Genomic DNA, 115,343 nt, shown 5'->3' with positions numbered 1-115,343 from the left:
AAATAAACATCCTTCTGGCTCACCAAATCCTCCGAGAGATTGAGTTGTGCAAAAACCTTATTTTCATGTTGACTATTGACTGCGATCGAGTAGCCCGTCTTATAGACCTCCGGCATAACCAACTCCATCTTAGAACCATCTTCAAATTCGGCCTGCACATCGAATACACTATTGGGCTGAACAAAAAGATAAGTCACCCCCATTCCAAGATCATTTGTCTCCGCAACACCAGCCGTATCTGCCCCTACTTTGAAAATCACTTTGGTTTTAATCCCAAGCCCTTTCGGATTCACCGCTTTAACCGCTATGTTGTTAATTTTATTTTCCAGCAACTTTCCTCCTTCTGGAAATAATTGCACATCATTCTTCACCTCCGGAGGCAGCATCTTTAACAACTTATTTACAGGGATTTTCTCGAAATTATCAAAGCGTAATTTGATATGGGCATTGCTATATTTCTTGCTTAACTCGACCGTCAAATTTCCGTTTTCATCGGTACTACCCCGCTTTCGTTCGACAGATTTACCATCTGATATCACTTCATATCGAACCGGGTTCTTTGCCAAAGGAACCCCTGTCAAACTCTTTAGCTGAATCTCGTAAATATTATTTTTCTCCCCGCTACGCACAGAGGTCGTAGTTATGATATTATCGGATCGACCGTTGGCCACCTGAATCGTGCGGTCATAGAAGAATTTTTCATCCGCATTCCGCATCCAATTGGTATAGGCCCGCAAGCGATAAGAGCCTTCAGTAATAGTGTCTGTAAGCTTAAAATCTCCCATACCAAGCCCCATAACCATAGGTATCGTCATGGAATTGACCACCTTCTTTGCTCCATCAATTAGCTCCACATAAGCTATACCACTATGATTAGAAAATAGATTCTGTATCCCTATCGTTGCATACGCCTTAAACCAGACAGTCTCTCCGGCCGTATACGCGTATTTATCAAGGTGCAGATATAACTTCTCCTGCGGATTATTACCGCTATACACAGCCATATCGTCTAAAACCTTTTGAATACCTTGGGAAAACACACCCCCACAACACAACAGCAGTAAAAAAGGAATAAGAAGAAATCTCATAGTCGTCTCAATTGATTTTTAAATTGTTAAGGAAAGATAACAAAAATTAAAGCATATTTCTCTAAGTTTGTGCTATGAATATCTTAATCGTTGGATCTGGCGGTCGCGAATCCGCCTTTGCCTATAAAATAGCACAAAGCCCTAAACTTACCAATCTTTATATTGCCCCCGGCAATGCTGGAACTGGACAATACGGTCAAAACATTGATCTTAAGGTCACCGATTTCGACGGAATAGCAACATTTGCACTAGCCAACGACATCAACCTCATCCTTGTGGGACCAGAAGAGCCGTTGGTAAAAGGTATCCACGATTTCTTTTTAGAAAGAGAAGACTTGCAACATATTGCTGTCATAGGCCCTCAAAAGCTAGGCGCTCAACTTGAAGGATCTAAAGATTTTTCCAAGGAATTTATGTTTCGACACCATATTCCTACGGCTGCGTATAAGTCGTTTGAATTATCCAATCTGACAGAAGGACTCGCTTACTTAGAGACGCAAAAACTTCCTATCGTACTGAAAGCTGATGGACTAGCGGCTGGCAAGGGCGTTTTGATCTGCGAGACACTAGATGATGCCAAGAACGAATTAACAGCGATGCTTGCTGATGCCAAATTCGGACAAGCCAGCTCTGTCGTGGTGATTGAAGAGTTCTTAAAAGGAATAGAGCTTTCTGTATTCGTATTGACAGATGGAGACTCATACAAGGTATTACCATCTGCAAAAGACTACAAGCGTATCGGCGAAGGAGACACAGGTCTCAACACAGGGGGTATGGGATCCATTTCTCCAGTACCTTTTGCCGACGAAGTATTTCTGGCTAAGGTCGAAGAACGAATTATAAAACCGACCGTCGATGGATTAAAGAAAGACAACATACCTTATAAAGGATTCATTTTTATAGGATTGATGAATGTAGGCGGTGATCCTTATGTTATCGAATATAATGTGCGTATGGGCGACCCCGAGACTGAATCCGTTCTTCCACGTATCGAGTCCGATTTAGTTGATCTATTAGAAGGTGTTGCCCAGGGCAATTTGGCAGACCGCTCCTACACCTTGAGTCCAAAAACAGCTGTAACCGTCATGTTAGTTTCTGGCGGATATCCTGGCGATTATGAAAATGGCAAGGTAATCAGCAATATTGAAAATGTAAAAGAATCTATCGTTTTTCATGCTGGAACAAAGCTTGTCGACAGCGAAGTCGTAACAGCTGGAGGCCGTGTTATTGCAGTTACAACACTACAAGATGACTTATTCTCCGCACTTCAACAAGCAACAGCCGATGCAGGCAGGATCTTCTATCAAGGAAAATACTTCCGTACAGACATTGGCTTTGACCTAATTTAAAAAATAATATTTTAGCTTTCAATGCATTACAATATTTGCGTAAAAAATATTTTGGAGAATAGATAAAAGGGTCTATATTTGCATCACCAAAGCAAAAGGGCCCGTTCGTCTAGGGGTTAGGACGCCAGATTTTCATTCTGGAAACAGGGGTTCGATTCCCCTACGGGCTACTTGACCATAGGTCAAAACATATAAAACCCTGCAAATGAGATGTTTGCAGGGTTTTATTGTTTACAGACACACCAAAATATCCATGATTTCGCATAAGTTAGGTGAGTAATTCAGTGAGTACCCCAACGAGATATAGGTACTCACTATTGTAGGTGCAACGAATTGAATTACAGCTAGTTCTATAATCGAACATCTTGACTGCCATTGATGACATTGTTAGTTTTGTTAACTTAAAATGAGTCATTATGAGTCAGAATTATTCCCTTCATTTCTTTTTGAAGAAACCAAAAAACTACAAAGGCGGCGAAAAGGCAATTTACATGCGGATCACTGTTGCAGGTGATACACCAAAAGAAGCCTCATGCGGAAGAATGTGCGATCCTAAAGGATGGTTATCCAGTGCTAACCGGGCTAAAGGAAATACAGAAGTTGTAAAGTCCCTGAACGGCTACCTTGATGCCATTGCACGAAAAGTACAGGACATCCATACAGAATTTATAAAGTATAACCAGGAGGTCACAGCGGAAACGCTGATGAACAAGTACCAAAATAAGGACGACAAAAAGCTATTTCTGCTTGAAATCTTTAAAGACCACAACGAAAAAATGAAAGCGTTAATCGGTAAAGGCTTTAAAGCGAATACTTTAAAAGGTTATCATACTTCATTGTTGCACCTGTCCGCTTATATGCTAAAGTCATATCAGAGGCCAGACATTGAGGTAAAGAAATTGGATTACGCCTTTATCACCGGATATGATTTCTATTTAAGAACTGACCCAAAATGTAGCGGTGTGTCTATTGCTAAATACATGAAGCATTTGAGGAAGATCGTTAATTCCTGTATTGCCCATAAGTGGATTACCGAAAACCCGTTTCTATTTTATAAAAATACTGCTAAGGCGAAGGACAGCGAGTTTTTATCCAAAGACGAACTTAAAAGCATTACCGAAAAATCCTATAGGGTCAAAAGATTGGAACAGGTAAGGGATATATTTCTTTTTTGCTGTTATACAGGGTTGTCTTATGCAGACGTTAAAAAATTGAAGCGTTCCGAAATCCGCAAAGGTGATGATGGCCGCCATTGGATTTTTACCAGCAGAGAGAAAACCCTTACCTCATCACACGTTCCATTAATGACAGGGGCGCAAGCATTACTTGACAAATACACAGACGATCCGGTATCTGAAAATTTAGATATGGCTTTTCCGGTTTTAAGTAACCAGAAGATGAATAGCTATCTGAAAGAAATTGCGGATTTATCCGGCATCCAAAAGGAACTTACTTTTCACATTGCCCGGCATACTTTTGCTACCACCGTTACCCTAAGTAATGATGTGCCAATAGAAAGCGTTTCAAAAATGCTCGGACATAAGGATTTAAAAACAACACAACACTACTCTAAAATTTTAAACACCAAGATTGCCAGAGATATGAGTATGCTTGATCAAAAACTGATGGCTGTGTGAAGTAAGCTCAAAAAATTAACGCCCTCAAATACTAATCTTTGTTGCATAAGTAACAAATTAATCAATTCATAGACACATAGCGACCAGTTCTTTTTCCAGGTCATTTCGATTAGCCAGGCTGTTCGTCAGGATCACCAACCCTGCGTTAAGCTGCGGGAAACAATCCATTGAACTGCAGGAACCGCCTGTACCGCCGCCATGTTCCAATACGTGATAACCATTTGAGGTGCTGTGGATAAACCAGTTCAGACCCATACCCTCCTGAGCGGTGCCAAAAGTTCGTTGATGGGAAAGCTTAATGGCCGGATTCGTCTCAGCGTTGTTGGCGTTGATATAGTTGACCAGGTCAGCAGTAGTTGATCTTAAAGCACCCATCGCCGGTACTTCTCCCAAATCCCAAAACGGAATCGGCTGTCTTTGCGGGTTATGCGCCCACGCGATACAGCTGTCCGGAAGTGATGCGATGTCGATCCGGGTATCCCTCATCCGGTAAGGTTTCAGGATGTTTTTTGACACCAGCGAAAAGTAATCCTGCCCGTAAGCATCTTCCAGTATCGTACCCAGTAAAGCAACTGCCATATTAGAGTAAGCGTAAACTTTACCGGGAAGCGTATCCATCTTCATTTGATGCAGTCCTTCGTACAAAAGCTGCCTGGAGTAATTGGACAAGGGATTAAGGGAATCATAGGTGGGGCGTTCCCACATATTCGGAAATATCCTTGTGATCCTTGAGGTGTGATTGGCCAGATCTTTAATACGTATGGGCGTACCTTTATAGCTTAAATTGGGATAAGAACCTTTAAGATATTTCCTGATATCATCTTCCAGATTGATCTTTTTATCCAATATAGCCCGCGCCAGGATAATCCCGGTAAATGATTTGGTCATGGACCCGATCTCATAGATAGTCTTGTTATCGGGAAGCTGCCCGTTACCGGCCTTTGTCTCTCCGTAATTGTAAAAATACGGTTTGCCGTGTTGCACCAGGGCTATGGAAAGCCCCACCGCTTTTTTATCCTGAAAATACCGCTGAACGCTTTTATCGACCAGCGAATCCAGCCGGGAAATAAGCGGGTTATCTGATGCTACTGCCCGGCTCTACCCGGCACATTCCAGGTTATTCAGGCAAAAGACCGGGATCAGGAATATAAAACTAAGGTATCTGTTTATGCGTCGCTTTTTAAACGGATAAGGATTGATCAGGCTATTCATAAGGCTATTGACGATTTATCGGTGGTCATAACTCATTTCGCGCTTCACCTGCCATTTGCCGTTCTTGTTCTCCCAAACCTCGGTAAACTTTGCTGTCAATGGCTGAATAAGACATAGCAATCCCTTTCAAATCTTCTTTTACGGCATACTGATCACACGCTTCTATAAAATCGACTGCATCGGCTATAAGTCTAAAGGTCGGTAATGGCCCCAATGTTTCTCCGCTTATAAAAAGAACATAGGAATGTACAATACCATCTTCATAGATGCTGGCATAAACTCCCACCTCTTCATAAACATAGGGATCACCCTCAATCGATACCCCAAAAAATTCGATCAGTACATTTAGTTGGAGCAATTTGCTGGTATAGGCTATGTTAATGCCTCCGCCATATAAGTCTTCCATCTCCTGAATACGAATGTCTTTTGAGGCAAATAATTTCTTCATAAATCAAATATATGAAATTCGTTCCCTCATGGAAACTGGCACCGCCAATCGTAGAAAAACAGTCAAATAGTAATTCTAAACCTTAAAATCCGGTTAATCTCGAATCTGATAGGTTTCAATTAGCTCGGCTAACATCTGGTCGAACTGTTCCAGGTCACCTTCTTTAAGACTGTCAAAGTCGTCATATCTTTTAACCAATGCTTTTCCTGCTCTTGTCAGGATATTATATGGCAAATATGCTGTATTGATTTTTTCACCATCATTAACGGTACTTGACCTAGAAACGAGGAAAGTATTTGTCGGAAAATCTATCGTCATGGCTTGCCAGATGTCCGGAATAGAATTAAACCCTAATTATCAAATAGTTACACTTGACAAGTAACAAATAAGTAACATTGCAGGCCGTATTTTTTGCTATCACTCCCCTTCAAACATCGGCTCTTCAGATACCAAATTAGCAAGATCAAGGTAATCTAAGATGTTAATTAAAAACCTTGCGTTATCCAATTTCCTGACATTATGACAAGTAATTCTGTACAACACTGAACATCCAATACGCTTCAAAGTGGTTCTTCACTATTGTTGAAGAATTAAGCGCTCAGTATTAAATAGTTATTATGATTCGTCAAAAGGCCGCTTTAAAACTAGACTACTGAACCCGACGACATTCAAAATTATAGTTTTCACCAATAGTGAAGAACCCTCAAAGTGTACACTTATGTGCCTAACCTGGTCACTTGGCTGATTTACAGCGCTTTTAAATGTCAAAAATAACTGAATAAGGATTTGTATCAAAGCGGGGGCGAACGCCGTCTGTGGTTGTGTATCTTGGCCTATACGAAAGAATATTTATGCATCCAGGCAACAGCTTTCTGCAACCTCTGATTTGGAGTTTGGGATCAATAATCTGTCGCTATATCGGGCTGGTGATCGGAAAACGCAAGGAAGCACAGGGGCTTGGAATTGAGGCAGGTACAGAACACGCCTGTTGGAAATTAATTATATTTGGCCTGGTTGTAATAGCATTCGCTACCACACATGGCAGCCAAAAGGGTGTACAGTTTGCCCCGAAATGGAGTGACCACATTTTTAGCGGAACATACAGGCAGCATCTTCCAAGCCTTTAAACCTATCATTTTTAAAATCAATTTTCATCGGCAAAGCGTATTTCAGCTAAAATACAACAGAAGTTTTCCCTTGGTGGTGAAATATCAGTATTTTTCACTTTTTTGAAATTCCCTTAACTATTTAGTTGTCCGTATGGATTAAACTTTGCTTTACGCTACGTCCGCCTTAGCTAACTTGTATTATTCCATTTAAATCGTTCATTTTAACTTTTCTCCTCAAATGTGTGTTTTGACATAAATAGTGAACCCCAAAAGTTTTTGTCAAACTTTTGGGGTCACTTCAAAATTGAGACAGCCCTCTAATTAATGCTTAAGTTTTATAAATAAACTGGAGAGTAACCAAATAGAAAGAAGTTACCGAACAACAGGCATCGCATAGTTATTATAATACTTAACCATAAAGCCCGCTTTTTTCAATCCCGGCACAAACTGGTCTGATTTACCGACTACAACGATTCTGGTGTTGTCATGACTGAAGTATTTTTTGCTCACACGAAGGATATCACCTGCGGTGACACCATTCAACTTCTGAAGATAAGTCCGGTAGAAATCTTTAGGCAGGTTATTGATCAGAATGCTGCTGGCAAAACCGGCTACCCGGGCAGGATTTTCAAGCCCCAAGGCAAAAGACCCATTATATAAGTTCTTCGCATCTTGAAGCACATCAGCGCTCACTTCTTCCGTACGCATCACATTGATCTCTTTCAAAAACTCGACTACAGCACTGTCTACTTTTTCATTTCTTACCGAGGCCGTGGCACTAAACCTCGACTGCAGGCGCCCTGAGCCAGTTTTGGAATAAGCCCCGTAAGTAAAGCCATGTTTTTCCCGCAGGTTTCTAAAAAGCTTGGCATCTGCACCACCACCCAGGATTTGATTGGCAAGCAATACCGCATGATAGTCCGGACTGCTCATTGGTAAATCTATAAGGTTGGTCACTGTGATCTCGGATTGGACAGCGCTGGGGACATCTACCACATTGACCTCTGTTTGGGCAGGGTTGCTGACTTTAGCCAAAACAGGGAAAGTCAGAACGGCGCCCTTCCAGTCGCCAAATGCTTTTATCGCCAGCGCCTTTGCGGCTTCTGGTTTAATGTCGCCGACAAAAGTCAGGTATCCTCTCGATGGCGTAACGTATTTTTTATAAGAAGCTTTAACATCATCCAAGGCAATGGAATTGATGCTTTGTTCGGTCTGAAATTCTCCTAAAGGATGGTTTAGTCCAAATGAAAGTGCATTAACGACGCGTCCGGAAATGGCGGTTGCGCTGCGCTCGCTGGATTTTAAATTGGTAAGGCTTTGTGATTTCAATTTATCAAATGAAGCTTGCGGAAAAGCCGGGTTTCTCAGGGCATCTGCCATTAATAAAAAGGCATCACTAAAATACCGGGTCAGCGCAGCGGCTTGTCCTCCACCGGCATAAACGCTTACTTCTGCACCTATCTGATCAACAGCTTCGTCAAACTGGGCTTTTGTCTTTGTAACCGTCCCCTCATTGAGCATTCCGCCCAATAATCCTATCACTCCGGCTTTTGCACCTTCGGTGATCGGCCCCGCATCAATGCTAAAACTTGCGGAAACCTTTGGTAGCTTATGGTTTTCAACCACCAGAATAGTAATGCCATTGGGTAATTTATAGATTACAGGATCGGCAAATGTGATGATCGGTGCAGGTCCGGGTTTTGGTTTTTGGCTCCTGTCTAGTTTCTGAGCTGCTGCGCCTTGAATGAACAAAGCAGCTATAGCAAATATAAATATCTTCTTCATGTCTATTTCTTTGGTAGGTAATAAAGTACTACACGCTGATCCTTGTTCAGGTATTTTTTGGCTACAGCTCTGATCTCTTCAGGAGTGATTGATTTGATTACCGCAAGCTGTTCGTTCAGGTCATTGGTATTCTTATTGTGGAAAGTATAGCCATTGGCCAGATTCTCGGCCAGTCCGATCATTTTTGTGTTGGCACTTACATAGCCATTCTCAAATTGATTTTGCAGCTTCTTAAACTCAGATTCACTAATCAGGTCATTCTGAAGGCGAACAACCTCCGCATCGATGTCAGTTAAAAGATCATTTAAAGGGGTGTTGTTATTGGGTAGTGCCAGCGTAATGTAAGCACCATGGTCTTCCAGAGTATAATTAAAAGCCGAAACCTGCAATGCCGTCTTTTTTTCATCTACCATTTTTGTGCTCAGCCTTGAACTTCCGCCACCTGATAAAATGGTACTGACCATTTCAAGCACTTTGTTTTCACGGCTCTTCATTCCCGGAACCCGGTAGGCGGCAAATATCGCCGGAATTTGGATATTGGCATCATATACCGTATCCACAATTTGTTTGGTCACCGGTTTTAACGCGAAAGTGCCCTTAACGACAGGAGCTCCTTTTGGCACTTCATTAAAATATTTAGCAACCAGTGCTTTGGTTTTTTCAATGTCCAGGTCTCCGGCGATTGTCAGCACGGCATTGTTGGGTGCATAATACTTTTTAAAGAAGGCAATAAATTCTTCCAGTTTTGCGGCATCCAGGTGTTCCATTGAACCTATCGGCTGCCAGCTGTAAGGATGCCCTTCAAATAAATGAGTGAAGATGTTTTCAGTAAACTTACCATACGGCTTGTTGTCAGTGAGCATGCGTTTCTCTTCTTTAACCACCTCGTTTTGTGTCTTAACACCTGCCTCATCAATTTTTGGGTGCAACATGCGCTCACTTTCCAGCCATAGCCCGAGCTCCAGCTGATTTGAAGGGAAAACTTCGTAGTAGAAAGTCCTGTCCTGAGAAGTATTGGCATTATTCTGTCCGCCGTTACTGCTCACTATTTTCATAAAATCGCCTCTTTTCATGTTCTGGCTACCTTCAAATAGCAGGTGCTCAAAGAAATGGGCAAAGCCAGTCCTTGTCGGATCTTCGTCTTTCGAACCGACGTGATACATGACCGAAACGGCTACAACAGGCGCAGTCTTATCCTGATGAAGAATGACATGAAGGCCATTATCCAGGTCGTATTCAGTAAACTTTACCTGCTGCGCACCAGCGCGAAGGAATATTCCTGATAACGAAAGAATCATTAAAAATTTATATCTCATTTTTTACTTGTTTTATTTCAATCTTCCAAAATAAACCAGGACAGCTTCCGCTAGCCCTGGTCTGCTTATTAACTACCTATTTTCGTTTTTACGAATAGGGTCTTATTTCCTTTGGTAAACGCCTAAACCTCTTTTAAGGTATGCTGCATACGCTTTGACGTCGAATAGTCAGTAAGAGTGCTATGCCTAAATGTTCCATTTTTTTGCATGGGCCACACCAACTGTTAACAACATCAGGCAGCTTTTTAAAAATCCTTGTAACAATTATTTACCAAAAAGTGATTTCAACTGCTCATCAATTTCGACACCACCCCCCACATATCTAGCAATAATTTTCCCCTCCTTATCTAATAAAATCTTGGTTGGAAAAGCAGTTACACCATAAGCTTTAACAGCGTCAAAGGCCTCTATTCCTTCATTGTTCAATACCTGTATCCAGGAAATGTCATCTTCCTGAATGGCATCCTTCCATGCTTTACGGTTCTCCTCAATGCTCCGGCGCTGCTCATGTGCAATGCCCAAAATTTCGAAACCATCTGCTTTGTATTTAGCATAAAGCTTTTTAAGATGTGGGTGTGATGAACGGCATGGTCCACACCAGCTTCCCCAGAAATCAAGCAAGACATAATTACCTTTTAAAGTTTCCAGATTCACATCCTTCCCATTGATATCCTTTTTCTGAAGTGGAATAGCCTGTTTTCCAATTGCAGTTGCTTCCATAACTTTTAAACGTGCTGCCAGGTCTTTTCCCTTTATTGAATTTTGTATACGCGGACTAAGCGCATAAAAAAATGGCTCAAATCTTTTCGGATCGATAGCGCGACTTCTACCATCAATCAAATCGAGACTTACATACGAATCTGGATGCTGATAAATAAAAGCATCTTCCACTTTAGTCATATCCATCCGTATAGCCCTTAGCTTCGGGGAAAGTTCATTTCTTGCCTTTTCATTGTTCGCTCTAAAATACTGCCCTATTTTTTCACTAAGTGGCTTCCTCTTATCCTCAAGTGGCTTTAATTCTGACTTCAGCCTCAAATAATCCGCTTGCGCTGCACCACCTTCAATCAGAGCAGTTTTCATATTTGAACCAGTAACACTAAAAGTTTTATTTTCCAGAAAAAAGTCCTGTTCATCTCTAGCCATCATCATTTCCATAGTCATAGGTCCATTGTCCTCTTTCAGCGCTTTCAAAGTAATTTGTGCTCTTACGACATCTTTTATTATACCTTTCAATAGAAACCCTCTGTTTTTTACTATTGCCGAATCCACGACCTGTTTGTTACCCTCAACATAACTGATCATTACTTTTTGTCCATTTGTAGCACTGGCAATGTTTCCTTTTATTGAAAATCCATACTGTGCATTTGCTGAAAAGGTCAACAGACCAATTGCAGCAGTAATTAATGTTTTTAACATAGCTCTGTATATTTTTTAGTTTGCATTTCCTTCCCATCCCGTATCAGTTCAACCGTTATCGTATCGCCTGAAAAGTACTTGTTCACTATAATGTTGTAGCTGGCTAATTGGATGTCCATTAATTCCAGTAACCACATCTTTAAGTTTTAATATCTCATCTGCTGATCCTCTGGGTGCGGTGTTGATACACACGATCGATAACTTTATCAATTATCTTCTCAATTTCTTTAGTTTTTTTTATTTCTTGCGCGAAACTAGGCAGACTGAATAATAGCCCTGCCACCAATGCGACGATTAGAGATTTATTTTTTAACATGTTGGGACATCTTTTAATAATTTAATTTAATTGCCTTTTCCACAGGCGGCATACATTGGAACAGGTTACAGCATTGATAATATAGGCCTGTATTCACTTGGCCTTTAGCTGTCGGAGATGATTTTTTAAGTTTATGAATGAAGATTGCCTCATTTTCATAGAACATTACTCCCTTCTCGGCTGGAGATTCAATAGCCTCGCTCTTTTGCCAAATACCCGCTTTAGTGATATTGTTATCTACATCGAGGATATACTCTGTGGTAAGATAAGGCATATTTTCTGGAACAAACTCGTAAATATGCCACCCATCTGCAATTTTCACTTTCACGACAACAGCAACACTATCACTCCGACTATCACTGATTAACCTCGCTTCTACACTAACGGGGAATTGTTGATCCGGAGCTTTACATATAATACTTTTAGAGAAGCTGGTAATATCCTCATCGAAAGTTGATACCCGCTGGGCATTTACTAAACACGTATTTAGTGTCAACATAAGAACTGTAAGCAATACTAATTTCATTGGTTATAGGTATTAACTATAAATTTATATGGCGCTTCGGTAAAGAACAATCTCTTTTTATTATTCGTGTACCAACTCTGCCATTTATCAGCGTCATCAAAATTTTCAGCGGTATATTTCTTTAACATCTTCAGCGCTAATTCTGGACGATCATTCTGTTTAAACATCTTAATACAGGTTTCTAAAAAGCGAAGATCGTGATTAGGAACTCCTATTATTTTGGCCTCTTCATCAATTACGGCCGAATAAAAGCCCTTCGGATCACAATACATGTAGTCTATATTGTCTTTTAAATATTGGTAGTTGGCTGAGTCGGTACCAAATCGAGTGAAAAAACCTTTTTGGTTTTTGAGGTATTCATCCCACGTTGGAACAGGCTTTCCATCCTTTTTAGCGGTCGAAGTTTCATACATCCGCTTAACCATGCTCTGCATCTCTTTAAAATAGTCAGTAGTGGCTGCTCTATCGTTAAGCTTTCGTGCAATAGGAGTTTTTTTATCAAATTTACTCATGTAAGCTACTACGTTTACAAAAACTTTTTTTCCTTCCTCTGTCATCCCGGCCGGAGAGGCCCCAAATCCCCAAAGAAAAAAATTACCATGGCGTCCCAAGGCAACTGCGTTGACATCTTTCGTATTTACCCCGCTAGAAATTAATTCAGTATCAGGCGAGTCGGTAAACCGATCGCCCCTGGATACCAAACCTATCCTTGCATCTTTATCCTCGATGTAACCCTTTTGGTCTACTCTCCACATGGGAATTTGTTTTGGAACATTATCACCTGAAGCATAGTGATAGACTCCCTCTGGTGTTGGTTTCATTACCATCGTTGGCTTCACTTTCTCAAGTGGACCTTTAAAAATGGAGTGTTTGCGGTTTAGATGGTGGGCATCAGCATCTAGGCATAAACAAAGCCACTCGAACTTAAGTCCAATGGGAGTGCCCATTTGCGGTGCAGTATGTGAAATAAAGACTACTGGTTTTGAAAAATCGGCAGGAAGGTATTTAACACCTTCCGTTACCGGTTCTATTATTTTAGTGGGAAAATCAAAAATTGTCACATCATAAGGATCAGAATCTGAAGGTTTCCAGTCTCTACAGTCGATGGTTTTGACCTCTGCAAAATATTCACTTAACAGGGCTTTAAAAGCAGGCATCCTAATCGGATATTCTCGCTCAAACCCTTCCTTCGTCATGTTACCCGGAATTTTCCTAACCGATGTAGGCATCGCTTGTGCCGGATCGTACCCGACAAACAAGATTTTCAACCAACTCTTTGGTGGTGTAAATGCAACTTTACTATTTCCGGTCAAACTTGCTAATATTAGTATTGCAAGCAATATTGTTTTTATTCTCATAACTATCTATTTTTTATTTACCAATAGGTTCCGTTTACCGTCGTTGTTCCAATCGGTTACTCCTAACCGGGTACGGTATCCATTTTGAGTATTTCGACTTAGGGCACCAGGGTTAAATCTGAGATAAAAACTCCTTGACGAGATCCAAATACAGGTTGAGCAGCAAGCACGGTAAAGCGCATATATCGCGCCGTAGTATTTGAAACAGGAATGATCTGGACTGCCTGCGCAGGTGGGTTAGCCTGATTGAAAGTCCCTTTATCTGTCCAGGTAGTACCGTCGGTGCTTAATTCGATCTTGATCTGGGTAGGATATGCTCCGATGAGGACGTTACGAATCGGATATTGGTAGCTGATAGCACTAAAGGGGGTCGCTGTGCCAAAATCAACAGTAAAATACTGAGGCATATCAAGTCCGAGACTTGAAGACCAATAGCTGTTCGGAAGTCCATCCACTACATTACTTACACCATTGCCCGGTAAGGTCTCAGATGAAAAGCTCACGACCGTCAGGTTAAAGCGGCTCTTGCCGGTTTTGATAACCAGGTACAGTACCTGTCCGGGCGCAATGCCCTCTTCCCGGCCATTCACCGACCGGATGGTAACGGGCAGTACATAAGTGGTATAGGGGTTCAGGCTTGTTTGCTTTACAAGGTTAAGCTTCGCGGAATCGGATACCGTACTTCCAGCCGGGATTCGGCAGTCAGGTTTATAGAAATAAAAAGCTGTAGATGGCAAAACAGTTGCATTGCCATATTTGGCGCGGTAGCTTTCCATCTTTGAAGTATCAACCCCAAATGTAACATCGACCCCCGAAGCAACAACGCTTTTGGACAAAGCTTTCAACCCTATAATGGTCACCTGGTCCCGAAGGATCTCGGCCCGCCTTTCCAGTGTATCCGATAGGTCTAGTCCCTGTATGGATATACCATCTGTCGGCAATACAGGTACCACCGGCCTGTCCTTGCTGCAGGCTGCCAGCAGCAGCATAATGCAGCAATATAAAAATCCGTATGTCTTTTTCATGATTTTATCTTTTTATTGATCAAATATTACGTCATTTATTCTCTATTCCCCTGGATTTTGCGGCATGCCTGGGTTGTTCAGCAGTACACGCTGGGGAATCTGCAGGGTATATCTCGGACTGTGCGGCGGCAGGGTGGCAATGATATTATTCTTGGCATCGTACCGGTTTACTGCTGGCATTTTGCCCTCCTTGTCCAATCTGCGCATATCAAACCAGCGCAGTCCGCTAGAAGGCATTTCAAAGCCTCTTTCCCGCAGGACCCAGTTTAGTACCGTTTCTTGGTCACTCGATATCAGTTTCTGGTAAGGGGACGGAAAGCGGGCTGCCCGTATGTCATTTACCTGCTGCAAAGCAATGGCTAACTCTCCCTTACGCACTGCGGCTTCGGCAATGATCAGTTTCATTTCCTGTACAGAAGTACCGAAGTTTGTATAAGTGAAAGATTTTGCAACAAACGCCGGGGAAAACGAAGTTTTTCCCCTGGCATCGCCCTGGCTAAAATACCATAGCTGTTTACGCAGATCTCTGGGATCATAAGCGCTAAAGAAGCTGGGCAGGATTTCTTGGAAAACACCATTTCCCCGCCAGTATATGGCATCGGGCAAGAAAACTGTGGCATAACTGTACAAATTAAACGTTTTAAAGTCAAGCATGGTGGCTCTGCCATTATCCAGCGCCAGTTGCGCATTTTTTGCGGCACCAGTGTAATCACCGGAATAAAAAAAGATCCTTGCCAGCACGCTGTAGGCAGCAGCTGACGAGCCGCGCCAGGGGGCGCTACTGTTATTAGCGGGCAGGTTGGGAAGTGCCGCATTGATGTCTGAGATGATGCGGTCGTATATTTCTTTTACCGTGCTCCGGGGCGGGGTGGCCTGGGCTACATCGTTCGAGGTAACAAAGGGTACGGCCAGGTCCCTATCTGCAGTTGCAGGATCATATACCGGCCCGTATTCATTCACCAGGTACCAGTATTCAAAGGCACGCCCAAGCAGCGCTTCGGCCTTCAAGCTCGCCTTTTGCTGATTCGTGCCTCCTGTGGCCTCATCTATGCCTGCCAGCACGGTATTGTATTTATTAATAACACTATAGTGCTGTCCCCAGAATGTTGGTAACGTGGATTGATCTCTAGCATACTGGGGCGCCCAGGTATAGATCAGGTCATTAACATCCGTAGCTGGCACCGGTATGGCCGACTGATCTACGTTGTCGCCCAGCAGGTTAAGCGAGAGCGGCGCATGACTCAGGCCCAGGGCATCGTAATCATTCAGCCACTGGTCATAATTGGTCACTGTGGTCAGCAGCGTATAACCTTTGGGTGTTATATCCAGGTACTTATTGCAGGCAGTGAGGGCCGTTATACAAAGGGCCATGGCCCAAAAAATATATTTAGGATTGTATCTCATGGTTGTACAGTTTAAAAGTTGGTAAATAGACCGATGGTATAGGTAGGCGTGACATATGGCTTATAATAATTGCGCGTGGCCATACTGTAATTGTATTTGTTAAACCCTACTGTATATAAATTAGACGCCTGCAGCTTAATCTCAAAATGGCTAAAGCCCACTTTTTTAAAAAATTTGTTGTTGCTAAAGGTATAGGAAGCCGTAAGATCTGCCAGGGTGATATAATCGCCATCGACCACATAACTATCTAAGTTATTGTAAACAACGTTAGTCCACTGAGTTCTGGAAGCAGCCAAAGATATGACATCAGTATGCTGCTCATCGCCGGGCTGTTTCCAGTAACTGCCGGCACCAGGCAGCGGCCTTACATCGCCGGGGCTAGGACGTGGTACCCGCACCTTAAAGCCGCCATAATAGTTGATCATACAAAAGAAATAGAAGTTGCCGATATCGAACCTGTTACTCATTCCCGCATTGACAGCAGGAACAGACGATCCCACATATGCCATATAGTTTGGATCCCTATAGTTTCTATCCGCAACTGTAGCGGATTCATAGGTATATACATTTCCCTGGTGGTCTTTTACCTGAACATACCCTTTGTTATCCAACCCAGCATCGCGATAGGCAAACAGCGCCCCTACCGGATAACCTGCTATATATCCGTAACTATTGTTGACGTCTACAAAGTTTCCAGCTGTTGTCTGATAAGTCTTTTGCACCTTGCTGGTATTAAGGGCAAGCACAAAGCCCGTATTCCAGTTAAATTTAGGAATGCTGAGCCAGTCGGCACGCAGACTGATCTCTACCCCCTTATTGTTAATGGTTGCTGTGTTAATAATAGAAGAGTTGGCACCAGCGGTCGGGTCTATCAGACCGTTGGCTACTAAATCCGTGCTGTGCTTGTTATACCAGTCCACTGAGCCATAAATATTTTTGAATATGCTGTAATCAAGCCCTGCATTGAAGTTATTAGTCTGTTCCCAGCGCAGCCCGCTGTTGGCAAGCGAATACGATCGCAAGGCGGCAGATGCCGGAACAGTGCCTGTGGTGAGGTAGGACTGGCCAATTGCCTGTGGGAGTGACAGCTTGGCCACATTGCCGTTAAAGCCATTTGCTAAGCGCAGCTTCAGCTGTTTCACCCAGGTAACGTCCTGCATAAAGTTTTCTTTATCGATATTCCAGGCAGCACCTACCGACCATAAAGGCTTGTACCGGTATTTTGGGTTTGTACCGAACAGATTGGACTGGTCGATACGCAAGCTGCCGGTAAGCGAGTATGTATTGCGAAAGGAATAAACGATATTGGAAAAGCCGGATAAATACCGGTCTTCCCGGTAAGTCTGACCAAATAAATGACTGTAAGCTAACGGACCTGTTCCCAAAAAAGGACTTATGAACCCAGAAGTCAAAATATCGTAATTGACCGGTTGTTGTAACAGGCTCTGGTCGTCGTAGCCAAAGTATGCGGCGTTAGCGATCTGATCCTTTTCATTTCTTACCTCTGCGCCAAGAATGGCATTGATGGAATGGTCTTTGCCAAAATACTTGTTATAATTTAACTGGGTCCGCAGGGTGTAGCTGGAAGATTTAGCCGTTTGCTGCTGTAAATAACCCCCTATGGGAATATTGAATACCAGGCTGCCATTGGCATTCCTTGTAGCATAGTTATCAACATACTGGTGTACTTCAGACGATTGCTCATCGGCATAATGGCGCTGGTCGGTACGGGACGTTTCATAGATACCGCCGAAAGTAAGATTAAAGCCATGTCCGATCCTATAGTCGAAGTTAGCAGTAACACGGTTGTTGAGGGTATGTGTCTTGTCGCTGATATGATCGATATCTACCAAAGGATAATACTGGTAATCCCGCAGCCCCATGTCCATAAGTACCGAATTATAATAAGGATTTACTCCCGACTTAAACGCAACAGGACTTGGGTTCCCATATTTATCCTGCAGACGCTCATACGGATAAATGCTGTTGATATCCGGTACCGGCGCAGCAGTAGCGCGCAGTTCCTGGAAATCGGTGGTCAGCTCCAGGGAAAGACGCTGGGAGAACTTCAGCGTGCTGCGGGCCGAAAGCAGGATATTGTTATTATTGTTATTTTTCTGCTGCTGCAGGTTGTCGGTATAATTGGCGGTAATGTAATAGAGTGCATTGGCATTGCCACCGGACACATTCATGTTGTAGGTCTGGGTAGCGGCTGTTTGCAGGAACAGACGGCTGTAATCTTTGGTGTTGTTGTAGCTGCCCAAATTGGCAAATGTTTCGTCGGCCTGTGCCTGGTTAATGATTTTACCTGCCTGCTGGGCTACGGTATAGTAAACAGGTGACTGAACGCCTTTCCAGTTAGGTGTCGACAAGCCTGCATAGGTATTAGAATCCACGCTCGTAGCAAAGATGTCCCGCTGGTAAGCCACAATCAGTGCGGAGGCATCGGGATCCCAGCGATAGCGGCTGTAGTTCTCTTTGGGTGTAAAACCCACGGTGGCACGGAAAGCGACCTGCGGTTTGCCGACGCTTGCCTGTTTTCTTTCGATCACAATTACGCCGTTAGATGCGCGAACACCATAAACTGTGGCTGCTGCAGCATCCTTCAGAATGGTAACAGACTTAATTTCATTCGGGTTTATCATATCCAGTGTGAGGGTAGTGGGATAACCGTCCACGACAATTAAAGGATTTTGGTTGGCCGACATTGTGGAAATACCACGGATATTGAAGAGGCTCTTGGAAGTAGTATTACCGTTTGCATCTGTGCTGGTAAAATTAACATCATTATTGATCATTAAGCCGGGAAGCCGGTTGGCCAGACCATCCAGGAAATTGGTGCTGATGCGCGATTCGTATTCTCTGGTGGTGATCTGTGCCACGGCACCGGTACTCTGCTCTGGTTTGATACGCTGGTAACCTGTATTAATGGTGACGCTGCTTAATGCCAAAACAGCCTCCTTCATCACTAGCACAAGTAAAGACGCCTCTGTGGATGCGTTGATTTCAATAGCCATCTCCAATGACTGATAACCTATAGAAGTAACCGAAAGCGTATAGTTACCATATGGAACGTTTTTAAAGACGAATGTTCCTGTTTGATTTGTGATTTCAGTGAGTTTCCCGGGGGATAGCTTAACTGTTGCACCTGCGATTTCCTTTCCTGCAGTGTCTCGCACTACACCTGAAAAACTGTTGATATTGATAGGTACAACAGGCTTATTTAGAGGGGAAGGGCTCCTTCTCCTTTTTATAATGATTGAGTTGTCATCAATCTCAAAATCCAGGTTCTGAGGATTTAAAATTCGTGCTAGTAAATCTTTCAGTTCTTCATTTCTAGCCTGAATATTAATGGTTTTTAGCTCCCTTATGTTTACACTTTCGTAGAAGAAGTCATAACCGGTCTGCGCTTTGATGCGATTTAGCACTGTGGTAAGCGAGGCGTCCTTTTCAGTCAACGATATTTTCTGCGCAAAAGTAGTGGCGCTGACCTGTAAAAAACCTGTGATCAATAATATGGTGGTTAGCCTCATAATCAGCAGTAATTTAATTATAGCACCTGAAGGGTACCATAGTTTTTGTTGTAAAACTTTGTACATTTGAGTTTAGTTGGTTTAAAGGCATAATACGCAATACTTGTCAAGGTGGATCGTACTAGGCCGGTGATATCTGATATTTTCTGTCCAGCTAGCTTACAGGTCATCCGGGCGCCAACCCGTATGACCTTTTTTACTTGAAGGTCTTTTACAATTGGGTATAATTATTTTTCTATAGCCGTTATCCTCCTTCCTTCAATTTTAAATTGAATGCCATTTGTTTTTTCCATCATGCGAAGCACGCGGCTTATGCTCCGGCTGCGGGAAATATTACCCGAAAACTCCTTGTTCGCTAGCTTATCGCTCAATTCAATCTCCACGTCATACCAACGCTCAAGTTTTCTCACGATGCTGGCCATCTTTTCTTCGTTAAACTGAAAGCTTCCTTCTTTCCAGGCTACTGTTTCATCTAAATTAGCCTTGGATACTTTTAAATTGCCGTTTATTAATGTTGCCTGTTCCCCTGGGAACAGGATAGTGCTTTTATTTACCCTTATACGTCCTTCCAGCAAGGTAGTCCTCACAGCAGGTTCATCCCCATAGGCATTGATATTGAAATGCGTACCTAATACTTCCACTTCCTGATTATCTGTTTGTACTACGAAAGGATGTTCTTTATCCTTAGAAATTTCAAAATAACCTTCACCTCTAAGTTTGACTTTCCGTTTCCCATGCTCAATTAAAGAAACAGGATAAGTCAAGCTTGATGCGGCGTTTAGATATACCAAGGAGCCGTCCGGCAAACGCACCTTATAGGTTTCTCCTTTGCCAGTCGATAGCGTATTAATTTTGTTGGGATCGTCAGCAGATCCTTTAATCTCATATTCCAATTGACCATCTGCAGATTTGGCAATGGCTATCCCTGCTTCCTGAGCAAGTTTACCATTGGATGCATCCGATAATTTAATCGTCTTACCATTAGCAAGGGTGAGGGTGGCACCAAATGAACCAGGAGCCACATCCTGATTTACGATTTGCGGATCATTATTTATTGCATTATTGCCATTGTTAAAGAAGTAAACGCTTAAAACGATCAGGGCTATTGCCGCAGCTACTCCAGCAATTCTCTGCCAAAGTTTAATTAATGTGGATTTTCGGATCGTTTCCGGGAGAACATGAGTGCGGATTTTATCCCTCACCATATCCTCTATCTGTTGCCTAAAATCTGTATTTAGTTTCTCCCACTCTGGATTTTCTTTAGCGAAAGAAGCCAGGTGGCATAAATATAGCTGCTTCTGTTGATCGGTTGCCGATCCATCAGCTACCTTATTTGCAATATCAATAAATTCTTCTTCCTGCATTTCCTAGTGGTTGATATATTGTAAAGCACATAAATAGCTTCTACCCCTAGATCGAAAATAAATAAAAATGAAACATTTTATTAAAACATTGATTTTCAGATAAAAAAATACATAAAAACATGCCCTTTACCGAGTTTCTCTCTTAGCTTTTTTAGCGCGGAAGTGATCTGTCCTTCTACTGCCTTCTCTGTAATTCCAAGTTTAGAAGCAATTTCCCGATTGGACAATTGATCAAAACGACTCATTCTAAAAATCTGCTGACAGCGTTCCGGCAATTCGGAGGTTATTGAAAGGATAATATCATTAAGCTGACGAACTTCCAGCAAAAGACTTTCATCAACAATTGACATTTGTTGTTTAGCCAAGCCCGCGATGACGGCGGCCTTTATCTTATTATCTCTAAAATAGTTCGCGGTTTTAAACTTAACAGCGGTTAAAAGATAGCCACGGCATGAAACCAGGTTCCATTGCGAACGGTGTTCCCAAAACCAAATAAAAATATCCTGTACGATATCCATACTATGCTGGTGATCCCGGAGAATATTATAGGCCATGGCATAAACGGTCTGAAAATGTCTAGCGTACAATTCATCAAACGCAGGGTATTCCCCTGCCTTGATCATTTGAAGCAAAACCTCTTCTGTTTCAGCCTTTAGTACATTAACTTTCATTCCTGTGATCCCCCCATAATATTATAGAAATAAATTTCCAATTATATACATAAAAATTTGAAATTCAAGGTAGCCATCTTCAAGATTGCCATCATCATATAGTTTCACCATCTCCTTACCAGCCTTTGTGAGCAAATCATAACTTAAATATGCAGTGCACTCCCTTTTAGACTCACCGATAGCGGATGACCTGGAAACAGAAAATGTACGTGTGGCAAAATCAACTGTCATTCCATACATGTAACCATCATCTCTCTTTTTGAAAGAAATTATAGTTGCATGATCTCTTCCGCATCTATTGCTAAGTCTATACTTCCCTGACTTAAATAATTGAGATAATCTTTTAAAACGAAACATGTGTTTATTGGTTTAAATATCTGTATGTCTTCAAACTAATTTGGACAAATGTCTAAGGAGTGTTTTCTGATTATAAAGCTATTAATTTTTGTTTTAAATATTCTGTTTTTCTGTTATTAATGGCCAGTTTTTTTAGGCTTTCTCTTTGTTTTAATATGAGTTCTCCACGACCATAATATACATCAGCTGGTGTCAGGTTTTTTAAAGACTCATGATAGCGTTCGTTATTATATTTATTTACAAACTCTTCTAGCGATTCTTTTAGCTCTTCTGGTGAATAATAATTGTTCAATTTGACCACATTTTTCATTGTCCTGTGATATCTTTCGATTTTTCCCTGGGTCTGTGGATGTGCCGGTCTGCCATGCACCTGTTTCATTTCCAGTTCTTCGGTCAGGTATTTCCCGAGTTCCTTAGAGATATAACATGATCCATTGTCGGACAGTAACTTAGGTTTAGCCTTCGTTTTTAACTTAGCCTTTTCTATCGCCTTATCCACATTACGTATCACATCTTCATGCTTCATAGATGTGCAAAGCTCCCAATGGACAATGTATCGGCTGTAGTCGTCCAATATGGTGCTCAAATAATAATCTCCCCAACCTTTTATCCTGAAATAGGTAAAATCTGTCTGCCACATTTCATGCACAAAACTGGTCTTATCCTTGAACTCATCGGATGCACTGATCAAAATATGGCTTGGCGCACTGATCAGTCCCTTGTTTTTAAGGATTCGATAGACTGAAGATTCTGAAATAAAAATCTGGTGCTCATCTGTAATGTGATGTGCTAGCTCGCGTGCTGACAGATCGACCTTATCCAGGGCAACCTCGACAACAAATTCTTTAACCTGATCTGGAATACTGTTCCACTGTTGTCTGGAGTCTCTGTTTTTCAGCTCTAACCCCTCATAACCGTCTGTTAGGTACCATCATACCAGCTGTAAAATGTACTTTTAGGAATCCCGAATTCATTTAAAGTACGCTTCACACCAATCTCCGATCGGGTAACCGTCTGAATAATCTCCATTTTTTCTCCTGCTGATAATCGCATATGCTTTTTGTATTTATCCGTTAATCCAGCAGATCCAAGCTTTTTTTTACGATATCGTAACGTAGTACCAGATCGGCAACCATTTCTTTGAGCCGGGCATTTTCTTTTCGGAGTTCGGCCACCTCATCTGATGTTGCCTCACGGGTAACATCGCCTTCAAGTCGCTTTTTTCCCGCCTCTAAAAACTCCTTGTTCCATTTGTAGAACTGAGACTCGTTAATGCTGTGATTACGACAGATCTCGGCAATAGAGTTTTCTGCGCGTAAAGCTTCCATCACGATCAGAATTTTCTGCTCTGCGGTGAAGATTCTTCGGGTACTGCGACGTACATTCTTGATGAAGTTTTCGGGGGTTGTTTTTTTTGGTCTTCCCATGATCATTAAAGTTAAATCTTTTTAGGAAAACACTCTCTTAGTTTTTAACCAATCGTGTCCAAATTATGCTGACGATTTACAACGCTACGGTATTCATTCCGTCAGTTTTTTCAGTCTTTGCAAGAAAAGGTATTGTATGCTTGTGCTTTTCTTTAAGATCCATAGAAATCTCCAAAAGCCCATAAGGCTCTTTAAATTTATACAGACTGATAAGATCAGGGGTTATAGAAACAAACGCATAATTGTCATTTTCAAAAATCATCTCGTTATCTAATTGCACTTTATCCGGAGAAAATTCACGATTAAAGCCATTCCCTTTCTTATTTCCAGAAAGTTTATAAAGTATTATAATCGATAACACCGCAATGCAAAATAGCACGCAGAAAATTTGAATGTGTTTTCTCATGACGATATTAGGAATTTAATTTAGTATTAGAAAATCAGAATCAATCATATATAGTGATCCTGATTTTCTGAATTCAGTGGTTAGATCAGTTGTTCACTCTGGTTCTATCTAAAATGGCATCATCGGTAACCGGGGTAGAAGATCCAACCTGATAGATGGGCGCAGATGCTCGACATAGCGGAGCTAGGACACCGTTACAATTAAACTGACTGGTTGTACCACCTTGTACAGTGGTATACTGTGCATAGGCTCCGCCTATTGCAACAGTCGCAAATAAGGCGGCGAAAAGTAATCTTTTCATAATTTTGTTATTTAATTTTAAGTGCCTACTCTATGGTTCGCAGGTTTTCGGCATCCCCTGATTCTGTTGCGCAACGAATATTTTTAAGACTTTTGGTTAATTTTATATGAATCTATATTAGCTTGTAAAAAGAGACCTACTATCGCCAGCAGTACAAATACCACATTAAATACTAAATGTTGAGACCAACTGGCACCTTCTAAAATTCCATTGCAGCTGCAGGGAATATCATCAGTATAGTTCATGATGAGAAATATGTAAGTTGTGAACAAAACGATTAACGTAAATGAAGCCAGCAAACCGACGAAAGATGTTCTAGGAATCACGACTAATACTGCTATAATCGCTTCAGTGATTGGCAAACTGTATGCTATATATTCAGAGAAGTCCGTAATGATTGGGGACTTACTAAGTTCTAGCTGGAATTTTTCAAAATCAAAAATTTTATCTCCAGCAGAATAGAGAAATAGCAGAAAAAATGCCCACTGGATGATTTCCACAATAATCTTGCGGTTAATCGTCAGCTTAGAAATGGATAAGCTAAAAGGCCTACGCTTTGTTTCAATTTGGTTATTCATATTGGGATGATTGAATAACTCAAAGGTAGATTAGAAATGAAAGGCAGTGTTAGAAAAAATTGCCGATTTTAACATGCACTATTGCCGATTTATTTCGGCAATATTACCAACCTCTTGTTTTAACTCCTTGATTTTGTTGTAATATTGTTTAACAGACAAATGGGCATGGATGGCCTGAACTTCCTGTGTAGCACAAGCAACAAATGCAGCATGTTCGTCTTTGAGCTTTCTGACACGCTCCAGTGATGGTAGTTCCCGAAAAGCATTCTGCTGTCTGAAATATACGCCTTGTTGATAAGTAAGCTCTCGGATTGCCTGATCAAAATCACGATATTTATTCATCAGGGACAATATCTCCGGGAATCCTATGGAAAGCACAAAACCATCTTCCAGTATCTGGACATAATCTTGGCGGTCTAAGCCTTTGATTAAACTATTTCCGTTAAAAATCAATTCCTTTTTCTTATATATACAAGTGCCACAAGGTATATTCTTTTGAGAATTGAAAAAATAACTGTGGCACATCGCTTCTATAGAAAACCATAAAAACCCGGTTATTGCTGTTCCGGGTGATTCCATGTATTGATTTCTAACCATTTTTTGAAGTTGACATCGGGCCACTATGTCGCTAATTTTGGCATCAAAGAAGTTGACCAAACTTCCAAATGCAGGAAGCAAATAATCTATAACAAGCTCTCGTTTATAAATTTCCAGTTCATGAGGCGATAAATCATCAATTCGGAATGGCGCATTTTGGCCGGTTTAGAAGCCGTCAACGGAATTATGTTGATAGGTTGGTCTACTGCCATGATTTTTGCCTTCCTACAGATCTTATACAGACAGAGCTGGAGCGCCCTCAACTTTGGGTTAAAAGCTCATGACAAGCACTTGCCGCAAGAAGATTCCAATTCGCACCCGAGCAATAATTATGAAAACAAAAGCTAAATAATAGATTTAGAAAAGCTATCGGCGATTCGATTTTGTTTTAAGATTCATTTTTATACCTTTGCATTCATCAGATGATATGATGAGCTATGATGATACAGAAAAAATCCCTAGCACAGGAGGTCGCAGACAGCCTTCAACACAGTATTGAACGGGGTGCATTTGCGATTAACGAGAAGCTCCCTACAGAACCGGAGCTCATGCAAAAATTCGGTGTAGGTCGCTCTACTATCCGTGAAGCGATCAAATACCTCTCTCAACTGGGCTTTGTAAACGTACAGCAAGGCCTCGGAACCTTTGTTGTCAGCCATAGTAGCAATAATATTCTAGACGAGAAGATCGAACGCGCAGACTTTGCAGACATATTTGAGGTGAGACAATTGCTAGAATTAAAAATCGTAGAGAAAGCTGCCATCAACAGAACGGAAGCGCATTTACAGAAAATGAAAAGAAAGCTGGAAGAGCGAAAACAGTATGCCGAAAAAGGAGATATGCTGCACTGTATCCATGCAGACGTAGACTTTCACATCACTGTTGCAGAAAGCTGTGGCAATACCATTCTACATGAGCTCTACAAAACAATGTCCGTACACGTCAGCAAATTCTTCCTGACTCTCTATAACGACACAGCTACATTTGTCGAGTCACAAGAGATTCATGAAGACCTGTTGCAAGCAATCAGTGCTAAAGACGCGATCAAAGCAACAAGAATTGCAACAAAAATAATTGGAAGAATTTAATTTTTTTACTCAAATTCATCAGATGACCTGATGTTTGCTTATACTATCTTATGTCCACTTTATCCGCAAACAAAACCGTATATCCTATACTATTTGCAATCAGCTTTTCGCATCTACTCAATGACCTGATGCAATCGGTAGTTCCTTCCGTCTATCCATTACTCAAAGAAAATTATGGCCTTTCCTTTACACAAATTGGGATTATCACACTTATCTTTCAATTGACAGCATCGGTTCTCCAGCCCTTTGTAGGCGCGTATACCGACAAGAAACCAAATCCAAAATCATTAGCCATCGGTATGATCTTTTCGCTTTCTGGATTAATATGTCTTGCCTATGCTTCCAACTTTTACCTTATTCTTACTTCTGTGAGTCTCCTAGGCGTTGGATCGTCCGTATTTCATCCCGAGGCCTCACGCGTAGCTCATCTTGCCTCTGGTGGCCGCAAAGGACTGGCTCAGTCCATCTTTCAGGTAGGGGGCAATACCGGTAGTGCTATTGGACCTTTACTTGCCGCGTTAATTGTCATACCAATGGGGCAAAACTATATCGGATGGTTCGGTACACTCGCTATACTGGGGATGTTTATACTGACTATCGTCGGCAATTGGTATCAGCAGAATATTATTGTTAAGACATCCACTGCAAGTGGGGTTACAAACACAGCTCCACAACAGACGTTACCAAAGCGCACCGTTATCATCTCCATTATTATTCTGTTAGTACTCATCTTTTCAAAATACTTCTACATGGCGTCCATGACGAGCTACTTTACGTTCTATCTCATCGAAAAATTTCATGTCAGTGTGCAACATTCACAGATCTACCTATTCGTATTTTTAGCATCTGTCGCAGCAGGAACGATCTTAGGTGGTCCATTAGGTGACAAATACGGGCGTAAATTGATTATTTGGATATCTATATTGGGCGCTGCTCCTTTTACATTATTGCTCCCCCATGTAGGCCTGCTACCGACTGTTGTATTAGCTGGTATTATCGGTTTGATCATTTCTTCCGCTTTTTCTGCGATCCTTGTTTATGCCACAGATCTTATCCCTGGCAAAGTGGGTATGATCGCCGGACTTTTCTTCGGTTTTGCTTTTGGAATGGGGGGCATAGGTTCGGCCGTCTTAGGCTGGCTTGCCGACCGCACAAGCATTGAATACGTATTCTCCATCTGTGCGTTTCTACCACTTATCGGAATAGTTACCGGATTCTTGCCAAACATTAGACGAAAAGCCTAGTTAAATCATCAAAAAAGCCGGTCTAGACCGGCTTTTTTGATGATTATTTAAGCAGCAATCGCTGTCTTTTGCTCCGATCGCGATATATACACTAATATAACTACACTCGCAAGCGCGTACAAAAATAAGAGTCCCAAACTCAGGTTACCTACGGCCCATTCTGAAGGAAGCAACTCATTCAGTACTGTCATAAACGACAGCCCGATACCTCCACCCAAAAAATAACTGGTACTGGTCAAGCTTGAAACTACGCCGTAATTGGAAGGATCTACATCACGTATACTCAATACAGCCATGCTTGTAAAACAAAAAGTAATTCCAACACCCGAAATACAGGCTGCACCGATCAATACCAAAGTCAATGGATGACCCAAATAAAGAGCTCCCCACAACACAATCGCACCTACAAGCAAGAAAGACCAACCCAATACGCCCATCTGAGCAGAATTAACACGCTTAGAGACCGACGGAAGTACGAATTTGGCAATAAGTGCCGAAAGCACACTAAATGGAACCAACATCAGACCTGCCGAGGCAGCTGTATGCCCCATATCACTTTGTAACATCAAAGAAATCAAGAATAAAAAGCCAATAAAGAAAGCTCCTTGAATAAAGAATACCAAATTGGAAATCACCACAGAAGGATGGTTAAATAAACTGAGCTTTATCAAGGGTTCTGATACGGTCTTTAACCTATAAATAACGATCCCTAACAAAAGGAGCCCTATCAAAATAGAACCGATAACGACTGTTGGGTTCTCTTTAAAATCCGGCAATTGATGCGAACCGTAAGCAAGGCTTAGCAACCCCAGCACCAGCAAAATTCCGGACAAGGTATCCGTACGTTGCGAATCCGCAGAAGCTTCGTCCTTCGGTATGTAAAAGTACGCCAGCAAAAGCGTAACGGCCAAAATAGGGACATTGATCAAAAATACCCAGTGCCAACTCAGGTACGTACTTAATAACCCTCCTATGGACAAACCACTCCCCGATCCTATTGCAGCGAAAGAGCTGAAAACTCCGATCGCTCGATTACGCTCCTGAGTCTCCCTAAAGGTGTTTGTTATAATGGACGAAGACGCGGGCATAATAAATGCGGCACCTAAGCCCTGCAAAGCACGAAAAATGGCCAATGATTCAAAAGAAGTCGACAGCCCTGCTCCCAGCGAGGTTAGCATAAATACCACCCCTCCCCAAAGAAAGACCTTCTTACGTCCCTTCTGATCCGACATCCTTCCTCCTATGATCAAGAATCCTCCAAAAAGAAGGACATACAAAGTCTGTAGCCATTGGGCCTGTTCTACCCCAATGTGAAACTGCTCCTGGATAGATGGAATAGTCAAATTTATAATCGCAATATCCAAAGCTTCCACAAAAGTGGCCACAGAGGCTATTATTAAAATAAGGTTCTTTCGTAACTGCATTATCAGAAAATTTTCGGCAAAGGTACTCTTTATCAAACAAACAGAATAAGATACTTCCCATTTTGTTTATCTTTATAGGTATAATCATGCACACAACACCTCAAATTACTAGAAAAACATGGAATTCAGAAAATTAGGCAACTCAGATATAGACGTATCCGTCATTACTTTCGGGGCTTGGGCCGCCGGAGGCTGGATGTGGGGCAGTACAGATCGTAAAGAAGCCATCGAAGCCATTAAAGCATCCTACCACGAAGGTGTTACCTCCATTGACACGGCTCCGATATATGGTCAGGGAGTTAGCGAAGAGATCGTTGGCGAAACCATTAAAGGCATACCCCGTGACAAAGTACAATTACTTACCAAATTCGGTATGCGATGGGACCTTGAGCAACCCAAGGGTATATTGGCTATGCACAGCAAAAATAATGAAGGGCTTCCCATAGATATTTACAAATATGCTGGCAAAGAAAGCGTCATCAAAGAAACCGAAGCCAGCCTGAAAAGGCTAGGTACAGACTATATCGATCTGATGCAAATTCACTGGCCCGATGTCACCACACCAATAGACGAAACGATGGAAGCCTTAGAAATACTAATTCAACAAGGCAAGATCCGTGCAGCGGGTGTGAGTAACTATACGACAGATCAAGTCAAAGAGGCGCGTCATACCTTAGGGGTTGTAAGCAATCAGGTACCTTACAGCATGCTTAACAGAGGCATAGAACAAGAACTAGTACCCTATGCCCAAGCCAACAACCTCAGCATTATTGCGTACAGCCCAATGGAAAGAGGATTGCTCACAGGCAAATACTTTAATACCATCACGTTACAAGAAGGAGATCATCGTAACCAATATTTCAAAAACTTTGATCTGGAAAAGGCCAAGTCTTTTCTAAATCAAATCGAACCATTAGCCAAAGAGAAACGAGCATCGTTATCCCAACTTGTATTACGATGGACTAGCCTACAGCCTGCTATTACAGTAGTTTTGGCAGGAGCACGTAATGCAACACAGGCTATTGAAAATGCAAAAGCCATCCAGGTTAATCTATCACAGGATGAATTACAATTCATTCGCGAGGAGCTAGACAAGATTTAGCCTTTAAAAAAGACATCCCGATATATCGGGATGTCTTTTTTAAAGGCTACGCATAATACGCCTCAAGGAAGTCTTTAACCTGTAAAGGAGTTCTACCTAAAATAGCTTCGAGATCCGTTCCGGTCTTATCAAACTCTCCTGCCTTTATACTTTTTAATATTCCAACAAAGAGACCTACAACGATCGGCGGCAAACCAGCATCGAGCAATGCCTGCTGGTATTCTGTATCCGAGACATTCAAATACGTTATCTTCAATTTGAGAACATCGCCCAATTGATCAGCGATCTCCTGAAAACGAACACGTTGACCATTCACCAGATCTATTATTCTATTCTCAAATCCATCCTTTACTAATACGTTTGCAGCCGCTTGCGCTAAGTCGTTACGGGATGTAAAGGCCACGGGGGTATCACCCGCCGGGGCAAAGAGGACTTTTCCTTCCCGGATAGCAGGACCGATAATATCAGGCAACATATCCATATATATACCATTGCGTAGAATAGTGTAGGTCAAGCCACTTGCGATCAACAGATCCTCCGTAGCCTTATAAACAGGCATCAACCCATTGGGCGAATCTTCAGCAGTAGATTGGTATTGAAAACTTGTAAAAATCACATGATTTACTTTGGCCGCCTTGGCAGCAGCGATCACATTTCGATGATGTGACTCCCTATTCTCCAAATCATTAGAAGAAACAAAAAGAAGCTTTTCAACGCCTTTAAAAGCATTAACCAAGGAGTTATAGTCATTATAATCTCCAATTTTTACCCCCACTCCTCTTTCAGCCCATGATTTTGCTTTTTCATGACTCCTACTCAATACCGTTAGTTTGCTTGCTCCCTCCTGTTGCAAAAAAGCTTCTGCCGCAGCATTTCCTAAATGCCCTGTTACCCCTGTTATTAAATACATAGTTGTTATATTTTAATTTTTTATACTTACTTTTGGTAAGTCAAAGGTAAAAAGTAAGCTATAGATATACAAGAACTTAACTCTTCGTAATTCACTTACCTAGAGGTCAGCATTACTGATTATCAGCACAATAATTTTTGATAAGTATGAATAATTTTTCAGATGCAACCTCCTGTCCTGTACGCAATGTCCTCGATCGACTTTCCGATAAATGGACCATATTGGTTATTTTGGTTCTCGGAGAGACAGGCACCATGAGATTCAATGAGATTCACAAGCAGATTGGCGACATCTCCGAAAAAATGTTGACGGTATCACTACGTAAACTGGAAGCCGATGGTCTTATTTCGCGCGAAGTTTACCCTGTCATCCCTCCCAGAGTGGAGTACCGGCTGACTGCATTAGGACAGGAGCTCCTTCCATTGATCGATACCATCAGCAACTGGGCCAACCGGCACATGCAACAAATACTGACCAATAGGCAACAATACAATGGATAAAGCTATTTAAAATTAAACACGGCCCTCAGCACAGCCATTCTTCCCCGCAAGTCGTAACTGTTCTGTGCCTGCATATTTGCCGAAATAGTATAGGTTTCGAACTTTTTAATATTCCCAATATTAGAAAGATTCAGTTCAAAATCTGTGTTCCACTTTTTATGTCTGTACCGGACAAACGTATCAAAAAACACATAACTGATATCCTTCAGTCCAGGTTGCTTTGTGTACAGATGACGGGCGCTAATGTTAAAATGAAATAAGCGATACAGTGTAATAGGAAAGCCGATATTCTGCGATAAACTAAACGTATTTCGATCCAACCCATCAGATCCTTCCAGCTGTCGTGTTGTGTTCCACGATAGTTGACTTCTATACGATAAATTAACCGATTTCCATAACCGGGCCTCCATAGATGGGCTTAGGTTATAGGCTATATTTTGAAAAGGAAGAAGTTCCTTATTAAAAAGTTGATTATAATCCATCAAGCTCCAACTGAAACCAAGTTTAACCGTACTCGCCAATGGAAATATATATTTATCCACACCAAGGCTCGCATTATAGGAGTTAACTTTGTTTTCCTGAGCAATCAGTTCTGTCTGCGTAATATCATCATTAATCTCATTGGATAGCATCGTACTGGATAAAGAGTTGCTGTAGTTTATCCCGAAATTTACAAACAACAACTTCACTGTCTTAGAAAGCTTATAGTTCAATCCCAGATTATTACTTCTATTTTCATTAATCCCACCACTATTACTTGCCAACGTTCTATAATTTCGTAGAATCAATCCACGGTACACATTTTCTATATTGCCAAAACTATTCCCTCTTTGGTACGAAAAACTAAGCTCATCCTCCCGCCCGACGATATACTTTGCGTCAAATGCAGGATTAAAAAGCAGCTTGTTTTGGGTCTGGTCCAGGCCAAAATATGGGTCACTATAACCCGTCCGCTGCAAAGACAATGGAAGCGACAATCGGGACGAAAATCGATTCATACGCCATTCGTATTCTGCACGAACGAAAAGCGACGATCGGAGCCAATGCATATCATTTTGCGAAGAGTCTATATCCACATCAACCACCTTCCCGGCCGTAGATACGGCTATCGAAGAGTTCAGCTTTTGATCTTCAATAGACAACCCAGCGCTATAATACTGTCCTATCCTTCCTTTTGGGAGTCTATAACCCACAGTCGCCTGTGTAAAAAGAGTAGGTACCTTCAACCGTTGCAGTGTTTCATTATACGGTACTCCCGTATTAAAAATGTCTGGAAAAACACCTGGATTCAATGACAGTGTCTGCGGTTTATTCGCATAGTTAAAATACCAATTGACCTGAATGATATCCCCATTCTTAAGTACAGGAACATATTCCAACTGATTCGAAACCCCTTTAATCTCGTGTTCCCGTCTTACATTTATCAACTCATTGTTACTATAGATATCGGCCGATCCATCCTCTTGTTCGTACTCTAGCGACAATGCATTACTGATATAAGCATTAGAAGCATTCTTATTCATATTCAGTCTTACCGCCCCCAGCCATTCCTTAATGGAAGTAGCCTGTCTTTCATCAAAGGAATAAACGTTCTCTCCGGTATTGTACGATGTATTTCCAGCATATTCCAGTGTATTTCTATCCCGCAACAGCTGAATGTTCGACTTTAACTGCCAGTCCTTTTTCAAGTTCACTAAATTATTTGCATCCAGCGCGACCGAATTGTTCATAAAATAATTCGATTTCCCCAAGGGAGGCGCTCCCACTGTTCCTAAAGATAGAAGGTTATTCACGGCAGAAGTCCCCATACTAGATAAAACAGTCTGTTTATTAAAACCGGAGAATCCACCGCTTAGGTCGTTTCCGATATTATTCCCCTGCAATACATTCAGAAGCTTATGCTTCTTATTGAATAAGATTGTATTAACCTCCCCATCGTATTGCTTTGGCAATCCTCCCCCCAATTTTACCTGACCGGTCAGCTTAAGCTTTGCGTCATCTTTAATCACGAGATTAAGCGCTACCTCATCCGTATATCGTTTGTTTTTAAGCACCTTTTTATGCTCATGGTTATTGAGCACCTGTACATCCTGCACCATTTTATGCGGAATTGTTTTTGAGCCTATCGCGTAGCGGTCATCCAGAAGGTCGTCTCCATCGATATAAAAATTAGAGATCGACTTACCTTGGTATTTAATCTGTCCCGATTCGGAGACCTCTACACCGGGCATCCGCTTTAATACATCCCCTATGGATCGATCTTCCTCCTTCGCAAAAGACGACACATTATAAGCCAACGTATCACCGATACGCTGTACCCGAGGTCTACTCTTTACATCAACATCGTCCAAGCGTATGTTCGCCTGCTCCAGCTCTATCCGCACCCGCTGCATCGATCCCAAGGGGACAGACTTCTTTTTGTAGCCAAGATGATTGATTTCAAGATAAGCTTCCGCTATATCTTTACTCGTGGATAACACGAAATTACCCGCTGCATCCGATGCTTTAAAAGCAATTATCTTATGCTCCGAAGATTTAAGTAATACGGTAATAGCTTTCAGTGGTTCTTGCGAGTTCTTATCGACCAATACCCCTTGGATAGTAGATTGCTGCGCCAAAGTTTCAAAAGCTGTGCCTATAAAAAGGAAGAAAACGGCTAGTCTTATCAACATACTTAAGGAGTCAGTTCAATCGGATTATTTGTTGTCTTCGAGGGTTTATAACTATCATCCTTCTTGATATTCATCGATTTTATTTTTGAGGTATCCAAGGTCGAAGAGCTTGAACTTCCAGAGCCAGAACGAACAACCATGCTTCCTGAAGATCCTATAGTCACATTACTACGAGAATTTAGATAAGCACTCGGATTTTCCCTAAACGCCTTTTCCAGCTTTTCAACCTCCGCAGCCGTAGAAGGAATTGCCTTTGCAGAAGGCGCTATCCGGATAGTAGTCTCCGCTTCCAGTTTATCAAAACCGGCATATTCAAACTCGACCTCTCCTTTGCTATCTTTTGCAGATAGAATCAAACCAGGTAGACCGTGTAACTTCCATGGTCCCCCAGGAAAAGGAATATCCGTCGTGAACCATACGATGTAATGACGTCCCTTAAAATCCGTTGTTGCTTTTTGACAGCTGTATCCACCAATCTCCTTGGACTCGTCCAATATCTCCCAATCCTGCTGTGGATAAGTCCCAGATAATACAAACTCGTCCGAAGCCACTTTAGCAATCTCTGTGATTTTCAGTTGTGCTGGCTCTATAATATAGGCCTCACTGACAGGGGAGGTACGCTGTAAAATAGTCAAGTTCCCATCAAACGCAGGATCATCAATCTGTTTTTTGACGTCATCCTGCATCCTAGTCATAGAATAGCTGGTATAATAGGTCCCCTTTTCGCCCAGGTAGGTCACGACTTCGTCCCTGACGTGTTTATCTCGTTGGGTCGTGTCGTTCACATGTTTAAAGATATAATGCACCTTTGCCAAAGGCTTCTCTTGTGCCATAGATAGTGTAGCCCCTAGCGCCATGAAGCTAAAAATAAGAATTCTTCTCATATAATTACGGTTTAAAAGTAAATATACGATTTTTTCGTAATCAACAAATTATTAATTCACCTTTACTAAATAATTATTTTTTTGTAACAAATCGTGGGTACAACAGACTTACTGTACAGAACACGAAAAAACAGCAGACGTAGTTTAAAAAAATAACATGGTAGAAAGGCTTTTTAGACAGCTTCACGGACTAATTTAAAAACGTAATGATGAGACAAGTAATAATTTCTTTTGAGCGAAGGAACACCTGCAAAAGCAAAGCATCCTTTCGTGCGCAAATTACAGCCAGACCTGGGATAGACAAGGCAACATACTACACGCTATAACTATTGTGAGACTGTGAACCAATTAAACGAAAAATTATTCCTGAATCGCCTGGAAGAGCATAAGGGCATCCTTCACAAAGTCGCCCGTATGTATATGGACAACAAAGAAGACCGAGAAGATCTCCATCAGGAAATCATCGCACAGCTATGGAAATCCTACTCCAACTTCAAAGGAGACGCTGCCTTTTCCACCTGGATGTATCGCGTAGCTATTAATACGGCAATTACTTACTTTAAGAAAGATAAACGCCGTAGTGACAGATACGATTACTCGCAAGCTAAAGAGCCCGAAACGGAATCGTACGACAACAAAAAAGATAAGCAGCTTGAGATCTTCTATACCGCTGTTCAACAACTCAATCCGGTAGAGAAAGCACTGATCTTTTACTTTATGGAGGGACTCTCCCACCGGGATACCGGAGCGCAATTAGGAATCAGCGAGGGCAATGTAAGAGTTAAGCTCAACCGGACAAAGGATAAATTACAACATATAATAAAGACATTTGATTATGAATCTTGATGAATTAAAATCAGCATGGAATGCTGAAGGGACACAGGATGTACATATCCCGACACATATCAAACAATTACGCCAGGCTCAACATCCCCTAGACAAACTAAAGCGTAATATGAAAACCGAATGGTACTTTCAGATAGCATCTATCATATTCATGGCTTTTGCTCCACAACTATTCGAAATACATCCAAGCACTTACCTTATATATTATACGGCCTATACCGTGGTATTGATCGTTTCTGTATATTATTTGAACATTTTTCGGTTATTTTACAAACGAATCAGCCATTATACGGCAGATACCAAAGACAATCTCAACGAGATCTATTACGAATTCAAGCTAAATATTGAGCGCTATCATTCCTTCGGATTTCTATTGATTCCTTTCGTGCTGGTATGGGCTTCTGTGTATACGTACAGTCGTCTTTTAGCAAAAGGACAAGACCTATCTAGCATACCGGATTCTTTTAAAAAAGCCTTTCTACTTATAGCCTTCATTACCACAATTCTAGTTACCTTAGGTGTATTAGCCTGGACCAAATACTTCTATACGCCTTATACTAAACAGATAAAAACTGTTCTAGACGAATTGAAAAAGGACGAAGACTAAAGCAGGTGTCGACCTAGCGGTCGGCACCTATAAAAACACCTGTGTATCAACAAAAAACAATCGTTTTTGTGACAAACGATAAATCCATCGTAAAAAAATAAATTCCTAATCGAAGGCAAATTCCTCTCCTGATCGTATAAAAAAGAACATTGGAGCCACGTAGAAACCACTTTCACAAAACCACTTCAATTTTGTAGAGGCAATCCTACAGTATATCTAGGTATTTTTTTAATAACTTTAGTTTACGTTTTTTTTCCAAAATACCCTCTCAAATAGCACTAAGAGAAATTTGGCTAAAAAACAGCTACTAATGAATCAAAAATTATAAAACTTAAAATCATGACAAAAAAATTATTCGCTGAGTTTTTCGGTACATTTTGGTTGGTTTTCGGGGGCTGTGGTAGTGCAGTCTTCGCAGCAGGCGTTCCCGACATCGGGATCGGTTTATTAGGTGTTTCCCTAGCCTTCGGTCTTACTGTCCTTACTATGGCCTATGCGGTCGGACACATTTCAGGAGGACACTTTAACCCTGCAGTCTCTGTGGGCTTATGGATAGGCGGGCGTTTTTCTGCAAATGAACTAATTCCTTATATCATCGCTCAGCTATTGGGCGCTGTAGCAGCCGCGGCCTGTCTTTATACCATTCTAAATGGTGCAGGCGCATTTTCTGCTGAGGGCCCTGGCGCTTTCGCTACCAATTTTTACGACATGCCAGGCTACCACGGTAGAAGCTACAGCATGGTAGCCGCATTCTTAGCCGAGTTTTTGCTTACCGCATTCTTTTTGATCATCATTCTTGGAGCAACCGACAAATGGGCTAACGGCAAATTTGCAGGTATAGCCATCGGTCTTGCTTTAACTTTGATTCATTTGATCTCCATTCCGATCACCAATACATCGGTCAACCCAGCACGTAGTACTTCACAGGCTCTTTTTGTTGGAGGTGAAGCTTTATCCCAGCTATGGTTATTCTGGGTAGCACCTATATTGGGGGCCATTGTAGCCGGTATCATCTATAAATTCTTACTTCAGAAAAATGACAACAGCACCGCTGCTTAGTTCCAATTCTAAAAACAATAGCCTCTCTCCTACCGAAAGAGGCTATTGTTTTTCATGGATACCAACAAAATCTATCTCTTTGATTGTCATTTTTTTCACGTAGAACACAAAAAGAGTCGCTAATTTTCACTTTAATCACCTATATTTAACTACATTTTATCGAGAAGTCATTTTTACTTCTCTATGTGGGTATCCCACAGGTCCATAATAATGGACCAACTATGAAAAACATTAGGCTGATCTAGGATTACTTTATCTGCTTTATTTATGTATCCCCTGTAGTGATTATCAATTGATCCGTACGCAGAAGGGATGTATTTTTTTTAACTGGAAATTAGAATGGAGAGCAATTTTAAGTACATTCAATTCTTTAAATCAATTCCGTGCCCGTCTGTTATCCTAAAGGTCAATAACAATGGCTTCGAAATCGTTGATGCGAATGATGCGTACTCAAGACTTTGCACATTAAGTATAGCAGACATGAAAGGAAAAGAGTTTTTTGAACTTTTCCCGATCAATCCTTATATCTATCCCGACATATGGTCAGACAGTTTTGAATCTGTATTGAAGGAAAAAAAAGCGATAAATCTGGGTGTTCGAAAACTCGTATCCCCACTCAATAGCCATACTACCTTTTTAGATATTAGACATTATGAGATACATCACCTGCCCATATTCGACACCGAGGGGCGGATCGAATATATTGTACGGTCACTTACCGACGTAACGCAACAAGTCATACAAGAAGAGCTTTATAACGAATCTCAAACTTCCGCACAATACGGCAATTGGTGGTTGAATAGCGAACAAAATACAATGGAATGGTCTACGGGCTTTAAGGATATCCTAGAGATATCTCATGATTTTCAGCCCAGCATCGAGTCCGCTAGACAATTTTATCATTGCGCAGAAGAAGAAGCAAGTTTTTACAAATCTGTCGACGAAGCGATCGAAAACAAAACAATGTTCAAGACCGTACTTTCCATTATCACAGCCAACGGCAATCAACGGTGGCTTTTATTGATTGGAAAACCCATTATTGTTGAAGACATCTGTGTAGGTATGCGGGGCGTTGCCAAAGACATCACCGAGAAACTTGCGTACATTGACCAGATTGAAAATCAACACAATAACCTGAGAGATATTGCCTTTGCACAGTCCCATCTCGTCCGGGCTCCGTTAGCACGCATACTCGCTCTTGTACAACATTTGAAACAAGAATATAACGAGGGGCCTTCCGAAACCACCTTACTTGATGCACTTAACCACTCTGCCAAAGAATTGGATTTAGTGATTCATGATATTATAAGGAAGACCGCCCCCGAAGAAATGTTAAGATAATAAGTAATTATAAGCCATGAAACTAACCACCGCTATAGTTGATGATGATAAAATATTTCATTTCCTAATGGAAATACTGCTCAAAGAAGCTACAATTTCCAACTCTCCAATCTGTCTTCATGAAGGCGCACAGTTTTTACAATGGTGGCAAGACCGGCAAAGTACATCCGAGGCCACTCTAGTTTTCCTGGATCTCAATATGCCGCTAATAGACGGTTGGAACGTACTAGACAGGCTACATGAACAGGGTGCGAAGAACACTTTCGTTGTCATTATCACGTCCTCCATAGATCCGAAGGACAGAAAAAGAGCAGAAAGCTACCCGATGGTTATCGATTTTCTTGTCAAACCCATACTTTTAGACAACCTGACCGCTATCAGGCAATCGCCCTTTCTTAAAGAATATTTCTAGACATACCTAGGTGCTAAAAAAGAATAGGCTGATCATATGACCAGCCTATTCTTTTTATCATCGGGAATCAAGTTCCTTATTTTAACAATTCTGCCAATTTCTTGTGAAGCTCTTCGCCCCTCAAATTGCTTGCTACAATTTTACCATCAGGACCGATCAAATAGTTCTGAGGAATCCCACGAACACCGTACAAAGTTGAAGCCGCATTTTTCCATCCTTGTAGATCACTTACATTTGTCCACTCCAATTTATCATCAGCGATAGCTTTCAACCAATTATCTTTTTTACCCGGATTATCCAAAGAAACTCCCAATACCGTAAAGTTTTTGTCTTTAAACTTATGGTATGCATCTACTACATTTGGATTTTCGTGACGGCAAGGACCACACCATGATGCCCAAAAATCAAGCAACACATATTTTCCCCTGAAGTCCGATAATTTCACTGGCTTATCATTCACATCATTTTGTGTAAAATCAGGAGCAATAGCACCTACTGCAGTGGCCTTTGCAGCAACAATACGTTTACTAAATGCCGTTCCCGCTGGCGTACTCTTTACCTCAGCACTCAATTTATTATAAGCCGGCTCAGCAAAATTGACGTCAAGCTGCGAACCAGAAAGATCCTGTAATGCTAACAATGCAAAATATGAGGTCGGATTTTTAGTTAAATAATCTTTCTGCGCCCGTTCCTTCTCCTCCATCAATGGGCCTGCCATACCTCTCAATTTTTCAGCCAACTTGCCATCTTTGCGTTGTTCATCTGTAGCACCATACCACTCTTTATCCAAAGCCGCCAAACCTTGCGTAGAGCGCTCTAGCGATTTCGCATATTGCGCGTACTCTACACTAAGTGGTGATCCTGAAATCGCTGCATTCTTTATCGAATCAGTAGCCACTAATTTTGCAGTACCCTTATCGATGTAGAAACTGTACGAATCCGCATTTTGTGCACGACGATCCAACGTGCCTGTCGGCGCGTAAGTAATCGTCATCTGCGTAGGACCTTCTACTGTTCCTGCAAAGGAAAATTTGCCTCCCTTTACAACAGAGCTATCCTGCGTCATACCATTACCGGTACGGTAAGATAAATACGCTTTTGCATTGTCGTTTGATTTTTTTAGCTGAGCCTCTATTTTAAAGCTCTCTTGCTGTGCCAACACTGTCAGTGGTAAGGCTAGCATCATTGTTAAAAATGTTCTGTTCATCTTAAAATTTAGTAATTGATTACATAGTAACCAGAAGCTAAATTAGATATTTTCAAATTTGCCTGCTACTAATGCGCGTATCAATTACGTTACTGCTCCATTTAAAAACATGACTACACCCAGCTTAGAATGCATGTCGCGAGTATCGGAAGCTCTATTTAAACCCTTTTTGAGCCTTAAACCGCGCTATCCCAATCAAAATCACGCCCATTAGAACTACAGCCAAACCAACAATAAAGCTATTTATCAACACCTTACTCAATCCTAACGCATCCACATCTACAAATGGATAAGGATAGAATCCAGAAATAGCTCCATGCGCCAAGGTATATATGAGATAGACAAACGGATAGATCAGCCAGCCAAGAATATCCTTCCATTTCAGAAGCCCTTTATCCGGTATACACCACCAATGGCACAAAACCAACAACGGGACTATCGAATGCAGCGTCTCATCCACCACGCGAGCCATACCCTGCGGTTGCCATATGCCACGCAAGACCAGATTATAGACGAGCCCTACGAGCAGAATATACAGGGTTACGGCTGTTGATGCCGTACTTTTCGCAAAAAACACAGCTATCGATCTCTTGGGAGACAACCATAAGCTCGTACTGTAAACCGCAACCATCAGATTCGTCAATATCGTAAAGTAGCTGAAGAAGCGAACCGTCTGTGTAACAGTGTCCACAGTAGAGGCCTCCATGCTGATAAAAAATTGAGCAATAACTGCAAGCCAGCTTAATAGGGCAATCAAAGCCAGTAGATTCCTTTGGAATGACATCATAATAGGACTGTTCTTAATCTAAAAATAAACAATATTCTGAATTATCATTCGAGATAAAAAAAATAAAAAGGGCTACCCGTCGGTAGCCCTCAATTTATAAAATCACATCGTATTTATTTAACAAACATTCCTCTCGGATTATTGACTCCCGAGAGCACCGTCTCGATTTCTGTACCATCTAGATTGGCCTTCTTGATAATTCCATTATTCGTTTCCGCCCAATATATTTTATTCGCAGTATGATCTACTGTCATACCTGAGCCCCCTCTATTACCAGAGAATGTCGCTATTTTCACAATGCCTGAGCCATTCAGATCAGCCCGCATAAGCCCTCCTGCATTCCGATCATCATAATAGATCTTCTCATTGATCTCATCGACATACATACCATATCCATAAGCTCCTGCGATGAGTATGCTTCCTCCTGTTCCATCAGCCTTCGCTACATGTAGATTTTCTTCATTCACATCATAATAGTAGATAAATCCGGTTTTACTGTTGAAACCTATGGCCCGCATGGATCCCCCCACTACTTTGATAAACTCCTTCTCATATCCACTACCATCCAGATTCGCACGTGACACATTTGTACCATCTGCTATATACATCTTATTATCAACAAGATTGATCGCCACCCCATAAGGGGCACCTAATCCTGTAAGGAGCTCTTCCACATTGCTGCCGTCCGCATTCATACGCCACACCTTACCCGATCCTGAATTTTGGAAATCACAGTAGTAAATTTTTTCATTTACCGCATCGTAAGCCATGCCATGACCTTCTTTACCGGTCATATTAATAACCGTTTCGGCTGCAGATCCTGGCACAAGCGACACCTTACGTATCAATTTGCTTCCATATTCTATAAAATAGAGTTCCTTATCCGTATCAATGACCGCATCCGGATCAATTACTGCTAAGTCTACCGAATAGTTTCCCGTTCCTCCTGGCCCTACTGCTTTCAACTTGACAGTATATACTCCCGGAGCCGTATACGTCTTTAAAGGTGCTTTCTCCGTAGAGTTCGTTCCATCACCAAAATCCCAAAGATAGGTTTCCGCGCTCTCGGAGCCATTAGCAAATTCAATAGCCTCGTTAATTTTAAACTCTGTTCCCTTGACAGTAAAAAAACTTTTCACTGGCTCTCCTAGATCGTCAAAGTTGTATTTTTTGTCTTTACAACCTACCATTGTGACCAGCACAACCAACAGTGTAGGCAATACTCTTTTCAACATGTTCATAATATTTAAGTTATATTATTAGTTCAACCGTGATATCCTATCTTATATTAAAGCTCTGTCCCTCTGAAAAAAGGGAGAATGCTGCGTTTTCAAACGAAACCTTATCCTTACCAAACACCTTCAATTTTTTAGGAGCCGACACCACGACCACCTGACTATCTCCTGCTACAGTCGCTTTTTTCCCCTTCACGATAATCGCAGTCGCTTCATCTATTCCGATCAACATCTTGTCTGGGTGATCCGCCAAGACACTCAGCAACCTATTATAGCGGCTCCTTATGATAAAATGCTGATCAATAATTGCATCCGTCAGATAGCCCATCCCTTGAGCCGTCTCTGCATTATTTTTTTTGACCTCCTTAAAACTTCCTCCGGCTTTCTCCTCTCCGGTAAACATAATCGCAGACATTACTGCCGCTCCTGCACTTGTCCCTGAAATAGTCGCTCCCTGCGCATAGGCTTTATGCAACGCATCATAAAGCTTCGTCCCTTTGACCACATTCATAAACTTATTTTGGTCACCACCTGTTATATAAATCAACCGTGCATGCTGCACCGAATCTATCCAAGATTGTCTTTCATTCGCTTCTGCCCGTGTAAAGTTGAAACTTGCAATTGGATTCTGGCAGTGCTGTAACAACTGTCCACTGATGAACTCCACAGACTCCTCTGGAATACTAGTTGCCATAGGCAGGATGACGATGTAATCGGATGCCTTAAGATTAGCGGTCTTCACCAATGTGTTTACCAGAGCGTCCGAACGGTCCCCTCCTCCAATAATAAAGAGACTCCCTTTAGACTGTCCAAAGATGCATCCTGTCAACAACAGGAAAGCAACCATCATACTATATTTTATATTAAAATTTCCTTTCATTACTTATAGATATAAACCGATATTTTACCATTTTCATCCACCGTACCGCGATACATACCAGAGGTATTAAATGTCATAGCCACCTTACCCGATTTATCTAGGCCGATGATCCCCCCGTCACCTCCCATTTTACCGATTTCATCGATCACTTGCTTTGTTGCATCCTCAATAGACAGCTTCTTCAGTTCAATAAGTGCTGACACCCTATTGGCCGCAACTTCTCGAATATAATACTCGCCCCAGCCGGTACTGGATATACCAGCAGTCAAGTTATTACAATACGTACCCGCTCCTATAATTGGTGAATCACCCACACGACCGTATCGTTTGTTGGTCATACCTCCGGTCGAGGTTCCTGCAGCAAGATTTCCATCTTTATCCAACGCAACAGCTCCTACCGTACCAAACTTTTTGTCCGCATCCGCTACACCAGAGATTCGGCTCTTACGGATATCCACATCATTGAAAGCAGCACGTCCGGTCTCTTCCTCCCGTTTCGTACGTTGCAATTGATCCCAACGTTCTTGCGTAAAGAAATAAGAAGCCGGCACCGTATCACATCCATTGGATGCCGCAAACAATTCCGCCCCCTTTCCGACCATCATCACGTGCTCAGACTTATCCATGACAGCTCTAGCCGCATTGATCGGGTTCTTTATATTCGTGACACCAGCTACCGCACCTGCCTTTAGCGTTTTACCATCCATGATAGAGGCATCCAATTCATTCTTACCCTCATTGGTAAATACCGCACCTTTTCCAGCATTAAAGAGGGGCGAGTTTTCCATTACATTGACAGCAGCCTGCACCGCATCCATAGATGATTTACCTTCTTTTAATAAATCATAACCACTTTGTAGGGCCTCCGTCAGCGCAGCCGTATAGGCAGCCTCTTTTTCAGGTGTCATATGCTGCTTTTCGATTGTACCTGCCCCACCATGAATCACCATTACATACTTGGTTTCGTCTGTTTTCACCGCCTGATCAGTACAGGACAATACCGCACTAGCTACCCCCACCAAACAAAAAATTCTAAAAATATTCTTCATCTCAGATCCTATTATTTAACGAGCCGACTGACTCCAGTTTCCATTTACAACTGACCACCAGTATTTTTCCCAACCTGCCGTACTAGCAGGTTCAAATGTGGTCATATTAAATCTATTATTTGTTGCTGTTCCAGCTATTGCAGTCACTTCTATGGCCTTTCCTCCATTATTCCAAGTTACAGGCTTGCCATCCTCAAATACCTCCGCCTTCTTACTACCATCCGTTTTTAAGAAAAAAGCCCTGTTAGTACCTAACACTTCGGCCATTCCGTTCGCATCAATACAGACCGCTGTCTTTTCATCTACCGCAATACCATAAGGTGTCTTATTCCAATCCTTCATGATACGCCCTAAGAACACGGCAGATCGTCCTTGGCGGTCACGTTGGGTAAAATGTTGATCCGTGATTACGTTTTGTAAGAAAGGAGCTTTCAGCAGATCATCTCTTCCTATACTAACTCTTTGGCCGTAAGGATTCGCCAACGCATCAGCCGATTCCACACCACCTCTTTCCGCACTGAAATAGTAGTTACCCAGAATAGCTGCGCCGGCACTCGTGCCTCCGACTGGCACTTTTTTCTCTGCCAGCAGGTAATTAATAGCCGCCATCGTTTTCGTCCCTTTCCAGTACCCCACATAATCCGCCTGATCCCCACCTGCGATAAAGAGCATCTCCGCATTCCGGATGATATGTGCCACCCTCGCATCATCAGCGAGTTTGCGCGAGTCTATTTTTAATGTTTCCACCGAATTGACTGTACCCAACCCTTTAATATAAGCGTTATAAGCATCCGTACCTGTCGCTCGAATCACGACAACATCCCCGCCACCACTACGGGCGATCATCCACTTTAGGGCCGCATCCACATCAGCTCCCCCACCCATGATGACGACTCCCGCTTGTGTTGAGGTAGTCACATCAGCGGTATCTCCGACAATATTTATCGAAGCCGGGCGCTCCACAGGTTTAGTCGGCTTGGGCGCATTCGGGTCAAACGGATTGGGTGTATTGTCCTTCCGACAAGAAGTAAATAGCGCTATTGCACCAAATACAACAAGAAAACCAATATTTTTCATAATCCCCCTTCTATTTACCACCATAATTTGGATTTTGTTCCATATTCTTATTTACCTTCATTTCCTCTGCCGGAATCGGGAAGCAATATTGAGCAGCCGTGGGTTCCAATTTTATAGCACCCACTGTATTGATCGCGTCCTGCGTAGTCCGTTCTATAGGAAGGCCACGACGCTTTAGATCAAAAAACCGATGTCCTTCAAAGGCAAGCTCTTTAAATCGTTCGTTATAAATAGCGTTTAACAAGCTTTGTTTGTCCAGAAAACTCTGATCAATGTAATTATAAATCCGGGAAGATCTCAAATCATTCAAATCTCTGGCCGCAGCCGACAAAGCACCTGTATTATTCAGCTTCTCCAACTCGGCCTCCGCACGTATTAGATACATCTCACCGGTTCGAAACAGCTTGATATCTGCCAGGCCACGGTAACCCGCTTTACCACCGGTATATTTTTCGACAGAATACTGCGATTTTCCAATAGGGCGGTTTGCATCGTATTTGATATAGCTTGCAAAGCGGACATCATCCATACGCTGTAAGGAGTTTCCAAATAGATCGATCAGCTTAAATGAAGGAGCATATAGCACAATATCTCCTGTCTCCCGATAGAAAGCAGCACCAACCCTGGACTCACCAATCAAACGCGGCAATTTCCAGATAATCTCAGCTTGACTTTCATCCCTCCATATCTTCCCAAAATCATTCTTTGGAGCCAGTGGTTCCTTCATTATTACTTCTGAAGCAAAAGTCACCGCATCATCCCATTTTTTGGCATATAAGGCTACGCGAGCCTGGATTGCCGATATGGTAGTCTTTGTGATGCGGCTATTACCACTAAAACCATCAGGTATCAACTCCTTAGCCGTTTTTAGATCTGCAAAAATGTCGTCAAAATTGGACTGCACCGACTGTCGAGCGGGGTAAGTAACCTCATACTTTTTCATATAGGGAATACCCATTCCATTCGGCTCGTAAGACGAAGCATAGCCTCTCAAGAGCTCAAAATGACTGTAAGCCCGTAAAGCCAGTAATTCGGCTTGATATTGGTTCAAAAGATTCTGTTCCGCTGCGGCTATACTCAATTTTGGAATCGCTTCCAGTACCAGGTTGGCTCTGCCTACAGGCATATACAAGTCATAAAACGCAGACGTCACGGAACCCGAAGACGAGTCGTAGATCCATCGGTGCGAGGAGGTATTGGACACCGTATTCTCCGTCGGAAGCATCGCTTCATCAGCCACAATAGCTACCGCATCGATCCAGCCTGAATTCAGCGCTGCATAGGCTCCCAAAACGCCCATATTTACATCTTCCAGATTACGAAATGCTTTGCTAGCATCGATCTGATCTACCGGAGGTAGATCCAGCTTGTTGCAAGACTGTAAAACAGTGCCTGACAATGCGAGTAAAACAATTATATTTTTGATATTCATAACGCTCTAAATTATCTCATGAACTCGTTAAAGTCCGATTAAAAATTAACATTGACACCTGCCGTATATTTCCGGGCATTCGGATATTCAAACCGCCCGTACTGTCGGTTATTTTCCGGATCCAACCCACGCCAAGTCGTCCAGGTAAACAGATTTTGGCCCTGTACAAAAATATTGGCCGATTTAAAGATGGTCTTTCCAAACAACGCGACCGGAATACTATAATTCAACTGCAGATTTCGCAGACGCATAAAGGAAGCGTCCTGAATATCCTTGGACGTGAAATTACGAGGCACATCTATCCGCTGCAGCACAGCGACATCCCCTGGCTTTTTCCAACGATCATAGAGCATTCGTTTACTCTGATTGCTCGTCATGTAGGCCTGATTCTCAATATAGAAATCGATATTATTCCAGCGCTCGACGTTAGACACAAAAGACAGCAATGCACTCAAGCTTAAATCCTTCCAACGGAAGTTCGTTGTAATTCCTCCCGTAAACTTAGGAAACATATTCGCAGACAACGGCACCGACTGCCCATCCGAATCGTAGACATTCGTGACCGAACCATCGCTATTGTAATATTGTGCATCCCCATTTTCAGGATTCACCCCTGCCCACCTAGGCCCGTAATAAGTCCCATAAGGGAGCCCGACCTTAATAATCCGTGTATCACCATCCATCAATTCATCCGATACGTCACTGACCCGCAATATTTTGTTCTGGTTATACGCACCATTAACTCCTACATTCCAGGTAATGTCCTTATTTTTTATAATATCCCCATTCAACGCAAATTCGATACCCTTATTCCCCATTCTTCCTGAACTCAACGGAATCGTGACCCCTGTGCCCATTCCAGCTGTCGCAGAGGGTTGTAGTGCTAAAAACATATTCCGGGTGATTTTATTATAAAAATCAACCGTCAGGTTTAATCGTTGACCCTGGAAAAGCCCAATATCAAAGCCTGTATTAAACTCGTTTACATATTCCCAATCGGAATCGGGGTTTACCAGATTTGCGGGTCGAATTCCTTGTTGACCTCCGTAGGATGTATTCACAGAAAACAGCGACATATGGCTAAAACTAGAGCTTAGTGGACTTGCTGTCTGACCGTAGCTGGCTCGCAACCTTAGTACTGGTATAAATTCATTCTCACGTAAAAAATCCTCTTGCTTTGCATCCCATGCGGCACCAAAGGAGTAAAAGCCATGCCAGCGATTTTTACTGGGCACCGAAGCCAGCGAGGCTCCATCATAACGGTAGCTCCCCGTGATAGTATACTTATTATCATAGGTATAGCGCCCGACCCCCATATAAGATAATAGAGCGGTCGCATCCCGACTTCCATTCAAATCAGGAAGAAAAGCGGGGCTCACCGCAATCGCTTTGGGCGATTCCGGAAGACGGTCATCCAGTCCATAACCTGTATAACCAAATGCTTTATAATTACTCTGGATATACTCAAAGAAGCCCGATACTTCAAAATCATGTAAATCAATAGCCTTGTTATATGTCAATCCTGTGGTCGATACCAGGTTAAAATTTCTTCGGTAGCCCTCTTCGAAAGAGCCCTTTTTCCCGAATTGATTCTGCCCTATATAGGAAAGGGGATTCACAAAAACCTGATCTTCGGAATTTCTAAAATCAACTCCGGCACGGGTAGATACTTTCAAACCAGGCATGATTTCATAAGCCATATTCAATCCCAAAATTGTTTTGAATTGGTTTGTCTTGTCCGATGTGCCATACAACACATCAATACCCCGGCTACCTTCCCGGGTATCATAGAACGGATGGTCCGTATCCGTCGCATAAAATACACCATCGGCTGTATACGGATATTCGTAAGGCAACGCATAATAGACAGATGCCATTGGTGAACCAACACCTGTGCCGCCTTCATTATACGTAAAGCGAGAGTTGGAATAACCTAGACTAAGATTTACACCTGCCGTAAATCGACCGTAATTCATGTTGGTATTACTTCTTAAAGAATACCTATTCATCCCAGTTTCTTTCACGATACCATCTTCATTCCACAAGCTCAATGAATTATAGGTTTGTACATTTTCATTTCCCCCACTCAAACTGAATTGTTGTTCCATGAAACGTCCGTCTTGAAAGAAAAGATCCCGCCAATCGGTATCCATATTACGTAGACTATCCAATGCCTGCTTGGCATCCTTTTGCCATGCTCCCGATTGGGTATTATAATCTGGATTTCTTGGAGAGAGGCTCCACCCAGGACCTATATCCCGACCTGTCTCCAAGCCCACCTCTTCCTCGAAGCGGAGTCGCTCTTTGGAATCCATCATCTCAAAAGCTGTTCTCGTTAACGTGGAGAAGCCGTATTGCGAGCTATAATTGACACTCAAACGTCCTCTTTTTCCTTTTTTTGTCGTTATTACCACTACGCCATTTGATCCCCGGGAGCCATAAAGCGCTTTGGCCGAGGCATCCTTTAAAACACTCACATTTTCAATATCTTCTGGATTGATTGCCTGAAAGTAGCCCCCTTCAATAGGAACCCCGTCCATCACATACAACGGCGTAGTTGTCCCCCGGATAGAACCAATACCTCGAATTACCACCGATGCACTCTGCCCGGGTTGTCCAGAACTCGATACCACAGTCATGCCGGGTACCTTACCCTGAAGAACCTGATCTAGCGAACTCATGGGCACACCTCCTATATCCTTGGCCTGTACCGACGAAGTAGCACTCGCACTCTTCCCTTTTTTGTAATCCGTATAGCCTGTTATGACGACCTGCTCGATTAGATTGTCATTCGCCTGTAGCACCACTCTAAGTGGCTCATCACCTACTTTAACGGTTTTAGAAAAATAAGAGATATGAGATATTGTCAATTCATCTCCTTCTTTCACATCGACAGAAAACACACCTCCGCTTGTTGTAGACACCGTGGTTTTCGTCCCTTTTACGACCACCAAAGCCCCGAGGATAGGTTTACCGGCTTCATCCACTACGGCACCCGTAAACTGTTGTTTTTGCTGTACGTCCGCTTTAATCGGAGCAGCAGTTCTCTTGATGACTACCGTCTTATTTACGATCTCATAATCCAATCCATAAGGACTCAAAATCGACTCCAGCACCTGGCTTAAATTAGTATCCGTAAAAGACACTCCTCTTTTTTTGAAATTCGCGATGTCTACGTCTTTATAAAAGAAACTATAGCCAGACTGCTTTTCCATTTGTTGGAATATCTGCTTGATAGACGCGTCCTTTAGGTTTAATGTAATTTTTTGAGCATACATCGACATTGGCAATTGAAGCAGAGCTGTCGATAGCAAAACAGTAGAAAGACGTATTTTCCAACTGCTTCTTACAGAAAACAACTTATAGCATTTTCCTAATAAATTCTCGTCCGAATGCCATTGTTGTCCCACCGTTGTCGCCAACGGCTCTCCCGATTCCAATTCTCTTGGTCGAGCTTTAGTGTACTTTTTCATTAGGTTAAGTTAGTTACGTTTATTATATGATTAAAAAAGACTATTCACGAAGTTCAATTTCTTTATGCTTCAGCTTATTTTCTGATATCTTGAAATGAATATCGGCAGCTTCAAGTACTTCCAATACCTTAGCCAGGTCCAATTCTTTATTTATTTTGCCACTGAATCGTTCTTTCGATCCCGAACCATCTGGTTTAATTTTGAGGTCATACCATTGGGTCAGTTGTTGCATGATTTCATTTGGTGTAGCGTTATGAAATACAAAATAGCCATCCCTCCATACTCCATATTCCGAGGCATCGACGGATTTCTTCTGTATCTTATCACCTACCACAATGACTTGTTCATTCGGCGCTAGTGTCACGACCTTGTTCCCTCTTTCCAGTTGGACCTTTCCCTCCATCAATGTAGTACGCTGTACATCATCATATGCAGCGATGTTAAAATGAGTCCCGAGAACTTTCACCTTTTGATCTGCAAAAGTCACCACAAAAGGTTGTTTATCACTTTTTGCCACTTCAAAATAAGCCTCTCCATTTAACCGAACCACCCGTTCTGCCCCCTGAAACTTAGAAGGAAATGAAAGGTTACTATTTGCATTCATCCAAACGTTTGTGCCATCCGGAAGATTTATCTTAAAAATATTTCCTTTCGGCGTACTCACTGTATTAGTGACAATCCTATCTGAAGAATGATTATAGACCAATTGGCCATCTACAATGGCCTGTGCATCACCGATTTTTTGATCTCCCCCTTCCGATGAAATAAACACAACCTTACCATCTTCAAAGGTCAACCTAACAGAGTCCTGTATAGGCATTATCTGTGCTATCGTACCTTCATCCAGCTCCTTATAGACATAGTTGTTTGTATAGTAAAAATAACCTAAAGCCCCAGATACTAGCAATGTAACCGCAGCGGCTATCCGGAGTATCGGTCGCAGATAGGGCTGTTTAGTACTTCTACTCTCTTTTTTAATATGGGCTAATAAACGTGTACGTATTTTGGCTTTACTTTGTTCTTGCTGTCGCCTATCTGGCAACAAGCCGCCGTCTTCCGAGTCAAACCAACGTTTTAATTCAGAGAGCTCTTCCTTACTTTCAAACCCTTTAAAGTAAGTCTTAATTATATTTTTGTTTTTTCCCGAAAGAGGCATATAGGGTGTTACGTTGGTTCCTTCTTATATAGTGCTCCCAAATAAGACCAGCACCTACGCCAAAACCAAAATTTATAAATAAAAACTCAAAAAAGCATAGAATCCATTGGTTTTCAAACGAATTCGTTTTATTGCTTTATTGATTTGATTTTCAACTGTGCTTCTGGATAATCCATACTCCATTGCTATCTCATCGATTGTCTTGTGGTTATACCGGCTTTCTTTAAATATAAGCTTGCATTTTTCGGGCAGATTCTCGATCTCCTCGTGGATTAGGTCGAGAATATAACGGTAGTGAAGTCGATCTTCTAAGGGTGGTTCTTGTAAGACCTGTTCTATATGATCAATAGCAACATATTGATCCTTCTCTTTATCGAGGTATTTAAATGTTAAGTATCGGGCCCCACTCATCAGATAAGCAGACATATTCAAGACCTCATGTATCCGGCTTCTATTTTTCCAGATGCTCAAAAACAGATCATGAACGATATCCTCCGCCGCTTCAACCTGTTGCACCTTACGGTACACTTTATTATAGATTGGCTGCCAATAATGGTCGTAAAAATCGGCAAAAGCACGCTGATCACCAGCCGCCAACCTATCGATCAAAGAAGGGTCGTTCATTGCTTTAGCCATATTATAACTGAATAGATAAACGCAAAGATAAGAAACGATAGGTTCTTTCTGTTAAGAATCAAAAGCTTATTAACTCATATGCTGCAGGCTAAGATTGCTTAAGGTCTATCCCTTCCCACCTTTCCTGTAGCAACTCCTCTAATTGTTCAATCTCGTTCTGATAGATTGTTTTCTTACGCGTACCAAAATACAACGTATTCTCCAGAGGCTGCTGGCCTGCCCAAATCAATTTAATCTTACTTGCGGCAATAGCCTCTGCACACAAAAAGTCAGGAACGACAGAAAAGCCGGATCCTGCACTCAGACAACGTACGATAGAACTGATGTTGGGCACAATATAGTTGGGGCTGAAATCAGGATGTTCTCCAAAATGCTTTAACCAAAAGTTTTTCAAGTGCTCCATATCCGCTGCCGTGCTATACCAGAGTTGATGCTTTAATACAGAAATGGCCTCTTTTATTTTGTTGTCGGCCAATAACCCTTCGACCTCCGCAGTATCGGTATCGGCCCCGGCTATTAGTACGATACGCTCCTTTGAGAAAGGCTTGTAATCTAAATTCTGCTGTGTTCCCTTTTGCGGCGTCACAATCAAATCGAGAAGCCCATTATCCAGATCGTGCTGCATTTTAGGGTATTCCCCGAAGCTGATAATTAGATTGAAAGGCAGATTGGCAATATGCTCTTCCAATGTATATTGAAAAGTTTCAAAACACATGCCCACACTAATCGTCACTCTTTCATCCTGCGATCTTTTGTGAAAATGCTGTTCGGCGCTTTCCATTTTCTTCAATGGATCCAAAACATAGTTATATAAAATCTTGCCCTTCTCCGTCGGCACCATTCTCCGTGCCGAACGGTCAAAGAGTTTGTACCCTGTAAAAGATTCCAATGAATTTAAGTGCAAACTTACTCCCGGCTGAGAGATAAAGAGCTCCTGTGCCGCGGCAGACAACGTTCCTGTCTCGTAGATCGCCTTAAAAGTTCGTAACCATTCTAAGTTCCAGCGCATATCCTATACTATTTATGATACAAATTTAGACAATATATCACAGCTATAAGCAATAGAAGACAAGTCTATCTATAATTTTAATTATGGAAATGTATAATTTAAGTTATTTTAATAATACATGATAATGATAGAACTTTGCATTATCAATACGAATAATTATACAATGAAAAAGATATTTATAATAAATGGCGGTCAAACATTTGCACACTCTGGAGGTCTATTTAACAATACGCTTACCACATGGACGCAAGAAACATTAGAGAAACAGGGGTTCGAAGTAAGGGCTACATGTACCAATAATGAGTTTGACGCGATAGAGGAAGTAGAAAATTTTAAATGGGCAGATATGATTATCTATAATACACCTATCTGGTGGTTTCAGGTTCCCAATCGTTTAAAAAAATATATAGACGAAGTCTTTACGGCGGGGCATCAAAACGGTATATATGCCAGCGACGGTAGGAGCCGTAAAAACCCAGCAATTAACTACGGAAAAGGCGGCCTGATGCAAGGGAAGAAATACATGGTAAATACGAGCTGGAATGCGCCCGAAACCGCATTTACACTACCTGGAGAATTTTTTGATCAGACATCTGTCGATGATGGTGTACTATTTGGGTTTCATAAAATGAACCAGTTTGCCGGGCTAGAACGTGTTGACGGGTTTCATTTTCATGATCTCGAAAAAAATGCAACCGAAGAACGGATAAACAACTACCAGCAAGCTTATAATCAGCACTTGAAAAATATACTCATCACAGAAAAACAATTGAGCACAGACGAACTCACATTTATCAATACAGAACTGGCAAAAATATAACCTGCGGTACAAATTTTATTGTCCAATGAAAATGTAAACAACAGCGCGGACTGTCCCATAAGACAGACTGCGCTCATTGCCGAGATTTTTTTACACCTAGAAAAATCAATACCGACAAAATGACTATAGAGGCAACTCCCCAAATAATTCCATTCCAATTCTCCTTGCTTACACTTGACGAATTGACCTGAGATTCCAATTGAGACCCTATATGGATTCGTCTCTCTTGGCTATCCTTCTCCATCACCAGGTTGGTCTTTTTAATCTGCATGTCACTTCCCACAAGCCGTCCTCTGGTACCCCAAAATCCATATTGAGGATGGTAGTAGAAGACAGAATCGGCCTGCAACATCCAATACGATTGGTTGCTGTCTATTTGTTGCCAAAGAAAACGATCGGAAGATTGACTAAGATTTTTGACTTCACGAGTTTGCAGCGACAGCTCTTCTTGCCTTTGCCGATTGACACGACAGCCCAAGAGCGTGAGGGTGATAAAGATGATGATTGTGCTATTTTTCATGGTTTATAAGGGTTACAGGGTTACGAAGTAACAGAGTTACAAGGTGAAGCATGGTGATGTGTTTTTAAGGTAGCTCATTTGCAATTTCGCGAATCCGCCATTAATCATTAATCATTAACCATTAATTTACCCAATCCGCTATTGTATAGATAGTTCGGAGATGTCGACGTCTCGATTCGACACGATTATTGCTATTGCCCTCTATGGTGATCAGATAGTCGTTAGACCGCTCTTTAATCAGCCCCACATGGTTGATACGTCTCACTTTTGCGCCATAGATACCAAATACATCCGCAGGCTGGCATTGGTCTTTTCCGATCTGCCTGACTTTCGGAAACAACGCAGGGCTCCATGGGTTACGTGGAACAGCGAATCCGGCTTGGCCGTAGCGTAGGCTAAGTACCCAGCGCCTTGCTATATTACTATAGTAGGTTTCCATGTACTCGCCTCCGAACCGTACGTACATGTCTCCATGTATACGGCTCTCCACTAATATTCGCAGTCTATCTTGCATTATGTATTTTAACGTGGCATTTATGGCAATCAGCCATCGTCTTCCTCTTTCTTGCAATCATCTTAATAACCCAAGGCTCTTTACCTTTTAGGTCTTTCATCTTTCGGATATGGTGCATTTCCAGATTCTCTGTACTCCTGCATAGTTCACACTTCTGGGCTTGTAGTCTTTCTATGAGACTTGTTCTTCCCGATGTGTACATGATACCAGGTACATTATCCACGTTTAACCTAACGTTGTCTGTTTTACGTTTAAAACCTTTATTGTAGAAGATGGATGATTTACGGTTTCCTTTGCGGTCGGTGTAGTAAACAGTAAAAACTCCGTTCCTTTTGAACTTGGTAATGGCCTGTCTAAGACTTATTCTGTATTTATTCGCAAATGTGCCGTACATACTGTATTCCATAATGTAACTGAAAGAATGCATAAATGAGCTGTTATTGGCTATCGAATAGTAATTATAGAGTCCTCGAATTTCAGCGTTGTATCTGCTTAATATTTCAAGATCATCGTTGTTAAGTAAATAGGGCCTCTTTTTTGATCGCCATACTTCTTTCCCCTTTTGCACCATTATTCGCAGAGCGTCGTACTCCATGAGCTTTCTCTGAAGGGCGACTTTTGGTATGTTTAGTACTACTCGCTTATCGTATGATTTGCACAGTGCACCAAGCTTATTTCGCTTGGTTTCATTGGATTTCCTGACGTAAACGTCAAAGCCTAGAAATCTTGCGGGTTTATTGGACTGTGTAATGAGCGTTTTCTCATCGGAGAGTTCCAATTGCAATTTCTCTTGTAGAAAACTTTTAATCTCCTGCTTGATCTGTTGGCTATCTTCTTTACTCCCTACTACCCCTATCAGGAAATCATCTGCATACCTTACGTATTTCATCCTTTTGAAATTAGTATCCATGTCATCGCTTTCTGCTATAAACCGACGCTCCTGTTCGATATTCCTTATCTCATTGATCAGTATTTTTCTTTCTGTTGTATCTTCTTCTTTTTTAAGCTTTTTCGTTAAGCATTGTTTTCTGCTTCTAAGTTTTAAGTGTTCTGCAGTCTCTTTGCGTCTTTGCCCTTTGTCGTAGTTTCGGATGTATTCTTCCATATATTTGTCGAATTTATCAAGGTATATATTTGCCAGTATTGGACTAACAATACCTCCTTGAGGTGTCCCACTGTAGCTATTGAAAAATTTCCAGTCTTCTACATATCCGGCATTCAGAAACTTTCTGATCAGTCTGATAAAGCGGTCATCTGTTATGCGTTCTTCCAGTGTTCTGATTAATACATCGTGATTGATGTTATCAAAAAAACCTTTTATATCGCCTTCAATGAACCACCTAGTCCCCGAAAATGATCGTTGACATTGCATCAATGCCGTCTGACAACTTCGGTGAGGTCTAAAACCATGTGAGAGATTGCTAAAGCTACCCTCATATATGGCCTGTAGTATCATCCTGATAACTTCCTGAACCAGTTTATCATCAAGTGAGGGAATCCCTAGTGGCCTTTTATTGCCATTCTTTTTTGGGATGTAAGTCCTCTTTGACGGATGGGGCTGGTACGTTTCATTTCTGAGCGCATCCATTAGCTTTTCAATGCGTCTGATGCTCATCCCATCGATAGTTTTACCATCGGCACCCTCAGTCATATTCCCAGGTTTGGCATATATGTTCTGATAAGCGTGGTAAAACATCTCTTCATTGAATAGAGTTCTGTAGAGTCGTTCAAACTTATAGTCAGGATTACTGCTATGATCTGATAGACTGTTTAATACTTTCTCTGGATTTCTTTTAATGTCTCCCACATTTTCCGTTATTAGTATTAAAAAATATTAGCTGCTTCCCTTCGCCATGTACAGGGCTTTCCCCTGCTCGGACTACTACGGAAGCTCCGTTGCCTTGTCGGATATTCAAAGGCCTGCACCTTATAGCCAGCTCTGTGGCATTCCGATTTAGGCAATCCCCGTTTAGGTTAATAATGACAGGCACTGTAGATTCTCGGATAAGACTTGTCCTTTTCTGCTTACTGCAGCTGTGTCATGGTTTGTTCTTGCTCTTCTGTCCATGGATCTAACAGGAGTACCATGATGTGACGTTTACCAGTTATCTTTCGTCCCAGCCTCGTCTGTGACCACTCGAACCATCTTTCAATCCGTTATGATTTTATCCTTATATCTACATTTTCATCTTCCCATTCAGTCGCAGTATGATAACTAACTGACTTATGGGGTTACCAACATGCTACACTCCCCGTCTAGTTTCCCTCGCGGATAAGTTGGCTGATGATAGGCTTATTGAACACTAGCCTAGATTTTGCCAAAAATCATTCATTATAAACCCTTTACGGGCGCACACCATGATACGAAGGCAGCGCACCATTCATAGCCCTTGCCGAGATTTGTATAACGGAGGTATTCTTCGATTCGTGGGCCGTCATTGTTACCCGTAGCTTCGTGGGTTCCTAGTTCATTGCTTGCTATTTGTATTATTAGGTCTCTTTTTATGCCACTCGAGCTCCCGAAATTCGGGACAAGACTGTGACAGGGCTCTTCCTTTTTTTCCGCAAAAAAGGAAGCAAAAAACTCATCGCTTAAAACTTTTGACACAAAGGAGGTGCATCCACCTACTATTGTCAAAAATTTTGCAGGCGATAAACGGAGTAAATGTACGTAACTACCAGTAGTAGCCGAATAAATTGGCCTAGGTTGCGAAACCGTTAAGAATTTAAATGGTGATCTCGTTAAGAAAATCAAACTCTTTGACCCCGACTTATCGGGGGAGTTTTTGATTTTTAGAGAACACGAATTAAATTTAGGATGAGCAACCATGCCTTGATTTAGCTTCGCTGAGCTCCACTTCGTTCCGGTTCTTTGCATACTTTCTTGATCAAGCAAGAAAGTATGAGCCACTCGCGGCTTGAGCGAGCTTACATCACCACTTCCATTGCCTTTAAAACTGCATACAACAGTAAAAAGAACACCGAAAAATAAAGAATACATTGTTGCCATGATGATAGTTGATTTAAGTGATGACCAAATTGCTTACGAAAAGACTTAAAAGGGCTCCATAGTAGCTCCTGCAGCCATATGCTGATATAGACCGCCAGCCAGCCGACCAGCAATCCAAAAACCGCAACGGTTAGCGTACCGAAGTCCAGCACACCGATTGCCGGATCGAACAGCTGCAATATGGTAGATACCATGATCCAGCCGATGATCAGAAATAAAGAGCCAAAGAATAGCTTCTCTTTTAGAATGGGTTCCCGATGCCAGCCCTGGGCTAGCCATGAAGGATTGTTTGTTGTAATCATGTTATGTAGCTAAAAGGTTAGAAAAGTGAGATAGTTAAAGAAGATTAGAGTGTATTTTTTACCTGCTACCCCTCTAGCTATGCTCACTAATCATTAATAATTAACCATTGATCTCTACCTCACGATCAGATAAATACTCTCCGACCAATCGCCAATTCCTTTGTTGTTGCGAGCACGCACACGGAAGTAAACCTTCTCTCCCGGAGTCAGACCACTGATATAATTGGACCGTGAAGTACTCGTGCTGAAGATCTCACCCCACTGAGGCTGATTTTCAGCATCCAATGCTGTAGCATAACAGTATTCGTACTCCGAAACATTCTTCTGTGGCGTAAATCCAAATTTGATCTCTCCCGATATACGTCCGTCTTCCAGTCGCATGCCGACCATTACTGTAGGGTGGGTTCCCGATTTGGGTGGTGGTACCAACATAAAACCCGAACTGGCTAGGACTTCTCCATCGCCATCTGCTACGACGTTGACATAAAAAGCCAATTGCCGCATGGCTTGCAATACCCGTTCACGGGCATTGTCTCTAGCCTTTTTCTCCAACTGGCTACCCCGTGTAGCTGCGATCTCATGCTTCACCCTGTAGTCATTGACCAGCACCTCATAGTCCGTCATTTCCGGTTTAGGATCCGGGAATAATGTGTTGTCTTTCATAGCAGCCAGTGTCTTACCGGCCAGACTAGATAGGGAATAATCGTCCCATTTGTGATATGCGATATAAACGCGATCTCTTCTCATGTTTTATAAATTTTGATAACTGTAAATAATAATTCTCTTGCCCCATTGGGCAGCTGATGCTTTTTACCGGCCCCCCAGTATTGGCTCGGCACGTATGCCATGGGCTTTAACTCCGTACATTCTTATTCCTTTCGTTGAATCCATAGCCAAAGATGGCCCACCCCATTCCGTAAACCTAAAAAACAGGTAACAGCAGGCAACGACCTACAATAAAAGCGGTTTTTCCAAGCAACAGCATGCAAGCCCTGAACTAAAAAAACCATATAACCCTAAGGATTCACAACATATCCCTATGTCTAAAAAGATAAACCATAAGGATACTGCGTACTCCCTTATATCTATGCCGTACTTCCCTATGGATATACGCTACTTCCTTCTGTCCGGTAGATTTAGCCCTATGTATACGTAAGATTACTATATAGTTTTGTCCGGCATCCCTATAGGTAAAGCAAAGACCCATACAGCAATACCGCAAATCCATAAGGAAACAAATTACAGATGTCCGTCCATACCGTACTTCCATACAGGTCCACTCCGTTTCCATACGTCTAGACTACATAGATAAATAGGTAAGACATATTTCAATATGTCTGCACGGTACACCCTTTTCGCTTTGCGTTGTACCCTTCTGTCAAAACAAAAAAACCTTAAGGCTAAAACGGCCAGCTGTACGTCACATCTACTTTTCCGTAAGGATGTCACATAAACCCTTAACTTAAAGCGGTACTTCCATAACGTTGTTCCTTATTTCCCTACACCGACAGGGTGCTTCTGTCAAGGTATGCCCTATACCCATATCGTTAAAAATCAAACCCATAAGGTTCCGGTGCAGAACCTTACGGGTTTAATGGCTAAAATTTTCCTTTTTGCCTGGAATAGGAGTAACGCAGTGCCTCCACTTCACTAAAGATCAGGCGTACCCCAGCAATGTCATCTCTATCCACGGTGGTGAGTACTTTCCGTGCACGGAGGTCATCAATCTTCCAACGGCTCACCTTTAGTATAGACTGAGCTTCCTTAACGGTCACCAATTCTTCTTCAAGGTACCCCCTTTGCGGCGGGGTGTCCGAGACGGCTTCTTTTTCAGACGTGTTATTTCGAGAAACACCCTGATCTAAAAAAAACTTTAATAATTCTTTAATTTCTTTCAATAATACATTGGTTGTGGTCTTTTGATCAATAATTTGTCGCAACATGTTTTCCATGGGTATGATGTACATGCACAGTCAAAGTCCGGCCATAGCTACTATGCGGTTTAACAAAAAGTAGAAAAAAGTATAATCGGTTGGGATCACTCCCTATCATCCTATGTATATGGCGCCCTGGTTTTACTGGCCTGCGAGCTCTTCTGATAAAACTCTTTCGAGAGACAAATGTTTGGAGCTTATCAAAAAATGCCCTTTCATTCAAAACAAATTGTTATATTAGTGTTATTAGTCAAAGCAATTATTGTAAAAGCCGTTCCCAATAGTATTGTCGTACGTATTTTAAGAATGCTATGCACACCATATCCCGTCTTATAATACCTTATTCGGATATCCGCATTACCCGTTACGTTTTTCTAGCGGTATCCTTTGCTATATACCATCCTTTTCGTAATCGCGACCTCACCTTCGATGTGCTAGCGGCATAGACAGCACAAAAGTCTATGCCGGATGGCGGTCAGTATACTGATCAAGCTGTCTCATTTATTTCCTATCATCACAGCCTATGCAGAACTGAAAGTCCGCTGCATGAGGTTACTTATGAATCCATACAAATTAAAACAGATATGCAAGAAGATCATCTTTATAAGACACTTAGGAATAGATTAACAAAGTATCGTGCTCCCAACAATGAGCTGTTAGAGGCACTTGTTCCATTAATAAATGGAAGAGCTTACGACACTAAACAAAATTTACTGATCACAGGCGATATACAACGTCGTGCGGTACTGCTACATCAGGGAGCAGCTGTTGCTTACGATCGACATCCATTTTCCAATAGCAAACACCACACTGGAAGTCGAACTTAGGTAGATCTATGCATCAAACCGAATCTCTAATAATCTATCAAGTATGGATATCGATCAAAGCCACTTGGTTAGGTGGTAGCCTCTACAATACCTGCAGTGCGCGCTCAAAAAAATCATGCTAGCCAGATAACGTGTTTTTCAAACAACTATTTGCCTATGCTGTAAGTGTTTTTGTTTAGCTGTACTTCACTTGTCCGTCATTTGTCCACCTTTTGTCCACCCCTAAAACTTCAAAGTAGGCACTTCCATACCTTATCTTTACCGAATTATACATTTTTCAAAGTAAAGTATACCCTATTCAATGAAGCCGATAGCTGCCTTGTTCTTACTTCTTCTTTCATTTGGACCCGTGTTTTGTCAGGACAACAAAGGAAGTGTCATCCTCGACAACTCTGTAACGAGTGTAGAGCAGGATGTCACGAAGTCGCTATTCGGCGAAACGATTTATTTTGGTCCCGAAGCGGAATGGAGTATTGATGGCACCCTCGAGATCTGGTGCCAGCGTATCTGGATAGCACCTGGAGCAAAAATCTACGGCAGCGGCCGTATCCTAATTTACAATCCTGCTGAAAGCCCTTTTTATAATGGCCTTAAGAAGAAACCTACAGTAATAGATGGCAACAATGGCAATTTTATTAAACTACTCGTAGAGCACCATAATAGTGCCGGCATAATACTGGAAAACATGGATGATCCAGGCTATAGCGCAACAGGGGTATCCGGATCGGATGGAGCGGCATTAAATATAGGAGGCGAATTAAAACTTGCACAAGATGGGGCTGATATACTGCTCAACGGCTATAACCTATCGTTTGATAAGGAGGCATCCATAACGCAATATGGCAATCGCCGTAAACTGATCATGCGCAATGATTATGGACATGTTTCCAAACTATTGACCTCTGGTTCGCATTTTATGTTTCCAATAGCTACAGCATCGCTTCACTATGCCCCGGTCGCAGTATCTGGCAGCGACAAAGATGCGACGATCTACGCTCGGAGCAGCGATTATTCAAGCAGTATAGTGCGTCCTAAGTACCCGCAATCGGGTATTGATATAAACTGGCAGGTCTATGCTTCGCAACCGCTAACTGCAATGCTGACGCTCACACATCCGCTGGCAGCTAATAAGGAAAAGTATAGGGACGAGCAAGCAGCAATCTACCAGTTTATGGAGTTGGAAGAAATGGATCGCCTTCCCACAAAGCGAGTTTCCGAAGGAGTACATCAATCCAGTGCTGTTCAATTGGCTACAGAACCAACCGATTATAGATCATGGTTTACCAAATCAATCGCTTTATCCGATGAACTGTTTATTCCCAATGTTTTTACTCCAAATGGCGACGGCGTGAATGATCGATTTGTAATACAGGCAATGGAAGCTTTTAACACGGTCAGTCTAACCATTTATAACCGCTGGGGTAACAATATATATTATAATCCCGTGTATGATAACAGCTGGGATGGATCGGGATTAAATCCTGGGACTTATTATTATGTTATTGAAGCAAAAGAAGGGAATAATAGCTCAATATATAAAGGGTGGGTTTTATTAATAAAAGAAAATTAACGGTATGCAGCAAATATATAGTCTATTCATCATAAGCTTCTTCATTATCGGAGGCGTAAAGGCACAATCAAAAATATCGGACAGTAGCGGAGACAAGTCACTGCCCAGCAAAAACGCGATCCTGGAGTTGAACAGTAAAACACGGGGACTCCTACATGCCCGTGTCGAATTAAGAGATACAAAAGATCCCTATCCACTAGCCGCACACGAAGCTGGTATCATGGTGTTCAATACCAAAGCTGTTGCTGATGTTCAGATCGGTATTTATTATAATGATGGAACAAAGTGGGTAGCTAACCTTTCGGCTTACGATAGCTGGCTGCAGGCCGGAAATACGGGGTCAGTTGCAGATTTTGTAGCTTCGTTGAAAGGGTCTAAAGGTGATAAGGGTGATAAAGGTGAGGCCGGTGAAGATGGGCCACGAGGTGTGCAAGGATCAGTAGGCCCTGTTGGGGTACAAGGATCCAAAGGGGATAAGGGCGAGACCGGTAACGAAGGACCACAGGGAATACAGGGGCCCATCGGCCCCATAGGAGTACAAGGACCTAAAGGAGATAAAGGAGAAACCGGCGACCAAGGACCACAGGGCGTACAGGGGCCAATAGGACCTGTTGGATTGCAAGGGCTCAAAGGTGATAAGGGTGAAACTGGTGACGAAGGACCACAGGGAATACAGGGGCCCATCGGCCCCATAGGAGTACAAGGTCCTAAAGGAGATAAAGGGGAAACCGGCGAAGAAGGACCACAGGGGCCTGCTGGTCCTGCAGGGTCGGATGCTACGATAAATAATGTCGCGGCAACAGGTGATCTGACAGGTACATTTCCTGGACCACAAGTCGCAGGTCTACGCGGCAAGCAGATCAGCAGTACAGCCCCTGTATCCAATGATATTTTAAAATTTGATGGTACACAATGGGTACCATCAGCGCTAAGCTCGTCTTCGGGACTAGTACTCCCCTACTCAGCCAGTGAGAACAATGCATCCACGTTGTTTTTAATTAAAAACAGTGGAGAAGGAAAAGCAATATCAGGAACACTTACCAGCAGCAGTCCTAGCCTAACAGCAGTAGAAGGGCTGATCGACAATACCTCACCAGGAGGCTTTTCTACCGGTGTAAAAGGGGCCAACAACGGCACCGGAGGGCTGGGAATAGGTGTTTGGGGTTCGCATGCCGGATCAGGTTGGGGTGTATACGGTGTTACGCCCAACGGTCTTGGTGTATATGGCAATGCCTCGGCAAATGGTACGGGGGTGTATGCAAATAGCAATGCAGGTATAGGTCTTACCGCAACCAGCAACAACGGTAAGCCTGCTGAAATCTCTATATTCAATAACTCCAATAACAATACTGTACTCAAAGCAAGCACCGTAGGTAATGGAACGGTTATAGATGTCTCGACAACAGGTAATGGAAATGGAATCAATGTGAATACGACTTCGGGCTTTGCTGTACACGGCACTACTGCAGCACAAACCTCGGCAGGTATTGTCGGAGATAACTTTAGCGGAGGAGAAGCTATTGTAGGCCGCGCCAAAAGCGATATCGCTGGTGCAGTCGTAGGTCGTAACGATGGCGGAGGCTATGGTGTTCGTGGTTTTGTGGCAACGGATAATAAAGGTACCGGTATAGGTGTATTTGGACAGGTTGGACTTAACAATAGCACTGGCCGGGCCGGACGCTTTGAAAATTTTAATACGCAGAACCCATCCAATACGCTGGAAGTAGTAACCAATGGAAATGGAAGTGCTTTATTGGCCGATCATAAAGGGACATCTGGAAATCTCGCCGTATTTCAGAAAAATGGTGCCAATGTAGCACGCATCGACCTAACAGGCAAGGGGTTTTTCAATGCTGGTACGCAAAATAGTGGGGCAGACATCGCGGAGGCCTTTGATGTGATCGGCGAGCGAAATACCTATGAGCCTGGCGATGTGCTCGTGATCTCGATAGATGAGGATCGTACAGTGGAAAAATCATCCGATGCCTACTCTACATTAGTGGTAGGTGTATATGCGACCAAACCTGGGGTATTGCTGACCGAAGAAGATATGGATACCGACATCTCAGACAAGGTACCTATGGGAGTAGTAGGCGTAATCCCAACCAAAGTCTGTAACGAGGGTGGGCCTATCCAACGGGGCGATCTACTGGTCACCTCTTCTACACCAGGGGTAGCCATGAAAGCTGATCCAAACAAAGTAAAAGTAGGCCAGGTGATCGGCAAAGCTTTGCAGCCGTTTGTAGGAACTGGTGTCGATAAGATAAAGGTATTCGTTAACGTAAAGTAAAATAAGATGTATAGTAGATTGTTGATTTTAAGCTTCGTATTGTGTGCAAACAGTTTATTTGCGCAGTCGCACGGAGAGAATAAGAAATTACAACAGGTCTTAAACACACCATGTGATATACAAAACACCAAGCCTCAGGTGCCAGTCACTAAACGTACAGCGCCCCTTTTGTCGACCACTGAAGACATACGCAGTCAAATAAAGAATAGACAGGAGTTGCTTAATTCGATGTGTTCGATGTCGCCAATAGCCGGGACCACTGCTACTAGCCCTACATTACAGTCTAGATCTATCTCAAATACCAAACCCAACCCTAGCAATGTAAAGTTAGCATCGGAGCAGCCAATGGAAGAAAGAAAAATAGAAGTGTCTAAAGATATACTTAAGACCAGTAATCAGGGACAGTAGTACATTCTTTTCTTGACATTGTTTAAAACACCCCCATATGGTGCGCAGCGTCAAAGAAAATAAGTAAAGGCAAATACCATTTCAGCGGTATTCGCCTTTACTTATTTTTATCTTACCTTCTTCAATAATTCTACTGCATCCATAGAGCCTTGTATACGGTAAATTACCTCTCCTTTGTCATCCAATACGAACATAGTAGGATAGGCTTTCACTGCAAACCGATCGAGAGAGCCTTATACCCGAAATTAATTCTGGATACAGTCCGATGCTGGGACTGCGCCATAACCCAGTCCCCAGCAAGTCGGAGCCAAGTTTGCTTTTCTTTACATTAAAAACATATAGTTTTACTGTTCCTCCAAGCGCTCCCTGACTTTCATTAACAAATATGCTACGTTGTTACATCAGATTTTTTAGTTTCACTGGACTTATTTTTCGGCAAAAAATTTGCGTTGTAAATACGCTCTTGAATGTAAGTCGGGAGCGAAATAGTATCATTAATGTATTTCTCAATCAACATACTTGCAATAGGTCCTGCCCAAGTCCCACCGTACCCAGCATTTTCAACAAATACGGCTATGGCAATTTTTGGGTCTACTCTGGGGGCAAACGCAAAAAAAACGGCATGATTTTCACCATGTGGATTCTGCGCAGTTCCTGTCTTACCGCACATTTCAATTGTGGGTATGCGCAATTTATAACCTGTTCCGCCAGGCAAATTGACGACACGACTCATTCCTTCAATAACAGGTTCGTAATACGCAGCATCCACACCCGCGCTTATACATTCTTTATATTCTTCCGTTACAAGACTCTCACTACCATACCCTTTCACAAGATGCGGACGGTAATAGTGGCCTCTATTGGCAACTATCGCCATAATGTTGGCCATTTGTAACGGGGTAATACCGAGTTCGCCCTGACCTATAGAAAGTGAGATATTATATCCCGACCTCCATTTATCGTTGCCGAATCGCTTAGAATAAAAATCAGCTGTAGGTACCATTCCTGGTTTTTCGCCGGAAAGATCTATCCCCAATTTTCTGCCTAATCCAAATTTTATAAGCGCTTCCCTCCAAAGACCATAGGCTTCTGAACTTGGCATATCTCGGGCATCAATCATATTTGCATAGGTGTGTGCATAGTAAGTATTACATGACTTCTGTATCGATTTAACGAGATCAGTAGGACCATCTACATGTTCACACCCCATCACTGCGCTCCCTCTACCGTATCGATACCCCCCAGGGCAATTAAATATCGTGCTCTCGCTAATCACTCCAGCCTGCTGAGCTATTAGGGCCGATACAATCTTAAAAGCAGATCCGGGCGGATAATAGGCTTGTATTGGGCGCACAAATAAAGGATGGTTTGCATCGTGTAAGAGTTTCATATAATTATCTCCTCTCTTTTTACCCACCATCAGATTGGGATCGAAAGATGGGGCACTCACAAAAGTCAGTATTTCACCAGAACTAGGCTCTATTGCTACCACGGATCCTATCTTACCTTGCATAAGGCGCTCAGCAAGCGCTTGTAAATCATGATCCAACGTGGAAATTAAACCTTGACCCGGGGTGGCTAACGTGTCATACTTGCCCTCCATAAATGAGCCCATTGGTCTACTAAAAACATCGACAACACTCGTCCTTACTCCTCGCTCGCCCCTTAGTAGACTTTCATACGATCCCTCGATACCTGATGCCCCTATATAATCCCCGGATCGGTAAAAGCCATCCGATTGTTCAATCTCTTTAGGGCTTACTTCTTTTATATATCCCAATAATTGTGAAGCAATAGTGTCTGGATAGTTTCTCACGCTTCGGTTTTGGACATAGAATCCTTTGAATTTATCAAGATGCTCTTGAAAACGAGCGTAATTAAGTGATGATAACTGCTTTTCAAATATTGAGGCACGATAGGGAGAATAAACCCTTGCTTTTGAAATTTTATGAGCATAATCATCTTTATTTATATCGATCAATTGACAAAAAAGTGCAGTGTCTATATCACCTACTTCGCGAGGTACAACTAAAAGATCGTAAACAGGTTCATTTTGAACCAGTACAATACCATTTCTATCATAGATGACACCTCTAGCTGGATAAATGATTTCTGTCCTCAATACATTATTATTTGCAGCCATTAGATAGGACTTGTCAACAATCTGGATATAAAACAATCGCCCAACAATGACAAAGGCAGATAGAAGTATAATAAATTGAAAGACAAATTTACGTTTGAAGAAATGATTCATGGTTTGCTACTATATAATAATTTTTAATATGCCAGTTAAATAGGGTACGATATCCTCAGCGGATATCACTAGTCAAGATCTAATAATAAAATGTGTGATTAAGTATTACAGTCAAAAAGTAATACAATGGAAAATCACTGAAAAATTAATGTGTGAAATGTCAAATATTTGCGCTAGTTTAATATTTCAACAACTAATTTTTTTCGGATTATTACAAATGTAACAATGCTAATTCACAAAAAGAAACAAAATGAAGGGTTTTGAAAGATTGATTATAAGAAGTGCCTAAATGAATATTAGGCACTCCAAAAGGTAAATATTACCTTTCTAAATATTTGTAAAATATATAACGACGCTGTCTCGGAAATCAACAATCCGGATCTCCAAATAAGAAACAACTATGGAAAAGTTTCGCTTCGTCCACCATAATTTTACTCTTGAAAAATTATTCTCATTTAACTTTAAAACATTGGTTTATTCAAAAATTGGCTAATGCTGAACTAAATATTTCGCAGCAAGCCGTCTCGAAAGTCGCCCGGATTATCCAGGCGACCTAACTTTCTAATTTATTTCTCCCACTTGTTTCAATAATGACTGGGCATCCATTGCTCCTAACATACGTTTAGCAATTGTTCCATCTGGCTTCAAAACTAATAATGTAGGAAACGCCTTCACTTCATACTTTTTCAATAGTGCTGGTCCTTCTCCTTTTTCCATATCCACTTTAATACTCACAAAATTCTTTTTGAAGAAATCGCCCACCTGCTTGTCTCTAAATGTATTCTCGTCTAACCATTTACAAGGGCCACACCAAGTCGTGTAACCGTCCATAAACACCATTTTATTTTCGGCTTCAGCCTTCTTCAATGCTTCAGCAAGGTTTATGTTTTCAAATTGTATACCATCAACATTATTTAATTTATTTATTGCTGATTTATAGCTTTTAGCATCCTTTTCTGGTAGCTGTGAAGACTTCTCTAATAAATAATCTTCTAGTATCTTTTTATCCTCGATCGATACACTTTTAAACTTCCCTAAAGACAATTCCAAATTGGTTAGCATAGATTTATTCCAGTCTTCTGTTCTGGTTCTTATGGCCGTAAGCATTTCTTTATACTTACCCTCTCCTCTATATTTCCCAATATCGTAAATTGTAAAAACCTTGTCTTCTGCAGGAAGATTCCCTTTCTGAATAGCCAAATAGCTATTTAAAAAGACGTCGCCTGAGTATAGGCTATCTCCAGAAGCGTAAGGATACAACTCTTTAAAATAAATTTTAGAAATCAAATCATTGACGATTGAGTCACCAGAAGCCTTGACATATGCAGCCTTATTATCTATTACATGTGCCAATAAAGGATCCTTACTGGAACGGATCTTTGCGGTAATCAGCCTCCAGTTTTCTTTTTTCGAATATTCAGCGGGTTTCAATTTAGCTAGGATCTCGTCTAAAACGACATTGCTTTTATCATTTTGATCGGCATGGCGTAATGTTTCAAAGTAATCTCTCATAAATGGGATAGTGCGCTCACCAGCTGCATATCGTTTATCCATACCTACTAAAGAGGTTTTAGGATTTAAGGACTTTTCCAAAATAGCTTTAAATTCAGGAATTTGGTGTCCCCCAACTATACGGTGTACAATCTCTCCATTTTGATCAAGAACAAGATAGTGAGCCATTGTCCTAACACCATATTTGTTGGCAAATGCGTTTCCAGCTTTAGAAGTCACATCCATAAAGAAGTTTACGAAGTTCTTGTCCATCCAGTCGGCGAATGCTTGATCGGAAAAAACATGCTTATTCATAGCATGACAAGGCCCTGCCCAATCGGCAAAACAATTAAAAAATATAAGTTTATTTTCCTTCTTTGCTGTTTTTAACGCTTCCTCAAAAGAGTAAATATATTTCATTTTAACGTCGAACTTGACCGCATCTCCATACATAGACTGTGCAAAGGTTGATGTCGTAATAAGTACCAGGAACGTTAATACTGTGATAATTTTTTTCATCTGCTATTTTTTAAATTTTATTTATTATTCTTTTATTAAACGTACGTGATATGCAGCTTCTTTTCTTGAAGTACCACGTAAAATGGTTGAGCGATCGAACATGACGGAGCGTGTGATCCCAACCTGAGTAGAGTCATTAAGAGCCAGTTCTGAAGATGACCAGAAATAACCATTTACATCTTTATTGCCATAGGGTGACCCGTACATAAAGATTCCAAAAACCCGAGCGCCACCAAACTCAGCATCAAAACCTAAACCTCCTTCTCCTTTCTTTAAAAGCTTGCCTTGCACAGTGCCTCGCCATTGATCTAACAAATCGATTTGCTCTCTTTTCATCCCTAGAGTCCCTTCCAACTCTTGCCAATCGGCATCGCTAGGTAATCTCCAACCAGCAGGAATAGCATTTTTGGCTCCTTCAAACGTATATAAGTAACCATAACGCTTTGCAAAGGATCCATTTGACTTCTCTGCCTTGTCTCGATTTAAGGTCGCAGCTACACCTGTAGCCTTTACCAATAACTCATTATATATAGGTTCTAGCACCTTGTAGGCATCGGGATAAGGCAACATCCTAGTCATAAATGTTTTTGATGGTATAAGGGACGCTTGTATACGAATTAAATAAGCTGGCTGCTGGTTTGCTGCCACTCCTGGCACATCTTGAATCTTACCATCTGCAACGGCTTTTGTAGCTGCTGCTGCAAACAATTTATTATCGACAACAACAGTAGCGACACTAACTAACTCTTCGCCATAGGTAAAGCAGCCACCCAAACCGCCCATTTCGATCCTATACTTTAAGTTGTCGGCCATCCAGGTTTGACTACCGATCGTGACACAACGGTATACCTGTCCATCACGCTCATCTACAAAATCAGCATGTTGGATAACCGAAACAGATGGTTCATCGATTGGTTGACTTGATTCTTTACAAGAAAATAGGAATACACTGCAAGCGACTATAAGAATATACTTCTTCATATATGTATAATTTTTTAATCTAATGAACTATTATAGCTGTACACCTAATTTATTGACTACGATATCATTCACGATACGATATTTTTGAATAACAAGCGGATTTGCTCCCCATAGCTGCTCAAATTCCTCGGGTGAGTACTTTAACATCTGATTGATATAGCCTGCTAAATCTCGGGTTACGTCTTCAGGCGTTTGCAAACTGGTGCTTTTATGCCCCCATACAAAACCAAGTTTTCCGACAATAGCTCTTGCTGGCACCCGCTCTGCTTCCCAAGCTGCTGGTGTTAGCGATGGTCCCTTCCAATAGTTGTCATTCAACGCATCGCATGTCCAGCCAGCAGGTGCACTCGTAAGCGAGCTCCATGCTTTTCCACCATACCACTCTTGTTTACTTATCTTCCCAAATGCCTCGATCTCATCAGGATAGTTCATAATTTTGTTAGCCACCATTTGTCGCATCATATCATCCGGAAGGCTCTTCTGTAATGCAACAGTCCAATTACCTGTTAAGAATAATGTTCTAAAGCCAATTTCGAATTTACCATTCTTATAATCCTCTAATACTTTGTCTGCATTGTATCGTGTCGCAGACTTCGTAACGAAGAAGCAAAATGGATACAGTGCGCGATCTGCCTTTTCCAAATAGCGCTCTATGATATCTAAAGCTTTATTCTTTTCGACAGGATCGGTCATGTACTCAAAGTCGTATTTGAAATTACCATAATAGTTAAACCCCCAGGAGAGATCTAACTTTTCGTATTTAAAAACAGGTTTTCCTGTTACATCTTTTGCTACCATCACCTGCCCAATGGTATCGTTAAAATAGACTGGCACATTGTATTTCTGATAGATCTCATAGATACGGTGCTTCATCGGGTCATTGGGATCGTCCACAATTTTATAAAGATGCTCGTACTCGATCTCCGGCGTTAATGCTTTCTCCTTTTCACAAGAAGAAAACAATGCATAACAGGCTATTAAAAAAAATAATATCTTTCTCATGATAGTTATTCGAATTCTATTAATCGGTTTAGTTTCCTAACATTTCTTGGATTATCTCCCATATCGAGATCAAAATCTAACACAGCTTTGGGTATAGCGAAAGTGTATGCCGGATCATTTGGCAATAATTGATAGACCTCTGCTTGCTTTAGTATATTTTTATCATCCCAATTGTAGGAGACATAAACATGCTCTATCGTCCTGCTGAATGGAGCTATTTTATTGACCGCATATCTACGCAAATCAAACCAACGGTGGCCTTCTAAACACAACTCACGACGGCGTTCGCGACGAACTTCCTCAATGATAGTTGATACATCATGGTTGAGGTCTACATAATTCACAAAGCGCTTACGTTTTAAGTTGTTAAGCCACAGATTTGCCCCATTTACGTCACCTAACATGGCACAGGCTTCAGCCATATTTAAGTAGGCTTCGGCATTTCGCAATAAAAATAAATCTGAAGTTGTAGAACGATGTAGCCCAGTTTTGTATTTAGTATTTAGAGCAATACTGTCCGAACTAAAGGCGTGTGTAAAATAGAGACTTTTACGTGCATCTGTAGCCTCGTAGGTATTATAAAGATCTCTTGTAATACAAAAATCACCGCCTCGGCCTGTGAAAGCATTCTGAAGATTGGCTGATCCATGAGAGAAAATAATTTCAGGATTGCCCTCAGCGATAGCTATGCCTTGTGCGGGGATAGCTGGATAATCCATCAGATCCTTGTTTAACTTTAGTAAATCTTCTGCCAACAGCTTTGCTTTTTCCCATTCTTGCATATACAGATACACGCGCGACAACAATAGCATAGCAGCTCTCTTGTTGGCCCTATAGAAAATATTGCGTTGCGGACTTTCCGAAAAGTAGGTAATAGACTCTTCTAGGTCTTTTACAATTTGATGGTAAACCTGCCCTACTGAACTTCTAGTAAACTGACTGGTCTTTAACTTATCGTGCTCCACAAAATGTGTTAGCTTAAGTGGTACTCCAGCTGTAGTTTCAGCAGTTTCTGCCGTATACATTGATCCGTAAATATTGACCAACAGAAAATAAAACTGTGCCCGCAGGAAATGACTTTCACCCTTTATACGTAATGCATCAAGCTTATCTGTCTCTTTGGCCTGGTCTATGCCATCAATTTCGTTAAGAATAATGTTTGTCGCATTAATACGCTGATAAAGCTCTTCCCATAGACGCTTGTCGCCCGCTAAATTGCCTCCATCATAACTACGGCCTACTTCAAACTGCCAGGTAGTATATCCGTAGAAGCTACCATCCATTTCGGTTCTGCCTTTGATTGCATTAGGCTCAATGACGGTATTCACATCGTCGTCAAGAATATGTAGCCACCAACCTATGTCTCCGTAATTCAACTCTTTAACTTCTGTAGATGGTAGGTATACTGAGCCTAACAATATTTCATCCAAATCAGAAATCTTCTTTACAACAACTAAATCTTGTGAGTAATCCTCCAAAAACTTGCTACAACCGGTTAAGAGAACCAATCCTATTAAATATATGTAGATATTTCTTTTCATCTTAGCTCATTTAAAATGTAACATTAAACTGCATGGTGTACGATGGTCGGTTTGATAGGCTAGGCTTTGCAAACCCGGCCTGCATTGGATCCTGCCCCTTTAATTCTTTTGCAGAAATAGTGAATATATTGGTACCATTGACACTCATACTTGCTGCTGAAAATGGTGTTTTCTTTAAGAACTTCGGATCAAACGAATACCTAAACGCCAAAGAAGTCATCTTTAAATAATTACCGCTTACCACTCTATAATCGGACTTGTCGTACATATCCCACACACTGCTAGCAAATTGCTGCACAGGCTTTGTAGGACCCGATGCTGACGAATAGTGAACGTAGTAATTCCAGTAATCCGGATCGGAAGGACCTATAATTGCGGGAATATTGGTAAACTGCTCATCACCTGATGCTCGCCAGCGCTCTGTAAATTCTTTACGAATATTTACAGCAGAGCTCACACCACCTACAATAGGGCTATACATCGGGAATAAGCGCATCTTAGATCCTAAGCTGTAGCTTAGATTGGTCGATATACCAAATCTTCTGTAAGTAAATGAATTGGATAAACTGCCAGAAAATATGGGTTCGCGCTGACCACTATTTACCATAGTCATCAAAACCGTTTCTTCTAACGTTTTATTCTCTAGCAAATGTCTGCGATCTGAATAATCATCAAATACCGGCGCTCCATTACCAGAATTTAGCCCTAAGAACTTATAAGAATAGAAAGAACTAATTGGAACTCCGTCTACAATTGCGCGGCCACTTTGATAATCATTTATCCGGAAGTTATCTACTGTACCTGAGAGTACCTTGTTGTAGTTACCACTAAAATAAGTAGACATATTCCACCTGAATGTTTCATTTTTTATTGGCTGACCACTTAGCTGTAAGGAATACCCGATATTTTCTAGATTACCATTGTTCATGACGTACACATTGCCATTGACACCATTAACTGACGATACCTGTACAGAAGAAAACAGATCCTTGGTACGCTTAACATAAAATGTAGCTCCAACATTTAACCTATTTTCAAAAAGGGAAATATCAAGACCACTGTTAAACTGATTGGTTTGCTCCCACGCCAAATTAGGATTTGGATACCTAGCGATAGTCGAAACATTCTCGTTATAATTTGGATCTATGGTCCCCATCTTTATAATTAGATTAGGACTTTGGTCGTCCAACATGTTTCCCTGCTTTCCAAATGATGCCCGCATACGGATTTCTGATATAAAATCTACATCCGACAAGAATATCTCTTTAGGATTCCACATTCCCGATACAGACCATACAGGTAATAACCGTTCGTTACTACGGCTTCCAAATTTATTAGATGCATCAAAGCGCGTATTCGCATTTAAAGAGAAATAGCTACGATAGCTATAAGAAGTACTAAAATAACCAGATACTTGCCTAGAAATATTGTACCCTAAGCTTGGATTATTATTTTTAACCCAACTTTTGTAATGGGGGTAAGCATCAATGTCAATATTTTGGACAAATTGTAGTCCACGCTCCTTGACAAAACCTCTGTTTTCTGAATTCATACTTCTAGAGGTGGAGCCATTGACTTCAAAGCCTACTAAACCTGAAAACAAGTGCTGTCTATCATCTCCCGCAAAGTGGCGATAATCGGTCTGAGTGCGTACAGTAAATCCTTCCGACTTTGTATTTGTGCTATTTAAAATACCACCGTAAGGCAAAATACTATAACCCGATTCTCCCTTTTTCGGAGCCTCTTCATACTCCGCATTTTTTAGACGCGCAACATAATGCGTTTGATCCCCCCACCATTGCTCTTGTAAAGTTCCGGAGTTATTATAGCTACCTGCAAGAGTCAAGGTCATATTCTTAATCACATTATAACGCATAGACAGCGATGCTCCCAATGTATTTCCATCGTACGTGCTTGAACTATTCTCGATCTCGTTTACAATATTATAATCAAATCGATTAGATGGCCTATTCATTCCTCCATAGCCTATATTCTCATAAAAGTATAAGGATCCGTCCAGATTGGTAAATGGTAAAGCTCTGGTAGTATTATAGGCATAGTCCATGGCATTTAGAGCACCAATGAGGTTGTTTTTCTTTTGTGTATTTCCATTAATGGAGATATTGGCCTTTAGTTTTTCTGAGAAGGCAAAATCTAGATTTACCCGAGCAGTATAACGCTGTGTTTTTGTACCTTTTGTTACCCCCATCTCTGGATTGTATCCAAGTGATGTATAATATCTAACATTGTTGGTTCCTCCAGACACACCTAAGGTATTATCTTGTGAATAGGAGTTTCGCGTTAGTATATCAAACCAGTCTGTATTTACGGTCTCGTACCATTTTACTTCGCTCAAAAACTCTTCATAAGAAAGTAAACCTTTGTAATAGCGCTGTATAGCCCCTTCATACCCTACCAATGGCATATTGGACGGGAATTGATAGTGTAGATCTACCAAATCTTTCCCAAAACGAATACGCTCCTGTGAGTTCATTAAGTTGATATTCTTATCGGTATAAGTGGGCCTAAGCGACACTTTGGACGAATGATTGTAGGTAAACCGAGCTGGTCCAATTGCCCCTTTCTTTGTTGTTACTACAATTACTCCATTAGCCGCCCTTGTGCCATACAACGCAGTAGCAGAAGCATCTTTTAAAATATCTACCCGTTCAATATCCTGTGGATTGATTCCCTGAATAGCATTACCGATTAAATTTATATAATCGGGATCATTCAGTTCATCATTCGTAATATTTACGGGATCGTGCATAATAAATCCATCCAATACCCACAACGGTTCACGATTTCCAAGGATAGTGGATGTACCTCTTACTCGTATTCTAGGTGTAGAACCAACCTCCCCCGAGTTGGTCATATAAACAAGCTCGGGCACCCGCCCTTCTAAAGCTTGTTCTATACTATTCATCCCGGGCACCAATATATCTTCTACCAGAAGAGAAGTAATTGCCGAGGTAGATAGCCTTTTATCGATTACTTCATAGCCCGTGACCTGGACCTCATCCAGTTCATCATGCCCCTCTTCAAGTTGCACAATAACTTGCATAGGCTTCGTAACCTGTAAGGTTCTTGTCTTCATCCCTAGATAAGAAAAGACCAGCGTATACTTGGTTAATCCGGGCACATTAATCTTGAAATCGCCATTGAGATCGGTAACACCACGAAATGTCTGATCCTTTACAACGACGGTCACACCACGTAAAGGCTTACCATCTTTGGTGGTTACTCTCCCCGAGACGACACCCTCTTGAATTTCCCCGGTCGCTGCGTCTACACTCGTCCTTTTTTCTTTGACCACTATAGTTTTATTTTCAATAGCGTATGCAAAGGGTTGGTTTTTAAAACACAGATCGAGTACCTCCTTAAGTGCAGCATCCTTGACATTCAGGCTTACCGTATGACCTTTGGATAGAACACTGTTTGAATAGACAAAATCGACACCTGTCTGCTTTTGAATGGCAGAGAAAACATCTATTAATTTGGCGTTCGGTTTCGAAATTGTAACTCGCTGGGCAAAGGTGGATGCACTAACATGCATAAGAGCTGCGAATACAAATAACAAGGTTAACTTCATTATTAGCCATAATTTATGATATAAGGCATGGCGATGCCCTGTATCATTTGCATTAAATTTCATACATTTGATTAATTTGGAAATTAGTTAATTAGATTATGTACAAGTAGTTGAAAATAAACTAGCCCAAATATTAACTAGAAGTGTTAGCGCACTTCTAGTTTTCAGCGCTCCGTTTATTTATCTCTCACTGTTTAGCGCATAACAGTAACCCTCCTTCCTGACTCTTGGTTAGCTAGAGGCTCTACTTTAAATCGTACTTCGCCCGTCACCTCCAGTACCTTCAAAACCTCTTCTATTGACTTATCATTGGATATAGACCCGCCTAGTTTGATTCCCCGCAGATCGGATGCATAATGAACTTCAATCGGATAAATACGCTTTAACGTACGCATAATCGAATAAACATCAAGTTCATCAAACTGCATCCTATTATTTTTCCATGCTACTATATGTTCGGCATTTACTTGGGTCATTTGAAAACTTTTCCCCATCACGCGAGCTTGCTGTCCTGCCTTACTTAATACGATCTCTGGACCTTCTGCATCTTTAATATCTGAGGTTACTAACACCTTGCCATCAATCAGGGTGGTTCGATTATAAGGCTCGTCGGCATACGCATTTATATTAAACTGCGTACCCAGTACTTTAACTTCTTGCCACTTACTTTGCACAATAAAATATTGATTGACTTTACGCATATGGGTCACATCAAAGAAGGCTTCCCCATCCAGTTCAACTCGTCGCTCTCCTTCTTCAAATTGTGCTGGGTATTTCAGGGTTGAATTCGCATTTAACCATACGGTAGTTCCGTCGGACAACACGATCTGGAAGCGGCCTCCTTTGGGGGTAGTCAGTGTCAAATAGGCTTTTTCTTTTTTAGAAAATGGACCTTGCAAGAAGTCTCCTTCCACATCGATGGAGGAACCATCCTGATACTCAACAGCCCCCTCAGCCATCACTATACCATCTTTAGTGATAGGAAGCTCTAGGGTTTTCCCATTTGGAAGAGTTAGTGTTACCAATCTATTGGCTGTAGAATCGCTTTTGTTTTCAGATAGGATTGATTTGATATCTACACTGCCATGGTAATGGAAATAGCTTAAAAAGCCTATGATAATTAATACGGCCGCTGCCGCACCCCACTTCACATAATTGCGTCTTTTCTGCAATCGAATTACAGTTTGATTTGCTTTAATTTTAGCACGAGCAAGATTTAATGCGGATTCCGTATCTACCTTTTGCATCAAATACAAATCGTGTCCTAGCTGGTTACTATCAAGTATTCTTTCATAAAAGGCCGCATTCTCCTCGCTCTCTTTCACCCAACGATTTAAAATCTCGGTCTCCTCCTCAGACAACCTACCTCTCACCTTTCGAGAAAGTAATTCTACTATTTGATTTTTATCCGCATTCAGGCTCATCTATTTCTGCTTTTAAATAGAAACGACGCCAAACCACAAAATCTCTAAAAGAAAATAAAATTTATTTTAATTGACCATAAACGAATAATAGATTCAACATGGTAGCACTGGAAATTAATAGTTTTTTCCTAAGAAGAACAATAGCTCTAGATTTCTGATTATTCACCGTACTGATTGAAATATTAAGTTCTTCAGCAATCTCTTTGGTTTTCTTTTCTTCTTGGAAAAGCATTTTCATGATCTTACGACACTGTTCAGGAAGCTGGTCAATAGCTTGAGCTAGGTCACGCAATAATTCAGCATATATAATGTCCTCATCCACAGCAGACTCTACTTCAGGAGTAGACAAATAGTAACGGTGATCACGATTTAATTTTCGTTCCTGCTTATCTATTTCATCAAAGCAGGCATTCTTGGTACTTATGTACAAAAAGGCCTTCACAGATTCGAGGTTCTCAAATTCATTCCGCCTTTCCCAAACTTTTAATAGACTGTCCTGTGCGATTTCATCCGCAATTGCATCGTTAGTCAAAAACCTTCCCGCAAAAAAGCATAAGGATGGATAGAAATGTCTGAAAATATCTTCAAATGCACTTTGACTACCGCTACGCATTTCGGCAACCCAAAAACTTTTAATTACATCCAAGATAGCAGGCTTTAATTGTGTATACGATTATTACATGGTTTCCCATGGTTAGTTTGGAAAACAGAAAGTCAAACTTAATAAATTAAAACTAACTTATAAAGTCCGAAAACAGAAACAAACAAGAATATTATAGAATAACATACTCTCTTTCCGTGAACACCCTACTCCCTTATAAAACAAAACCCTTTACATCAACCATTTCCCAATAGAGCAAACGCTAACCAAGTGAACCGACACTCCTGTCCAATAGTATCGTAACTTAGATTTTACATTGATTAATTTATTCATGGAGAATAAATTAATCAATGTAAAAAGGCCTGAAACAAATCTCCAGGCGCTCTAATTATTAAGTATTTTGGTTTTAAAACTTTGAAAAATCGACAAGCAGCTTAGCAGGGAATAAACGGTCGGGGTCGCCAAATAAAAGACAACTCCGCCATATATTAACCTCATCAAGTTTAACGACACCGTTAAACACCTCCTTACCATTGACACATAGGCGTACTGGCTTATTCAAATTAACTTGCTTTTCCGAAAGATAAATGGCCAACTTACCACTTTTAAGCGGAAGAGTATCATCAGTTCCTCTATCTATCGCATAGGCAATCAATTCCACTTCATTTCGCTCTGCTTTAATCCTTACATCAAATGATGTGCGATCTACCGTACTATCAGGATGTACACCAAATGGTTCTTCTACAGCAAGATTATAAAACCCCTGACGATAGCGACCATATAATGGAAAATTTACCCAAGAAACATGATGAGGAATCGGCTTACGAACCTGCTCAATCAACCAAGGGCTTACCAAATTATAATTTATAGTATGTCCCCGTCCTGCCTGAAAATTAACTCGATGTTCAAAATCAGCGGGAAAGTTTTCTTTCATTTCTTTAAAAGCCATCTTTGCCTGTTGGGTATAATTATCACGGCCAAATCCCGTATCAAACTCACCTGTTTCCATGGCAAAAGCCGTGTTTCTAAAGTTCAACACGGGTGCATTCTCGAGTGGCTCACCGCCAGCCATAGGCCCTACTCCCGCCCAATAATCAGCATAGAATGCACCTAAACGTTGAGACCCATATCCTCCTTCAGAAATACCCATTACATACATTTTATTCCTATCAATCTGGTCAGAGACCATTGCTAGTCGCAAAAGCTTTTCATAAGCTTGTTGCATAGGGATCAATCCCCAGCGATAACGCTTCTCGCTAGGGATCTGGGGAACAAAATATAAAGAAGGACCTCCTTTATATCCTTTACTTAATTGTTTACTAGCAGACCATTCTTGACTCTTCGGTCCCGACCCGTGCAAATTGATGAATAAAGGATAGCCATTTGTTGGCCTCTCATCTTTCTTCACAAAGACAAACGGAAGCGGATCTTCATCGACTAGTTGCCAGCTGTATTCCTTTGAAGATGATAAAAGACTTTCATCCAATTGCAAACCATAATGTGTAATTACCGCCTTCTTCCACTTCTTCCAGACGTCTGCTCTTTTAGAGGCAATGTTCTTATCTTTAATTGACTTACTAGGAAGCTCAACATGTTGTCCTCTCAACAATAAATCAAACATTTGCTGATCAAACTTTTGCGACAAAGCATAATTTGAAGCTAATAAACTGATGGTAACTGTAAATAACGCTTTTAACCTCATATTACATTACCGCATCTAATAGATTTTTGTAAGAATTAACAGCGCGAGGTCCAGCCGATGCGTGTTGTTCTTTTAAATAGCTAAGTACTTCTTTTTTCTGATCGTCTGTACAAGAAGCAATCATATATTTCCAAAGTAAATCCATGTTTGTCTTACCTTTCAAATCCTTCATATCTGCAACATTTTTAAGGTAAAAATCCACGATTTCAGTATAGTTTGCCTTCATTTTCAATTGGTCAACAATTAATAAGTTAGACAAAAGCGAATTATCGGCTAAAGAGAAGTTCGAAAGATCTTTCTTAGCTTTTTCGTATTGCTCGCCTTTTTCATTCTTAGCTATCGCATTGTATATATGCAGACCGTAAACAGACTCTACCTTATTTATGAATGAGCTATCGGTCATTAATTTTCCGATAGCACTTTTATCGTTAATAATTGCATTCCAATACTTATTGTTGATATCAGCACTGTAACGTTCTATTAGGGGCCATATCTTTTCTGGCGATTTTTGATCAGGTGTTAATGCCGCGTAATATTTTTCCAAGAAAATATCAATATCACGTACCTCACCTGTTATTTTCATGGCATCAAGATAGTTGGCTACTAATTTTGCGTCACGGTTACCCATATCATACTGATTTTTAACATTAGCATAAGCTGTTTCAGGGTTTAAACCTTTATTGATTAAATCAACAAACTCTTTTGGAGGATGAGCCCCAACTATTTTATGAACTAATTCTCCATCGCCATTTACCAATAAAAAAGTAGGGTAAGCAGAAATCTTAAAATCTTTTGCCCATTTTGGACCTTCCCCGCTTTCCATATCCATTTTATAATTAACAAAAGTTTTATTAAAATACTCGCCGATTAAATCTTGAGTAAACACCTGCTGTGCCATTATTTTACAGGGTCCGCACCAAGTTGTATAGGCATCAAAAAAGATAAGCTTATTTTCAGCTTTAGCTTTTTTCAAAGTTTCGGCAAATTCCCCTTGTTCAAAAATAATTCCGTTTTCACGCTTAATTTCCTTTATCGCAGTTTGATACTGTTCTAAAGAGCTACCCTGCATATCCGACATCCTACGTGTCAAATACTCGGTAATTACCTTTTGTTCATCTGCTGTTACATTTACAATATTCTTTAAAGAAAGATCAACACCTACAGCAAATGTTGGATGAATTGTAGCGATATTCTTCTCCAGATAACTTACATAGTCAGCAAGATTGCCCTGATTTCTTTTTGATGCTAAAGTATGATATATATAAAAGTTATTTTCCGGTTCAAGCTCAAAATACTTAGCGTCATTCATATAAGAAGCCATTTTATCCGGAGAATAACCAACCGTGCTGCTCATAAATGGCATTACCGCTCGCATGTATAGCATAGCCGCATAATCTTTTACTTTTTTATCACCATTATGCTTAATAAATAAAGCTTTATTCTTTTTGAAATAAGCAAACCATTCCGAGTCAACATCATCAATCATACTGGTAAACATCTTCCAGTTTTCAGCTTTTGCCATGTCTGCTTTTGGGATTTTACTAACATATAGATCACGTACCTCTTCAGCGACTTCTGTATAACCAGCATCCGACACAACTTTATAATACTCACTCAAAAATTGTACAGTGCGTTTACCTTTCGCATATTCCTTCTCCATACCCGCTAATGAAGTTTTAGGGCTAAGTGCACGGGCAACTTTATTTTTAAAATCAGGGAGAGGCGAACCACCTGCTATACGATGTACAACATTTCCATCTCTATCCAACACTAAGTAATGTGCAAAAAAACGCACTTTATATTTATCCTTGATAGGAATGTTTTCTCTGTGGGATAAATCAAGTATTAGGTTAACAAAATTATTATTTAAAAAATCGCCAAACTCTTGGTCAGAGAATACCACTTTATTCATTGAATGGCAAGGCATTGCCCAGTCTGCAAAACAATTGAAAAATATTAATTTATTCTCTTTCTTAGCTACTGCCATAGCCTCTTCAAGTGAATGAACATATTTAACTTTTACATCAGCTTTAACTTGATCGCCATACATACTCTGTGCATTACTAAACATGGGACCAGCTAGTAAAGCGCCCATAAAAAGCACGCTTTTTATTAGTTTTTTTATCATATTCTATTTGTTTATTTTAATTTTTATTTCGCACGCAAATAACACTATTCGCAACTTTTATAATTGTATTTGTACCACGGTAAATCTTCTGTTCATTTACTTGGAAGGCTCGAATCATTACATCAGACTCTATGTTTTCTGGATCAACAGCTGTACTAGTCCAATAATAAGATCTAAAACCTTCATTGCGAAATGGTCTTGTTTGGTTATTAATTCCAAAAATTATGGTTCCACCAAAATTATTATTTTTCACTAAAAGGTCCCTAAAATGACTCATACTAGCTCTCCATTCTTCCATTTTATAAAGATCATTATCACTGATACTCAAATGCTTTTCTAACTGAATGAAATCTTCGTCCGAAGGCAATCTCCAACCAGCAGGTATAGCTTTTTCTAATGCTCTATGCTCATATAGATAACCATACTTTGATAGGCTTTCGGTCTTTACAGAAGCATTTAAAGTCTTAATAAGAGCCGCCTCTTTTAAGCTCGAAGCTATGCTATCCAAAGCAGTAATAAAAGGTGAGTATGCTTCTACTGATCCATAATAAGGATTATACAAATTTGTTTTGAAAGCCAACCAACTACGTGTATAATAGTCTCCTCTGCTACTTATGAACGAATCGTTGACCAACATCCAGGGCCACATATACTTGTCGTTAAATTTCGTAATCGTCGGAAATTTCTTCAATACGCCTTCTCGAAATTCCTCTTTATTGATAACCACTTGTGTGGTATCGACACTAGACTCACCGTAGCTCCAACAGCCATCAATAGATCCTAGTTTATTACGGTAACGCAAATTTTCAATCATCCACTCTTGGTCTCCGACTATTACTGTTTTATATTGTTGCTGGTCTCTAGTATCTTCAAAACTACTTTCCAGCAACACGTCCTGTGCAACAGGCGTTACATCAACTTCAGTTTTTTTACAGCCTGTGAGTAGAAAGAACGCAATGAAAATGTTAAAATATATTTTCATGTTTAGATAATTTGTTTTTTAATTATTTATTAAAAATTAAAGATCAACCCCCAATTGATTTAAAATCAGATCGTGCAATAGTGTATACTTCTTCATTACCAACGGATGATCTCCCCAGTATTTTTTGAAGGTAACTTTATCTGAATTAAGCATTTCTCGAACATAACTATCCAAATCCATAGCCATATGTGCTGGAGTAAAATATCCTCCTCCATGGTCATTACCCCCGACAAAACCAAACTGACCACATACTCGACGAAGTTTCACTTTTTCTGCCTCAATACGTGCTTCCGTCCATCCTTGTCTACGAAGGTTTTCTACCAAATTAGGAGTATACAATATACCAACACTTGTTCCTGCAGCAACAGTTTTATCCAAATCAGAATATTTCTTACCGCCATACCAATCGCTTTTACTGACAGCACCAAACTTATTTAGTTCGTCTGGAAAACCATCTAGTTTTACACGAATAATTTTTTTAACTATTTCTTTAAAGTGCCCAGCGGTATCTGTTGACGTAAGTTTATCGGTCATCATTAATGTTCTAAAATAGTTTACAGCTTCGCCCGATTTAAATGTGATAATATCACCCGAGCTAGACTTCTCATTCAGAGCTCGTACCAGTAATATGGAAAATGGATAAAGAGGTTTTGATATGGATTTCAAATACTTCTCAGCATAATTTAATGCGTCCATTTGTTCATCCATCTGGGTTATCGGGTCAACTATAAATGTTGAATTCTTGTAAGTATTAAACGTCCATCCCAGATCTAAACGCTCTGTACGGTATATTGGATTACCATTTACATCATTTCTTACAAAATACTCGCCCACTGTATCTTTAAAAAACACGGCAACGCCATAATCTCTATACAGTTCATAAACTTTTTTCTTGACTGGACTGCTGTCATCTGGACGGAAGACATAAAGATCACTGACTTCTGTTTTAAACAACCCTTCCTCCTTTTTGCATCCTAAAACAAGAAGAAAGGCTATAATTCCGAAAATAAATCTTTGTATCATAATTAGAATTTTATATTAATCACTTTACTTGGTTCCCTAACTTCACGGGCATTCACAGGCATCCCTGGTTGAAATTCACGGACATCAGCCGGGATTTGCAATGTATATGCCGGATCTTTTTCTTTCAAAATATACTCTTCTTTCTGTATAAAAGTTCCATTATCAGTGAATACGCCAAATGCTCTTACAATTGGTCTAGAGAAAGGATACTTACTATTTACACTATATCTCCTGATATCAAACCAGCGGTGACCTTCAAAACAAAGTTCACGTCTTCTTTCAGCACGTATTTCATCGACCAGCTCTTTTCCAGCTAAAGTCTCCTCTTTATAATCTATTATTCGGTTACCTTTAAGTCTATTGAGATAGGTATTGGCAGTAGACTCATCCCCTAAAAAAGCACTTGCTTCGGCAAGGTTAAGAAAAGCTTCACCTGAACGAATCAAAAACTGGTCAGAAAAATAAGATTGATGTATACCATTTTTATACTTTAAATTAAGAGCTGTGCTATCCGAATAACGCGTAGTCTTAAAGAACACATTTTTCCTTTTATCTTTGGCATCAAACGTAGTGACTAAATCTGCCGACACACAGAAATCTCGAGGTGCTGCTGAAAAACTAGTTTGAAAATTCAAACTTCCCTGGCTAAATAATACTTCTGGATTCTCCATTGTAAAAAACGTAAACTCGGCACTCGCTTCTGGCAATTGCTGTAATAACGCATTATCTTTAACCACTTCCTCTGCGTATTTTTTAGCCATATCGTACTGCTCTGTAAATAACCCTACACGACTCAACAATACTTTAGCAGCATTACCAGTTGCACGAAGATGGGTTTCTCTTATAGATCCTTTTGCAAAATTTTCAATAGATGCTAATAAATCCTCTTTAATTTGCGTATATATTTTATCCAGTGGTGCACGTTCAAATTGCTGATCTTTCTTATTCTCATGTTCCACGTAGTGTGTTAATTTTAATGGAACACCTAAAGTCTGTGATGCCGTAGCTACATCATATGGTTGTCCATAAATATTAACCAGCATAAAGTAAAATTGGGCTCTTAAAAACAGTGCCTCTGCTTTTACTCTATGGTAATCAGCTATTTCATGATCTTTTTTAACATCAATCTTTTCGATCTCGTTCAAGATTATATTACATATATTTATTCTAGCATATAAATCTTTCCATGTTCCAGACTCAGCAAAAGAGCTTGTTTTATCATACGATTGAGACACATCATATTGCCATGTGGTGTACCCATACATAAAATTCATCTGAGCGGAAGAAGCCCGGGGATCTATCGGACTCGTTGCTGTTGACGCTCCCATTACTGTATTTACATCATCATCCACAAAATTAAGCCAAGTTGCCAATTGATTGGATGTAGTAGATGTTAAAGTTCTAGAAGGAATATAAACACTACCTATCAATACTTCATCTAGGTCAGATATTGATTTTACTGTGACTAAATTGGGTGAATATGCTTCTAGATACTTTTCACATGAAGAAAGTCCTAGTATACATACCATTGAAATCCAAGTAATAATATATTTTTTCATATTCGGATATTTCATACTTTTAAAATTAAAAGCTTACAGAAAGCTCAAATGTATACTGAGGTCTCAAAGAAAGATTAGGCTTATCAAAACCAGCTTGCGTTGGTGCTTGTCCACGTAACTCTTTAGCAGACCAGGTAAATAAATTCATCGCGCCGAAACCTAAAGATGCTGATCTAAATGGCGTTCTTTTCAAGGTTTTATTTTCTAAATTGTATCGCATTATTAACGAAGTCAACTTTAAATAATTGGCACTCACTACACGAATATCAGATTGATCGTACATAGACCAAAGATTATCAGCATATCTAAAAGAGTTGCCTAGAATATCAGACATCGTTGAGTAATGATAGTTATAAACAACAAAGTTTGGTGATGATGGGCTAATAATTGCTGGAATGTTTGTTTTGGTTTCGTCTCCCGGCACCACCCAACGATCCACCATTTCCTTCCTTACATTATTTTCAGCTTTAACACCATTAATAATAGGCTTATACAAACCAAACAATCTTGCTTTGCCCCCTAAACTATAAGATAGCATGGCCGAAACGGAAAGACGTTTATAATTCAATCTATTGGTCAAACTACCAGAAAAATTAGGTTCACGACTACCAGAGTTAACCATAACCATCTTAACCGTTTCTTCTAAGTTTTTACCTTGCAAAAGATGTTGTCTATCTTCAAAATCATACATCAATGGCGATCCATCTGCCGGATTTAATCCTAAAAACTTATACGAGTAAAAAGTACCTACAGATTCGCCATTTACTAAAGCATGTCCTCCTAAATAACTGGCCGCGGTATATACAGTGGCATTATCAGACTGTACCCGATTAAAGTTTCCGCCATAATATGTAGACATATACCAGCTAAAGTCCTTTTTCTTGATTGGGAATAAGGCTAAACTCACCGAATATCCTGAGTTTTTAATCTTACCACTATTCATCACATACGTCTCTGTACCATTTTCTGCAGCGACAGAGACTGTACTAAAGGCATCGTTCGTACGCTTACCATAAAGACTTACACCTACGTTTATACGACCTTCATAAATGGAAGCATCTGCACCAAAATTCCATTGTCTCGTTTGCTCCCAGCGTAAATTTGGATTAGGAATTCGTGCAGAGTACGATACATATTCATTAAACATTGGATTTATAGTGCCCAACCGCATAATAAAATTAGGACTTTGATCATCTAACATATTACCTTGAATACCAAAAGAAGCACGTGTTGAAAAGGTATTTATGAAATCGATGTCTTTAAATAAAATTTGCTTGAAATTACTATTCCCCGAAACAGACCAAACCGGCAATAACCGTTCATTAGATCTACTCCCAAATTTGTTAGAAATATCAAATCTTGAATTCGCATTCAAGGAAAAATACGTTTTATAACTATAACTTAACACCCCATAGCCCGATACGGTACGCGTTAAGTTCTCGTTTAGATTTGTATGATTCTTGTTTATCCAATCTCTATATCGAGGAAACAACTCTAGATCTAAATTATCAACAAATTGTTTTCCACGATCTTTTAGGTATCCACGACTTTCAGTTCCTATAGAAGACGTTCTGTTTTCATAAGTTTCATATCCGCCATTAAAGTGGATACTATGTTTATCGTCTTCACCGAACTGCTTTCTATAATTAGCCTGTATCCTAAAAGTATAAGACCCTGCAGACGAGTTATTAGCATTTAAAATACCTCCATAGGGAATTTCGCTATATCCATATTCACCTTCTTGTGGCTTTTCCCACCATTCACCGTTTTTGTATTTTGCTATATAGTGTGTCTTCTCTCCCCACCATGACTCCTGTCCAGAACCACTAGTAGAATAATTCCCCGAAAGATCTAAGTCCAGGCTATTGTTCACTTTATAGCGGACCGATAATATCGAATTTAAATTCTGGGAATTGATATTTACAGAGCTATTATCAATTTCATTTAAGATATTAAATTGAAATTGGTTGAAAGCTCTATTGTGATTGTACATCAACACGTCATAAAAAAATGGATCACCTTCCTGGTCGTATAAAGGGAGAGCTCGCGTTGTGTTATATGCATAATCCATTGTTCCTATCGCTTGTTGCTGATTTGTGCGTTTAGCTTCGCTACCACTAAGAGCAACATTTAATTGGATCTTGTCATTAAAGAATGAACTATTGATATTAATTCTTCCAGTAAAACGATTGGAATACGTGTTTTTAAGAACTCCATTTTCACGGTTATAGCCGAAAGACGTAAAATATCTGGTATCTTCTGAACCTCCCGACAATGAAAGCGTTTGATCGAAAGAATAAGTATCTTGCGTTAACGCTTTAAACCAATCTGTATTTGCATTTGCATATTGGTCCACCTCTTGCTGAAACTCTCCAATAGAAGTTTTTCCGGTTTGATACCTATAAAAAGCACCCTCATATCCTACCATAGCCATATTAGCAGGAAATGCATAGTGCAAATCCACCAAATCCTTACCAAAAGCAACACGTTCGGCTGAATTCATTAAATAAATACTCTTATCTGTATAGCGTGGTCTTTGCGACATTTTAGTACCCTGTCTAAAACTTACACTCGGTTTACCGACCACTCCTCGTTTGGTTGTAATCACGATAACACCATTGGCCGCCCTCGTTCCATACAAAGCTGTAGCCGACGCATCTTTCAAAATATCTATCCTATCAATATCTTGCGGATTAATACCTGATATAGCATTTCCAATGATGTTTACATAATCTGGATTATTAAGATCATCATTACTCACATTGACCGGATCTTGCATTACAAAACCATCCAATACCCATAATGGCTCCCTATTACCCAATAATGTTGATGTACCACGAATACGTAATCTTGGCGTAGCACCAAGCTCACCTGAGTTCTGCATAAACATCAAGTCTGGAACATTCCCTTCTAAGAGTTGATCAAGGGATGTCATTCCCGGAACCAATAGATCAGGAACGCTAAGCGTCGTAATTTCACTAGTATTTCGGCGCTTATCGATTTTTTGATACCCGGTTACAACAAATTCTTCAATCTCATTTATTTCATCCTTTAAGGTTATAGCCAAACTCTGCTCGTTATTATATTTAACCCGAGTTGTCTTCTTACCCATAAATCTGATTTCCAACTCATCTCCTACCGCGATATCGCGTACTACGAAAGTTCCATCCTTATCGGTTTTACGTAGGATTCGGCTTTTGACAATCATAATGGTCGCCCCTTCGATAGGCTGCTTACTACCATCCAAAACCTTGACAGTAACACTATTTTGCTGCACAGAAAAATTCTGAGCTGCCCCCACATTATCTGCCTTTTTTGACAAGGCGATGGTTTTATTATTGACAGTATAATCTATATTCTTGTCTTTTAAGATTTTTTCCAAAAATGGCTTTAAGTCCATTTTCTCTACGTCTACAAGAACTTTAGCATCCGAATTAAACACGTCTGCCTTTAAAAAAACGGTGTAACCCGTTTGTTTTTTAATTTCCTCGAAGGCCTCCTTCAGTGTCAAGCTCTTATTCTTAATGGTAATGAACTGAGCAGACAATGGTAGCGAAACCGAGGCAAGCAGGAGTAATAAAAAAGTACATTTTCTACGCATAGGCTTCAAATTTTATAGTTATAATTTTAGTTAGTTCAATTTTAAAACCATCCCAAAAGATGATAAGAATCATCCTTAGAAATAATAGTTCAATAGTTAATATTTGTTAGTTTGGAAAATCAGTTTTCATCGAGCCTCAGCGTATTCCCCTTAATGTTTGCTTTTACCCCTACAGCTTCTAAAAGTTTGATAGTAGTGGCAAGTGGTTGATCACGTTCAAATTCACCATAGAACTTAACATCCGCAATTGCTGGATCCACAACAACATTTATATTGTACCAGCGCTCCAATTCCTCACCTACGGTTTGTAGTGTACTGTTATTAAAGTTAAACAGCCCGTATTTCCAGGCGATAGCTTTATCTAGGTCTACACTTTCCAACTTCAGATCGCCACCACCTTTTAAGCTTGCTGTTTCGCCCGGTTTAATCACCATCCCACCTTGATTTTTGGAATTTAGCTTATTTACACGGACAGAACCCTCAACCAATGTAGTATAAACCACATCCGTATAGGTAGATACATTAAAAGAGGTTCCTAATACTTTTACCCCCATTCTATCATCTGCATTGACAATAAACGGACGCTTGGCATCTTTTACCACGTCAAAGTATGCTTCACCACGCAGTTTAACCTGTCTTTGATCACCTACAAACTGTACCGGAAATTCAAGACTAGACTCTGCATTAAGCTGTACCACCGTACCATCGCTCAACTCCACGCTATATTCTCCACCTCTGGGGGTCTCGATACGTGTCATCACTTCTTTTGGCTCCAGATGCCCCATGCTCTCATCCATCAGCCGTATGGTTCCATCCATACTCACCGCAAGACCATTTTGTCTTAACAGGATAGAGTCATTTGGGTCCAGCTTATTATCTAATGTAATTTGTTGCCCATTAGGCAATACCACACTGGCACGTTTGGTAAAAATAGGTGCTTCGGGATTAAAAGCAGGATATGAATATTGCCATATATAAACCGAAATAGCCAAAGACAATAACACAGCAGCTGCCACCGCCCAGCGGTAGTTGAATGTTCTAATCTTTGCCTTGGGTATCCACGGCATTTTTTGCTTAATGAGTTCAAGACGCTGGGCAGATAACTGTACCTCGGGCTGCTTGCCAAGCTCCTGTTCAAACCAGGATTCTACCAAAGCTCTTTCTTCATCGGTACAATTACCTGTATTGTATTTGTCTATAAGTTCCTTTGCTAACATTAATTTCTATCTCCCTCTGAGGTCCATTTATATAGAAGACAAACGAAAAGGATGGAAGTGGACTTTTTTTAAATAAAAAAAGTAAAAAAAATTGCGGTAAGCCTTGAACGCAGGATTTTCAGGGCCCTATGTATCTGTTTTCTAACCGTTTCTTCCGACACACCCAGTTCTTCGGCAATCTCCTTATAGCTTCGATTTTCCTTACGGCTCAATTCAAATACCTGGCGCATCTTGTTGGGCAAGGCAGCCAGTTCTTGCTCAATACGGAGCTCCATCTCATTTTCTAGTATCTTTTCTTCCGTAGTCCATACACCACTATCTAAAAATACCTGCAGTGAGTCAAAATATTGCTCTTTAAATTTATTACGGTTTATCTGATTAAGAATTCGATTGCGCGTGACCCGGTATAGATAAGGTTTAATCTCTGTCTGAATATCGAGCGATCCCTGTTCCCATATTTTAGTGAATATATCCTGGACCAGATCATAAGCTTCGTCTTCGTCTTTCACCATTTTCATCGCCACAGTAAAGACAAATCCTGCATGTCTACCATACATGGTTGTATAAGCATCCGCAATCCCATCTCTTAATAAAGGGATAAGTTCCTGATCGGAAAGTAGACTTAAATCTTTACCTGAGGCCCTCACTTTTGGTTAAGTTTATTATGTTACGAACCTACAACATAAAATTAAACTATACAACCCTAAACCGTTTAAGCTTTAAAAAAAATAATAGTATAACATAATTTATTACTTTTGATATAAAACCAACTAAAATCAAAAAAACTAGTAGGATAAAAATCTTGAACTGAGCTTTACGTTATATTTGGTTATCATGTTTATGACAGATGAGGAATTATTAGAGTCGGTAAAGGAAAATGATATCTATTACACCCTGCTTGTAGAGTCTGATATCTATTAAGAAATTTTTAATACAATTATCCCATGTTCAGGTATATCAAATACGGTCTCTTTTTTCAACTTGCCCCTATTTTTATGTTCCCATAGATCACGAATCTTATTGTTGGCTTTCAGTCCAAACTGCCCTGCTTTCAATGTAAATTTAGTTTCTCCCTTTCCTCTATTCATGATTGCTATCGCTTTACTTTTCCCATCATTACCTAGTTCCTTCATCCATACCTCTACACCAGCCTCTGCAAACACACGTTTTGCCTGATGAAATCCAGTGTCTTGATTTAACGCAATAAGCTCTTTATTCGTAAGTATCCCTATAATCTGCTTGGTCATGGATCGCAAATCATTACCCGCCAGCAAAGGAGAGTTCAGCATACACCACATCGAAAAGTGAGTTTTATCTTCCTCATAACTCATTCCCCTACCTACCTGTAGCATATCCATATCATTATAATGACCCGCCGAAGCATATTTATGTAGATCCACATTCAGATCTATTATCGCCAAGATAGATCCAAAATCCGCACTGATATCTCCCGATATACGCCATGAGTCGGCTTTATCAATAGCCCAAGTGCCCGGAAACTTCCATCGACAGATATTAAATACAATATCAGGGTTAATCGACTTCACCGCACCTAATATTTTTAAGTATTCCGTGCGTTCATCCAACCCCATTTTCTCACCACCGCACCAGTCTACTTTGATAAAATTATAGCCCCATTGCTTGAAAAACAAATCACAATCCTGTTCAATATGTCCGTATATACCAACACCCAATCCATTTTTGTCATTATCCCAAATAGAACCACAGGTATTTTTTCCTGCATCAGTATATATGCCAGCTTTCAACTTTTTACTGTGGATATAATCGGCCAAGGCCTTCATCCCTGAAGGAAATTTTGTTGAGTCTGTTAGTAAATTGCCCGCTTTATCCCGTCCTTTAAAAAAACCGTCATCAATATTGATATAGCGATAGCCCGCATCATACAGTCCACTACTAATTAGTGCATCCGCCTGCTCACGGATCATATTTTCGTCTATATTAATTCGGAAATTGTTCCAGCTGCTCCAGCCCATAATGGGTGCTTTGTCCGACTGCCCGTGTACAATTGTTGGTAAAAATGAACCAACACTATACATGACCAAAGCTATTTTAAAAAAATTAAACATGTTTCTATATTTATGAACATGTAAATCTACTACTATTTTGAAATTGGTTGGTCTAGTCAGCCAACTTGTTAGCACATATTTACCGAACGGCTATGGAGATCATCAGATATTCTCGCTTTAATTTCTGAATAATCACCCATCGTGTCTTGCCACGGCAAATCATCATTCAGATTAAAACTATCTTTGTACGCTTCAAAAAGCAGCTGCTCTTCTTTAGTAGCCACCCCTTGTGTACATCGATCATAAAGTCTTTTATATTCTTGGTCAGTCATATTTTCAGCTTATTACCTATATAGACAATCGCCGAGGACAAAACTCACATAGATTTTTAAAAATAAAAATACGCCTATAGCTATCAACCATAGGCGTTCGATTTTTATTATGTGTTTTTTTAAACCGTTGGAATTACCCGGTCGCATTAAGGTTTCACCCCTTATTATTTTTCCTTTGCAATAACTGAGACATCGTATAACTAACCAATGTCCCCAATGCAGCCATGATAACAGTCTGAATGAGATCACCCAGTGTGATCGAAGCCCAAATGGAGCAGAGTGTACCACCTAGAGTTCCTGCACGGATCTCATCAAGTTTCATTACTATCTCCTCCTTCAGCTTTATCATCTTCGTCTCCACTTATTGCTTCCAGCACCCCTAGCCCTACAGCAATGTATTTTACAATATTCAACGCCTTACCAGGCAGTTTAATCGGGGCCAGCAATATCACCTGTACCACTTGACTTATTTTCTTGATTATTTTGTTCATTGTTTTAATGTTTTATGCTATACACTTTATATAATCGGCCCTACACTTTTCTTACCTATTCACCTTCATGAGCTATTTATTGACACAAGGAAGCCTAGGAATTTTTCTTATGAAAAGGTTCCAGCTGACTTGGTCAATGAATAGCGATCATCACTTCTCCCTTCCTTACAGCCTCTACCAGCATTCCATACAACCTTTCATACGCTTTACCAGAATCGTAGACTGCATAATCACCATCATACCGCTTAAAGTACTCGCCCACCAATAGGCAGCCCTCCGTATCCGAAAAGTAGTTACCGATATGGATGTACACGTATTTAAAATTGGGTACATCTTTAATCTCGATCATACCAAAATGCATATCCGGAAATTTACGTTTATACCTAGCATTCATAGCACCATACGTATTCAAGCGCAGCTCATAGGTTCCTGCCGGTATAGCTGTAGACCCTTTCACCTTTTCGTCCCTTACTAGATCCTCCAGCCCGTAGCCGAAAAACTCCTCGTCGATATAGATTTCAGACAGCGTACTGTTATTCCCCTGTTTGATACGTTTGACTTCTATTTTCATTTTTTCTAGATTTTAGTATTCATCATCCTCTCCATTAAAAATCAAATTGACCAGAGAAAGCCTAGGAAGTTTGCGCAGCAAAGGTCCCAGCTTTTGAGGTCAATTTGATTCGCTCCCTTACCTCACTAACAACCTCGCCGTATTACTCCAGTCTCCTGCACCTTTGCTATTGACGGCACGCACGCGCACCTCATAATAATGTCCCGGTTCTAACGGTGCAATGATATTATTGCGCGATGAGGTTATAGCTATGCGGTCACTCCATGGCTCCTCGGGCGTACTGACCTTACGGTAACTGTATTCATATACACGCACATTCCTCTGTTTGGCAAAATTCAGCCTTGCCTGTCCCGATTGATTGGTGTCCGAGAGTCTTACATTCTGCACCGTAAATGGGACCAGCGATGCCGTAGTCGGTGCATTCGTCGGAAAGCCTGAGCTGAGTAGCACAGACAACTGCCCCTCCGCTACCGAATTGACATAGTAGCCCAGCTTCTGTAAGGCAGATACCAATGCAGGAATACTCTCGTCCTTGATCGCTGTATCCTCTGGTGATCCACGCTTGCGTGCTGCAGCAAGCTTGGTAGAAAAATCATCCAGCAGATCCTGGATATCCTCCAGTGCTGGTGTCGGTGTAGGAAAATTTGCATTCCCCGTCATGGCAGCAATTATCGTTGTTGCTGCCAGTAATAGTTGATCGTCCAGCATACCGCCAAACCCGATCAGTGCTTTCATTTTTATAGCCATTTTAGTCGATTTGTGATCAGGTTATCCAGTTATCGTGTCAAGCAAATAGTTACATCACTTGATCACGGGGCTGCTCATTTCCCGATCGATCCATATTTGTACCATGTTCATTTTACTCGCGAGATGTCTTTGAACACCACAAACATAACCTCATAATGAAGGCAAAATGAAGCCCTTAGCGCGTATTATCGTGTAATAAAATAAAGGATGGTTTTTCGCTGTTTCGCGCTAATTGGCGCTGATCAAAATCTTTAAAAACTGTTTACACACTTTACGGGATAGTGCCAAAGCAGCCCAAACTCAATTCAGTACACATCCTACTGAACACAGTAGCCGGTGTACTGATACCAATGCGCAGCATACTCATCATAGTACACGGCATACTGAAAGCAGTACAAAACATACTCACGTCAGTAGCTCTCCTACTGAAAACAGTACGCTACGTACTCATCACAATAGCCGACATACTCACGTCAGTACAAAAGCTACCGAAAGCAGTAAACCACCTACTCATCACAATAGCACAGCTACTGAAAACAGTACCTAACCTACTGCATTAAGTTCATAGCGCACTATAAGCAGTAGCCGACAGACTGCATTCAGTACATCGGCTACTTTACTTAAAAAGCTACAAAATAGTCAGCTACCAGCATACAACAGCTAGCAGCACAGACCTACTTGCGCCTCCATTTCGTCTCCAACAACTGCTTTGCCAGATCCCGGGCAAAGAAGTACTCAATCTTGCCCAACTTCATCGGATTCAGTTTTTCATCGGCTACATAATTGCGAAAGGTCGCATCCGAGATGGCCAGCTTCTCCATCACATCCTGCTTGAACAGCAATGGCTGGTCCAACAAAGACAACAGATCACGGTCCAGAATCTCGGACATACGCAGCATAAGATCTTCTATACGCTCTAAACGTTTTTCCTTTTGGTCCAACAGTTCCTGTTGTTTTTGTAAAATAGATTGCAGCACCAGGATGGTCTGATGCTGTGTTTCAAATAAATCATTGGTTCTGACCGCCTGATCGGCCAGTTGCTGGAGTAAGATTTCCATGGTAGATAAAAGATGTGCCACAGCACCTCTTCCGGAGCGCGCAGTAGGTACCACCGGCTAAATATGTAACCGATGGTACCTACTGCGAAAATGATGTTAAGGCAGGTTACATTTCAGTGAATTTTCCCAAATCCCTTCTTGAAAAGAAACATTTCCATCTTGAAATCATCATCCTAACTCCTGCATAGCAAGCTCAATTTTTTCGATAAGGCCATCATAGAAAGAAATACGTTCACCTATATCCCCCATCCCAAAAGCCTTAGATCTATCCATATCGGCTTTAAATTTACTTTTGAACATCCGTATCATCTCAGGATCAAAGGTGAGCATGCTATTGATGGTATCCAGCTTGATACTCAGAAAATCCTGTCCGGGGCATTTCCACACCATAAACCCCTGCCGTACCGGCGTACGTTTTTTAAAGACATCTATACGCACACCGCCAGATTTTTTGCCCCTGTTACCTTTGATCCTAAATTGTTCGATCAGCTCTTTCAGCTCGGCCAATATAGGCTGTATCACTTTGGTATCCCTAAACCTACACAACGAGCTCAACTCGTAAAGCCCATACAGCAGACCGTCCAGAATCGTATCATCCCATATTTCCCTACTTGTTATCTGCTGATAGGCATCATGGATAGCCTCAAACTGCGGGGCCAGATCCAATTTATCAAGTTCAGCAGTAAAATCTTCATAGTAAAGTTCCGCTTTAACCTCATCGCTATCCTCCGATTTCTGCATATCACAGTAATACTGGTATAGCTTAAAGTAGGTCAGCTGTTTGTATGGCATAAAATGAAAGATCGGGATCTCATCGGCCATAAACAAAATTTTGCCATCCTTGTTATCGGCCAACCGCCTGAACGTCACAGCCAACATACTGATATAGCTGTAATATCTATCCAGATCGTTCATATCCATAAGCATGAACTGAAAGTATACCAGCCCCTGGCTGTCCTTAAATAGATCCATAGGGGTCAGTTTTAAATAGTTGACGATATCATATAGCCTGTTAAACTTAAGCTCCGTATCAGCACTGATCCATTTTTCAACTGTTTTTTCACTGGCATTCATCGCTTTTGCAATTGTTTTACAGAGTGCATTTTTCGATTTGTAGTGTATGGCTATACGCTCAAATAATTCTTTCTGGGTGTTGAACATAAGGTATGATTTAAATTAATAATCCGGTCAATCTCAAACTTACTAAATTATCTATTAAAGAAAAACCCGAAAGCCCCCCATTATATGAGGAACTTTTGTTCACTTCTACGATTCTTCCCCTTGTAGCGGGGGAGTTAAAATAATGTTCCCCGCCACAAGGGGAACTTCTGCCCTTTCAGGAAAAAGTTCCTATCCACACGGGGAACAATTTTATTTTCCCCTCAAAACTCCCCGTACAATGGGGTTTTTCCGATTTAAATTATCCAGTAGCTTCGTCTATCACAAGTATTTAATAATATGGAAACGACAAAAAGGACAAAACGTGAGATGACAGAAAGACTACTGGGCAATACAGAAGAACGTTATTTTGGTGAAGGCTTCAAATACTTCAAAAGCAATATAATCGAATTCAAAGCAGCGGAAAAACTAATAACCGGAAAAATAAAATGCAGCTATTACGGCCCGGCCCGTCCGCGGAACGAAGCTCCCCATCTGGGCAGTATAGAATACCTCAGTCTGGCCCTGCGGATAGCCAGCTATGGACTGAACAGGTTGGGTTATTATAAGCTGCAGGTCGTAAACTATTCGTTTCTCTGTCGCTATTCGCTGACCATCAGCAAAACCCTGGAGATGGGTACGCACCCATTTTCCTGCAGGCTCCTCCATAGCAGATGGGACGACGATTGTATGCAGGGAACGGTCTCCACATTCGAGATCAACATCGGTAAAAACAAAATTATCATAGGGGTGGACCATAGCGGCGGCGGACGGATTTTGGACCTCCCGCCACAGGAGACCCTATCATTGGACATGGAGAATATGCACAGCCTCGGCTATAAGCATACCGCCCTGCAGCTGGACAATATAACCTACAGATTGGCAAAAAAAAAGATCAAATGTAGCCTACAGTACAAGCAGCTCACTGCCGAAGGAACCATGCAGGGTATAGGCAGCTCGCGCGAAAGCCTGCTATCTACAGATGCTACACGCGTATTTGGACAGTTGATGCAGATACTGGTTTATAAACTCAACAAAAGTAATCGCCTGCAGTGCCCCAATATCTGGCTACGCAAGATGACACTCACATTGGACAGGCAGCACTTCTCGGGCAGCACAGAAGCCATAGTCACTTTTGACCAGATCAGAGAAATAAAACAGGGTGACAAACTTTGGAACCTGATAAGCCTGACCGGCACCGTAGGCAACTATGAAGGAAGTTTTGAAGTAGCGTATCATTAACCATCAACCATTATGAATCGAATCGTCATCTCCGGCACCTATTGCACCGGCAAGACCACACTCAGTCTGGCACTGGAAAAAGCAACCCGTATCCCCGCTACCCATGCACTCACCATGCGCGAGATATTACCGCTGCTGTATCCTGGAAAAAGCCTACGTCAATGCAACTATGCCGAACTCATCACCTTGGGCATGCGCCGCTTTGAAGACCGCATCCATAGCGAAGTAATATTACCTGATGGCTTTATATCCGACGGCTGCCCCTTGCAGGAATGGCTATACGGCAGTACCCGACTGGTCACTGGAGCCTACCCCGATGAGTATCCCTGGAAGATGAAATTAAAGAAACTTTGGAATTATCGGAGCTATCCGGATTTTCGAAAACTATTAAAAGGTTTTGAGGGCATGGTCAAAGCTTACACCCATACCCACTACGACCTTTTCTTTCACCTGCCCGTAGAGTTCCCATTTGTTGCCGACGGGCATAGACCTACCTCCGAGCGGTTCCGCATGGAGTCTGAAAAGCGGTTGCTGGCCTGCTATGCTGAGATGGGCATCAATCCCATTGTCTTGTCCGGGACTATGGAGGAGCGCCTTACCAAAGCATTGGAGACACTTCATATCAAGCCCGAATATCCGATTGAATATTATATCCGTCATGCTACGATAGCCAGGCGCGATCGTTTTGATAAGGTGAACTTAGAAACCTAGACATGTCCCAGATCATCCTTCATAATCTCCCTATGGGTTAGAGCGCGGTTTGTGGGGAGATTTTTTATTAAAAATTAGAGCTGCTATGGATAGAGTTGAAAACTACTTTGGGAGATATAAACTTCTTAGCGAAGAAGCTAGAAATTATCTTCGCTCCAAAGGGAGGATCATAAAATTTAATAAGAATGCTTATTATGTCATGCAAAATGAGGCAAAGCACAATTGGTGCTTCTTATTAGAAGGATTAGTTGGCCATCAGGCCATCGATAAGAAAGGTAACGCAAAATACATAAAGCTATGCCCTATCAATCATTACTTTGTAGGCACCAAGCACATCTTTAGCAAAAGCAAACCCCGGACAGCCATACAGTTTTTACAACCAAGTACCATCTATACCATCTCCAATGAAGATCTAAAAACAGGAATCAGAAAATTTGCCGAACTCCATGAGATCTACAATATCATGAAGCAGCATGAGCTGGATATGAGAGATATCTTCTTAGGTATCCCCAGCATTACGCGTGAGGAGCGACTCGCTTACCTATATGATCACCTGCCGGAGGTAAAAGATAAAATGACTGTCAGGCAGCTCTGTTCCCTTTTAGGCTACAGTGATGACCGCCAGTATTACCGTGCCCTAGATTATTACAACAACAGAGAATCATCATAAAAACTATTTTCATTTGTCTGTTATAACAGATGTCCACCCTCTACAACTCCACTACCTTAGTATTATCAAAACGCAAGTACAGCGGCTCGGCGGTACCAGGTACCAATGAAAAGGGCGCACCGGCCAGAAGGTGTTTCGGACTATCACTGTGGACAGCTCTGGCATCGTACAACGTAGAGACTGCTCATGATAGCATTAGCTCCTCAAGGTTCTGAAGGAGCTAAAATATAACAGGACCAAAACAATTATAAATACAAAGAAATGGAAAATCTAAAAAAAAATTGGCTCAAAGCCATTATGGGATTAACGCTCGCACTGAGCGTAGGGTATTTTGCCGTAAATGCTTCGGAAAAGAAACCGGATAAAGTGGAAAAAAAAGTATCCGCTGAAGCAAACGCTTTTGCTCCAGTCTATAAATGGTATGCTTTGATACCTACAAGTAACACAAGTACATCAGCTCAACAATTGCTAACAGGCTCCCCTATGTCATCTCCTCCATCGCAAACCAATCCATTGGATTGTGCTAGAGAAAACAATGCCGGAGACTTTTGCGCCGTTATAGTAGAGTTTGCCCCTGGAACTACAAATTTCACGCTATCAGGGACAGACCTACAGGACGCTATCAACAACCATACAGATGCTGTTGGTATTGCATCTTCAAATCCAGATGTTGATGAGGATCAGGACGGTTATTCCCGCAAACCAGAATTGTAGCTGATATTTTCTATCTCAAAAACCTGAGTAAAGGGTACCTAATTTTAGGTACCCTTTATTAATTTAGCGATCATTCTGTTGATAGCCACCTACGCTTATTGCTTTGGGTGGAATAGGCCAAACATATCTTTTGGAGCCAGGCTCGAGAAGAAATTCCTTGCCCGAAATACTTCTTTTTAGCGTTTCCTTATATTCATTTTCTTTACTCAGTCGACGTAGATCCTGCCAGCGTGTTCCTCTAAAAAAAAGTGACCGCTTTCTCTCTGTAAAAATCAGATCCATGCATTGTTCTTTCGATAACGCTCCGAGAGGGACATAGTATTGGGAAGAAAAACGCTTTTGCCTCAATGTATTTAAGTAATCCACAGCTTTGTCAAGCACTCCATTTCTGCATAAACACTCCGCATAATTTAGATATACTTCATCCAGAGCGAGGCCCGTAAAATAAAATGAATTGCCGACGTAGGAACCTTTAAAAATAGTTCGTGTCCCACTTTTAGTGTAATATAAATCTTTACGGAGATCTCCTTTTTCATATAGCGAGAGAAAAGATGGAGAAACGTCCATCACCGTTGTCCCTAAAATCCGGAAAGAGGCAGACGAATTCATATATATAATCTCATCGTTACCAATCCCATTTGCATTAAAACTATAACTCTGATTTGCCGAAAAGGTTGAATAATCCAGCAACTGGTGCGGAATCACCAAACAAGCTTTAGCATGTTTTTCAGCCCTGACGTAATCTCCCATCTGCATATACAACCTAACCAACAACGCATTCACGGCCATCTGACTTGCTTGTAATGGAGATAAATTTGTTCGCTTAGGATCAACCAGATAAAGTGCTTCCATAAGATCCTTCTCTATAAAACGATAAGTTTCATCTAATGTTGAACGGCCTATTAACAATGTCGGATCAGCAATTTTTCGCAAAGGCAATCCAAGGCCATGTTTGGAATCTTCCGAATATACGGCGCAATACTGTTGTGCCAGCATATAATAATTGTACGCTCTGTGGAATAATGCTGTCCCTTTTATACTTTTATAAGAAGCCTGATTACCATTGTCCATTTGGATCTTGGGCAATCCATCCAATACCACATTCGCCTGCAATATTCTTGCGTATGCCTTTGACCAATCTGTGCTAGCCTCGTCACCGGAATAAATATCCTTCTCCCAGGTATAAGCATACTTTTGAAACGCATCGGTCACGCTCAAAGAAAGTCCGTTGTACAAAACATCTGATATTACATACTCATCAGAACCGATCATGCTAAGTGTAGTGATAGATGAAGTGGCAAACATATTGTAATCGTACAGTAACATCCCGTAGTCTTCTAATGTCTCGGGTACAACCGTCTGCATATTGGGCTTCACATCCAAAAAGCTCGAATTACAGCTCACCACAACGATTATGACAGCTGTATACATTCCTATAAATAACTCTCTCATTATCTAAATATTTTATATGTTAATCCTTAGTGCCATATTAAATTGCCTTGTCATTGGATAATTCGTATTCGGATACTCGGGGTCTATGTGTCGACGGGTTCTTTTCCACAGTATGCCCAGGTTGTTGGCAGAAAAAACTAACTGTATTCCTTTAATGCCTGATCTGTTTAACAGCATATTGTTGAACGAATAACTAACCGTTAAATCCTGTAACTTTAAGTGGTCCAATGGAACAATATGTACATCTCCATATTGATACAGGCGGATCAAATTTATATCATACTTTTCCGTAGTGGCCGGAATAAAGGTATGCGCCTCATCACCTGGCTTCTGCCACCGATCATAATAATCCATATGGTAGAAATTATAGCCTGTTCTCGTTTGCTCGGCACCGGGTCCATAACTTTTCATTCGACCCACATGGCCGAATTTGTAGATCAGCAATGTACTCGCTTCAATTCCTTTCCAACCAATACCAAGTCGATAGGATCCAAACCAGGGAGCCACTTTAACACCCGACCTGCTTAAATCATCAATTTTTAGCCCTTCATAATAAGACTGATAACTTGAAGCTTTGCTGCCGTCCCTATTATAGAAAACCGGCAGCCCTGTCTGTCCATCCAATGCAGGCCATGGGATGCTGTACATTACATCTGGCGATTCATCCTTGATGAAATATCTGGAGACCATGTAGTCATTGACAGTTTTAAGCGGATCACTTTTGATTTTATTCACTTTACTGGACGCGTAGTTCAATAAAAAATGTTGTTGTATCGAGATTCCCGAAAAGGATAGATGGTGCCCAAGCGAGAAATCAACTCCTCTCGTACGCATATCCGCATAATTCTGCATATAATTTGAGGATACACCGATGGTCGGATCTATAGCCATACTGCTCAACAAGTATTTCGATTGTTTATCAAACCACTCAACCGAACCTGTCAATCCAAATGCTCTCATGCCCCAGTCTACACCAAGATTCAACATATTTACCTGTTCCCAGCGCAAACTTGGATTACCTGGGCTATTTAATATTGCGTAACTTAGCTGATAACGTGTATCTTCACGTTTATTCATCACAGGCAAATGGCCCAGAGATTTGTTGATATTCCCGGAGCTGCCGTAGGTAGCCCGCCATTTTAGCTGAGAGAAGATATCAACATCAAAAAACGGTTCATTCTTCATGTCCCAGCTAGATCCTATAGACCACAAGGCAATACCACGTGCATTGGTCTTGACCCCAAGTAGATTGCTTCCATCCCAACGTATGCTACCACTCAAAATATAACGTTTCAAAAAGGATAGACCAACATTACCATAAGCACTCAATAATCGATTATTGATTCTATTGGGTAGTCCATTTTCAGTTGGAACCATAGCCTGATATCCCTCGGGACGTACGTAGTATTCCTCCCGACCAAACATATGCTGCGAAGTCCCGGATTCCGTTAACTCATTATAGCCGTAATAGGTAAATGGTACAGCATTTCTAGACTGTTGAGATGATGCTTCCAATCCAGCCAACGCATCAATATCGATTTTGTCAATCCATGAACGACTATAGTTTGACTGCAGTCTCAGTGCATGGGTACCAGAAATTAACTGGGCTTCTTTTTTCCATACACCACCCAGAGGAATGATTCTTGAACCATCAGCCTGCGTATAGGTATTGATCAGGTTACGCGCAAAATAACTGTCCTCATTATAATACGATTCGCCGTCTGCCACTACAGCAGTGTAGGTATAACTTCCTTTCAGTTGCAGTCCGAACAGCGTGCTGTACCGAATATTCCCGACTAAAGAAGTGTTTTTATTCCAGCTGGTAAATCTGTTGTTGTAAAGTTCATCTATAGGTCTATACATCCAATCCAACAAACCTGCTGCAATGGCCTTCTCTTGATAACCGTACCGCAGGCTCTGCATAGACCTGACAATGGAAAGGCTATTTCCCTCACTATCCATAAGAGGCATATATATATTCTCGTTGCCCAGCAGCGATAATGCCACATTACTAGAGACGTCTTTCCTTTGCTGCGTACGAATTATCCCTTCGATTTCAAACCGTTTTCCGACGCTTAATGCATTTTGGAGAGACAGGTTGTAGGAGCTATTTTTTTGCCCCTCGATGTTGCTCAGTCCCTGCTGATAACCGGCGGTCATATTGTATCGGAACCTGCTCTCCCCTCCTCTTAACCCAATATTATGTAATTGTTGCAAACCGTTTCTATAGATATACTGTTCTGCATCTCTCCGAATATCACTATTGCGGTAAACTTCTTCCTGTCTTACAAACTCCTCTTCAGTGATGAGTTTATCTCTTTTCTTTATTAACAGCTCCACATATGCCGGTAGAACAGAAACATTCGTTTCCGTGTACCCTTTTTTTTCGAATAACTGCTTCTGAAAATCCATTACAGTTACCGGGTTAAGTGTCGCCCGGTTGTAGAACAGATCCGGTTTTTCCTGGATCAGCCAGGCCGTATTTGCCGTAATCTCAACGGGCTTATCAAATGCCCCCCTTTTCATATTGATCACGATTACGCCGTTTCCTGCTTTGGCCCCCCAGATGGAGGCTGCCGAGGCATCCCTTAAAATCGTGACAGATTCCACATCGTTTGGATTGATACTTCGTAGATCACCATCAAAGGGAAAATCATCGACTACAATCAATGGCTTATTGTCGGATAGAAGGGTTGAAGAACCTCGGATACGTAGGTCTGGTGCACCCGATGTGTTTTCTCCGGTTAAGTTTCCCCGATCAAACTGCAATCCGTTGGACACCCCTTCTAGCCTATCCAAAAGATTTCCCGAGGCACTTCTATTCAACAACTTGTTATCGATATGTACATAGCTACCCGCTAGGCGATCTTTCGGAGCAGAAAAGTATCCTGTGCTTATGACATCAACCGTTTCGATAGCACCTTCTTTCGGAATTAAATATGTCTTCTGATCAGTCTTGGACAGCAATCTGTAATCTAAAGGCTGAAAAGCCATATGTCTGATCATAACAGTACTTCCTATATCCTTTCCTGAAAGCCACACCCAACCCTTATTGTCTGTGTGGAGAAGTTTACCGTCTTTACTATTGATTGAAGCACCCACAACAGGCATAGAATCACGTGACGAGAGTACCTGCAGCTTGAGATCTAACTGAGCATGCGAACCACCTGCTGTTAGGAGGGCCATCAAAACAAGTAGGGATTTTACTATAATCTTCATCGCCCAACCTCCTTTACAAGCTCGTTCGCAAATTCTATTTTTTTCTTTTCCGGCCAGTATGCAATACTCACTTCATCCCACCTTCTTTGCTCCACAAGATCCAGGTTGTCTATGGTGAGCGTACGTTTATCTGGTGCACCAAGAATCTCATTACCTTTAATCATCAATATGCCATAATAACCGTTATATCGCGTCAACATCCGGTTGACAAGAAAAGAAAAGTCGTATAAGGTCGGGATATCAAACCCCGTTCGTGCTACAAAACTACGGTAACTGTGCTCCGTATCGATCACATTTATAGAAATGAATTCAATGTTTTTATAACGTCTATTAGCGATTATCGAATCTAAATGTAGAAGGGATTCAATACATGAACTACACCAAGTCGGCCAGAAATCTATAATCAGCACCTTGTCTTCAGCCGCATAATCAGCGAGGCAGACAGTATCAATTAGATCCGTCCCTATGTACAATGGCATTCTGTGGTACCACAAAGAGTCTGGCGCAACATCCCCGATTTTGAGAGGTACAATATTGTTAAGGCCCTTGGCCTCCTGCCTTCGGGCAGGAGGCCAAGGGCCACTAAACAACACACAGAATATTATGATAGATTCTATTGACCACACGATCCCCGCTCGCAGGACATTTATTTTGTTATGTATCGGGCTCTTGAATAAGGCTGCATTATCTTCAAAATAAGGCAATCGATTTCCACCCCAATTAAAAATTCTCATTTTTTTTGGTTCATTGAGTGTGACCCAACGAAGGTGGCTCCGGAAAAATAGACCGGTCAATATCCTACCGTACCTAATCCTAGATCAGGCCACACGGTTAAAAAATAATGTTGATTGATTCAATATCGGACGAGCTCACAATTTATGTCTAATTGGATTTATCGTGGTTTATATGGAGCGCAAAACCGATTAGTTTGGCCGTCTTGAGACCAAACCTCCCTTACCGAACTATTCGGGGGCGGAGATTAGATTTTTTTCGAATTGTTTTTTCATAACTCACTTTATATTTAGTGAGTCTCTGCTAGAGGAGCAAAAAAACGTGGAGTGCTATCTAGCTTTATCCCCCGGGTCTCACGCCTTCGAAGTCCGCATCAAACGATAGCATCCACGCCTTTATATTGCGAATATAGCAAACAAAGGACAATGGATGTAATCTACCGCTCTCGACTTCAATAAAATTGTGAGACTTGGGAAACGAGACTCGTAAACTACAATTACTAATGACTTATAAAGCAACTTATAAACTCATAAATCATTATTAATTCAAATATACAAAATAAATACAAATAAAAATACAAAAAGTAGAACTTTATTTATACAAACAAATCCAATTATAAGCTTTAATTTATAAATGGAAAGTCGTTATGAAAAATCTTTAGAAAAGGACATCAAGAAACTCCAAAAAAAGCTAGGAGAACTATTGAAACAAGAAAGAGAAAAGTCCATTCATGGAGAAATAAAATCCTATACAGCATTAGTGGACATTGACAAAAGCACAATTTACGCAGGCGAACGTGGAGAGTCCAACTTTACAGTCTCAAGGCTTTACACATTGCTTAGAGGTAACGGACAAACTCACGAAGAAATTATTCAAGCTTTCACATTCCTAATAACCGGACTACATAAATATAGCGAATTTTCATTGCCTTCTGAAACCGAACAACAACTCAGACTACAAGTAGAGACGAAGCTAGGAACAAAAGTAGCTAAGGCCTTAAAATCCGACCACATAAACAGAATATACCTAATGTTGGCCTATTGTGATGATAAAAAGATAAGAAAAACAGATCTAAAGAAGTTTTTTGACCTCGATAGTTACACAAAACATTTTAACCACTGCCTCAAAATAGCCGATGAGATGGACTGGATCAACATGACCTATCCAGAAAAACCCAATGCTAAAAACCAAAGCTACTACACAACCGAAGCCGGCAAGGAAGTACTACGACTGAAACAAGACGGAGAGGAAAACGAAAACAGCTAACGAAGGCGACTAATTTAGATAAAAATAGATCTGTTTAAGGACGCTCTACAAACATCCAACCAGATTGCCAAATTATGATTATGAGAAAAAGTCTAATTGAAGATTCTACCACTGAATTCAAAAGCTCATTTAACGATAGCGCAATAGAGTCATTATCAGCATTTACGAATACCAAAGGTGGTCGTGTTCTTATTGGGATCGATGATAATGGCACCCCAATCAAAGGATTTAATATAGGGGACGAGACGCTTCAAAAGTGGATCAACGAGGTTAAGAGCAAGACTCAACCGAGTATTATTCCCGATGCGAGCATCATCAATATTGACGGTATTGATATCGCCGAATTGGCCATATCAGAATTCCCAATCAAACCGATAGCTTTCAAGGGGCGCTATTACAAAAGGATGGGCAATTCAAATCATTTACTTAACAGTTCTCAAATCAGCGATCTACATATACAGTCTTTACAACTGTCATGGGATTCCTACCCCTTCTCTAACCGAACCTATAAAGATCTTAACGAAGATAAACTCCATAATTTCATCAACAGGGTAAATATCGGTGGGCGATTTGAATTACCGAAAAAACCATTAGAAGCGTTAAAACTTCTAAAGCTTATAAAGGACAGTGCCGTTACCAACGCAGCCATGATCCTCTTTTCGAAAGAAAACCTATACCATAATGTTCATGTGGGTCGATTTCGCACGCCATCTTTGATTATAGATGAAAAAATGATTAGTGGGAACTTATTTGATGTAGTTGAAGAAACTTTACGTTTTATTACTTCACACATCAAAGTTGCATTCGAAATTACTGGAGCTACATCTCAACGTACTGAAATATTTGAATACCCTACTGCTGCAATTCGCGAAATGGTAATTAACGCATTGGTTCACCGCGATTTCACAAGTCCTTCAGACGTACAGATTAAGATATTCGACCAAGAGATTACGATCTACAATCCGGGTAGATTATACGGTAACATCGACATAGATGAACTAAAAGAAAACAAATACGCATCAGAATTAAGAAACAAACTGATTGCTGAAGCATTTTATCTTACCAAAGACATAGAAAAATATGGAACTGGTTTTTCTCGTATTAGAGATGAAATAAAAAGCTATCCTACCATGCGCTTTGATTTCTATGAACAGGGAAATGGCTTTGTAACTTCGTTATCGTATACAAAGCAGAAAATTTCAAACACGAATAGCATTGAACCTGTAAATGAACCGGTAAATGAACCTGTAAATGAACCTGTAAATGAACTTTTCAAGTTGATTATTGCAAACCCTGGTCAAAGAAGACCTTTCTTCGAAAAAGCTTTAAAGACCTCAAGAAGCAGTATACATAGATGGATACAGGAACTACAGATGAAAGACAAAATTGAGTTCAGAGGCGCCCCAAAAAGCGGAGGATATTGGGCAAAAGGGTGATACGTCTACTGCCGTCACAATTCTTGTGGTGGACATAAACGCAAGTACTAGCAATGAAAAGCGAAAAAATCCGTTTCAAATTTTACTTCGAAACGGCTTCTCAATAATCATCTTTTAGATTCTATTTCAGTTTTTCTATCTCTTCAACAGTTAATCCAAGAATCTCCGAGATCATCTTGACCTCAAAACCATTTTTCAACAGCTTTTTTTCGCTCTCCTTCAGCCCTGCCCTCTCTCCAGAAAAGTGTGTCCATAAGCATGGAATTGCCACCTTCTAGAGTACACAGATTTAGGTTTTATCGCCACTCACGATTCAAAAAATCACTGATAAATAGATGCTCGACTCCCTCTATTTCATCTTTCCAAAAATCATCCATAGTGACTACAAATTTAGGATATTGGTCATTAATCGACAGCAAATTTCCAAATTCTCTCTGTATAGTCTGTTCATTTTCCAATTTATAGGCGACCTGTACATAAACTTTTTGTCCTTTTCTTTCCGCCACAAAATCAATTTCTATATTATCCAATTTGCCCACATACACCTTATATCCTCTTCTCTTTAACTCCAGAAATACTATATTTTCCAAAAGGCCTCCAATCATTCTATCCCTCCTGCCCATAGTAGCATAGACAATAGCGATATCACTCACATAAAATTTCTCTTGCGTTTTCAATATTTCTTTCCCTTTGATATCATAGCGCGGTACGCGATACAATATAAATGCCCCTTCCAAGGCATTCATGTAATTATACACTGTATTGACATCTACCTTTCGTTGTTGGCTTTTGAAATAATCCGCAACATTCTTTCCGGAAAAAGTATTTCCTATATTGTCAAAAGCATACTTCACCACCCGTTCTAATAATTCCACATCACGGATTTTGTACCGCTGCACCGTATCCCTCAGGATCACCGAAGAGTAGATATCGTAAACCACTTTATAGGCCGATTCATCCGAATAATCAGCCGTATGTATTACTGGAAACCCGCCCTTTCGCAAGTATTCCATAAAGAGACTCGCTTCATTAAGTATTTCGGGTAAATAAACCTTTCTAAAATTCAGAAACTCTTTATAAGACAGCGTATAAACAGGAAATTCTACATATCGACCTGCAAGATAAGTAGCCAATTCTGAGGATAACAAATGAGAATTAGATCCTGTAAGATACACATCTACATTAAAATCGACTAAAAAAGAATTGACTGCTTTTTCCCATTCTTTTACTTCCTGTATCTCGTCCAGAAGCAGGTAATATTTCTGCGACTCTTTAAGCTGATCCTTGACATGTTGATACAAGGCTTTAGCAGATAAGAGATCCGCATAAACGAAGCTTTCGAAATTGATAAAAACAATCTGTTCTTCATGAACCCCATTTTTCAATAACTCTTCACGTAGCAACCGTAATACAGTAGATTTACCCGACCTTCTAATGCCAGTCAAAATCTTCACCTATGGCTTGTCTATAAAAGGCTTTATTTCCTCTAAATATGTGGATCTAATAATCATCATTTACGCTTATAACCACAAAAATAATGAATTATTTGTAGTTTTTATGGCTATAACCACAAAAACTACAAATAAATAATCAGTCGACTTTTCGTCACCTTTAATCACCAATTTGGGAGTTGACCGTTATTTAGAACATTACCTACAAAGGAGGAATAATGCTTCGGGCCAGATTAATCTTAATCTGATTATACATAAAACATGAATTTCCTTTATTGTAATTCATTAAATATTCTTGTATAAAGATGTAAAAAAACAACCCTCATCATGTTAATAATACTTAATGTTTAGGTAAAATAATTTACAAATTAACTATATCTCTCCTTTACATTTGTGTAAATGTATAATTTAATACATGACCATATAAGCTAACCCCGCTATGAATATAAGACCTATCACTACTCGGAAGATTATAGTATCAGCGTTTATGCTTTGCTTTTACTGTCTAGTAAATGCACAGAATTATATTGAGATAAAGCCTGATGATGACGAAAAAGAAATTGTAAAAAAGGCTGCTTCAGTAAAGCCTACACAACGTCAGTTAAATTGGCAGAAATTAGAAGTTACCGGCTTCTTACACTTTGGCATCAATACTTTTACGGGTAAGGAATGGGGAGACGGCAGCGAAAGTCCGTCCCTATTTAACCCCAGCAAATTGGATACGGATCAATGGGTAAAAGTGGCTAAAAAAGCAGGTATTAATCTTCTTATTCTAACGGCAAAACATCATGACGGATTTTGCTTGTGGCCCACTCAAACAACAGAGTACTCCATCAAAAATGCACCATACTTAGATGGAAAGGGAGATATCCTAAAGTCTCTGGCCGAATCCTGCAAAAAATTTGACATGAAAATTGGCGTCTACTTATCTCCTTGGGATAGAAATGCCAAAAGCTATGGTTCTGAAGCCTATAACGAAATGTTCAGGAACCAATTGACAGAAGTACTTAGTCAGTATGGAAAGATTGATGAGGTATGGTTTGATGGTGCTAATGGCGAAGGCCCTAATGGGAAAAAGCAGGAATATGACTGGTCTTCTTATTACAACTTGATCCGAAAACTACAACCGGATGCTGTCATTGCGGTAATGGGCCCTGATGTAAGATGGGTAGGTACCGAAACCGGATACGGTAGAGAGACAGAATGGTCGGTAGTACCTGCAAACAACCTAGACCAAAATAATATTGCGGCTGGCTCACAGCAACAAATGAACATAAAACCGGCTGGTGATATGCAAAATAAAGATGTCGGAAGTCGTGATAAAATACTAAAAGCAAAAGGTTTGGTATGGTACCCGGCAGAGACGGATGTTTCGATAAGACCCGGATGGTTTTACCATGCCCATGAAGATTCTAAAGTTAAATCTAAGGAGAAACTATTAGATATCTATTTCCACTCGGTCGGTAAAAATGGCGTACTCCTACTCAATATTCCGCCAACTAAGGAGGGCCTAATTCATCAGATTGATGAAACTAATTTAATAGAATGGAAAAATTTGAGGGATCAAATATTTGGTAACAATGTACTACACCATAAAGGAGTCAAATTATTAAAAGACGGAAATAGAAAATCTTTAAAAAATGACGGAACAGGCATTTGGACTACAAAAAAAGAGAACCAAGAATTGATTTTTGAATATGAATCTACCAAAGATCTAACATTCAACATACTCCAGTTGGGTGAATTTATTAAATGGGGACAACGGGTAGAGAAATTTGAAATTCAAGTGAAAAAGAATAATAATTGGGAATCAATTGCTAATGGTACTACAATAGGCTACAAACGCATAATGGTACTCCCAACTACAGTATCAAATCATATCCGAATCAAAATTACGCAATCTAGATTAAATCCTTTTGTTGATAAAATAGGGCTTTATCATTACGAAGACATCGCTAAACTGGATGGTAAGGCACACTAACATGTGTCACTCATTCCGTTTATAAAATAATGTATTTGGCATGAAAAAAATACAGGGAAAAATAGAAGACTCAAAATATATTGATCATAATAGCTTTGTGAGCTATTATGAATCTTACTTCCCTTTAATGTACCTTCATGCTTTACGTATGCTGGATGACCGGGAAGAGGCCAAAGACGTTGTACAACAAGTCTTTTTTAAAATCTGGGATAAACGGAATGAAATAAGCATTAAAGAGTCTGTTAAATCTTACCTGTATAAATCTACAAGAAATGCCGTGTTGGATAAGATAGCTTCTAGAAAGATTAGTGAAAAGCATAAAGAAAACATGAAATCATTTTCAACTAAAACAGTTGAAATCGAAGATGAAGCACAAATTGCTCGAAATTTATCTGCTAGTATAGACGCCGAAATAAACAAACTACCGCCTCAGATGCGACTAATCTTCCAATTGAGCCGTATCGAAGAACAATCTCACAAAGAGATCGCTTCGCAACTAAACATATCGACTAATACAGTAAAAACTCAAATAGCAAGAGCACTTAAAGCGTTAAAATTAAAAATTACCTATTTTTTTTAAAGCGCTTGTCATCCCAATCTCGATGTCGTCCGTCATACCTTAAAAAGAAGGTATTATGCCATACGACATCGAGGAATTAATAGAAAAATATAAAGCAGGAAAGTTAACCAAAGCGGAAAGAGATTATCTGATGCAGTGGTATAACTCTTTTGCCGATTCTCAATCCTTAGATAACTATGCTAATGAAGACTTATTAGAAGACATAAATGAATTAAAATATATCGACTATAGTGCTTCTTCAAAAAAAGTTTTCCGCTTTTTCTATAAATGGCCGCTGGTTGCCGCAGCATTTGTGCTTGTTGGTATAATAAGCTTTATCCTGATCAAAAACCGATTAGAGCAACAAACTAGCGCGACTCACGTGGTCGCAGGATCTCAAAAAGCCGAGCTGATCTTGCACAGTGGAGAAAAAATAATCCTAGACAGCTTAACATCCTTTGCTCCTATAGTAAAGAAAAATCTACAAATAGATAGATTGAAAGATGGTACGTTGAAGTACACTGCACTGACAAACAATGACGGAACAAATAGCTATGACGAACTTAGTATTCCGAAAGGCGGTGAATATAAAATACAACTGGTAGACGGAACAAAAGTGTGGTTGAATGCGGGATCTAAATTACGTTTTTACACCTCTTCAAAATCTACAAATAGAGAAGTTTGGCTTGAAGGCGAAGGATATTTTGAAGTGCAAAAGAATGCCGAAAGGCCATTCTTAGTACATACAAACCAACAAAAAATAAGAGTAACGGGCACAGCATTTAATGTCTCCTGTAATAACAGTAAAACCCAAACAACTTTAATTGAGGGTGGCGTATCCATTAATGATGGCAAAGTGCATCTTAAACCAAATGAGCAACTCACTACGCAAGACAAAGTGGATCATGCCCTTGTAAAAGTCGATGTAGCTGATGTAATTGCATGGAAAAATGGATACTTTATCTTTAAAGATTACCCATTGGATGAAGTATTGCGCAATCTAGAGGCGTGGTATGACCTGCAATTCACGAGTAAGACTACCTTGAAAAACCATAAAATATGGGCTACAATGTCCAAATACAAGGACATTGATGAAGTGCTTCATATTATTGAGTTAACAGGAGTAGCTAAGTTCAAAAGAGAAGGAAGGAGGGTAGAAATAAGACAATAAGTACTAATATAATCTGAAAAAACGAGGAACTGGCATTCCCCGTTTAAGAATTTATTCGATTAGCTAACCATTCACTAACTCGTAAATAAACCATTCAAAATTAATGAAAAAATCTCAATTATGTTCTGCTCCATATAATATATGGGGTGGTCGATCAATTACATTGAAAATGAAACTGGTGTCATTTTTAATTATCTCATGCATCATGTATACACAAGCATCAGTGCATAGTCAGACAATTACATTAAAACAAAATAATCTAAAATTAACATCGTTTTTCAAAGAAGTTAAAAAGCAAACTAACTATGATGTGGTTAGCAAATCTGAAGATGTTAATCATATTGAGGTAAATGCAAACTTCAACAATGAAAAGCTAACTGATGCGTTGAAGAAAGTATTTGCTCAAACTAGTCTTTCGTACGAAATTGTTGGGACGAACATTGTCGTGAAAAGCAAAACAACGACCAAAGCCAATCCTGAAAACAAAAAAATAGTGCAGAACATGCTACAAGGAAAGGTAGTAGATAACAACGGAACCCCACTAGCAGGGGTAAGTATTACGGTGCAAGGTACGAAAGAATCTGTATTATCTAACGACGATGGATCATTTTCGATCAAAGGAAATGTAGGGAGCATTCTCATATTCTCCTATATTGGATATAAAAAAGTAGAGTTTAAAGCTACTGATTTAAAGCTTATTTCTGTATCAATGGAAAGTGAGGCTCAAGACTTAGATGAAGCAGTAGTAGTTGGCTTCGGTAAACAAAAAAAATCCAGCGTAGTCAGTTCTATTTCTACGGTAAAAGGGTCAGACATTTCTTTCCCAACTCGTAATTTAACAAACAATCTTGCAGGTCAATTACCAGGATTAATTGCTATTCAAAGATCGGGCGAGCCTGGTTATGACAACTCTGAATTCTGGATAAGAGGGGTAAGCTCATTTTCAGGAGGCACAAGTCCATTTGTAATCTTACCCTAGCTAGCTACATCCAAAACTAAAGAATTCCAATCGGAATTGCTATTGCTATCTTGTTGGAACGTAGGAAACTCGGAGAGTTTTCCATATTTCAACAGGAATTCAGTCGGCGTTAACTGCCCCAAAGCAGAATGAGGTCTTTCATTGTTGTACATCCATGCCCATGCGGCTGCATATTTCCTAATATCAGGCAAGCTATTGAACATATAGCTATCAAGCACATCCTGCCTGAAAGTTCTGTTAAACCGTTCTATCAAACTATTTTGTGTAGGTTTTCCTGGTTGGATAAACTGCCATTGTATGTTGTTCTG

The 115,343-nt window shown here is 40.8% G+C and carries 99 protein-coding genes, 1 tRNA gene and 1 pseudogene (1 of these 101 running past the window's edge); 28 read left to right on the top strand and 73 right to left on the bottom strand.

All coding sequences use genetic code 11. The features are described 5' to 3' along the window. Nucleotides 1–1,088 carry the 5' end (the start) of a TonB-dependent receptor plug domain-containing protein gene (locus tag B5X76_RS16250; protein WP_245801073.1) on the bottom strand. 1,564 nt of this gene lie to the left of the window's left edge, so 1,088 of the gene's 2,652 nt are visible here — the first part of the coding sequence; its start codon is at nt 1,086–1,088; its stop codon lies beyond the left edge, outside the window. 74 nt (nt 1,089–1,162) lie between these two features. On the opposite strand from B5X76_RS16250, the gene purD reads away from it, so the two are divergent. The 3 genes from purD to B5X76_RS16235 all read left to right on the top strand — a co-directional run bounded on the left by purD (nt 1,163) and on the right by B5X76_RS16235 (nt 4,074). Further along, nucleotides 1,163–2,437, top strand: a complete 1,275-nt coding sequence (gene purD, locus B5X76_RS16245; RefSeq protein WP_079644712.1) for a phosphoribosylamine--glycine ligase — start codon at nt 1,163–1,165, stop codon at nt 2,435–2,437. A gap of 98 nt (nt 2,438–2,535) precedes the next feature. After that, nucleotides 2,536–2,607, top strand: a tRNA-Glu gene (locus tag B5X76_RS16240). A gap of 246 nt (nt 2,608–2,853) precedes the next feature. Further along, nucleotides 2,854–4,074 carry a site-specific integrase gene (locus B5X76_RS16235; RefSeq protein WP_079644710.1) on the top strand — a complete coding sequence of 407 codons (1,221 nt, stop codon included), beginning with the start codon at nt 2,854–2,856 and terminating at the stop codon, nt 4,072–4,074. 66 nt (nt 4,075–4,140) lie between these two features. Here B5X76_RS16235 and B5X76_RS16230 read toward each other — a convergent pair whose 3' ends face one another. The 20 genes and pseudogenes from B5X76_RS16230 to B5X76_RS16135 form a co-directional block, all read right to left on the bottom strand. Continuing rightward, a complete protein-coding gene (locus tag B5X76_RS16230; RefSeq protein WP_262507912.1) occupies nt 4,141–5,124 on the bottom strand; it encodes a serine hydrolase domain-containing protein in 984 nt (327 codons plus the stop codon). Nucleotides 5,125–5,311: 187 nt separating this feature from the next. Beyond that, entirely contained in the window at nt 5,312–5,734 is a 423-nt protein-coding gene (locus tag B5X76_RS16225; RefSeq protein WP_079644706.1) for a hypothetical protein, read from the bottom strand. 93 nt (nt 5,735–5,827) lie between these two features. Further along, nucleotides 5,828–6,052: a hypothetical protein gene (locus tag B5X76_RS16220; protein ID WP_079644704.1), complete on the bottom strand. Its 225-nt coding sequence runs from the start codon at nt 6,050–6,052 to the stop codon at nt 5,828–5,830. Nucleotides 6,053–6,729: 677 nt separating this feature from the next. Next, complete coding sequence (locus B5X76_RS22040; protein ID WP_176141107.1) at nt 6,730–6,870, bottom strand: hypothetical protein; 141 nt, start codon at nt 6,868–6,870, stop codon at nt 6,730–6,732. Nucleotides 6,871–7,215: 345 nt separating this feature from the next. After that, complete coding sequence (locus B5X76_RS16210; RefSeq protein ID WP_079644700.1) at nt 7,216–8,628, bottom strand: M16 family metallopeptidase; 1,413 nt, start codon at nt 8,626–8,628, stop codon at nt 7,216–7,218. Between the two features lie 2 nt (nt 8,629–8,630). Then, nucleotides 8,631–9,926 (bottom strand): M16 family metallopeptidase, encoded by a 1,296-nt coding sequence (locus tag B5X76_RS16205; RefSeq protein ID WP_245801072.1) that lies wholly within the window; start codon nt 9,924–9,926, stop codon nt 8,631–8,633. 282 nt (nt 9,927–10,208) lie between these two features. Further along, nucleotides 10,209–11,363 carry a TlpA disulfide reductase family protein gene (locus B5X76_RS16200; RefSeq protein WP_079644696.1) on the bottom strand — a complete coding sequence of 385 codons (1,155 nt, stop codon included), beginning with the start codon at nt 11,361–11,363 and terminating at the stop codon, nt 10,209–10,211. Between the two features lie 329 nt (nt 11,364–11,692). After that, nucleotides 11,693–12,205 carry a protein-disulfide reductase DsbD domain-containing protein gene (locus tag B5X76_RS16195; protein ID WP_079644694.1) on the bottom strand — a complete coding sequence of 171 codons (513 nt, stop codon included), beginning with the start codon at nt 12,203–12,205 and terminating at the stop codon, nt 11,693–11,695. Beyond that, entirely contained in the window at nt 12,202–13,563 is a 1,362-nt protein-coding gene (locus B5X76_RS16190; RefSeq protein WP_079644692.1) for a hypothetical protein, read from the bottom strand. The genes B5X76_RS16195 and B5X76_RS16190 overlap by 4 nt, the downstream gene beginning before the upstream one ends. 98 nt (nt 13,564–13,661) lie before the next feature. Further along, nucleotides 13,662–14,588 (bottom strand): discoidin domain-containing protein, encoded by a 927-nt coding sequence (locus B5X76_RS16185; protein WP_079644690.1) that lies wholly within the window; start codon nt 14,586–14,588, stop codon nt 13,662–13,664. 42 nt (nt 14,589–14,630) lie between these two features. Further along, entirely contained in the window at nt 14,631–15,992 is a 1,362-nt protein-coding gene (locus B5X76_RS16180; protein WP_079644688.1) for a RagB/SusD family nutrient uptake outer membrane protein, read from the bottom strand. A gap of 11 nt (nt 15,993–16,003) precedes the next feature. Then, nucleotides 16,004–19,525 carry a SusC/RagA family TonB-linked outer membrane protein gene (locus B5X76_RS16175; protein WP_245801071.1) on the bottom strand — a complete coding sequence of 1,174 codons (3,522 nt, stop codon included), beginning with the start codon at nt 19,523–19,525 and terminating at the stop codon, nt 16,004–16,006. Nucleotides 19,526–19,752: 227 nt separating this feature from the next. After that, on the bottom strand, nt 19,753–20,889 hold the full coding sequence (locus B5X76_RS16170) for a FecR family protein (RefSeq protein WP_079644684.1): 1,137 nt from the start codon (nt 20,887–20,889) through the stop codon (nt 19,753–19,755). A gap of 95 nt (nt 20,890–20,984) precedes the next feature. Then, complete coding sequence (locus B5X76_RS16165; protein WP_079644682.1) at nt 20,985–21,560, bottom strand: RNA polymerase sigma-70 factor; 576 nt, start codon at nt 21,558–21,560, stop codon at nt 20,985–20,987. Nucleotides 21,561–21,581: 21 nt separating this feature from the next. Further along, nucleotides 21,582–21,917, bottom strand: a complete 336-nt coding sequence (locus tag B5X76_RS16160; RefSeq protein WP_079644680.1) for a hypothetical protein — start codon at nt 21,915–21,917, stop codon at nt 21,582–21,584. Between the two features lie 70 nt (nt 21,918–21,987). Beyond that, a pseudogene (locus tag B5X76_RS16155) lies at nt 21,988–23,350 on the bottom strand (IS3 family transposase). A 70-nt stretch (nt 23,351–23,420) separates the two neighbouring features. Beyond that, the gene (locus tag B5X76_RS16150) at nt 23,421–23,750 is read right to left on the bottom strand and encodes a hypothetical protein (RefSeq protein ID WP_139375358.1); all 330 of its coding nucleotides are present in this window, start codon (nt 23,748–23,750) and stop codon (nt 23,421–23,423) included. 85 nt (nt 23,751–23,835) lie between these two features. Next, nucleotides 23,836–24,051: a hypothetical protein gene (locus B5X76_RS16145; protein ID WP_079644676.1), complete on the bottom strand. Its 216-nt coding sequence runs from the start codon at nt 24,049–24,051 to the stop codon at nt 23,836–23,838. Nucleotides 24,052–24,134: 83 nt separating this feature from the next. After that, on the bottom strand, nt 24,135–24,629 hold the full coding sequence (locus B5X76_RS16140) for a MauE/DoxX family redox-associated membrane protein (RefSeq protein WP_079644674.1): 495 nt from the start codon (nt 24,627–24,629) through the stop codon (nt 24,135–24,137). A gap of 78 nt (nt 24,630–24,707) precedes the next feature. Further along, nucleotides 24,708–25,226, bottom strand: a complete 519-nt coding sequence (locus tag B5X76_RS16135) for a hypothetical protein (RefSeq protein ID WP_139375357.1) — start codon at nt 25,224–25,226, stop codon at nt 24,708–24,710. 437 nt (nt 25,227–25,663) lie between these two features. Between B5X76_RS16135 and B5X76_RS16130 the strand changes: the two genes are divergently transcribed. Next, complete coding sequence (locus tag B5X76_RS16130) at nt 25,664–26,314, top strand: FadR/GntR family transcriptional regulator (protein ID WP_079644670.1); 651 nt, start codon at nt 25,664–25,666, stop codon at nt 26,312–26,314. Nucleotides 26,315–26,364: 50 nt separating this feature from the next. Then, nucleotides 26,365–27,558, top strand: coding sequence for an MFS transporter (locus B5X76_RS16125; RefSeq protein ID WP_079644668.1), 1,194 nt, complete (start codon nt 26,365–26,367; stop codon nt 27,556–27,558). A 47-nt stretch (nt 27,559–27,605) separates the two neighbouring features. Here B5X76_RS16125 and B5X76_RS16120 read toward each other — a convergent pair whose 3' ends face one another. Next, entirely contained in the window at nt 27,606–28,982 is a 1,377-nt protein-coding gene (locus tag B5X76_RS16120) for an MFS transporter (protein ID WP_079644666.1), read from the bottom strand. A gap of 118 nt (nt 28,983–29,100) precedes the next feature. Between B5X76_RS16120 and B5X76_RS16115 the strand changes: the two genes are divergently transcribed. After that, nucleotides 29,101–30,084, top strand: coding sequence for an aldo/keto reductase (locus B5X76_RS16115; RefSeq protein WP_079644664.1), 984 nt, complete (start codon nt 29,101–29,103; stop codon nt 30,082–30,084). Nucleotides 30,085–30,130: 46 nt separating this feature from the next. Here B5X76_RS16115 and B5X76_RS16110 read toward each other — a convergent pair whose 3' ends face one another. Then, nucleotides 30,131–30,994, bottom strand: coding sequence for an SDR family oxidoreductase (locus B5X76_RS16110; RefSeq protein ID WP_079644662.1), 864 nt, complete (start codon nt 30,992–30,994; stop codon nt 30,131–30,133). A gap of 146 nt (nt 30,995–31,140) precedes the next feature. Here B5X76_RS16110 and B5X76_RS16105 point away from each other — a divergent pair, with 146 nt between their 5' ends. Next, a complete protein-coding gene (locus B5X76_RS16105; protein ID WP_079644660.1) occupies nt 31,141–31,494 on the top strand; it encodes a winged helix-turn-helix transcriptional regulator in 354 nt (117 codons plus the stop codon). A 2-nt stretch (nt 31,495–31,496) separates the two neighbouring features. Here the strand turns inward: B5X76_RS16105 and B5X76_RS16100 are convergent, their stop codons facing one another. Together B5X76_RS16100 and B5X76_RS16095 are read right to left on the bottom strand one after the other, a co-directional pair. Beyond that, on the bottom strand, nt 31,497–34,166 hold the full coding sequence (locus B5X76_RS16100) for a peptidase associated/transthyretin-like domain-containing protein (protein WP_079644658.1): 2,670 nt from the start codon (nt 34,164–34,166) through the stop codon (nt 31,497–31,499). A gap of 2 nt (nt 34,167–34,168) precedes the next feature. Then, complete coding sequence (locus tag B5X76_RS16095; RefSeq protein ID WP_079644656.1) at nt 34,169–35,050, bottom strand: GLPGLI family protein; 882 nt, start codon at nt 35,048–35,050, stop codon at nt 34,169–34,171. 339 nt (nt 35,051–35,389) lie between these two features. On the opposite strand from B5X76_RS16095, the gene B5X76_RS16090 reads away from it, so the two are divergent. The 5 genes from B5X76_RS16090 to B5X76_RS16070 all read left to right on the top strand — a co-directional run bounded on the left by B5X76_RS16090 (nt 35,390) and on the right by B5X76_RS16070 (nt 39,315). Beyond that, complete coding sequence (locus B5X76_RS16090; RefSeq protein ID WP_079644654.1) at nt 35,390–35,896, top strand: RNA polymerase sigma factor; 507 nt, start codon at nt 35,390–35,392, stop codon at nt 35,894–35,896. Beyond that, a complete protein-coding gene (locus tag B5X76_RS16085; RefSeq protein ID WP_079644652.1) occupies nt 35,886–36,503 on the top strand; it encodes a hypothetical protein in 618 nt (205 codons plus the stop codon). Before B5X76_RS16090 ends, B5X76_RS16085 begins: the two co-directional genes overlap by 11 nt. Before the next feature lie 339 nt (nt 36,504–36,842). Further along, the gene (aqpZ, locus tag B5X76_RS16080; RefSeq protein ID WP_079644650.1) at nt 36,843–37,562 is read left to right on the top strand and encodes an aquaporin Z; all 720 of its coding nucleotides are present in this window, start codon (nt 36,843–36,845) and stop codon (nt 37,560–37,562) included. Between the two features lie 339 nt (nt 37,563–37,901). Next, complete coding sequence (locus tag B5X76_RS16075) at nt 37,902–38,903, top strand: PAS domain-containing protein (RefSeq protein WP_079644648.1); 1,002 nt, start codon at nt 37,902–37,904, stop codon at nt 38,901–38,903. Nucleotides 38,904–38,919: 16 nt separating this feature from the next. Beyond that, a complete protein-coding gene (locus tag B5X76_RS16070; RefSeq protein ID WP_079644646.1) occupies nt 38,920–39,315 on the top strand; it encodes a response regulator in 396 nt (131 codons plus the stop codon). A gap of 76 nt (nt 39,316–39,391) precedes the next feature. Here B5X76_RS16070 and B5X76_RS16065 read toward each other — a convergent pair whose 3' ends face one another. The 11 genes from B5X76_RS16065 to B5X76_RS16015 form a co-directional block, all read right to left on the bottom strand. Next, nucleotides 39,392–40,522, bottom strand: coding sequence for a redoxin domain-containing protein (locus B5X76_RS16065; protein ID WP_079644644.1), 1,131 nt, complete (start codon nt 40,520–40,522; stop codon nt 39,392–39,394). Nucleotides 40,523–40,676: 154 nt separating this feature from the next. Continuing rightward, the gene (locus tag B5X76_RS16060; RefSeq protein ID WP_217699675.1) at nt 40,677–41,309 is read right to left on the bottom strand and encodes a Pr6Pr family membrane protein; all 633 of its coding nucleotides are present in this window, start codon (nt 41,307–41,309) and stop codon (nt 40,677–40,679) included. 113 nt (nt 41,310–41,422) lie between these two features. After that, nucleotides 41,423–42,544: a DUF5050 domain-containing protein gene (locus tag B5X76_RS16055; protein ID WP_217699674.1), complete on the bottom strand. Its 1,122-nt coding sequence runs from the start codon at nt 42,542–42,544 to the stop codon at nt 41,423–41,425. Between the two features lie 43 nt (nt 42,545–42,587). Beyond that, nucleotides 42,588–43,424 carry a cyanophycinase gene (locus B5X76_RS16050; protein ID WP_245801070.1) on the bottom strand — a complete coding sequence of 279 codons (837 nt, stop codon included), beginning with the start codon at nt 43,422–43,424 and terminating at the stop codon, nt 42,588–42,590. Beyond that, nucleotides 43,424–44,473, bottom strand: a complete 1,050-nt coding sequence (locus B5X76_RS16045; RefSeq protein ID WP_079644640.1) for an isoaspartyl peptidase/L-asparaginase family protein — start codon at nt 44,471–44,473, stop codon at nt 43,424–43,426. The genes B5X76_RS16050 and B5X76_RS16045 overlap by 1 nt, the downstream gene beginning before the upstream one ends. A gap of 15 nt (nt 44,474–44,488) precedes the next feature. Continuing rightward, nucleotides 44,489–45,550 (bottom strand): cyanophycinase, encoded by a 1,062-nt coding sequence (locus tag B5X76_RS16040; protein ID WP_079644639.1) that lies wholly within the window; start codon nt 45,548–45,550, stop codon nt 44,489–44,491. 10 nt (nt 45,551–45,560) lie between these two features. Further along, nucleotides 45,561–46,982 carry a RagB/SusD family nutrient uptake outer membrane protein gene (locus B5X76_RS16035; RefSeq protein WP_079644637.1) on the bottom strand — a complete coding sequence of 474 codons (1,422 nt, stop codon included), beginning with the start codon at nt 46,980–46,982 and terminating at the stop codon, nt 45,561–45,563. A 38-nt stretch (nt 46,983–47,020) separates the two neighbouring features. Beyond that, nucleotides 47,021–50,455: a SusC/RagA family TonB-linked outer membrane protein gene (locus tag B5X76_RS16030; protein ID WP_139375355.1), complete on the bottom strand. Its 3,435-nt coding sequence runs from the start codon at nt 50,453–50,455 to the stop codon at nt 47,021–47,023. Between the two features lie 40 nt (nt 50,456–50,495). Continuing rightward, entirely contained in the window at nt 50,496–51,611 is a 1,116-nt protein-coding gene (locus tag B5X76_RS16025) for a FecR domain-containing protein (RefSeq protein WP_079644635.1), read from the bottom strand. Between the two features lie 72 nt (nt 51,612–51,683). Then, on the bottom strand, nt 51,684–52,247 hold the full coding sequence (locus tag B5X76_RS16020) for an RNA polymerase sigma factor (RefSeq protein WP_079644633.1): 564 nt from the start codon (nt 52,245–52,247) through the stop codon (nt 51,684–51,686). Between the two features lie 88 nt (nt 52,248–52,335). Further along, nucleotides 52,336–53,256, bottom strand: a complete 921-nt coding sequence (locus B5X76_RS16015; protein WP_079644632.1) for a LysR family transcriptional regulator — start codon at nt 53,254–53,256, stop codon at nt 52,336–52,338. A 163-nt stretch (nt 53,257–53,419) separates the two neighbouring features. Between B5X76_RS16015 and B5X76_RS16010 the strand changes: the two genes are divergently transcribed. Next, nucleotides 53,420–54,076 carry an NAD(P)H-dependent oxidoreductase gene (locus B5X76_RS16010; RefSeq protein ID WP_079644630.1) on the top strand — a complete coding sequence of 219 codons (657 nt, stop codon included), beginning with the start codon at nt 53,420–53,422 and terminating at the stop codon, nt 54,074–54,076. Nucleotides 54,077–54,149: 73 nt separating this feature from the next. Here B5X76_RS16010 and B5X76_RS16005 read toward each other — a convergent pair whose 3' ends face one another. From B5X76_RS16005 to B5X76_RS15975, 7 genes are all read right to left on the bottom strand, one after another. Then, on the bottom strand, nt 54,150–54,596 hold the full coding sequence (locus B5X76_RS16005) for a hypothetical protein (RefSeq protein WP_079644628.1): 447 nt from the start codon (nt 54,594–54,596) through the stop codon (nt 54,150–54,152). Nucleotides 54,597–54,717: 121 nt separating this feature from the next. After that, nucleotides 54,718–55,110 (bottom strand): hypothetical protein, encoded by a 393-nt coding sequence (locus B5X76_RS22165; RefSeq protein WP_217699673.1) that lies wholly within the window; start codon nt 55,108–55,110, stop codon nt 54,718–54,720. Then, on the bottom strand, nt 55,100–56,917 hold the full coding sequence (locus B5X76_RS15995) for a reverse transcriptase/maturase family protein (protein WP_139375354.1): 1,818 nt from the start codon (nt 56,915–56,917) through the stop codon (nt 55,100–55,102). Before B5X76_RS15995 ends, B5X76_RS22165 begins: the two co-directional genes overlap by 11 nt. 525 nt (nt 56,918–57,442) lie before the next feature. Then, nucleotides 57,443–58,120 (bottom strand): C40 family peptidase, encoded by a 678-nt coding sequence (locus B5X76_RS15990; protein WP_139375353.1) that lies wholly within the window; start codon nt 58,118–58,120, stop codon nt 57,443–57,445. After that, nucleotides 58,039–58,422: a hypothetical protein gene (locus B5X76_RS15985; protein ID WP_079644624.1), complete on the bottom strand. Its 384-nt coding sequence runs from the start codon at nt 58,420–58,422 to the stop codon at nt 58,039–58,041. The genes B5X76_RS15990 and B5X76_RS15985 overlap by 82 nt, the downstream gene beginning before the upstream one ends. Before the next feature lie 114 nt (nt 58,423–58,536). Then, complete coding sequence (locus B5X76_RS15980) at nt 58,537–59,169, bottom strand: fibronectin type III domain-containing protein (RefSeq protein ID WP_079644622.1); 633 nt, start codon at nt 59,167–59,169, stop codon at nt 58,537–58,539. Nucleotides 59,170–60,020: 851 nt separating this feature from the next. Continuing rightward, nucleotides 60,021–60,365 carry a hypothetical protein gene (locus tag B5X76_RS15975; RefSeq protein WP_139375352.1) on the bottom strand — a complete coding sequence of 115 codons (345 nt, stop codon included), beginning with the start codon at nt 60,363–60,365 and terminating at the stop codon, nt 60,021–60,023. A 452-nt stretch (nt 60,366–60,817) separates the two neighbouring features. On the opposite strand from B5X76_RS15975, the gene B5X76_RS15970 reads away from it, so the two are divergent. The 4 genes from B5X76_RS15970 (at nt 60,818) to B5X76_RS15955 (ending at nt 65,451) form a co-directional block, all read left to right on the top strand. Next, nucleotides 60,818–61,183 (top strand): hypothetical protein, encoded by a 366-nt coding sequence (locus B5X76_RS15970; protein ID WP_079644620.1) that lies wholly within the window; start codon nt 60,818–60,820, stop codon nt 61,181–61,183. A 301-nt stretch (nt 61,184–61,484) separates the two neighbouring features. Then, a complete protein-coding gene (locus tag B5X76_RS15965; RefSeq protein ID WP_079644618.1) occupies nt 61,485–62,753 on the top strand; it encodes a T9SS type B sorting domain-containing protein in 1,269 nt (422 codons plus the stop codon). Nucleotides 62,754–62,757: 4 nt separating this feature from the next. Beyond that, entirely contained in the window at nt 62,758–65,043 is a 2,286-nt protein-coding gene (locus B5X76_RS22400) for a collagen-like domain-containing protein (protein ID WP_139375351.1), read from the top strand. A 6-nt stretch (nt 65,044–65,049) separates the two neighbouring features. Continuing rightward, complete coding sequence (locus tag B5X76_RS15955; RefSeq protein WP_079644616.1) at nt 65,050–65,451, top strand: hypothetical protein; 402 nt, start codon at nt 65,050–65,052, stop codon at nt 65,449–65,451. Between the two features lie 388 nt (nt 65,452–65,839). Here B5X76_RS15955 and mrdA read toward each other — a convergent pair whose 3' ends face one another. The 22 genes from mrdA to B5X76_RS22475 form a co-directional block, all read right to left on the bottom strand. Next, nucleotides 65,840–67,705 carry a penicillin-binding protein 2 gene (gene mrdA / locus B5X76_RS15950; protein WP_079644614.1) on the bottom strand — a complete coding sequence of 622 codons (1,866 nt, stop codon included), beginning with the start codon at nt 67,703–67,705 and terminating at the stop codon, nt 65,840–65,842. A 561-nt stretch (nt 67,706–68,266) separates the two neighbouring features. Further along, on the bottom strand, nt 68,267–69,715 hold the full coding sequence (locus tag B5X76_RS15945; RefSeq protein WP_079644612.1) for a thioredoxin family protein: 1,449 nt from the start codon (nt 69,713–69,715) through the stop codon (nt 68,267–68,269). A 24-nt stretch (nt 69,716–69,739) separates the two neighbouring features. After that, nucleotides 69,740–70,696, bottom strand: a complete 957-nt coding sequence (locus B5X76_RS22035; protein ID WP_079644610.1) for an FISUMP domain-containing protein — start codon at nt 70,694–70,696, stop codon at nt 69,740–69,742. 30 nt (nt 70,697–70,726) lie between these two features. After that, complete coding sequence (locus B5X76_RS15935; protein WP_079644608.1) at nt 70,727–71,698, bottom strand: hypothetical protein; 972 nt, start codon at nt 71,696–71,698, stop codon at nt 70,727–70,729. A gap of 5 nt (nt 71,699–71,703) precedes the next feature. Continuing rightward, on the bottom strand, nt 71,704–73,239 hold the full coding sequence (locus B5X76_RS15930) for a RagB/SusD family nutrient uptake outer membrane protein (protein WP_079644607.1): 1,536 nt from the start codon (nt 73,237–73,239) through the stop codon (nt 71,704–71,706). A 10-nt stretch (nt 73,240–73,249) separates the two neighbouring features. Then, complete coding sequence (locus tag B5X76_RS15925; RefSeq protein ID WP_217699672.1) at nt 73,250–76,831, bottom strand: SusC/RagA family TonB-linked outer membrane protein; 3,582 nt, start codon at nt 76,829–76,831, stop codon at nt 73,250–73,252. Between the two features lie 194 nt (nt 76,832–77,025). Then, a complete protein-coding gene (locus tag B5X76_RS15920; protein ID WP_079644603.1) occupies nt 77,026–78,255 on the bottom strand; it encodes a FecR family protein in 1,230 nt (409 codons plus the stop codon). A gap of 61 nt (nt 78,256–78,316) precedes the next feature. After that, complete coding sequence (locus B5X76_RS15915; protein ID WP_139375350.1) at nt 78,317–78,901, bottom strand: RNA polymerase sigma-70 factor; 585 nt, start codon at nt 78,899–78,901, stop codon at nt 78,317–78,319. A 361-nt stretch (nt 78,902–79,262) separates the two neighbouring features. Next, a complete protein-coding gene (locus B5X76_RS15910) occupies nt 79,263–80,558 on the bottom strand; it encodes a hypothetical protein (RefSeq protein WP_079644599.1) in 1,296 nt (431 codons plus the stop codon). A 1-nt stretch (nt 80,559) separates the two neighbouring features. Then, nucleotides 80,560–82,686 carry a thioredoxin family protein gene (locus B5X76_RS15905; RefSeq protein WP_079644597.1) on the bottom strand — a complete coding sequence of 709 codons (2,127 nt, stop codon included), beginning with the start codon at nt 82,684–82,686 and terminating at the stop codon, nt 80,560–80,562. A 16-nt stretch (nt 82,687–82,702) separates the two neighbouring features. After that, complete coding sequence (locus B5X76_RS15900) at nt 82,703–83,668, bottom strand: FISUMP domain-containing protein (RefSeq protein ID WP_079644596.1); 966 nt, start codon at nt 83,666–83,668, stop codon at nt 82,703–82,705. Between the two features lie 36 nt (nt 83,669–83,704). After that, nucleotides 83,705–84,691: a hypothetical protein gene (locus B5X76_RS15895; RefSeq protein WP_079644594.1), complete on the bottom strand. Its 987-nt coding sequence runs from the start codon at nt 84,689–84,691 to the stop codon at nt 83,705–83,707. A 2-nt stretch (nt 84,692–84,693) separates the two neighbouring features. Continuing rightward, a complete protein-coding gene (locus tag B5X76_RS15890; protein WP_079644592.1) occupies nt 84,694–86,265 on the bottom strand; it encodes a RagB/SusD family nutrient uptake outer membrane protein in 1,572 nt (523 codons plus the stop codon). A gap of 10 nt (nt 86,266–86,275) precedes the next feature. Continuing rightward, nucleotides 86,276–89,851, bottom strand: a complete 3,576-nt coding sequence (locus B5X76_RS15885) for a SusC/RagA family TonB-linked outer membrane protein (protein ID WP_079644590.1) — start codon at nt 89,849–89,851, stop codon at nt 86,276–86,278. Nucleotides 89,852–89,970: 119 nt separating this feature from the next. Next, nucleotides 89,971–91,068: a FecR family protein gene (locus B5X76_RS15880; protein WP_079644588.1), complete on the bottom strand. Its 1,098-nt coding sequence runs from the start codon at nt 91,066–91,068 to the stop codon at nt 89,971–89,973. A 68-nt stretch (nt 91,069–91,136) separates the two neighbouring features. Next, nucleotides 91,137–91,715, bottom strand: a complete 579-nt coding sequence (locus tag B5X76_RS15875) for an RNA polymerase sigma factor (protein ID WP_079644586.1) — start codon at nt 91,713–91,715, stop codon at nt 91,137–91,139. A 270-nt stretch (nt 91,716–91,985) separates the two neighbouring features. Further along, entirely contained in the window at nt 91,986–93,155 is a 1,170-nt protein-coding gene (locus B5X76_RS15870) for a glycoside hydrolase family 27 protein (RefSeq protein ID WP_217699671.1), read from the bottom strand. A gap of 68 nt (nt 93,156–93,223) precedes the next feature. Continuing rightward, nucleotides 93,224–93,427: a hypothetical protein gene (locus B5X76_RS15865; RefSeq protein WP_079644584.1), complete on the bottom strand. Its 204-nt coding sequence runs from the start codon at nt 93,425–93,427 to the stop codon at nt 93,224–93,226. Nucleotides 93,428–93,581: 154 nt separating this feature from the next. Beyond that, nucleotides 93,582–93,776 carry a hypothetical protein gene (locus tag B5X76_RS21745; RefSeq protein WP_139375349.1) on the bottom strand — a complete coding sequence of 65 codons (195 nt, stop codon included), beginning with the start codon at nt 93,774–93,776 and terminating at the stop codon, nt 93,582–93,584. Next, nucleotides 93,739–93,918, bottom strand: coding sequence for a hypothetical protein (locus tag B5X76_RS15860; protein WP_079644582.1), 180 nt, complete (start codon nt 93,916–93,918; stop codon nt 93,739–93,741). The genes B5X76_RS21745 and B5X76_RS15860 overlap by 38 nt, the downstream gene beginning before the upstream one ends. Before the next feature lie 133 nt (nt 93,919–94,051). Next, complete coding sequence (locus B5X76_RS15855) at nt 94,052–94,489, bottom strand: DUF5675 family protein (protein ID WP_079644580.1); 438 nt, start codon at nt 94,487–94,489, stop codon at nt 94,052–94,054. A gap of 117 nt (nt 94,490–94,606) precedes the next feature. After that, nucleotides 94,607–94,876 (bottom strand): fibronectin type III domain-containing protein, encoded by a 270-nt coding sequence (locus B5X76_RS22475; protein WP_394333410.1) that lies wholly within the window; start codon nt 94,874–94,876, stop codon nt 94,607–94,609. Between the two features lie 641 nt (nt 94,877–95,517). Between B5X76_RS22475 and B5X76_RS21740 the strand changes: the two genes are divergently transcribed. Continuing rightward, nucleotides 95,518–95,796: a hypothetical protein gene (locus B5X76_RS21740; RefSeq protein ID WP_176141105.1), complete on the top strand. Its 279-nt coding sequence runs from the start codon at nt 95,518–95,520 to the stop codon at nt 95,794–95,796. 114 nt (nt 95,797–95,910) lie between these two features. On the opposite strand, the gene B5X76_RS15845 is transcribed toward B5X76_RS21740, so the two are convergent. Next, a complete protein-coding gene (locus B5X76_RS15845; RefSeq protein ID WP_139375347.1) occupies nt 95,911–96,348 on the bottom strand; it encodes a hypothetical protein in 438 nt (145 codons plus the stop codon). Nucleotides 96,349–96,462: 114 nt separating this feature from the next. Beyond that, a complete protein-coding gene (locus B5X76_RS15840; RefSeq protein ID WP_079644577.1) occupies nt 96,463–97,455 on the bottom strand; it encodes a hypothetical protein in 993 nt (330 codons plus the stop codon). A 297-nt stretch (nt 97,456–97,752) separates the two neighbouring features. Between B5X76_RS15840 and B5X76_RS15835 the strand changes: the two genes are divergently transcribed. The 4 genes from B5X76_RS15835 (at nt 97,753) to B5X76_RS15820 (ending at nt 100,789) form a co-directional block, all read left to right on the top strand. Continuing rightward, nucleotides 97,753–98,694: an AvrD family protein gene (locus tag B5X76_RS15835; protein ID WP_079644576.1), complete on the top strand. Its 942-nt coding sequence runs from the start codon at nt 97,753–97,755 to the stop codon at nt 98,692–98,694. Between the two features lie 12 nt (nt 98,695–98,706). Continuing rightward, nucleotides 98,707–99,405 carry an ATP/GTP-binding protein gene (locus B5X76_RS15830; RefSeq protein WP_079644575.1) on the top strand — a complete coding sequence of 233 codons (699 nt, stop codon included), beginning with the start codon at nt 98,707–98,709 and terminating at the stop codon, nt 99,403–99,405. Nucleotides 99,406–99,490: 85 nt separating this feature from the next. Continuing rightward, nucleotides 99,491–100,075 carry a cyclic nucleotide-binding domain-containing protein gene (locus B5X76_RS15825; RefSeq protein ID WP_079644574.1) on the top strand — a complete coding sequence of 195 codons (585 nt, stop codon included), beginning with the start codon at nt 99,491–99,493 and terminating at the stop codon, nt 100,073–100,075. A 261-nt stretch (nt 100,076–100,336) separates the two neighbouring features. Beyond that, nucleotides 100,337–100,789, top strand: coding sequence for a hypothetical protein (locus B5X76_RS15820; protein WP_079644573.1), 453 nt, complete (start codon nt 100,337–100,339; stop codon nt 100,787–100,789). 63 nt (nt 100,790–100,852) lie between these two features. On the opposite strand, the gene B5X76_RS15815 is transcribed toward B5X76_RS15820, so the two are convergent. Genes B5X76_RS15815 through B5X76_RS15805 form a run of 3 tightly spaced genes read right to left on the bottom strand, consistent with a single transcriptional unit; the run spans nt 100,853 to nt 106,194 of the window. Further along, a complete protein-coding gene (locus tag B5X76_RS15815) occupies nt 100,853–102,241 on the bottom strand; it encodes a RagB/SusD family nutrient uptake outer membrane protein (protein WP_079644572.1) in 1,389 nt (462 codons plus the stop codon). A gap of 12 nt (nt 102,242–102,253) precedes the next feature. After that, nucleotides 102,254–105,460 carry a SusC/RagA family TonB-linked outer membrane protein gene (locus B5X76_RS15810; RefSeq protein ID WP_079644571.1) on the bottom strand — a complete coding sequence of 1,069 codons (3,207 nt, stop codon included), beginning with the start codon at nt 105,458–105,460 and terminating at the stop codon, nt 102,254–102,256. Next, a complete protein-coding gene (locus tag B5X76_RS15805; protein WP_079644569.1) occupies nt 105,457–106,194 on the bottom strand; it encodes a TlpA family protein disulfide reductase in 738 nt (245 codons plus the stop codon). The genes B5X76_RS15810 and B5X76_RS15805 overlap by 4 nt, the downstream gene beginning before the upstream one ends. Nucleotides 106,195–106,825: 631 nt before the next feature. On the opposite strand from B5X76_RS15805, the gene B5X76_RS15800 reads away from it, so the two are divergent. Then, nucleotides 106,826–107,458 carry a hypothetical protein gene (locus B5X76_RS15800; protein WP_079644567.1) on the top strand — a complete coding sequence of 211 codons (633 nt, stop codon included), beginning with the start codon at nt 106,826–106,828 and terminating at the stop codon, nt 107,456–107,458. 80 nt (nt 107,459–107,538) lie between these two features. Beyond that, complete coding sequence (locus B5X76_RS15795) at nt 107,539–108,894, top strand: RNA-binding domain-containing protein (protein ID WP_217699670.1); 1,356 nt, start codon at nt 107,539–107,541, stop codon at nt 108,892–108,894. A 121-nt stretch (nt 108,895–109,015) separates the two neighbouring features. Here B5X76_RS15795 and B5X76_RS22030 read toward each other — a convergent pair whose 3' ends face one another. Both B5X76_RS22030 and B5X76_RS15790 read right to left on the bottom strand, forming a co-directional pair. Next, complete coding sequence (locus B5X76_RS22030; protein ID WP_176141104.1) at nt 109,016–109,165, bottom strand: hypothetical protein; 150 nt, start codon at nt 109,163–109,165, stop codon at nt 109,016–109,018. Nucleotides 109,166–109,190: 25 nt separating this feature from the next. Further along, a complete protein-coding gene (locus B5X76_RS15790) occupies nt 109,191–110,348 on the bottom strand; it encodes an ATP-binding protein (RefSeq protein ID WP_217699669.1) in 1,158 nt (385 codons plus the stop codon). Nucleotides 110,349–110,784: 436 nt separating this feature from the next. Between B5X76_RS15790 and B5X76_RS15785 the strand changes: the two genes are divergently transcribed. From B5X76_RS15785 to B5X76_RS15770, 4 genes are all read left to right on the top strand, one after another. After that, complete coding sequence (locus tag B5X76_RS15785; protein ID WP_079644564.1) at nt 110,785–112,326, top strand: alpha-L-fucosidase; 1,542 nt, start codon at nt 110,785–110,787, stop codon at nt 112,324–112,326. Nucleotides 112,327–112,366: 40 nt separating this feature from the next. After that, complete coding sequence (locus tag B5X76_RS15780) at nt 112,367–112,906, top strand: RNA polymerase sigma factor (RefSeq protein WP_079644562.1); 540 nt, start codon at nt 112,367–112,369, stop codon at nt 112,904–112,906. Between the two features lie 55 nt (nt 112,907–112,961). Then, complete coding sequence (locus B5X76_RS15775) at nt 112,962–114,056, top strand: FecR family protein (RefSeq protein ID WP_079644560.1); 1,095 nt, start codon at nt 112,962–112,964, stop codon at nt 114,054–114,056. A 103-nt stretch (nt 114,057–114,159) separates the two neighbouring features. Continuing rightward, nucleotides 114,160–115,035 (top strand): STN domain-containing protein, encoded by an 876-nt coding sequence (locus tag B5X76_RS15770; RefSeq protein ID WP_079644558.1) that lies wholly within the window; start codon nt 114,160–114,162, stop codon nt 115,033–115,035. Here B5X76_RS15770 and B5X76_RS15765 read toward each other — a convergent pair. Then, on the bottom strand, nt 115,032–115,343 hold a 312-nt coding region (locus B5X76_RS15765), incomplete at its 5' end, for an integrase core domain-containing protein (protein ID WP_139375346.1). The two genes, B5X76_RS15770 and B5X76_RS15765, sit on opposite strands and share 4 nt — an antisense overlap.

Origin of the sequence: Sphingobacterium nematocida (assembly GCF_900168125.1) — a bacterium.
GTDB classification, from domain to species: domain Bacteria; phylum Bacteroidota; class Bacteroidia; order Sphingobacteriales; family Sphingobacteriaceae; genus Sphingobacterium; species Sphingobacterium nematocida.
This window is presented reverse-complemented; position numbering and strand designations above follow the sequence as displayed.

Excerpts from the sequence above, each read along its gene's own strand:
- purD (WP_079644712.1), top strand. The coding sequence starts at position 1,163 with ATGAATATCTTAATCGTTGGATCTGGCGGTCGCGAATCCGCCTTTGCC.
- B5X76_RS16235 (WP_079644710.1), top strand. The coding sequence starts at position 2,854 with ATGAGTCAGAATTATTCCCTTCATTTCTTTTTGAAGAAACCAAAAAAC.
- B5X76_RS16225 (WP_079644706.1), bottom strand. The coding sequence starts at position 5,734 with ATGAAGAAATTATTTGCCTCAAAAGACATTCGTATTCAGGAGATGGAA.
- B5X76_RS16220 (WP_079644704.1), bottom strand. The coding sequence starts at position 6,052 with ATGACGATAGATTTTCCGACAAATACTTTCCTCGTTTCTAGGTCAAGT.
- B5X76_RS22040 (WP_176141107.1), bottom strand. The coding sequence starts at position 6,870 with ATGATAGGTTTAAAGGCTTGGAAGATGCTGCCTGTATGTTCCGCTAAA.
- B5X76_RS16210 (WP_079644700.1), bottom strand. The coding sequence starts at position 8,628 with ATGAAGAAGATATTTATATTTGCTATAGCTGCTTTGTTCATTCAAGGC.
- B5X76_RS16205 (WP_245801072.1), bottom strand. The coding sequence starts at position 9,926 with ATGATTCTTTCGTTATCAGGAATATTCCTTCGCGCTGGTGCGCAGCAG.
- B5X76_RS16200 (WP_079644696.1), bottom strand. The coding sequence starts at position 11,363 with ATGTTAAAAACATTAATTACTGCTGCAATTGGTCTGTTGACCTTTTCA.
- B5X76_RS16195 (WP_079644694.1), bottom strand. The coding sequence starts at position 12,205 with ATGAAATTAGTATTGCTTACAGTTCTTATGTTGACACTAAATACGTGT.
- B5X76_RS16190 (WP_079644692.1), bottom strand. The coding sequence starts at position 13,563 with ATGAGAATAAAAACAATATTGCTTGCAATACTAATATTAGCAAGTTTG.
- B5X76_RS16185 (WP_079644690.1), bottom strand. The coding sequence starts at position 14,588 with ATGAAAAAGACATACGGATTTTTATATTGCTGCATTATGCTGCTGCTG.
- B5X76_RS16180 (WP_079644688.1), bottom strand. The coding sequence starts at position 15,992 with ATGAGATACAATCCTAAATATATTTTTTGGGCCATGGCCCTTTGTATA.
- B5X76_RS16175 (WP_245801071.1), bottom strand. The coding sequence starts at position 19,525 with ATGAGGCTAACCACCATATTATTGATCACAGGTTTTTTACAGGTCAGC.
- B5X76_RS16170 (WP_079644684.1), bottom strand. The coding sequence starts at position 20,889 with ATGCAGGAAGAAGAATTTATTGATATTGCAAATAAGGTAGCTGATGGA.
- B5X76_RS16165 (WP_079644682.1), bottom strand. The coding sequence starts at position 21,560 with ATGAAAGTTAATGTACTAAAGGCTGAAACAGAAGAGGTTTTGCTTCAA.
- B5X76_RS16160 (WP_079644680.1), bottom strand. The coding sequence starts at position 21,917 with ATGTTTCGTTTTAAAAGATTATCTCAATTATTTAAGTCAGGGAAGTAT.
- B5X76_RS16150 (WP_139375358.1), bottom strand. The coding sequence starts at position 23,750 with ATGAGAAAACACATTCAAATTTTCTGCGTGCTATTTTGCATTGCGGTG.
- B5X76_RS16145 (WP_079644676.1), bottom strand. The coding sequence starts at position 24,051 with ATGAAAAGATTACTTTTCGCCGCCTTATTTGCGACTGTTGCAATAGGC.
- B5X76_RS16140 (WP_079644674.1), bottom strand. The coding sequence starts at position 24,629 with ATGAATAACCAAATTGAAACAAAGCGTAGGCCTTTTAGCTTATCCATT.
- B5X76_RS16135 (WP_139375357.1), bottom strand. The coding sequence starts at position 25,226 with ATGGTTAGAAATCAATACATGGAATCACCCGGAACAGCAATAACCGGG.
- B5X76_RS16130 (WP_079644670.1), top strand. The coding sequence starts at position 25,664 with ATGATGATACAGAAAAAATCCCTAGCACAGGAGGTCGCAGACAGCCTT.
- B5X76_RS16125 (WP_079644668.1), top strand. The coding sequence starts at position 26,365 with ATGTCCACTTTATCCGCAAACAAAACCGTATATCCTATACTATTTGCA.
- B5X76_RS16120 (WP_079644666.1), bottom strand. The coding sequence starts at position 28,982 with ATGCAGTTACGAAAGAACCTTATTTTAATAATAGCCTCTGTGGCCACT.
- B5X76_RS16115 (WP_079644664.1), top strand. The coding sequence starts at position 29,101 with ATGGAATTCAGAAAATTAGGCAACTCAGATATAGACGTATCCGTCATT.
- B5X76_RS16110 (WP_079644662.1), bottom strand. The coding sequence starts at position 30,994 with ATGTATTTAATAACAGGGGTAACAGGGCATTTAGGAAATGCTGCGGCA.
- B5X76_RS16105 (WP_079644660.1), top strand. The coding sequence starts at position 31,141 with ATGAATAATTTTTCAGATGCAACCTCCTGTCCTGTACGCAATGTCCTC.
- B5X76_RS16100 (WP_079644658.1), bottom strand. The coding sequence starts at position 34,166 with ATGTTGATAAGACTAGCCGTTTTCTTCCTTTTTATAGGCACAGCTTTT.
- B5X76_RS16095 (WP_079644656.1), bottom strand. The coding sequence starts at position 35,050 with ATGAGAAGAATTCTTATTTTTAGCTTCATGGCGCTAGGGGCTACACTA.
- B5X76_RS16085 (WP_079644652.1), top strand. The coding sequence starts at position 35,886 with ATGAATCTTGATGAATTAAAATCAGCATGGAATGCTGAAGGGACACAG.
- aqpZ (WP_079644650.1), top strand. The coding sequence starts at position 36,843 with ATGACAAAAAAATTATTCGCTGAGTTTTTCGGTACATTTTGGTTGGTT.
- B5X76_RS16075 (WP_079644648.1), top strand. The coding sequence starts at position 37,902 with ATGGAGAGCAATTTTAAGTACATTCAATTCTTTAAATCAATTCCGTGC.
- B5X76_RS16070 (WP_079644646.1), top strand. The coding sequence starts at position 38,920 with ATGAAACTAACCACCGCTATAGTTGATGATGATAAAATATTTCATTTC.
- B5X76_RS16065 (WP_079644644.1), bottom strand. The coding sequence starts at position 40,522 with ATGAACAGAACATTTTTAACAATGATGCTAGCCTTACCACTGACAGTG.
- B5X76_RS16060 (WP_217699675.1), bottom strand. The coding sequence starts at position 41,309 with ATGATGTCATTCCAAAGGAATCTACTGGCTTTGATTGCCCTATTAAGC.
- B5X76_RS16055 (WP_217699674.1), bottom strand. The coding sequence starts at position 42,544 with ATGTTGAAAAGAGTATTGCCTACACTGTTGGTTGTGCTGGTCACAATG.
- B5X76_RS16050 (WP_245801070.1), bottom strand. The coding sequence starts at position 43,424 with ATGAAAGGAAATTTTAATATAAAATATAGTATGATGGTTGCTTTCCTG.
- B5X76_RS16045 (WP_079644640.1), bottom strand. The coding sequence starts at position 44,473 with ATGAAGAATATTTTTAGAATTTTTTGTTTGGTGGGGGTAGCTAGTGCG.
- B5X76_RS16040 (WP_079644639.1), bottom strand. The coding sequence starts at position 45,550 with ATGAAAAATATTGGTTTTCTTGTTGTATTTGGTGCAATAGCGCTATTT.
- B5X76_RS16035 (WP_079644637.1), bottom strand. The coding sequence starts at position 46,982 with ATGAATATCAAAAATATAATTGTTTTACTCGCATTGTCAGGCACTGTT.
- B5X76_RS16030 (WP_139375355.1), bottom strand. The coding sequence starts at position 50,455 with ATGAAAAAGTACACTAAAGCTCGACCAAGAGAATTGGAATCGGGAGAG.
- B5X76_RS16025 (WP_079644635.1), bottom strand. The coding sequence starts at position 51,611 with ATGCCTCTTTCGGGAAAAAACAAAAATATAATTAAGACTTACTTTAAA.
- B5X76_RS16020 (WP_079644633.1), bottom strand. The coding sequence starts at position 52,247 with ATGGCTAAAGCAATGAACGACCCTTCTTTGATCGATAGGTTGGCGGCT.
- B5X76_RS16015 (WP_079644632.1), bottom strand. The coding sequence starts at position 53,256 with ATGCGCTGGAACTTAGAATGGTTACGAACTTTTAAGGCGATCTACGAG.
- B5X76_RS16010 (WP_079644630.1), top strand. The coding sequence starts at position 53,420 with ATGAAAAAGATATTTATAATAAATGGCGGTCAAACATTTGCACACTCT.
- B5X76_RS16005 (WP_079644628.1), bottom strand. The coding sequence starts at position 54,596 with ATGAAAAATAGCACAATCATCATCTTTATCACCCTCACGCTCTTGGGC.
- B5X76_RS22165 (WP_217699673.1), bottom strand. The coding sequence starts at position 55,110 with ATGCAAGATAGACTGCGAATATTAGTGGAGAGCCGTATACATGGAGAC.
- B5X76_RS15990 (WP_139375353.1), bottom strand. The coding sequence starts at position 58,120 with ATGGCAACAATGTATTCTTTATTTTTCGGTGTTCTTTTTACTGTTGTA.
- B5X76_RS15985 (WP_079644624.1), bottom strand. The coding sequence starts at position 58,422 with ATGATTACAACAAACAATCCTTCATGGCTAGCCCAGGGCTGGCATCGG.
- B5X76_RS15980 (WP_079644622.1), bottom strand. The coding sequence starts at position 59,169 with ATGAGAAGAGATCGCGTTTATATCGCATATCACAAATGGGACGATTAT.
- B5X76_RS15975 (WP_139375352.1), bottom strand. The coding sequence starts at position 60,365 with ATGTTGCGACAAATTATTGATCAAAAGACCACAACCAATGTATTATTG.
- B5X76_RS15970 (WP_079644620.1), top strand. The coding sequence starts at position 60,818 with ATGCCGGATGGCGGTCAGTATACTGATCAAGCTGTCTCATTTATTTCC.
- B5X76_RS15965 (WP_079644618.1), top strand. The coding sequence starts at position 61,485 with ATGAAGCCGATAGCTGCCTTGTTCTTACTTCTTCTTTCATTTGGACCC.
- B5X76_RS22400 (WP_139375351.1), top strand. The coding sequence starts at position 62,758 with ATGCAGCAAATATATAGTCTATTCATCATAAGCTTCTTCATTATCGGA.
- B5X76_RS15955 (WP_079644616.1), top strand. The coding sequence starts at position 65,050 with ATGTATAGTAGATTGTTGATTTTAAGCTTCGTATTGTGTGCAAACAGT.
- mrdA (WP_079644614.1), bottom strand. The coding sequence starts at position 67,705 with ATGAATCATTTCTTCAAACGTAAATTTGTCTTTCAATTTATTATACTT.
- B5X76_RS15945 (WP_079644612.1), bottom strand. The coding sequence starts at position 69,715 with ATGAAAAAAATTATCACAGTATTAACGTTCCTGGTACTTATTACGACA.
- B5X76_RS22035 (WP_079644610.1), bottom strand. The coding sequence starts at position 70,696 with ATGAAGAAGTATATTCTTATAGTCGCTTGCAGTGTATTCCTATTTTCT.
- B5X76_RS15935 (WP_079644608.1), bottom strand. The coding sequence starts at position 71,698 with ATGAGAAAGATATTATTTTTTTTAATAGCCTGTTATGCATTGTTTTCT.
- B5X76_RS15930 (WP_079644607.1), bottom strand. The coding sequence starts at position 73,239 with ATGAAAAGAAATATCTACATATATTTAATAGGATTGGTTCTCTTAACC.
- B5X76_RS15925 (WP_217699672.1), bottom strand. The coding sequence starts at position 76,831 with ATGAAGTTAACCTTGTTATTTGTATTCGCAGCTCTTATGCATGTTAGT.
- B5X76_RS15920 (WP_079644603.1), bottom strand. The coding sequence starts at position 78,255 with ATGAGCCTGAATGCGGATAAAAATCAAATAGTAGAATTACTTTCTCGA.
- B5X76_RS15910 (WP_079644599.1), bottom strand. The coding sequence starts at position 80,558 with ATGAGGTTAAAAGCGTTATTTACAGTTACCATCAGTTTATTAGCTTCA.
- B5X76_RS15905 (WP_079644597.1), bottom strand. The coding sequence starts at position 82,686 with ATGATAAAAAAACTAATAAAAAGCGTGCTTTTTATGGGCGCTTTACTA.
- B5X76_RS15900 (WP_079644596.1), bottom strand. The coding sequence starts at position 83,668 with ATGAAAATATATTTTAACATTTTCATTGCGTTCTTTCTACTCACAGGC.
- B5X76_RS15895 (WP_079644594.1), bottom strand. The coding sequence starts at position 84,691 with ATGATACAAAGATTTATTTTCGGAATTATAGCCTTTCTTCTTGTTTTA.
- B5X76_RS15890 (WP_079644592.1), bottom strand. The coding sequence starts at position 86,265 with ATGAAATATCCGAATATGAAAAAATATATTATTACTTGGATTTCAATG.
- B5X76_RS15885 (WP_079644590.1), bottom strand. The coding sequence starts at position 89,851 with ATGCGTAGAAAATGTACTTTTTTATTACTCCTGCTTGCCTCGGTTTCG.
- B5X76_RS15880 (WP_079644588.1), bottom strand. The coding sequence starts at position 91,068 with ATGTTAGCAAAGGAACTTATAGACAAATACAATACAGGTAATTGTACC.
- B5X76_RS15870 (WP_217699671.1), bottom strand. The coding sequence starts at position 93,155 with ATGTTTAATTTTTTTAAAATAGCTTTGGTCATGTATAGTGTTGGTTCA.
- B5X76_RS15865 (WP_079644584.1), bottom strand. The coding sequence starts at position 93,427 with ATGACTGACCAAGAATATAAAAGACTTTATGATCGATGTACACAAGGG.
- B5X76_RS21745 (WP_139375349.1), bottom strand. The coding sequence starts at position 93,776 with ATGATAAAGCTGAAGGAGGAGATAGTAATGAAACTTGATGAGATCCGT.
- B5X76_RS15860 (WP_079644582.1), bottom strand. The coding sequence starts at position 93,918 with ATGAACAAAATAATCAAGAAAATAAGTCAAGTGGTACAGGTGATATTG.
- B5X76_RS15855 (WP_079644580.1), bottom strand. The coding sequence starts at position 94,489 with ATGAAAATAGAAGTCAAACGTATCAAACAGGGGAATAACAGTACGCTG.
- B5X76_RS15840 (WP_079644577.1), bottom strand. The coding sequence starts at position 97,455 with ATGTTCAACACCCAGAAAGAATTATTTGAGCGTATAGCCATACACTAC.
- B5X76_RS15835 (WP_079644576.1), top strand. The coding sequence starts at position 97,753 with ATGGAAACGACAAAAAGGACAAAACGTGAGATGACAGAAAGACTACTG.
- B5X76_RS15830 (WP_079644575.1), top strand. The coding sequence starts at position 98,707 with ATGAATCGAATCGTCATCTCCGGCACCTATTGCACCGGCAAGACCACA.
- B5X76_RS15825 (WP_079644574.1), top strand. The coding sequence starts at position 99,491 with ATGGATAGAGTTGAAAACTACTTTGGGAGATATAAACTTCTTAGCGAA.
- B5X76_RS15820 (WP_079644573.1), top strand. The coding sequence starts at position 100,337 with ATGGAAAATCTAAAAAAAAATTGGCTCAAAGCCATTATGGGATTAACG.
- B5X76_RS15815 (WP_079644572.1), bottom strand. The coding sequence starts at position 102,241 with ATGAGAGAGTTATTTATAGGAATGTATACAGCTGTCATAATCGTTGTG.
- B5X76_RS15810 (WP_079644571.1), bottom strand. The coding sequence starts at position 105,460 with ATGAAGATTATAGTAAAATCCCTACTTGTTTTGATGGCCCTCCTAACA.
- B5X76_RS15805 (WP_079644569.1), bottom strand. The coding sequence starts at position 106,194 with ATGAGAATTTTTAATTGGGGTGGAAATCGATTGCCTTATTTTGAAGAT.
- B5X76_RS15800 (WP_079644567.1), top strand. The coding sequence starts at position 106,826 with ATGGAAAGTCGTTATGAAAAATCTTTAGAAAAGGACATCAAGAAACTC.
- B5X76_RS15795 (WP_217699670.1), top strand. The coding sequence starts at position 107,539 with ATGAGAAAAAGTCTAATTGAAGATTCTACCACTGAATTCAAAAGCTCA.
- B5X76_RS15785 (WP_079644564.1), top strand. The coding sequence starts at position 110,785 with ATGAATATAAGACCTATCACTACTCGGAAGATTATAGTATCAGCGTTT.
- B5X76_RS15780 (WP_079644562.1), top strand. The coding sequence starts at position 112,367 with ATGAAAAAAATACAGGGAAAAATAGAAGACTCAAAATATATTGATCAT.
- B5X76_RS15775 (WP_079644560.1), top strand. The coding sequence starts at position 112,962 with ATGCCATACGACATCGAGGAATTAATAGAAAAATATAAAGCAGGAAAG.
- B5X76_RS15770 (WP_079644558.1), top strand. The coding sequence starts at position 114,160 with ATGAAAAAATCTCAATTATGTTCTGCTCCATATAATATATGGGGTGGT.